Source organism: Pseudomonas lundensis (assembly GCF_001042985.1).
Lineage (GTDB): Bacteria > Pseudomonadota > Gammaproteobacteria > Pseudomonadales > Pseudomonadaceae > Aquipseudomonas > Aquipseudomonas lundensis.
In genome coordinates this window covers 109222-214439 of sequence record NZ_JYKY01000006.1, presented here as the reverse complement: position 1 = coordinate 214439, position 105218 = coordinate 109222, and the positions used below count along the sequence as shown (strand labels likewise).

Sequence of the window (105218 nt, the reverse complement as noted above, 5' to 3'; positions counted from 1 at the left end):
TTCTTGACGACCATAGAGCATTGGAACCACCTGATCCCATCCCGAACTCAGCAGTGAAACGATGCATCGCCGATGGTAGTGTGGGGTTTCCCCATGTGAGAGTAGGTCATCGTCAAGATTAAATTCCAAAATCCCTGTCTGCTCACGCAGACGGGGATTTTGTTTTTTTGCCTTAAAAAAAGCCTTCAGGTATTTCTACGGGGAATCCCATTCCTCAAGAAGAGTTACACGCCTCCGACGGCCTCAATTGACGGGGCTAAACCCGTTTTTTGGTCAAAAAAAACCTGCGAACACACTGCTCGCAGGTTGGGATGAAACAAACCGCTAACTTCGAAATCACTCGCCGCGATAAATGCAACCGCTGGTACAGGTTTCGTGAATCCGTATTGCTGACAACTCTGGCAGCAAAGGTTTCAACTGCTGCCATATCCACGTGGCAAGCACTTCGCTCGTTGGATTTTCCAGACCAGGAATGTCATTCAAATAGTTATGATCAAGCACTTCATAGAGAGGCCTGAAAATCGCTTTGATCTCAGAAAAGTCCCGAATCCAGCCAGTCGAAGCGTTTATTTCACCGCTTAAATGGATCGCTACTTTGAATGAGTGGCCGTGCAAGCGTCCGCATTTGTGTCCTTGCGGAACGAAAGGCAGGCGGTGCGCCGACTCGAAGGTAAACTCTTTGAAAATTTCCACAGTGTTAGCAGCTCTTGAAGAAAGGGGGGCTTTCACGTGTGTGATGAAAGCAGAAACAGAGTTTAACAGTTAACCCCGGCGCAGCGCTCAACCTGAGCGGGACCGGAGTATGATCAGCGACAAAATGCCCGATATCTTCAGTTTAAGTTAAGCCATGACCAGTAGAGTTAACACCTCCAGCATTCAACACCACCTTATGCGCTGGACATCAGGAGATACCATGTACGGGAGCGGGGGCGCTAAAGCTCTGCTGGTTTTAATGCTTTTTGGTGTTTGCTCGCTGGCTGTCGCGCGGGATCTGGGGCCGGATGAAGCACTGCGCCTGCGCCAAAAAGGGATTATTTTGCCGTTTGAGCAGTTTGTGGACAGAGCCCTTGAGCGCTACCCGGCTTCCAGATTGCTGGAAGTTGAGTTGGAAAAAAAACACGGTCGCTACGTTTATGAAGTCGAACTGTTGACCAAGAAAGGCGTTGTTCGAGAGCTCAAGTTCGACGCCCGTGATGGTGAATTGTTCGAAGATAAGGAAGACGATTAATGCGTTTGTTGCTGGTTGAAGATCATGTGCCATTGGCTGATGAGTTGACTGCCGCCCTGACCCGTCAAGGTTATGCCGTTGACTGGCTTGCTGATGGCCGTGACGCTCTCCATGAAGGGCAAAGCGAGCCTTATGACTTGATCATTCTTGACTTGGGATTACCGGGTCTGCCCGGCATAGACGTTTTACAACAGTGGCGAGCAGGTGGCGTGACCACCCCAGTCTTGATACTCACAGCCCGCAGCTCTTGGGCGGAGCGGATAGAGGGCCTCAAGGCCGGAGCGGATGATTATCTGACCAAACCCTTCCATCCAGAAGAATTGCAATTGCGGGTGCAGGCGCTGTTACGACGCTCGCATGGCCATGCCAATCAACCGGTATTAACGTCGGCCGGCTTGCAACTGGATGAAGGCCGTCAATGTGTTACCCGGGATGGTGTCGATATTCAACTGACCGCTGCCGAGTTCCGGTTATTGCGGTATTTCATGTTGCATCCGCAACAAATTCTCTCGAAAAGCCATCTATCCGAGCACTTATATGATGGTGAAACCGAGCGTGATTCCAATGTATTGGAAGTGCATGTAAACCACCTGCGCCGCAAATTGGGACGTGATGTGATTGAAACGCGCCGCGGGCAAGGATACATCTTTGGATCGGGCACTCCATGAGATCAATCCAGCGCAGGCTCAGTCTTGGGCTTGTCAGTGTCTTGCTGGTAGCAGGCCTTGTAGTGGGGCAGGTTAGCCTGTGGTTATTTGAAACAGGTCTGCAGCGTTATCTGGAGTCAGGCTTACAAAATGACAGTGAAAACCTGTTGATTGCATTAAGCCGGGGCCCCCAAGGATTACAACTGGATGAGCGACGTCTGGCGCCCGCTTATCAGCGTCCGTTTTCCGGACATTACTTCAGTATTGAGTTTGGGGACATCCACTGGAGGTCTCGATCCCTCTGGGACAGTCAACTGCCCAAGACAGCCAAGCCAGGGTTGAGCAGCAAACTCCAGCCAGGCCCGGATAACCAGATGTTGCTCGTGCTGCGAAGCGACTACAAACGTTTGGGGCAGGTGGTTTCCATCACCGTTGCCCAAGATTACTCGCCCATACGCGCCAGCCTGAAGCAAGTACAACGCATTGGTTTAGCCATGGGGGTGGCGGCGTTAATCATCATCCTGATGCTGCAACGTGTAACCGTCCAACGCGCACTGCGGCCATTGGAGATAGCCCGCAAACAAATAGCTCAGTTACAGCAAGGCCAACGCTCTCAATTGGATGCGCAGGTGCCCCTTGAACTGGAGCCGCTGGTCACGCAAATCAACCACCTCCTGGCACACACGGAAGACACCCTTAAGCGTTCACGCAATGCCTTAGGCAATCTGGGGCATGCCCTGAAAACGCCCCTGGCAGTGCTGATGAGTCTTACCAACGACCCACGTCTCGCGGCCTATCCCGAAATCCAGCGCACCTTGCATGACCAACTTGAGCACATAGAACAGCGCATGAACCGCGAACTTAATCGGGCCCGTCTCGCGGGGGATGCCCTACCGGGCGCCCAATTTGATGCCGATGCCGAGTTACCTGCGTTGCTCGCCACCCTAAGCATGATTCACGGCCAGCATCTTACGATCACCTTTGACTCACCGTCGAACCTGCATTTGCCCTGGGATCGCGAAGACATGCTTGAGTTATTGGGCACCTTATTGGACAACGCGTGCAAATGGGCGGATGCCCGCGTCGAGCTGCGTTTGCGGCAAACGGAAGTCGGGTATGACATTCAAGTGCAGGACGACGGTCCGGGCATCCCCGAGGGAGAGCGCGATCAAGTAGTCAGTCGCGGTACGCGTCTCGACGAGCAGACGGCTGGCCATGGTTTGGGACTGGGGATCGTGCGCGACATAGTCGACGCCTGGGGCGCTAGTATGCAGTTGACAACAGGCGAGTGGGGCGGTTTGTTGGTCACTATTGAACTGGTGCACCCAGCAAACGGGGCGACGACAGCCTGAGGCATGTCGTCGCCTTTGCACAATCAGACCCGGAACTGATCCATGAGCGTCTGTTGTTGATTGGCCAGTTCGTTCAGCGACTGACTGACCCGCGCCGATTCATTTGCCTGTTCAGACAATGACTCCGTGACATCACGAATAGTCGACACGTTGTTGTTGATTTCTTCCGCCACCGCGCTCTGTTCTTCCGCCGCGCTGGCAATCTGCAAGTTCATATCCGTAATCACGGTCACGGCATTGCCGATTTGTTGCAGGGCGGTGACGGCCTGTCCGACCTGCTCAACACTGCCTTGCGCCTGACGATGACTATTGCCCATTGAGCTGACGACCACTTGCGTGCCCGCTTGCAATTGCTCAATCACCTGGCGGGTTTCTTCCACGGATTCTTGCGTGCGCCGCGCGAGGTTACGGACTTCATCGGCCACTACTGCGAATCCGCGACCCGCTTCACCGGCCCGGGCCGCCTCAATGGCGGCGTTCAAGGCCAACAAGTTGGTTTGTTCGGCAATGGCGCGAATCACTTCCAGCACCGTCCCGATTTTTTCACTGTTGGCTGCCAGCCCCTCCACTTGGGTCATGGCGTCGTTCATGTCGGCAGCCAGGTGATCGATGCTGTTGGTGGTGCGGTCAATGATGGTCAAGCCTTCACGGGTCGCCTGGTCTGCATCCCGCGCGGCTTGCGCAGCCTGAGCGGCGCTGCGGGCAACGTCCTGTGCCGTGGCACTCATTTCGTGGGACGCCGTGGCAGCCTGGTCGACCTGACGGTATTGCTGCTCCATACCAGCGCTGGTCTGCGTGGCAATGGCGGCCGATTGATCGGCAGTGCTGCGCGCATCCTGCACGGAGCGTTTGACCTCGGCAATGATCGGCTGCAGCTTGTCCAGAAAACGGTTAAACCAACCGGCCAACTGGCCAAGCTCGTCTTTTTTGTCGTACGTCAGGCGGCGCGTCAGGTCACCTTCGCCACTGGCGATATCCTCCAGCATGTGAGCCACGCCCAGGATAGGACGCGTTACGCTGCGCGCCATGAACCAGATAAGCACCAGGCCGACGATCGCCGCCAGCAGGCCCAGGCTCAGCTCAATCAATGTGCCGGCGTTATTGCGCTCATCCAGCTCGGCCTGCAAGGTTTCAGCCGGGCCGACCAGCACTTTTTCAGGCACGTCCAGCAAAACCCCCCAAGGTTGGCTCCCCGGGATGGGAAAGAACGGCGTGAGTACTTTCAGACGCCCCTGATTGCGCAGGCTTTGGGCTTGCCCGCCCGTGGTCATCATGTGCAGCAGTTGTGCGCCATTTTCACGATCTACGGCATCCAGGCGCTGACTGAGCTTGCTGGCGTCGGCACTGTAGCCTGCGAGCAAACCGACCGAGCTGATAATGCCTACGTTGGTCTGGCCGCCGTAAAGTTTCTGGCTGGCGTCCTGGCTGAGGGCTTGCAGGCTGTTGAGATTAATATCCACGGACAGCGATGCAATCACTTTGCCGTTAACCATGAGGGGAAATACGATGCTGGTCAGCAGCACGTTTTGCCCGTCTATTTCATAAAAGTAGGGCTCAATGATGCACGGCTTCAGGGTCTTGCGCGGGCAAGTGAACCAGGCGTTATTGGCCTGTCCGCTCGGACCGGTGCTGGTATCAGCCATGTCACTTTCAGGAAGCGCCATCGACGTCAGCTTGCCCGGCGTCGGTTGCGACCAATACAGGGCAAAACGGCCTTTGTCGTTACTGCCCAGCTCTTTTTGATGATCAAACAGCTGGTCTTTGCCATCCAGCGCGTTCGCTTCAAACACCAGAGACAAACCGAGCAAGTCCGGGTTGGCCTGCAAGGCGGCTTTTACCTGACGGGTCAGGTCTTCGCGCAGATCAAACGCATCCAGAAAACGTTTTTCCGATTGCTCGCGCAGAAAGAGCACCTGACGGGCGAAGCCATTTCCATATTGATACGCATCCATGAACTGGCGACTGATGGCCAGCGCCTGAGCCTCGCCCTGTGATTCGATACGGGCTTGGGCTGACTCATTGAGCATCTGGGTGCTGGAGGCTTTCACCAGCTCCGAATTGTGCTCCATGCGATAAAGGGACAATCCCACCAGCAACGTCACAATCGCCAATAAACAAAGTCCGGAAAGCAGGGTGATTTTCCATTGAATGGAAAGCTGTCTGATCGACATGGAGACATCCTAAAAAGAGGCTTTGTCTGTTAGCGGCCGATTGACACATTTCTTTACCGTTGAAACCTGAAATCAGGCTTTTTAAAATTTGATTTGGCCCTTTATTTACTAGGGTTAAAGCCGGATGCGGGGCGTTTGATGGCAAGGCAAGGCACGCGCTTTGACAAGGCGGCAATGCTGCTGCAAAGTGTGCGCCCTCAAATAAATCCTCCTTTCCAAATCCGGCGACTGGAACAGCAGTCTTTTGCCCGGAATCATCCGCACGACGGTGTTTTCACGTTGTGTGAGCCATGAGGTTGTAATGATAAATGCAGTTGTTGCCGCGGTCGGCATCATGTTGGTGCTCAGTCTGTCCCGTGTGCATGTGGTCATCGCTCTGATCGTCGGTGCTGTCGTCGGCGGCCTGGTGGGTGGGTTGGGTGTCGAAGAAACCCTTAATGCGTTCAACAGCGGGCTGGGCGGTGGAGCGCAGGTCGCACTGTCGTATGCAATGCTCGGTGCCTTCGCTGTAGCCATCGCCAAATCAGGCCTGGCACATGCCTTGGCCGATAAAGCCCTCACATTGGTTAACAAACAACAGACTGCAGGCGGGAACCGGATCAAGTGGTTATTGATCGTCCTGTTGCTGGTGGTGGCCATATCCTCGCAGAACATCTTGCCGATCCACATTGCGTTTATCCCTTTGCTGGTGCCTCCGCTGCTGTACGTCTTGACCAAATTGCGGATCGACCGTCGCCTGATTGCCTGTGTCATGACATTTGGCCTGATCACGCCGTACATGTTCTTGCCTGTGGGCTTTGGCAACATTTTCCTCAACCAGATCTTGCTCGCCAATGTCAGCAAAGGGGGCGTGGATATCAGCCAGGTCAATGTCACCCACGCCATGGCCATTCCGGCGTTGGGCATGCTGTTCGGTTTGCTGGTTGCCGTGTTTATCAGCTACCGCAAAAAGCGTGAGTACGACTTGTCGAAAATCGAGCAGGTCGAGCAAACTGCCATTCGCTATAACCCGCGCACCCTGCTGGTCGCCGGTGTGGCCATCGCGGCGGCCTTCATTGTTCAACTGTGGCTGGGTTCGATGATCATTGGCGCACTGGTCGGTTTTCTGATTTTTTCTGCCTCGGGCATCGTGCGCTGGCGTGAGACCGACGACCTGTTTACCGAAGGCATGAAAATGATGGCCATGATCGGCTTCATCATGATTGCGGCCTCGGGGTTTGCCGAAGTGATGAAAGCCACTGGCGAAGTGAAATCCCTGGTTGAGGCGTCTGCCGGCTGGATCAATCACAGTAAAGGCGTCGGAGCACTGCTGATGCTGCTGGTCGGCTTGCTGGTGACCATGGGGATTGGCTCGTCGTTTTCGACCGTGCCCATCCTGGCAGCCATTTTCGTTCCGCTCTGCGTTCAACTGGGTTTCAGTCCAATGGCCATCGTTTGCATCGTGGGCACTGCCGGTGCGTTAGGCGATGCCGGGTCCCCGGCTTCAGATTCAACCCTCGGTCCGACCTCCGGTCTGAACGTTGACGGCCAGCATCACCATATTTGGGACACCGTGGTGCCCACTTTCCTGCATTACAACTTGCCACTGCTGGCGTTCGGCTGGGTTGCGGCAATGACGCTGTAAGCGGCGGGCTGACCATTTATGAATAAACACCTGTGTGCGGTCTTAACTTTGTAGGATTCAGGCCGTTAACGCAGTAAGTCGTTTCTTAAAAAGAGTAAAAGCCATGCGCCTGAGCCTGAAGGCAAAAGTGTTGTCCCTCGCAGTGTTGCCGGTCTTGTTGTTTGCCCTGGTCATGAGTCTGACGACTGTCTGGATTTTGCAAAATCAGGCCAACCAGGAAGTGGAGGAAACTCGGCAGCGCCTGCTCAATGACGCCAAGACCACCCTGAAAAGCTACGTTGAAGTGGCGATGACCGCGATCAAGCCTCTCTACGATGCCGCGCAACCGGGGGATGAGGCTGCGCGGGCGCAGGTGATCAAGTTGCTCTCCAACATCACCTACGGCACTGACGGCTATTTTTTCGGCTATGACTCGCAAACCGTGCGCCTGTTCAAAGGCAATAGCCCGGAAGGCGTCGGCAAAAACTTTCAGGACAATCGCGATCCGAATGGCGTGTACACCAACCGCGAGCTGGTGCGCGTGGCCAAGGACGGCAGCCATTATGCTCAATACAGCTCCTCATTGCCGGGCAACGAACACGTATTAGTACCCAAATTGGGCTATACCGAGTACTTGCCCAAATGGGACATGGTGATCGGTACCGTCGTTAACCTCGATGGCATCGAAGCGCAGGTGGCGGAGGTCGAAGCCAGTGTCAAAGAGCGCATGCAAGGCATGATCCTCAGCATCGTGGCCATCACCTTTGTCGTTCTCCTGGTCATCGCAGTGATTGGCATGTTGGTAGCCAATACCATCCTGCGCCCCTTGCACCTGATGAAAGCCAACCTGGACGATATTGCCGCGGGCGAGGGTGACTTGACCCATCGTCTGGCGATCACCAGTCAGGACGAACTCGGCGACCTGGCCCGTTCGTTCAACCGCTTCGTGGATAAAATCCACGCGATGGTTCGTCAGATCACGGACATGACGTTCCAATTGACGACGCTGGTCGGGCAAGTATCTGATCAGGCTCATCGTTCTGAGCAGGCCATGGAACGTCAGCGTCACGAGACGGATCAAGTGGCCACTGCCATCAATGAAATGTCCTCGGCCGCCCAAGAGGTGGCCCGCAGTGCTCAGGGCGCTTCGGTCGCGGCGCAGAAAACCGATGAGGAAGGCCAGGTGGCCAAGCGTGTGGTCGATGGCAGCATTCAGCAGATCCATGCGTTGGTCAGCGACATCCGCAGCAGCGGGTCTTCGTTGGACAGTTTGCAGCAGGACGTGACCTCAATTGTCAGCGTACTGGGTGTGATCCGCTCCATTGCTGACCAGACCAACTTGCTGGCCTTGAACGCTGCCATTGAGGCTGCGCGAGCGGGTGAAGCGGGTCGGGGCTTTGCGGTCGTCGCCGATGAGGTGCGTGCGCTGGCCAGCCGTACCCAGCAAAGCACGCAAGAGATTCAAGGCATGATCGACCGCTTGCAACAGGGCACCGATGAGGCGGTCCAAGCCATGCGTCGTTCCAGCGAAGCGGGTGTCGGCACTTCCGAGCAAGCCAATCAGGCGGGTGAATCACTGGACGCCATGGCGCAACTGATTGGCACCATCAACTCGATGAACGCACAAATTGCCAGTGCAGCAGAAGAGCAGACGGCGGTAGCCGAAGAGATCAACCGCAGTGTTCACCAGATTGCTGTCGCCGTGGATAACGTGGCAGACGAAACCCAGCAGGGCGCGCAAACGACTCGCAGCCTGGCGCAGTTGGGGCAGCGGCTCGGAGACCTGGTCGGTCAGTTTCGTATTTGATTGGCCGATGCTGGCGAAGGTGACGAACTTTTCGTTCCCTTCGCCAGCGGTTTGAGGTTCAGGGTAATTCGATGCGGCCAGTCTCGCCCGGTACGGTGGGCCATTGCCCGGCAGTCCAGCGAGCCCTGGCCCGCTCAATCAGCGCCTGATCGCTGGCGACGAAATTCCAGTTCATTCGACGTGGCCCGTCCAGGGTTGCGCCGCCGAGAATCACAACGTGACAGGGACTGTCAGCGCAAAGCATCACATCCTCTCCTGCCGACAACACGTTGAGTGTGCGAACCTCCAGCGGCTCGCCATCGGCTTTCGCATCGCCCTCCAGCACATACACCGCACGCTCTTCATGCTCAGCCGGGATCAGCAACGTGGTCGCAGTCTGCATCTGTACGTCGGCGTAGAGCGTGGGAGAAAGCACGGGCACCGGGGAGGTCAAGCAAAACCCGGAACCTGCAATCAGGCAAATCCTGACACCCAAGGTGTCGCTGACGGGCAGGCTGTCAGCCGGGTGATAGCGATAGTGGCCAGGCCCTTGTTCATGCTCTGTGGGAGACGCAAGCCACACCTGCAGGCCATGAATATCAGAGCCGGCAGAAAGAAAGGGCTCAGGGGTTCGTTCAATGTGAGCAATGGCTGCTCCTGCCGTCATCCAGCTGACATCACCCGGTCCGACGTGTTGATCGGAGCCCAGGCTGTCCTTGTGCTGCAAATGACCTTCATACAAATAGGTAAGGGTCGACAGACCGATATGAGGATGCTGTCGGATATTCATCCCATGGCCTGGCAGATAGCGGCTCTGCAGGATGTGATCAAAAAACACAAAAGGGCCGACACTGCGGCACTTGGCAGAAGGAAGCGGACGCAGAATAGGTTGGCCTTCCACTGCTTCAGCGCGGGGGCGAATCACGATACGTGCAGACATGAGCCTGCTCCGGCAATCAAGGAGCGTTGAGCATACCCCAACGCTCCGCGTTAGCGCGCTCCGTTTACTGGCTGAAGGCGCCTTCAGACAGGTGCGTTTCGATCTCAATCTCAGCGGATGTCATGAGTTTGTGTACCGGGCATTTGTCCGCGACTTTGTGCAGATCCTGGCGCTGTGCGTCCGTCAATACGCCCTTGAGTGTCAGCTTGACGATCAGTTTGTAACGGCCTTTTTGTTCCTGCTCGGCATCGTGCTTGATCTCGACCGTGACGCCTGTCAGCGGGATGTCTTTCTTTTGCGCATACATCTTCAGTGTCAACGCTTTGCAGGCGGCCAATGACGCATCGAAGTAGTCGTGAGGTGACGGCGCACTTCCTTCGCCGCCCGCGCTTTTGGGCACGTCGGTAAACAGTTCGTAGTCGTCGATCTTGATGCTGTGACGAAAACCATCTTGCGACACAGTATTAACGGTAACAGTCATGGCAAACCTCAGCTTGGCAGTGATTAAAGGTCCTGATCTTTATAGAGCATCTGGGGGATTGTGCGTTCCATTTAAAACCATGGCATGAACCCCGGAGCCCCTGATCGGGTCTACTCGTATCACTACATGAGGATGACGCATTGAGATTCACATCTGTGTTTTTGGCTTTGGGGGTGTTGGCGGTCTGTGCCACGGTGCAGGCTCGCGAATATGCTTACAGCGACGCGCATTTGCATTACGTGGATTTTTTCCAGGAAACCGCCGGTATGCCTGAGTTGCTGCGAGCGATGGAGAAAAATCGCATTCAACACGTGATGATTTCTGGCATTCCAGTGGCCAAAAAGTGGCATGAAGACGAACCCAAGCGCCCTCGTTACTACGCGGGTGACGACGCTGACGCTTATTGGTACAGCGCAACCGATGTGTGGGTGGCGGAGGCGGTCAAGCAGCTTAGCGCTGAGCAACGTCGGCATTTTCATCCGTTTCTGTCGGGGTTTAATCCGAATGACAAGAATTCCGCCGCGCACATACAGCGCATGCTCGACCTCAATCCGGGGCTGTGGCAAGGCATTGGCGAGGTCTTCACCCGTCACGACGACCTGACGGCACTGATTTCCGGGGATACGCCACGAGCCAACAATGAGGCGATGATGCGTATTTACACCTTGGCGGCCGAGCATGACCTGCCGGTGCTGGTGCATTCGAATATCACGTCAAAGCGTGAAAAAAATCCGTTATACCTGGCAGAAATCGAAGAACCGCTGGGCCAACACCCTGATACGCGCTTTATTTGGGCGCATGCCGGTACCAGCGCCGAGATTCATCGGCATCAAACACAGATGGAGTTTTTATTGCCGACGTTGACCCGTTTGCTGGCCACTTATCCCAATCTTTATATCGACCTGTCCTGGAGCATGCTCACGCCTTATCTGCTGGATGAGCAAGGCAAGCCCCGACCTGAGTGGGTAGCGTTAGTGAAGCGTCATCCTGAGCGCTTCATGTTGGGGTCAGATGTGGTAGGGCGGTTCGACAAGTTAGGCCAGGAAATGCGCAGCTTTGATCCCTTTTTAAACGCGCTGCCAGTGGAGGTTGCTCATAAGGTTGCCAAAGATAACTTTTTAGCCATCTTGCCCAAGAATAAAAATTGATTCTCTCTCAGTGATTCCAGCAGCGCGACACTCTTTAAATAGGCGTGATAAGCACGCCTAAACATGCGCGTCAGCTCATCTACAGATGTTGGCGCGCACTTGCTGATAGGCGTAACAGTACAGTCTTAATCCTGGCAGTCGCTGGCCAATGGACTTCCTTTCATAACGTAATGACCCTCAAGGTTGGCCAGATTCTCCAGCGCGGGCTCGTAGTGTTTAGACGTGGACAGTAACTGGAAGTCGACCTGTCTATTTTCAGTGTGTGTAGCGTCTTTAGCGGGTGACCACGTGAGTTTGATGACCCCTGTATGTTCATCGTGGGTGTATGCGGTCCAGGGCTTGTTGAAAACGAGTGTTCCTTTCCCGACTTTAAAAGAAACGCTCCAGTGGCTGACATTCTTATCAGGCAAATCAAGGCTGATCCTGTGACTGTAGACGCGCTTGCCACTTAAGTTATCTTCCCAACTGGCGAGCAGTTCTTGTTTTAAGTTAATTTTGACTCTGGGGTCAAAAGGCGCTCTTACCCGCAATGGGGTCGAGACACCCCGTACGCCTTCTGGGCTGTAATACGTGAAGGTACCGACTTCGACGACACTACCGTCAGTGGGTAAGTTGCCGCACGTTACGTAGACAAAAATCTCGGATTTCCAGTGCTCTGAGTTGAAGGAAGGCGCGTAGAACCAGTGCCCGTCGCGACCATTAGGGTGCGCTTGGTAACCGTATTGAGCGTTGTACATAAAAATGCCGTTAACGTGACTGTTACTGCTAGGGGTCATGATGGCTTCAAGTTTTGCCCCATAACGCTCCTTTTCGCCTGTTGTTTCCAGGAGAACAAAAAGTTTGTTTTTTACCCCGCTCATCGCGAGAGGTAACGCCTTCTGTTTCATATTAAGCATGATTGATTTCATGGCTCTTCCTTGTGCGCGTAAGTATTAATCGTTGTGTTGGCGGTTTAAATAAACGTAGTCGACAAGGAGTGAGGTGTATTAAAGGGGTGTTTTTGAATGTTTCGATAGGCCGTGAGCGCTGTTTTAATTTCTTGTAAATGGCGCGTCATTACGGTGTTGGAGGTCGTTAATAATCAACGGGGTTTGAGGTCATTAAGCGGGAGTGAATCATTTCGATGGGGGTAATACTTGGTGGCGAAATAGCGCTTCTGAAGGTAAATGCCAGCCACAAAAAAGCCCTGACGGGTCAGGGCTTTTTTATGAGGCAAGGGGTTGGCTTATTTGCCCGCCCAACGCTTGAGAATCAGCGTGGCATTAGTGCCGCCGAAACCGAAGCTGTTGCTCATCACCGTGTCGATTTTTGCATCTTCACGGGTTTTGGTCAGGATCGGCATGTCGGCGACCGCCGGATCCAGTTCCTCAATGTTGGCCGAGCCAGCAATGAAGTTGCCTTCCATCATCAGCATGCAGTAGATCGCTTCGTGAACGCCTGCGGCGCCCAGGGAGTGACCCGACAGGCTCTTGGTGGAGCTGATGGCGGGCGCATTTTCACCGAACACTTCACGCACACCTTTCATCTCGGCAATGTCGCCGACCGGGGTCGAGGTGCCGTGGGTGTTGATGTAGTCGATTGGGGCGTCAACGGTAGACATTGCCATCTGCATGCAACGAATGGCGCCTTCACCGCTTGGGGCAACCATGTCGTAACCGTCGGATGTTGCACCGTAACCGACGATCTCGGCGTAGATTTTGGCGCCGCGGGCCAGAGCGTGCTCCAGCTCCTCAACCACAACCATGCCGCCACCACCGGCAATGACGAAACCGTCACGCTTGGCATCGTAGGCACGGGAGGCTTTTTCCGGCGTGTCGTTGTATTGGCTGGAAAGGGCGCCCATGGCGTCGAACAGGAACGATTGGCTCCAGTGTTCTTCTTCACCGCCGCCGGCGAATACGATGTCCTGCTTGCCCATCTGAATCTGTTCCATGGCAGTACCGATGCAGTGAGCACTGGTGGCGCAGGCAGAAGCAATGGAGTAGTTCAGGCCCTTGATCTTGAACGGTGTGGCCAGGCAAGCCGAAACGGTGCTGCTCATGGTCCGCGTTACACGGTATGGGCCAACACGTTTAACGCCTTTTTCGCGCAGGATGTCCAGCGCTTCCATCTGGTTCAGGGTCGACGCGCCGCCCGAACCGGCAATCAGGCCGGTACGCGGGTTGGAGACTTGCTCCTCGGTCAGGCCCGAATCAGTGATGGCGTCTTTCATGGCCAAGTAAGCGTATGCAGCTGCGTGGCCGACGAAACGATAAATCTTGCGATCGATCAGTTCTTCGAGGTTCAGGTCAATGGAGCCGGAAACCTGGCTACGCAGACCCATTTCGGCATATTCCGGGTTGAATCGGATGCCAGGGCGACTTGCACGCAGGTTAGCGGAGACGGTCTCTTTGTCATTGCCCAGGCACGAAACGATGCCCAGACCAGTGATAACGACGCGGCGCATGCGGATAACCCTTAGAAGTTGTCAGTTGAAGTGAAAACGCCGACGCGAAGGCCTTCGGCGGTGTAGATTTCGCGACCGTCAACGGCCACCGAACCATCGGCAATGGCCAGGTTCAGCTTGCCCTTGAGGACGCGCTTTATATGGATGTTGTAAGTGACTTTCTGTGCGGTCGGCAGGACCTGGCCGAAGAACTTCACTTCGCCTGAACCCAAGGCACGACCGCGGCCCGGCAGACCTTGCCAGCCGAGGTAGAAACCCACCAGTTGCCACATGGCGTCGAGGCCCAGGCAACCTGGCATCACCGGGTCACCTTCAAAGTGACAGGCGAAGAACCACAGGTCAGGGGTGATATCCAGCTCGGCGACCAATTCACCTTTGCCGTACTTGCCACCCTCTTCACTGATATGGATGATGCGATCCACCATCAGCATGTTAGGGGCGGGCAGTTGCGCGTTACCTGGGCCGAACAGTTCGCCGCGGCTACAGCGCAGCAGATCTTCCCGAGTAAAGGCGTTTTGTTTGGTCATGCGAGCTCCTCAATAATCCCATGCGGCAAGGTGGGGCAAAACTTCCCGACCAACTGAAACATACCCGTCTCAGTTCGCCAGCCTACACATAGACTATTGCGTAGTAGTGAAAGTCACAGCGCCAAGGGCACAAATGTACACTTGTTCACTGAAATTGTAATTCAGGCCGGTCAAGGGCCCCAATCGGGTGCCTAAGACTGCCGCACTTTTAGGTTTTACGCCAGTCGCAGGTAGGCTAATAGCCATAAGTTACTGGACCCAGCGCCGCAGTATTTGCTCCAGATCAGTACGTTTGAACGGCTTGGCCAGGTAATCGTTCATTCCGGCTTGCAGGCACGCCTCGCGGTCGCCCTGCAAGGCGTTGGCGGTCAGCGCAATGATGGGCACGTCCGTGCAACCCGACAATTGGCGGATCTGCCGGGTCGCCTCATAACCGTCAATGATCGGCAGCCTGCAATCCATCAGGATGGCTGTAAATGCCTCGGTGTTGGCCCGGTGGATGGCCTGTGCGCCGTCACTGACCATGCTCACTTCATACCCCAGGCTGCTGAGCATGGCGTCGATAACGGTCTGATTGACCGGGTTATCTTCCACCAGCAGAATCTTGCGTCCTTTGATGCACGCGTTGTCCGCAGCCATCGCCGGCCTTGGGTTAATGGCAATGCTCTGGTGCAGCTCAAGGGGGATTTCCAGGGTGAAGACCGAGCCTTGAGATTCTTCGCTTTGCGCAAGCAAGCGACCGCCCATGCGTTCAGCCAGGGTGCGGGCAATGGGCAAGCCAAGCCCGGTGCCGCCGTAGCGTCGAGAAATCGAACTGTCGGCTTGCTGGAAGGCCTTGAACATCGACTCCAGCTTGTCTGCGCTGATCCCGATCCCGCTGTCGCGTACCGTGCAAGTGAACCAGATCAGTTCATGGTCCAGCGGTTGCCAGGCCGGCTCGATACTGACTTGACCCTGCTCGGTGAACTTCAGTGCGTTGCCGATCAAGTTCACCAGTATCTGACGAATCCGCGTGGGGTCGCCCATGACCTGTAAATCCTGCAAGCCCTGGGCCATGCTCAAGTTCAGTTTCAGACCACGCTGTACGGCACTGTGCTGAAACGCCTGCGCGCAATTGCCCACAAGCTCGGCAAGGTTGAACGGAATCTGCTCCAGCTCCAGGGTGGAACGCTCGATTCTGGAGAAATCGAGGATGTCGTTGATGACCTTGAGCAAGTGTTCCGTGGACTCCGAGGCCAGTGCGGCGTACTCAGCTTGTTCGTCCGTCATGTGGGTGGTTTCAAGCAATTGCAGCATCCCCAGAACACCGTTCATCGGCGTGCGCAACTCATGACTCATCATGGCCAGAAAGTCGGTTTTTGCGCTGTTGGCACGCTCTGCTTCCTCGCGGGTCTGGATCAACTGAGCGATCGCGGTCTGTTGTTCGCGGCTGGCTTGGGCCAGGCCGTGCGCCAGGTTGTTAATGTGGCGGGCCAGGCTGCCGAGTTCACCATCGTCAACCACCGGTAAAGGCGTGTTGAAGTGCCCCTCTTGAATTGCCTTTACCGCATCGCTCATGTCGCTGATCGGCTGGGACAGGTTGGACGCCAGGCGCCGCGCCAGCAAGTAGGTAAAGCCCAATGCAAACAGCGCAAGGATCATGGCTTTCAACAGGATGTCCTGCTGGCGCTCATTGAAGGCATCACTGGACATGCCCACCAGCACCCGCCCCAGGTAATCCTCGGTGGCAGGCGTCATGGGATCGTTGTCGGGTCTTCCTGAAATGCTTTGAACCCGCACGGGCGCCTCAAACACTTCTACATCCCGGGTGCGACCCTTATCGGCCAAAGGTTGCTGCGCATGCACCAGCACCTGGTTGGCGCGGTCCTGAACCTGCACGAATTGCACGTGAGGGGTGTTCAACGAGGCTTGCATCAGGGTTTCCAGCACGTGCGTGTTGCCGGAAATCACCCCGAATTCCGTGGCTGGGGCCAGTTGGTTAGCAATCAACTGGCCTGTGTGGTTGAGCTCTTGACGCAAATCCTGCAGGCGCACGAAGGTAAAAAAGCTGATGAGCATCAGGGTCAACAGCAAAGCAGGGCCCAGGCTCATCATTTGGGTACGGGCGTGAATATCCCAGCGGCGTCGGTCAGCCATGAGTGAGAGGTTCCGTGAGCCAGCGCCAGGGTGCCGAGATCAGCCGTGACGTGCAGTCAGTCATGCAGGTGCGCAGCCAGGCTGCCTCGAGTGTGGATGATGGGCGGCATGTTAACCGAGCTGAATCAGTTTTCCAGTCAAAACCATGCATTTTCTGAGGGAACAGCCGCTCAAGGGCGCTGCGTGAGGGGGGCTGGCCCCAGCGGATGTGCTCCGTATAATGCCGCCATTGCCACGGCTAGATGGATGACAGGATTGCTATGACTGAACAGCGCGCGATTGCGGTCTTGGGAGGCGGGAGCTTTGGCACCGCGGTGGCCAACCTGCTGGCAGAAAACGGTCACCCGGTGCGTCAATGGATGCGCGACCCGGTGCAAGCCGAGGCGATTCGACTTAACCGTGAAAACCCTCGTTACCTTAAAGGCATCAAGATTCATCCAGGCGTTGATCCGGTCACGGACTTGCACGCCACCCTTGAGGCGTGTGATTTATGTTTCGTCGCTTTGCCTTCCAGCGCATTGCGGACGGTGCTGTCAGCGCATGCCGAGCGCTTGAGCGGCAAAATGCTCGTCAGCCTGACCAAAGGCATTGAAGCCCACAGCTTCAAACTGATGAGCGAAATTCTTGAAGAGATCGCCCCGCAAGCGCGGATTGGCGTGTTGTCGGGGCCTAACCTGGCGCGTGAAGTCGCAGAACATGCGCTCACGGCCACGGTCGTTGCCAGTGCTGATGAAGCCCTGTGTACGCAGGTTCAAGCGGTTTTGCATGGCCGCACATTTCGTGTGTATGCCAGTGCCGACCGCTTCGGCGTCGAGCTGGGCGGGGCGCTTAAAAACGTCTATGCAATCATTGCTGGTATGGCGGTTGCGCTGGGCATGGGCGAAAACACCAAAAGTATGTTGATTACCCGTGCCTTGGCTGAAATGACACGATTTGCTGTCAGTCAAGGTGCCAACCCGATGACCTTTCTTGGGCTGGCCGGGGTAGGCGATTTGATCGTGACCTGCTCTTCCCCCAAGAGCCGTAACTACCAGGTGGGGTTTGCCCTGGGTGAAGGCTTGAGCCTGGAAGAGGCCGTCTCGCGTCTTGGCGAAGTGGCTGAAGGCGTTAATACTCTCAAGGTGCTCAAGGCCAAGGCGCAGGAGCTGAATGTTTACATGCCGCTGGTGGCAGGCTTGCACGCGATCCTCTTTGAAGGGCGCACGCTCAATCAGGTGATTGAAGTGCTGATGCGGGCCGAGCCCAAGACTGACGTCGATTTTATTTCCACCAGTGGTTTCAACTGAGCCCGACAGGAGCAACCCATGAATGACAACCCGAATGCCCCCCAGTACGAATCCCTAGTGTTGCGCGTGCTGTGGATGCTGGTTTTTCTGCTGGTCTGGCAAATCGCCCAGTTGCTGCTCGGCGGCCTGGTGCTGGTGCAGCTGATTTACCGGCTGGTGTACGGCGCGCCGAACGGCGGCCTGATGAATGTCGGCGACAGTTTGAGCCTGTACCTGGCGCAAATCGGTCGCTTTGGTAGTTTTCACACCGAGCAAAAACCCTGGCCTTTTGCTGACTGGCCCGCTCCCCGTGCGCCAGAAGGCGAGGCCCCCTATGTCGAGCCTGCGACGCAGACCAAACAGCCATGAAGTTATGGATATTGCGTCATGGAGAAGCCGAGCCGCATGCCCTTCGCGATGCCGATCGTAATCTCACTGAGCATGGGCGTCAGCAGGTCGTGCGCAGCGCCGCGCACTTGATAGGGCAACCGCTTGATTGCATCTTAGTGAGCCCGTATGTCCGGGCTCAGCAGACGGCCGATCTTGTACGCGACGCGCTGGGATTCAGCTCAGCCTTGAAAACCGTACCGTGGCTGACCCCGGAGAGTGATCCCCGGTTTGCCGTCAACCAACTTCCGGACAGCGGCAATGTGTTGTTGGTCAGCCATCAACCGTTCGTGGGTGAGCTGATCAGTCTGTTGCAGCATGGTCATTGCCGGCAGCCTCAACCCATGCAAACCGCCAGCCTGGCAGAACTCGAAGGTGAGTGGCCGCTGGCCGGCAGCCTGCGCTTGCTGCGGGTGTGGCACCCGTAAGCGCAAGACTGTTTGGGTGCTCCTTGCTCCTTGCCTGGCGCTGTCTGCGGGGCATTCCCGGTTGCACCGTCGCCGTGTCTTATGGCAAGACGATAGCCGACTCACCCACCAAGGACTGAACAATGAGCATGTGGACAACCCTGCCAGATCTGGCGTACCTCAATGCAATGCGCAAAAACTCCATTTGTGAGGTGCTGGACATCACCTTTGATGCGTTCGATGACAATTCCATCACCGCGAGCATGGTGGTCGACCACCGCACCCATCAGCCATTCGGGCTGTTACACGGCGGTGCATCGGTGGTGCTGGCAGAAACCCTCGGGTCGATGGCCAGCTATATGTGCATCGATCAAAAGCAGTTTTATTGCGTAGGTCTTGAGGTCAATGCCAACCACCTGCGCGGGGTACGCAGCGGGCGCGTGAGCGCCGTTGCACGGCCTGTGCACAGGGGCCGTACCACCCATGTCTGGGACATCCGCTTGACCGATGACTCGGGCAAGCTCACCTGCATTTCTCGTCTGACCATCGCCGTTGTGCCGCTAGGCGAAACACCGCCCGCGCGTTGAGCATTTAAAGGGCAATGGCCGTAGTGGCGTCCCTCCTGGCGTATACGGTCATTGCGACATCGAAAGTTCCTGCAGACAATAAGTCCAATTACTTCGTGTGGATGCCTTAAATGTCCCGGCAGATTTTTTTCGCCCATGCCAACGGCTTCCCTTCAGGCACCTATGGGAAGCTGTTTGCCGCACTTGCGCCCGATTACCACGTGGCGCATTTGCCTCAGCACGGGCATGACCCTCGCTTCCCGGTCGACAACAACTGGCGCAACCTGGTCGACGAACTCATTTACCACCTGCAACAGCAGGACGGCCCGGTGCTGGGCGTTGGCCACTCACTGGGCGGCATGTTGCACTTGCATGCGGCCATCCGGTGTCCCCAGCTCTACAAAGGCGTGGTCATGCTCGATTCTCCCGTCCTGACCCGCACCGACCAGTGGGTGATCCGTGCGGCTAAGCGCTTTGGCTTGATTGATCGACTGACCCCTGCCGGGCGCACGTTGGGCCGCCGTGAAGAGTTTGCCGATCGCGAAGCGGCGCGCGAGTACTTCGCCGGAAAATCACTGTTTCGCAGTTTCGACCCCGATTGTTTCGATGCCTATCTGGAGCATGGATTGCGTGTGATGGATGACCGTCTGCGCCTGAGTTTCGATCCTGAGACGGAAATCAATATCTACCGCAGCGTGCCCCACACCAGCCCCGGTCTGGTCAAGCAATTGCGGGTGCCATTGACCGTGGTGCGCGGGCGCGACAGCCGCGTCGTGATGCGCCACCATGCCAATGCCGTGGCCCGCTTGCCGTTCGGTGAAGCGTTGAGCGTGCCGGGTGGGCACATGTTTCCACTGGAACAGCCGGACGATACCGCCTGCCTGCTCAAGTCGATTTTTACCCGTTGGGAATCGCGTGATTCCGGCGTTGAAGAGTGAACCGCATGCCGCCCGTGGTGGAAGAAATTCGTCTGAGCCTGCCCCATATCGAACTGGCAGCCCATGTGTTTGGGCCTGAAGACGGTATTCCCGTGATCGCACTGCACGGCTGGCTGGATAACGCCAACAGTTTTGCGCGGCTGGCGCCCAAGCTGCACGGATTACGCATTGTGGCGCTGGATCTGGCAGGTCACGGCCACTCTGCCCACAGGCCGCCGGGCGCCAGTTACTCCTTGTGGGAGTATGCGTTTGATGTATTGAGCGTGGCCGAACAACTGGGCTGGGAGCATTTTGCGCTGCTGGGCCACTCCTTGGGGGCGATCATTTCGGTGGTGGTGGCCGGTTCGTGCCCGGAGCGTGTCACGCATCTGGCGCTCATTGATGGCGTGATGCCGCACACCGGCACTCAGCACGACACGGCTGAGCGCATGGGGCAGGCGCTGCACGCCCAGCTGCAGTTGAACCACAAACGCAAGTCCGTGCACACAACCCTCGAGCGTGGCGTCGAAGCGCGCATGAAGGGCATGGTCGCGGTCAGCCGCGAAGCTGCCGAGTTATTGGCCCAGCGCGGGCTGATGCCGGTGCCGGGCGGATACAGCTGGCGCAGCGACAGCCGCCTGACACTCCCTTCACCCCTGCGCCTGACGGACGAGCAAGCCATGTCCTTCGTCCGGCGCGTCAGTTGTCCGGCCACCTTGATCGTGGCCGAAGCCGGCATGCTTGCTACCCATCCCGAGCGGCTGGATGGACTACCCTTCAGCCTGGAACGGTTACCCGGTGGCCATCATTTACATGTCAATGACGAAGCCGGGGCAATCCTTGTTGCAGACTGTTTCAATAGGTTCTTCGCTGCTCCTTGACTTGCGGCGGCCAACTGCCGAGGCTTGGCGGGTTGAAATGGGAGACAACCATGATAGATCTCTACACCGCTGCGACCCTGAAAGGCCATCCGGTCTCTATCGTGAGCAGGCTGAGTCACCCGTCACCTGCGGGTGACCCGTGCCGATGAAATTGACCAACCGTTTGATCGGCGTACTGGGTTTGAGTTGCCTGAGCCCTTTGTTGTGGGCGGCCGATGTGCCCGGCAGCCAGGACTTGCAGGACGTGCCCCGGCTGGCTGACGCGCACATTGTCGATTACACCGTTAAGCCGGATGCCGAGCGCATCTACCCGATGGGGCCGATTCGTAAAATAAGCGGGCGCCTGCGCTTCGACGGGCAAGTGGATGCACGGGGCGAGACCACCGCAATAACCTATGAACTGCCGGCCGGCCATTCGGCCACCGAAGCCTTCACGGCGGCGCGCGAGGCGCTGCAAGCCAAGGATGCCGAATTATTGTTCTGGTGCCAGGCGCGTGACTGCGGCGAAAGCAGCCTCTGGGCCAATGAGGTGTTAGGCAACGCCAAGCTGGTGGGCTCCGATGAGCAACAATCCTACCTGTTGCTCCGAATGGCGGCCCCTGAACGCAATCGATTGGTGGCGCTGTATGCCATCAACCGCGGCAGTCGCAAAGGGTATCTGCATGTGGAACAACTGGTGGCCACGACCGATCTCGGGACCTTATTGCCCACGCCTGCTACGTTGCAGCGTCAACTGAAAACCACCTATGCGCTGGATTTCCCGACCCTGACGCAAGCGCCCGACGCGCCCTGGCTTGAGCTCATTAGCCGTGCTTTAAAACTTGATACCACCGCACGCCTCAGCTTGAGCGGCGTCAATGCAGCTGCCTGGCGAGAGGCCCTGATCAAGAGTGGCGTGCGCGCCTCGCGTCTTGAACTGAGCGACACCCCGGCGCCGGGGCTGCATATCGAGCTGCTGCGCTAAGCGCTACCCACGACGGCTACACTTGGCGTAGCCGTCGTCTTTTTTGTTTTCGAATTTCTGTGGAATACACATGCTCAATAACGATCGCCTGCTGGTGCAAATTCTGCTGCTGGTGTTGTTCGGTGCCAGTTTGTGGGTCATGGCACCTTTCTGGTCGGCTCTGTTCTGGGGCGCCGTACTGGCTTTTGCCAGTTGGCCGCTGATGCGCTTACTGACCCGCTGGCTCAATGGGCGCGAATCGCTGGCGGCTGGCATTTTGACCTTGGGGTGGATGTTGTTGGTGGCCGGGCCGCTGGTGTGGTTGGGCTTTAATCTGGCCGATCACGTGCGCGACGCCACCACCTTCGTGAAGGATGTGCAATTAGAAGGGTTGCCCGAGGCCCCGACCTGGCTGGCTGGTATTCCGCTGGTCGGAGAGCGGCTGGTGGGCATCTGGGACACCATCGACGAGCAGGGCGCGGCGATGATCATCGCGGTGAAGCCGTATTTGGGGCAGGTGGGTAACTGGTTGCTGGCCCGCAGTGCGCAGATCGGCGGCGGGATTCTGGAGCTGACCCTGAGTATTGTCTTTGTGTTCTTTTTCTATCGGGACGGCCCGCGGCTGGCGACCTTTGTGCACCGTTTGCTTGAACGCCTGATCGGTGAGCGCGCGTCTTACTACCAAGAGTTGGTGGCGGGCACCATTCAGCGAGTGGTCAACGGGGTGATCGGCACGGCGGCCGCTCAAGCGTTATTGGCACTCATCGGTTTTCTGATTGCGGGCGTGCCGGGTGCGCTGGTGCTGTGCCTTGCAACGTTCCTGCTCAGCCTGATCCCGATGGGGCCGCCGCTGATCTGGATTCCGGCCACGGCGTGGCTGGCCTGGAAAGGCGATTACGGGATGGCGATTTTCCTGGGCATCTGGGGCACGCTGATCATCAGCGGTGTGGACAACGTGCTCAAGCCCTATCTCATCAGCAGGGGCGGCAACTTGCCCTTGGTGATCGTGCTGCTTGGCGTGTTCGGCGGCTTGATGGCGTTCGGGTTTATCGGTTTGTTCATCGGCCCGACCTTGCTGGCGCTGGCCTATAGCCTGCTGGTGGACTGGAGCGCCAGCCAGCAAAACAAAACCCAGGGCTAACCCGCGCACGCAAGAACCAGCGGCGTGAGGCTGCGTAGCATCGCAGCCTCACGCGTCGGTCAGACGCTCTTGACGATCTTTCCTTCCACTTCGTCCTTCATGCGCAGCAACTCATCGCCAGCGCGCTCGATGTCTGAGCGCACGCTGTGCAGTTGCTGGCGACTCTTCTCAAGCAGGCGCTTGGTTGAGCTGTGGCCGGTAATACCGCGTTTTAGCGCCATGGCACCGATGCCCACCTGGATCAGGCCGATAAACCCGCCCCGACGAATGCCCTTGCCGAGCATCACCACGCCGCCCGCCAAAGAGCCCACACGCTCCCAGCCTTCAACGTTTTGGTAAGGCACGTCCGGGTATGCGGGGGATTCAATGCGCTCTACAGGATTTCTGTTGCTCATGCTCTGTCTCCAAGGGTTGGTGGATACAGAGCTGACTGTCTGCGCAGGCGGGTTGTTCCCCTGGCAGGCATCCTAGGGTCAGAATTTAGGTCCGGATCGGGTGTTGTTACCCTTGGCCAAACGGTCGTAAAGCACCACGTTGACGGTGGCGGCGAGGTTCATGCAGCCGTTGGTCGGGATGTAAATCACATCCTCGCACCAGTCCAGAATCTCTTTGTCCAGCGAGCCGTCTTCAGGCCCGAAAACATACAGAGCGCGATCCGGATGGGTGTACTCGGGCAAGGCGCGAGCGCCCTCTACCAATTCCACTGCCACGGGAATGCAGCCCAACGGCAGGATCTTTTTCAGGTCATCAATGCCAATCAGCGGAATGTCCTGATGCACCTTTTTGGTGTCGGTCACGAAGTCCCGGGCGCGCTCATAGCGTTTGCCGGTGTAGAACACGGACGCCACGTTATAGCAACCAGCCGCACGCATCACCGAGCCGACGTTTTCCGGTGATTTGGGGTTATACAAACCAATGCAGCTGTACCGTTTGTTCGCCACGTGCCCGAGCCCTTCAGAAAAAAGACGCGAGTATACGCCTGTTCACGCTGATCCGGCGCCGCAGTCCAGGCCGCAGCGTCGGCAAGCGCGCGACTAGTCGTCTTTTTTCATTAACCCGGCCAGAGCGGCGAACGGGTTGTGGGTGGCTTTGGCCACTTTCGGGCTGCTGGTCGAGCTGTCCGAAAAGTATTGCTGGTCGGTGTAACGCGAGTGTTCGTTGTCATGGCAATACAGGCACAACAGCTCCCAGTTGGAACCGTCTTGCGGGTTGTTGTCGTGGTTATGATCGCGGTGATGGACCGTCAGCTCGCTCAGGCGTTTACCCGAGAACTCACGGGCGCAGCGGCCGCAGACATGCGGGTACATTTTCAGGGCTTTGTCGCGGTAGCCCATTTCACGGTCACGCTGGGCATCGGCCAGGATGCGATCCAGCTTTGCTGTATGGGAGGGAGGGTTGGCCGAGCTCATGGGTTCACCTTTGAAGACGAATGACGGTCAGGTCGTTAAGTTTAGCTGTTGATCAGCCTTTGATTTTTTCAGCAATCCAGATGGTATGCCGCGTGCCTTTGTTGCCGTGGGCGAAGACTTGCACTTCCTCGGCCTTGAAACCGGCCTTGCGCAGTTTGTCGGAAAACTGTTTGTCAGCGCTGGCAGACCAGACGGCCAGCACGCCTTTGGGCCGCAAGGCGTTGGCACAGGCACTCAAGCCTCCGGCCGAATACAACCAGCTGTTGGCTTTTTGAGTCAGGCCTTCGGGGCCGTTGTCGACATCCAGCATGATGGCGTCAAACCCTTTGGGTTCGGCTTGCAGCACCTTGGCCACGTCTTCCAGGCGGATCACCGTGCGCGGATCTTGCAACGGGTTGCCGGCCTTTTCGCCTAGCGGGCCGCGATTCCATTCAACAACCCCCGGCACCAGTTCGGCCACGACCACTTCGGCGGTTTTGCCCAAATGCTTGAGGGCCGACGCCAGGGTGAACCCCATGCCCAAACCACCGATCAGCACGCGCGACTGGGCACGTCCGGCGACCTTGCGGCAGGGGATTTCGGCCAGTGCGTCTTCCGAGCCGTGCATGCGGGTGTTCATTAATTGGCCGCCGTCGCCACCCTGGATCTTGATCACGAAGTCCTCGCCATACTCAAACAGGCACAGGGCGCCGCCGTTATCGGGGATCGGAGTGGTGTCGAGCAGAACAAAACGTTTCATGGGTATCTCATAGAAGAGGACAAAAACCGCAGGTTACGAGTAGCCTGAGGGCAGACAAGCCGGTCTGGCAACGGAGTGACTGATGAAACGCACTATTCTAACGGCCATTGTAGGGGCGGTGCTCTCGATAAGTGCAGCGCAAGCGGGGGCATTGAGCCCTGTGCCTGTGATGCCTGCAACCCCCGAACCCGGTTCGCCCGGTACAGCAACGCCCACGCCTTATCCGCAGATGACGCCGCGGCCGGTGCCCAAGCCCGTGGCAGGCAGCGGCAGCCTGCTCCCGCTGCCCCCCATCGACTTGCCCCAGCCGCCGCCCAAAGACCAACCCTTGCAGGGGCTCGACCGCAAAGACCTGAAGATCAAGCCTGCTGCTGATTGAGCCGGGCAGCGGCACCGGGTGCATGCCCTCGGTTAAAGGCCCAGTACTTTGAACACAAACGCGTATTCCAGCGCCACATCGCGCAACGCTTGATAGCGTCCGCTCATCCCGCCGTGGCCAGCGTCCAGCTCTGTCTTGAGCAGCAACAGATTGTCGTCGGTTTTGCTGGCGCGCAATTTAGCGACCCATTTGGCGGCCTCCCAGTACTGCACGCGGCTGTCGTTGTACCCGGCAATGACCAGCATCGCCGGGTAAGACTGTGCGCGCACGTTTTCATAGGGCGCGTAGGCCTTGATCCGCTCATAGACGTCGGGTTCCTGCGGGTTGCCCCATTCGTCATATTCGGTGACGGTCAGGGGCAGGTCCGGGTCGAGCATGGTGTTGAGCACGTCCACAAAAGGCACTTCGGCGATGGCCGCCTTGAACAGCTCAGGCCGCTGATTGAGCACCGCGCCGATCAACAGGCCGCCCGCGCTGCCGCCACTGATGACCAGTTGCCCGGCCGTTGTCAGCCCTTGAGCGATCACATGTTCTGCGCAGGCGATGAAGTCGCTGAACGTGTTGTGCTTGTGTTCCTGTTTGCCCGCCCGGTACCAGGCTTCGCCCAACTCACCGCCGCCGCGCACGTGAGCGATGGCAAACGCCACGCCCCGATCGAGCAGGCTCAGGCGCGCATGGGAGAACCACGGGTCAAGGCTTTCACCATAGGCGCCGTAACCATACATATACAGCGGCGTCGGCTGGCCCAGGGCGCTGCGCTTGACCACCAGGCTGATCGGCACCCGGGTGCCATCAGGGGCCGTGGCCCACAGGCGCTGACTGACGTAATCGTCGGCATTGAACGGCCCCAGGACCGGGGTTTCCTTGAGCACGCTTTGCTTGCCGGTGCTCAGTGTCAGTTGACGTACTTGTGCCGGACGATTCAACGCCTCATAGCGCAAACGGATATAGGGACTTTCGAACTCAAGGCTGTCCTGCACATAAAGGCTGTAGGCGGCGTCTGGTAATTGCACCCGATAAGGCGTTAAACCGCTCGGACGGATCTCAATGATCGGCAGTCCACCTTCGCGAAGGCTTAAACACAGTGCATGGGCATTGAGGGTCAGGCCTTCGAGCATGACCGCGTCGTCGTGGGCAATCAGCAGCGTCCAGTCATCGCGGGTCGGTGTTTCGCCCTTGGCGTGGTACAGCGCAAAGTTGATCCCGTCCTGATTGGTGCGGATAAACCAGCTCCACTCACCCTGATACAGTCCGTGATCGACACTGTAATCGTGGCCTTCAACCCGGGGCGCAAGGCAGTGGAAGGAGCTGGCCGGTTGATCGGCCTCCAGCACCCAACTTTCACTGGTGGTTTTGCTGTTGAGCAACAGGATGAGCTGGCGCTCGGAACTGGAGCGGTAGCAATGCAGGAAAAAACGCCCGTCCGGCTCATGGAACACCTCGTGCGCGGCGGTTTCTCCGAGCGTGTGGCGCAGCAGTTTGTGGGGACGGTGAGTGTCGTCCAGCGTTGCGAAAAACAGCGTCTGGCTGTCATTGGCCCACGTCATGCTGCCATCGCACGCCTCGAACGGCAGCTCGGTCACGGCCCCGCTGGTCAGCTCTTTGACGAACAGGCGGTAGGTTTCTTCGCCACTGGTGTCGAGGCTGTAAGCCAGCCGTTGATGATCCGGGCTGATACTGAACGCACCCAGGGAGATAAACCCGCCGTCAGCCAGCGCGTTCGGGTCCAGCAACACATGTTCGGCCTCTTCGTCTACCTGCAGGCTATTGTCAGCCGGGCGCGGGCAGCGGAAATGGCGGGCGTATTCTTCCCCCGCCTGGGTACGGGTGTAGTACAGATAAGGGCCCCAGGGCGACGGCAAGGACAGATCAGTCTCGCGGATGCGGCCCTTGATCTCTTCAAACAACGCTTCACGTCGCTCCGCCTCGTCGGCCAACTGGGCTTCCTGGTACTGGTTTTCCGCTTTCAGGTAGTCCAAAACCTCTTTGCTGTCGCGATTTTGTAACCACGCATAGGGGTCTGAACCCTCTATGGTGTGTGCGACTGGAGCGCTATTTGCGTAGGTAGATTCGGTCATTAACTGCTCTCGGAAACCTGAATGAAAAGAAGCCGTGCAGCCGCACTGGCTAAAAGCCGTTATCATAGCGCCTCATTGCCTGCCGACCATGGATACCATGACCGAGAACGACTATCTGATCGCTTGGGGCCTTTACGCCTTTGCCGCTTTGGGCTGCCTGCTCGTGTGGTGCCGCCTGACCCGCTTCATGTGGCGCTGGCTGCGTGAACCGTTGCGGGTACTGATGGCCGTGCTGTTGTTCAGCCCGACCATCATTGACCCGGTCAAGGAAAAGTTCGCCCCTGCGATTGCCATCACCGCCCTTGATCTGGCGTTCAAAGTGGGCAACAACGCCTGGCGGGCCGTGTCCGACCTGTTGATGTACGCCATCATTGCGTTTTGCCTGTATGGGCTGTTTGTGCTGATCCGCTGGCCCATTGAGCGCGCGAGCAAGGCCCGGCGTGCGCAAGCGGCGGCGGCCGAGCAGGCCCGCCAGAGCGATCCTGAAGACGATCAACCCTTCGGCAATGCCGGTGACGACCGTTACGGCCGTCCGGTAGCACCGCGGGTCAGCGGTTTTACCCGGGTTGAACCCAGGTTGTAACTTTTTCCGTCGAGCCTGAATGCGAGAGTGCGAGCGTGTGTGAATTACTGGGCATGAGCGCCAACGTGCCGACCGATATTGTGTTCAGCTTCACCGGCCTGATGCAGCGTGGCGGGCGCACCGGCCCGCACCGTGATGGCTGGGGGATTGCGTTCTACGAAGGGCGTGGCCTGCGCCTGTTTCAGGACCCGGCCGCCAGTTGCGACTCTGAAGTCGCATTGCTGGTGCAGCGATACCCGATCAAAAGCGAAGTGGTGATTGGTCATATCCGCCAGGCCAATGTCGGCAAAGTGTGCCTGTCCAATACCCACCCGTTTGTGCGCGAATTGTGGGGCCGTAATTGGTGTTTCGCCCATAACGGCCAACTGGCCGATTTCAACCCGCGCACCAGCTTCTACCGGCCGATCGGTGACACCGATAGCGAAGCAGCGTTTTGCGACGTGCTCAACCGGGTGCGCGAAGCCTTCCCCGAACCGGTGGACGTCCAAACCCTCATTCCGGTGCTGGTGGCCGCCTGTGCCGAATATCGCGGCAAAGGCGTCTTCAACTGCCTGCTCAGTGATGGTGACTGGTTGTTTTGCTACTGCTCGACCAAACTGGTGCATATCACCCGTCGAGCGCCCTTTGGCCCGGCGCGGCTCAAAGATGTCGACGTGATCGTGGATTTTCAGGCAGAAACCACCCCCAATGACGTGGTCACTGTGATTGCCACCGAGCCGTTGACTGAAAACGAAACCTGGACGCGCTATGCGCCTGGCCAGTGGGGCTTGTGGCGACGCGGCGAATGCGTCAGCCAGGGCACAACCGAATAAGGATGGGCGAGCATGTTCCTGAGTTACCTGCGGTTGGTGTTGTTCACCCTGGGCCTGTTGGTCGGCGTGCAAGTGCCGGGTTTTATCAATGACTACGCCAAGCGCGTGGAAGCTCACCTGATCGAAGCGCAAACCGGTTTGGCCGGGTTTCAAAACACCGCCAACCAGTTTTTCAACGGCGACCTGCACGCACTGGTGGCGCACTACCAGGCCAGTGACGACCCGGTATTTCGCAGCGATGCCTCAAGCCTGGGCACCTTGTTGACCCGTCAGCGCCTGCTGGACAACCAGTTCCAGGCCATGCAAGGGCCGTGGTACCTGCGCGCCCTGCACGTGGCGTACGCGGCAGACCCGGCCATCCGTCAGGAAACCTACGACGCCTACACTTATCAAGTGTTGCTGTCGCCCAGCGCCATTGGCTGGGCCATGGCCGGCGCGTTGCTGTTTTCCTTCGTGATCGAGGGCTTTTTGCGGCTCATCGACTGGGTCGTCCTGGGCGGCAAGCGTCAACGCGAACGCATTGCACGCCGTGAGCGCAGCTACTGACCTGTAGTCGCTGCGCAAGCCGTTCTGCGCCCTGCGCGCCGATCGGCAACGGTTTAAACGTGGCAACTTCACCGCAATCAACTTTTCTTATCCCTGTGCCCGGCTTTTATTAGTTGGACGAACGACGTACGGCTGTCGAAAAATGTCCTACTTCTAACGATAAAAACCACAGGAGCATCATCGTGAGCCGCCTGTTATTGAACTGCGACATGGGTGAAAGTTTTGGCAGCTGGACCATGGGCCTGGATGCCGAGGTGATGCCCTTTATTGATTGCGCCAACATCGCGTGCGGCTTTCATGCCGGTGATCCGCAGATCATGCGCAAAACCGTGGCGCTGGCGCTGGAACATGACGTCCAGATCGGTGCCCATCCGGCGTATCAGGACCTGGCAGGGTTCGGCCGTCGCTCCATGGCCTATACCGCCCAGGCGCTGCAAGACCTGCTGCATTACCAGATCGGCGCCCTGGATGGCATCTGCCGCGCCCAGGGCGCGCGGGTCAGCTACGTCAAACCCCACGGTGCGCTCTACAACGACATGATGGCCAACCCCGAGCAGTTGCGCGCGGTGGTGCGCGCCGTGGCGGCCTACGATGCGAGCCTGCCGCTGATGCTGATGGCGACCCGCGATAACAGCGCCGCGCAAGCCATCGGCGATGCGTGTGGCGTGACCCTGTGGTTTGAAGCATTTGCCGATCGCGCCTATGACGCAGCCGGGCATCTGGTCTCGCGCCAATTACCGGGCGCGGTGCACCACGACCCTGCAGCCATCGTGCAGCAGGCGCTGACCCTTGCAGCGGGCCAGCCGCTGACAGCCATTGATGGCAGCCCATTGCACCTGCACGCCCATACGCTGTGCGTGCATGGCGACAACGCCAGTTCGGTGGCGGCCGTGCAGCGCATTCGTTCGGCCCTGAACGGGCAACGGGCATGAAGCCGCGTATCGAAGTGGCGGCCGTCGACTGCTTGATGCTGCGGTTGTTCGATGAGATTGCCGAACTCAACATGCCGTGGATGCTGGCCGCCACAGAGCGTGTGCGCAGCGGGTTTGCGGGTTTTTTGATTGATGTGGTGCCGTCCTACACCACGCTGATGATTCACTACGACGGGCTGGCGCTCAGCCCGGCACAGGCGCGCGAATTGATTAATCAGGCACTGACAGACCTGCAGCCCGCTACTGGGGACCACGGCCAATGCCATGTGCTGCCGGTGTGGTACGACCTGAGCGTGGGGCCCGAGCTGGCATTGCTGGCCCGGCGCACGGGCGAGTCGCAGGGCGAAGTGATTCGTCGTCACAGCGCGCGTCCGTATCAGGTGTTCGCATTGGGTTTCGCCCCCGGTTTTGCCTTTATGGGGCTGGTAGACGAGGTGTTGGCAGCTCCACGCCTCGACACCCCGCGCAAACGGGTGGCGGCGGGCAGTGTCGGGATTGCCGAACGCCAGACGGCGGCCTATCCGGCCCAGTCACCCGGCGGCTGGAACCTCATCGGGCGCACGCCGGTCATGCTGTTTGACCGGGAGCGGGACGGCTACAGCCTGTTGCAACCCGGCGATCGTGTGCAGTTTGAACCGATCAGTCATAGCGAATTCATCCGCCTGGGCGGTGACGACACCCCGCAGGAGGCCTTGGCATGAGCCCATTGTTGATTCAGGCCAGCACCCCGTTGTGCCAGTTGCAGGACGCCGGACGTTTTGGCGTTCGGCACTTGGGCGTGACGCAGGGCGGTGCAGCCGACTGGCAGTCGATGACGTGGGCCAACTGGCTGTTGGGCAATGGGCTGCAGGCGCCGGTGATTGAAATCACCTTGGGCGGTTTTAGCGTCATCGCCCAGCGCGATTGCACATTGGCGCTGGCGGGTGCAGACCTGGCCGCCACCGTGGATGGTCAGCCGCTCAAGCCGTGGCGCAGTTTCAGGCTGCGCCAGGGTCAGACCTTGGATTTCGTGCAGCCGCTCAACGGCGCGCGCGCTTACCTGGCCGCGCCGGGAGGCTTCGACGCGCCGCGCGTGTTGGGCAGTTGCGCCACGGTGATACGCGAGCAGTTGGGCGGGCTGGATGGCAAGGGGCACGCGCTGGTGAAGGGCGCCGAGCTGGGCTTCAGTGACATTCAGCCCGCGCTGCGTGAGTTGCATCACGCCTGGATTCCCACATTCACCGACGCGGCGTCGTTAAACGTGGTCATGGGCGCGCAGATCGGCAATTTCAGCGGGCAAAGCACGTTTGACGCCTTCAATTGCCCATGGGCAGTCGACAGCCGTGCCGACCGCATGGGCATCCGCTTGCTGGGGCCGACCCTGGTGTACCAAGGGCCGCCGATGATTTCCGAAGGAATTGCGCTGGGAGCGGTGCAAGTGCCGCCGGATGGTCAACCCATCGTGTTGCTCAATGACCGGCAAACCATCGGTGGCTACCCGCGACTGGGGGCATTGACGCCGCTGTCATTGGCCCGGCTGGCCCAGTGCCTGCCGGGACAGCGGGTGACGTTGCGCCCCACGACCCAGGAGGTCGCGCAGCGCCAGCAGGTGCAGTGGATGCAGCGCCTCAACAGCGTCTGAGCCACACCCCTCGGAGGAAGGGTGTCAGTTCATTTCGCCAGAAAGCGCATCCCTTCTTCCAGTCCCTCCAGCGTCAGCGGGTACATGCGGTCTTCAATCAAGTCGCGCACGATGCGCGTCGAGGCCGTGTAGTTCCACGTGTCTTTGGGGTACGGGTTGATCCAGATGAGCTTTTTGTATTTCTCCCTAAAACGCTGCATCCACAGGTAACCCGGTTCTTCGTTCCAGTGCTCGACGCTCCCCCCGGCATGGGTGATTTCGTATGGGCCCATGGCCGCGTCGCCGATGAAGATCACCTTGTAATCGGCGCCGTATTTGTGCAGCACATCCTGGGTCGCGATCCGTTCAACCTGCCGCCGCTGGTTGTTTTTCCACACCGACTCATAAATGAAGTTGTGAAAGTAGTAGTACTCCAGGTGCTTGAACTCAGTCTTGCAGGCCGAGAACAGTTCTTCGCAGATCTGCACATGGGCGTCCATCGAGCCACCAATGTCGAACAGCAACAGCAGCTTGATGGTGTTGCGCCGCTCCGGTCGCATCTGGATATTCAGCAGACCGGCGTCGCGTGCGGTGTGATCGATGGTGCCGTCGATGTCCAGTTCATCTGCCGCACCCTGACGGGCGAATTTTCGCAAACGCCGTAGCGCAACTTTGATGTTGCGGGTGCCCAGTTCGACCTGATCGTCGAGGTTTTTGTACTCGCGCTGTTCCCAGACTTTTGCAGCCTTGCCCTGGCGCGCACCGGCATCCCCGACGCGAATGCCTTCGGGGTGATAGCCGCCGGAACCGAACGGGCTGGTACCGCCGGTGCCGATCCACTTGTTGCCCCCGGCGTGGCGTTCCTTTTGCTCTTCCAGGCGCTGTTTGAACGCTTCGATGAGTTTGTCCAGCCCGCCCAGCGACTGGATCTGCGCCCGCTCTTCATCGCTCAACGAGCGCTCGAACTCCTTGCGCAGCCATTCGTCCGGGATCAGGGCCTCAAGGTGTTCATTGAGGTTTTGCAGGCCGTTGAAATAGGCGCCGAAGGCGCGATCGAACTTATCGTAGTGGCGCTCGTCCTTGACCAGAATGGTGCGCGCCAAAAAGTAAAATTCGTCCATGTCGGCGAAGGTCACGCGGTGTTTGAGCGCGTTGATCAGGTCCAGTAGCTCACGCACCGAAACCGGCACCTTGGCTGCGCGCATTTCATTGAACAGATTCAGCAACATGCTTATCGCCTCGGGTCAATCAACGATTGCCGCGACGGCTCATGAACGCCAGGCGCTCAAGCAATTGCACGTCCTGTTCGTTTTTCACCAGCGCGCCGGCCAGCGGCGGGATGGCCTTGGTCGGATCACGCTCGCGCAGCACGGCTTCGCCGATGTTGTCGGCCATCAGCAGCTTGAGCCAATCCACCAGTTCGGAAGTCGAAGGCTTTTTCTTCAGGCCTGGCACTTTGCGCACATCGAAGAACACGTCGAGCGCTTCGCTGACCAGTTCTTTCTTGATATCAGGGAAGTGCACGTCGACAATTTTTTGCAGCGTGTTGCGGTCCGGGAAGCTGATGTAGTGGAAGAAGCAACGGCGCAGGAAGGCGTCCGGCAGCTCTTTCTCGTTATTGGACGTAATGATGATGATCGGGCGCACCTTGGCCTTGATCGTTTCGTCGGTCTCGTAAACGTAGAACTCCATCTTGTCGAGTTCTTGCAGCAGGTCATTGGGGAACTCGATGTCGGCCTTGTCGATTTCGTCGATCAGCAGAATCACCCGTTCTTCGGCTTCGAAGGCTTCCCACAATTTGCCTTTCTTCAGGTAATTGCGCACATCGTGGACTTTATCGACGCCCAGCTGTGAATCGCGCAGACGGCTGACCGCATCGTATTCATAAAGGCCCTGGTGGGCTTTGGTCGTGGACTTGATATGCCAGGTGATCAGCTTGCAGCCGAAAGACTCGGCCAGTTGCTCGGCCAGCATGGTCTTGCCGGTGCCGGGCTCGCCCTTGACCAGCAGCGGGCGTTCCAGGGTAATGGCCGCGTTGACCGCCAGCTTCAGGTCATCAGTGGCCACGTAGGCGCGGGTACCTTCAAACTTCATCTGCACATCCTCAAACCATGAACCCGGTCTGCACAGGGCAGGGCGGGCGACTAAAAAAGTATGTCCGACTATAACGCGGCACCCGCGTGGCGTGAACGCAAACGCCTCATTCAGTCTGTGAACGGGCCGTCACGCCATGACTGGACGCACGCGAACACGAAGCCTACCCTTGAAGCCTTTCCGAAAAGTGCATAAGGGACCCCCGTCATGAGTCGTATTTTTGCAGATAACGCTCATTCCATCGGTAATACACCGCTGGTACAGATCAACCGCATTGGGCCCCGTGGTGTCACGATTCTGGCCAAGATCGAAGGGCGTAATCCGGGGTATTCGGTTAAATGCCGGATTGGCGCCAACATGATCTGGGACGCCGAGAGCCGCGGGGTACTTAAACAGGGCATGACCATCATTGAACCCACGTCGGGCAATACCGGCATTGGCCTGGCCTTCGTGGCCGCTGCACGCGGTTACAATTTGATGCTGACCATGCCGTCGTCCATGAGCCTTGAACGTCGCAAAGTGCTCAAGGCACTGGGCGCCGAGCTGGTCCTGACTGAACCGGCCAAAGGCATGAAAGGCGCGATCGACAAGGCCGCTGAAATCCAGGCCAGCGACCCTGCCCAGTACTTCATGCCGCAACAATTCGAAAACCCGGCCAACCCTGCCATCCATGAAAAAACCACCGGCCCCGAAATCTGGAACGACACCGGAGAGCGTGTCGATGTGCTGGTTTCAGGCGTGGGCACGGGCGGCACCATCACGGGTATTTCACGGTACATCAAGCACACACTGGGTCAGCCGCTGATGTCAGTGGCCGTTGAACCCATCACCTCGCCAGTCATCACCCAGGCGCTGGCCGGTCAGGCCATCCAGCCTGCGCCGCATAAAATCCAGGGCATCGGTGCCGGTTTTGTGCCAAAAAACCTCGACCTGTCGATTGTCGATCAGGTCGAGCTGGTCAGTGACGATGAGTCCAAGGCCATGGCGCTGCGCCTGATGCATGAAGAAGGCATTTTGTGCGGCATCTCCTGCGGTGCGGCCATGGCAGTGGCGGTGCGTCTGGCCGAAAAACCGGAGATGCAAGGCAAGACGATTGTGGTGATCCTGCCGGACTCGGGCGAACGTTACCTGTCGAGCTTTCTGTTCAGCGACATGTTTAGTGAGCAGGAACTGGAGCAGTAAGGCCACAATTATCACGGCCGGGGCGGCGCAGGCGGGCGGGCTCACCGCGCCTGCGCAAGCGCCGCCTGTCGCGTCCCGGCCCGCATCAGCGACAGGTTTTGCCTGACTCACATCAAGCGATTTCGCCTCGGCATATGCTATTAAATGCGCTGTTACGTAATCCTTAACACTGAATGTTGGATCACGCGGGTTTTGTCCTGCGCCGGTAGTGTTTATCATGCCCGGCTGCCACATCGGGCTATCGGTGCCGCACAGTTTTTTCGAGGAGTTGTTGCATGACCTTATCCTTCGCCATCAAGGCAGGGCTGATACTGCTGTTTGTCGGCAGCATCCTTTACGTGCACTTGCGCGGCAAGGCGCGCTTGCCGGTGTTGCGTCAGTTCGTCAACCACTCCGCTTTTTTTGCGCCGTACAACGCCTTGATGTACCTGTTCTCCGGTGTGCCGTCCAAACCTTACCTGGACCGCAGCAAATTCCCCGAGCTGGATATCCTCAAGGACAACTGGCAGGCGATTCGCGAAGAGGCCATGCACCTGTTCGACGAGGGCTACATCCGCGCCGCCGAAAAGAACAACGACGCAGGCTTCGGTTCGTTCTTCAAAAAAGGCTGGAAGCGCTTTTACCTCAAGTGGTACGACAAGCCGCTGCCTTCCGCAGAGCTGCTTTGCCCGAAAACCGTGGCGCTGGTCAACAGCATTCCTAACGTCAAAGGCGCGATGTTTGCCTTGCTGCCGGGCGGCAGTCACCTCAACCCGCACCGCGACCCGTTTGCCGGTTCACTGCGTTATCACCTCGGGCTGTCAACGCCCAACTCCGACGCGTGCCGCATCTTTGTGGACGGCGAGGAGTACGCCTGGCGTGATGGCGAAGACGTGATGTTCGATGAAACCTACGTGCATTGGGTCAAAAACGAAACCGACATCACCCGCGTCATCCTGTTCTGTGACGTGGAACGGCCGTTGACCAACCGCCTCATGACCAAGATCAACCGTTGGGTCAGCGCTCAGTTGGGCAAAGCCACCGCGCCGCAAAACCTGGACGACGAACGAGTAGGCGGCATCAACAAAGCCTACGCCTGGAGCAAACGCTTCAGCGATCGCTTCAGTGGCGTGGTCAAGCAGTGGAAACGCCGCAACCCCAAGCTGTACCGCATCATGCGCCCGGTGTTGGCGGTGCTGGTGCTGGTGCTGCTGTGGCGCTGGTTGTTCGGTTAACGTATTGCCAATTGTATCGGGCGCTGGTTATAGTCGGCGCTCGATACCCTTCAGAACGATCAGCCCATGCCGGTTTCTCTTCCACACCGCGTTGTCGATTCAGCAGTCACTGCTGACGCAGTGCCGTGTGCGAATCAGCAGCCGGAGCAGATCATTCACTCCCCCCCTCCTGTCAGCAGCACTGTGGTGTACGTCGTCGTATCGCCACCGGGTGTTGTGACGGGCTGAGCCGAGCCTTCGGCTGCCCGTACCCGTCTGAAAAACCACTGAACTTCAGCCTTGGCTGAGTGGCCTTTTTTGCCTGATGACAGGTGTAACTCATGTATTCGATCTCAAAAGATGCCGCGCTGGCGGCTGCCTCCACGTGTGTGTTTGTGTTGCTGTGGAGCAGCGGCGCGATTTTCTCCAAATGGGGCTTGGCCCACGCGTCGCCCTTTGCGTTTCTATTGATCCGCTTTGCCATCGCGTTACTGGCGCTGGTGCTGTTGATCCCCTTGCTCAAACTCCAGCGGCCGCGCGGGGCCCGGGCGGTGCGGTATGCATTGGCCACCGGGGCGGTCTTGCTGGGCGCCTATCAGATTTTTTACATGCTGGCGCTGTCGCTTCACATCACGCCGGGCGTCATGGCCACGGTCATGGGCGTCCAGCCGATTCTGACCGCTGTGATCCTGGAGCGGCGCCTTTGCTGGAGCCGACTGCTGGGGCTGTTTCTGGGGTTGGCCGGGCTGATTCTGGTGGTGTACCAGGGCATCGGGCTGGCGGGCATGTCATGGCAAGGCATGCTGTTCGCGGTGCTGGCGCTGGGGAGCATGACGTTCGGCACCCTGATGCAAAAGCGCATCACCCATAACCCGTTGGGCACCTTGCCATTGCAGTACCTTGCCGGGCTGGTGGTGTGCGCGGTGTTCGTGCCGTTTCAACCCTTTAACGTCCAGTACAGCGCAGGCTTTGTAATTCCGGTGTTGTGGATGGGGCTGGTGGTCTCGGTGCTGGCCACCTTGTTGCTGTACCGGATGATTGCGCGGGGCAACCTGGTCAATGTCACCAGCCTGTTTTACCTGGTGCCTGCCGTCACAGCCGTGATGGACTACCTGATTTTCGGCAATACCCTCGCGGCGTTGAGCCTGCTGGGCATGGCCATGATCATCGTGGGCCTGATGTTCGTGTTCCGTAAAACCGCGTAACCGCTGAGCCGGGCTGCGAAGGGGCAATGCGGCCTTCTTCGCAGCTTGCTTGAGTCACGGTATCAAGGCCGTCCGGGCCTGAGCACCAGCCACAGCGCCACGGCGATCAACAGCCCGCCATACACGTGCGCCATCGAGAGCGGCTCGTCCAGAAACAGTGCGCCCCACAGCACGCCAAACGGCGGGATCATAAAGGTCACGGTCATGGACTTGACCGGACCGATACTGGTCAGCAGGCGGAAGTACAAAATGTACGCAAACGCTGTGCACAACAGGCCCAACCCCAGCAGCGACAACCACACGCTTGTACCACCCCAACTGGCGGGTGGCTGATGGATCAGGCTGCCCGCAAACAGCGGCAGCAGAAACAGCGTGGCCCCGAGCATGCTGCCCAGCGCCGAGAGACGCGGGTCCAGCCCACCTTGCTGATCCAGCCAGCGGCGCGCCAAAAAGCCAGCGAAGCCGTAGCAAGTGGTGGCCAGCAAGCAGGCGAGGGCGCCCATCAGCAAGTCCATGTCAAACGCGACAGGCCCTGCCCGGGTCAGAATGCCCACCCCCAACAGGCCCAAAAACACCCCTGCCATTTTGGTCGGCGTGAGTTTTTCACTGAAAAACAGGCCGCCAATCAGCACGCCCATCAGTGGCGTGGTGGCGTTGAAAATGGCTGAATACCCGGCAGGCAGCACCTGGGCCGCCACGGAATACAACGTGGCCGGTATGCCTGAGTTAATGACTCCGAGGATCAGCACCACTTTGAATTTGCCGCCGAAATTCCAGCTGACACGCATCATCGTCAGCATCACCAACAATCCGGTGGCCGCGATGGACACACGAAAGAAAGCAGTAGGGATGGAGCCGAGAACCGGTGCGATGATCCGCATAAATAAAAAGCTGGCGCCCCAAATGCCTGCCAGCGACAGCATGCGCACGATATCGACAAGTCTCACGGATGTTTCCTTACAGGTTTTGTGGCGGGCAGTGTAGGGGATGCTGCGCGCAAGGCAATGGTTGCGTCCGGTAACAATTGGCCTCTAAGCTCAGGCGCATAACAACATCCACGACGTTCGTGCAGAGGTTTTCCCCATGCCCCGTACCTGGCCGGCCGACGCCATCGCAACACTGATTCTCGATGGCTTCGATGATTACCGTGAGCACTTTCGGCAAATCACCGACGGCGCCCGCGCCCGGTTTGAAGGCGCGCTGTGGCAGGACGCGCAGGAGGCTTCCGCCGCACGGATCAACCTCTATGAGCAAAAAGTCAGTCAGGTCCGCCAGCGGTTGCAATCGGCGTTCGCTGAACAGGGTTTGCTGGATGCCAGCCAGTGGCCCTTGGTCAAGCACGCGTACATCCGCCTGATTGATCCGCGGCTGGACGATGAGCTGGCCGAGACCTGGTACAACTCGACGTTTTGCAGCCTGTTCAGCCACGACCTGATCAGCGACGACTGCATGTTCATTCACACCACGCGCCCGGCCTTGCGTGAGCCGCGGGCCGCACAAACCCGCACGTATCGCCCCGCCGGGCAGTTAAGCCTCACGCTCACGCAGATCTTCAGCGACTACGCGTTCAGTGAGGCGTACGCCGATTTACCGGGGGACGTGCGCAGGCTGGAAGCACACCTGCGTGAAAGCCTGCCCGACTGGGTGTGCAAAGACCCGGACATGAGCATCGAACTGTTTGGCTCGGTGTTGTACCGCAACAAGGGGGCCTATCTGGTAGGGCGCCTCTACACCCGTGACGAGCAATGGCCGCTGGTGATCCCGCTGCTGCACCGCGAAGGACGGGGCATTCAGATAGACGCTTTGATCACCGACGAAGCCGAAGTGTCGATCATTTTCTCCTTCACCCGTTCGTACTTCATGGTCGATGTACCAGTGCCCGCCGAGTTTGTCGGCTTTCTCAAACGCATCCTGCCGGGCAAGCACATCGCCGAGCTCTACACCTCCATCGGTTTTTACAAACACGGGAAGTCCGAGTTCTACCGCGCTCTCATCAACCATCTGGCCACCACGGATGACCGCTTCATCATGGCCCCCGGCGTGCGCGGCATGGTCATGACCGTGTTCACCCTGCCGGGCTTCAACACCGTGTTCAAACTGATCAAGGACACGTTTTCACCCTCCAAAAACGTCAACCGGGCCACGGTCATTGAAAAATACCGGCTGGTCAAAAGCGTGGATCGGGTCGGGCGCATGGCCGACACCCAGGAATTTGCGGATTTCCGTTTCCCGTTAAGCCAGTTCGAGCCCGAGTGCCTGGCCGAGCTGCTGGACGTGGCGCCGTCCACGGTCGAGGTGGAAGGCGACACGGTACTGATTCGCCACTGTTGGACCGAGCGGCGCATGACCCCGCTCAACCTGTACCTGGAAAACGCCAACCCTGCGCAAATCCGCGAAGCCCTGGACGACTATGGGTTGGCGATCAAACAACTGGCGGCGGCCAACATCTTCCCCGGCGACATGCTGTTGAAAAACTTTGGCGTCACCCGCCATGGCCGCGTGGTGTTCTACGACTATGACGAAATCTGCTTTCTGACCGAAGCCAACTTCCGCCACATCCCCCAGCCGCGCACCCCGGAAGACGAAATGGCCAGCGAGCCGTGGTACTCCATCGGTCCGCTGGACGTGTTCCCCGAAGAATTTCCGCCGTTCCTGTTCGCCGATGCCAGCCAGCGCCGTTTGTTCGACGAGCTGCACGGTGAAATCTACGACGCCGATTACTGGAAAGGCCTGCAAGCCTCCATCGCGTCGGGCAAGGTGATCGATGTGTTTCCTTATCGGCGGCGGGGATGATGCTGCACAGGGGAGGCGTTTCTTGACACCTCCCGGATACGCGCAATTGAGCGTCGTCGTGCTACAGATTCGTGCTTGGGCCCCTAAATCTGCGACAATCCGCCCCCTGCCTTTACCAAGACTGTTACGCACCTGATGACTGACGAATCGCCTGCTATCGACAAGCTGTTGAAAAACCTCGATCACGCCATGATTGCCGACCGCCACACGCTGCGTCGGCAGTTGCATGAGCTGCGCAAAAAACCGGACGACGCCAAGCTGGCGGCCTGGGTGGCGCGGGTCGAGGCGTCGTGCGCGCAGGTGACGGCGCGGGCGGCCAGTGTGCCGTTGATTCGCTATGACGAACACTTGCCGATCGCCGCCAAGCGCGATGAGATCAAGGCCGCGCTGCTCAAGCATCAGGTGCTGATTCTGGCCGGTGAAACCGGTTCGGGCAAAACCACCCAGCTGCCGAAAATCTGCCTGGAGATCGGGCGCGGTCAGCACGGTTTGATTGGCCATACGCAGCCCCGGCGTATCGCCGCGCGCAGCGTGGCCAGTCGCGTGGCCGAGGAACTGGGGACGCCGTTGGGCGCATTGGTCGGCTATCAGGTGCGGTTTGAGGATCAAAGCGATTCCAACACGCTGATCAAGTTGATGACCGACGGGATTTTGTTGGCCGAAACCCAGCACGACCGCTTCCTCGAACGCTACGACACGATCATCGTCGACGAAGCCCACGAACGCAGCCTGAACATCGACTTTTTGCTGGGTTACCTGAAAATCCTGCTGCCCCGGCGTCCGGACCTCAAGGTCATCATTACCTCGGCCACCATCGATTTGGAGCGTTTCTCCAAACACTTCAACGATGCGCCGATTGTGGAAGTCTCGGGCCGCACGTTCCCGGTCGAGACCTGGTATCGCCCGTTGACCGCCGAGCAGGACGAGGAGGGCAACAGCGTCGAAGAGGATTTGAGCGTCGATCAGGCGATCATTGCGACGCTGGACGAAATTGCCGCCCACGAGCGCCATGAGCGCAAGAGCCCCGGCGACGTGCTGGTGTTTTTGCCCGGCGAGCGCGAAATCCGCGATGCCGCCGACATGTTGCGCAAGGCCCAGCTCAAACACACCGAAATCCTGCCGTTGTATGCACGACTGTCACCGGCCGAGCAGCAGCGGATCTTCCAGTCGCACCCCGGACGCCGTGTGGTCTTGGCGACCAACGTCGCAGAAACCTCCCTGACGGTGCCGGGCATTCGTTATGTGATTGACAGCGGCACCGCACGTATCAGCCGCTACAGCTACCGGGCCAAGGTCCAGCGTTTGCCGATCGAAGCCATTTCCCAGGCCAGCGCCAATCAGCGCAAGGGCCGCTGCGGGCGGGTTGAGCCGGGTATCTGCGTGCGGTTGTACGCCGAAGAAGACTTCAACGGGCGCCCGGAATTTACCGATCCCGAGATTCTGCGTACCAACCTTGCGGCCGTCATCCTGCAAATGTTGCACCTGCGTCTGGGGGAAATTACGGCGTTCCCGTTCATCGAGCCGCCAGACGGCAAAGCCATTACGGACGGCTTCAACCTGTTGCAGGAGCTGTCCGCCGTCAACCGCGAAAACCAGCTGACGCCGCTGGGCCGCCAACTGGCGCGCCTGCCGGTCGACCCACGCATGGGGCGCATGCTGCTTGAAGCGGCCAAGCTCGGCAGCTTGCAGGAAGTGTTGATCGTGGCCAGTGCGATGTCGGTGCAAGACCCGCGCGAGCGTCCGCCGGAGCGCCAGCAGGCGGCCGATCAGGCCCACGCGCAATGGAAGGATGTGGACTCGGACTTTGCCGCGCTGATCAATGTGTGGCGCGGGTTTGAAGAGCAGCGCCAGGCGCTGACCGCCAGCCCGCTGCGCAACTGGTGCCGCAAGAATTTCCTGAACTACCTGCGCTTGCGCGAGTGGCGCGATTCTCACCGTCAACTGAGCTTGATCTGCCGTGACCTGCAACTGTCGGTCAATAAAGAACCGGCGGATTACCCCAAGCTGCACAAGGCCGTGTTGTCGGGGTTGCTCAGCCAGATCGGGCAGAAGTCCGAAGAAGGTGATTACCTGGGCGCGCGTCAGCGTCGGTTCTGGATTCACCCGTCTTCGGGGTTGGGCAAAAAGCGCCCGCAATGGCTGATGACCGCCGAGCTGGTGGAAACCACCAAGCTGTATGCGCGCATGGTGGCCAAGATCGAGCCGGACTGGATCGAGCCGCTGGCCGGGCATCTGGTCAAAAAGAATTACTTCGAGCCGCACTGGGAGAAAAAACGCGGGCAAGTGGTGGCTTTCGAGCAAATCACGCTGTTCGGTTTGATCGTGGTAGGCCGTCGCCCTGTGCATTACGGGCCGATTGACCCGGTGTTGTCCCGCGAGCTGTTTATCCGCGAAGGGTTGGTGCGCGGTGAAATCCAGTCGCGGGCCAAGTGCCTGGCGGCCAACGCCCGCTTGCTGGAGCAGCTCGACGAGCTGGAAGCCAAGGCCCGGCGCCGTGACATTCTGGCGGACGAAGAGACCCTGTTTGCGTTCTACGATGCGCGCCTGCCCGCCGAGATTCATCAGACCGCGACTTTCGACAGCTGGTACCGGGTCAACAGTCAGAAAGACCCGCAGCTGTTGATCATGCGCGAAGAAGACGTGCTGGCCCGCGAGGCCACTGAAATCACCGCCCAGCATTACCCGGACACATTGCGTCTGGGGGATTTGACGCTGGCGCTCAGTTATCACTTTGAGCCGAACCACCCCCGTGACGGCGTGACGGTCAAAGTGCCCGCGCCGCTGTTGCCCGTGCTGCCGCCCGAGCGCCTGGAGTGGCTGGTGCCGGGGATGATCGAGGCCAAGTGCATCGCGCTAGTGCGCAGCCTGCCCAAGGCATTGCGCAAAAACTTCGTGCCGGTGCCGGACTTCGTCAAGGCTGCGTTGCAGCGTATGGCGTTTGGTCAGGGTTCGTTGCCCCAGGCGCTGGGGCGTGAACTGTTGCGCATGACAGGCGTGCGGGTCAGTGATGAGGCGTGGGCCGAGGCGGCGCAGCAGGTCGACAGTCATCTGCGGATGAACCTGGAAATCGTCGACGCCCATGGCAAGTTCCTTGGCGAAGGCCGCGATCTGGCCGAGCTGACCGCGCGTTTTGCTGAAGCCAGCCAAGCCGCTCTGGCTGTGCCGCAGAGCGCCGAAAGCCAACAGCCGGTGCAGGCCAGGGGCTTTGCCCCGGTGGCGGAGAAAACCCAGCAAAAGATTGCCGGTTTGTCGATGACGGTGTACCCGGCGCTGGTCGAAGAGGGCAATACGGTCAAGGAAGGTCGATTCTCGACCCCGGCCGAGGCCGAATACCAGCACCGTCGCGCCTTGCAGCGCTTGCTGATGCAGCAGTTGGCCGAACCTGCGAAGTTCCTGCGGGGCAAATTGCCGGGGCTGACCGAACTGGGCTTGCTGTACCGCGAGCTGGGACGGGTTGAAAGTCTGGTCGAAGATATTCTGCTGGCCAGCCTCGACAGTTGCATTCTTGAAGGCGAGGCCGTGCTGCCCCGTGATGGCGCCGGGCTGGCTTCACTGGCCGAACGCAAGCGCGCCGGCTGGACGGAACACGCCGAGAAACTGGCGAAACTGACGCTGGACATCCTCAAGCTGTGGCACGGTCTGCAAAAGCGCTTCAAAGGCAAGATCGACCTGGCCCAGGCCGTGGCGTTGAATGACATCAAGCAGCAACTGAGCCATTTGGTGTACCCCGGATTTGTCCGGGAAACCCCCGCGATGTGGCTCAAGGAGCTGCCGCGTTACCTCAAGGCCATTGAACTGCGCCTGGAGAAACTGCCGGGCCAGGTGCAAAAAGATCGGGTGTGGAGCGGCGAATTGAGTGGGCTGTGGGCGCAGTATCAGGCCCGCGCCACCAAGCATGCGCAAGAAGGCAAGCGCGATCCGCAACTGGAGCTGTACCGCTGGTGGCTGGAAGAATACCGGGTGTCGCTGTTCGGCCAGCAACTGGGCACCAAGGTGCCGATTTCTGACAAGCGCCTGAGCAAACAGTGGAGCCAGGTGGAGGCGTGACACGCGCCTCCGGCCGTCGATGCGGCGATAACGCAAATGTTGCCTTTTATGGCAAACTTCGCGGCTATTAAGTCCAGACACGTATGTGATCCAAGGCACTTCACCCCCCGTTTGTCCGGGGTGAGTCCTTTTATGATTTGGTACGCAAGTGCCAATATTTTCTGCTTGAACAGAACAGAGGAACGACCGTGCATAACGTCGTCATCAGCGGCACCGGCCTGTATACCCCGGCCAACAGCATCTCCAACGAAGAGCTGGTGCAGTCTTTCAATACCTATGTGCAACAGTTCAACGCCGAACACGCGGCTGCCATCGAGGCCGGTGAGATTCAGCCTCTGGCCGAATCCAGCGCGGCCTTTATCGAAAAAGCCTCCGGCATCAAAAGCCGTTTTGTGATGGACAAGGACGGCATCCTTGACCCGCAGCGCATGCGCCCGCGTCTCCCGGAGCGTTCCAACGACGAAATGTCGGTGCTCTGCGAAATGGCGGTCGGCGCGGCACAGCAGGCGCTGGAGCGCGCAGGCAAAACCGCAGCCGATATCGACGGCGTGATCGTGGCGTGCTCCAACCTGCAACGCCCGTACCCGGCCATTGCCATCGAGGTGCAACACGCACTGGGCATTCAGGGTTTTGGTTTTGACATGAACGTCGCCTGCTCGTCCGCGACCTTCGGCATCCAGACCGCCAGCAACAGCGTGCAGTTGGGCCAGGCCCGCGCCGTGCTGCTGATCAGCCCCGAAGTGTGCACCGGCCACCTGAACTTCCGGGACCGTGACAGCCATTTCATCTTTGGTGATGCGGCGACGGCCGTGGTGATCGAGCGCGCTGACCTGGCGACTTCGGCGCATCAGTTCGATATCGTCAGCAGCAAATTGCTGACAACCTTTTCGAACAACATCCGCAATAATTTCGGCTTCCTGAACCGTGCTTCGGACGAACCTGCCGACAGCCCGGACAAGTTGTTCGTGCAGGAAGGGCGCAAAGTGTTCCGTGACGTGTGCCCGATGGTGGCCGAGCTGATCGGGCAGCACCTCGAAGAAAACCAGTTGGACGTGGCCGACGTGAAGCGCTTCTGGCTGCACCAGGCCAACCTCAGCATGAACCACCTGATCGTCAAGCGCCTGCTGGGCCGTGAAGCCTCGGTCGAAGAAGCGCCGGTGATTCTGGATACCTACGCCAACACCAGTTCGGCGGGATCGGTGATTGCGTTCCATAAGTACCAGGATGACTTGCCCAACGGCGCGCTGGCCATTCTCAGTTCGTTCGGTGCGGGTTACTCCATCGGTAGCGTGATTCTGCGCAAGCGTTAATCCCCTTGCAGGGTCGTTGTCCAGATAGGGCAGCGGCCCTGATGATGTGAGGCCTGATGGCTGAGTCTGAATTACTCGCCCGCCTGCTGGCGGGTGATGACCGGGCGTTTCGCGAGCTGGTCAGCACCTATCAAAGTGCCATGCGTGCCGTGGCGTACGCGATTGTCGGCAGTCGTCATGCAGACGAAGCGGTGCAAGACGCCTGGTTGTCGGTGGTGCGCAATCTGGACGGGTTCGAAGGTCGATCCAGCCTGAAAACCTGGTTGCTGACGATCACGGCCAACGCGGCTAAAAATCGCTACAAACAGAATCGGCGCGAAGTGTTGCTCGATGACCTGCCATCGCCCCACGGCAGTGTTGACGATGACCGTTTCTCCAGTGATGGCCATTGGCTGTTGGCGCCTTTTGCCTGGCATCAGGACACCCCGGAAGCCTTGTTGACGGAGGACGAACTGCGTGAGTGCCTTGAGCACACCTTGCTCAGCCTGCCGCAGTTGCAAAACAGTGTGCTGGTGTTGCGCGAGCGCGAAGGGCTGGCGCTGGAAGACATTTGTAATCTTCTGCAGATAACGCTCTCTAATGCCCGGGTGCTGATACATCGTGCCCGGCTTAAAGTCTTCGCGACGGTGGAGCATTTCGAGGAAACCGGTGAATGTTGACCTGCAAACAGCAAGTTGCCCGTTCAAGTGATTATCTGGATGGCCAGTTGACCTTTCGTGAGCGGCTGCTGGTGCGCCATCATTTGCTGTTCTGCCCCAACTGCCGTCGGTTCATCAAGCAAATGCGGTTGCTCAATGCCACCCTCAAACACTTGCCGCAGGCCCCGCCAGCGGACCTTGAGGCGACGGTTGAGCGAATGGTGCGTGAGCGGTCGCGTCACCAAAAAGGGGACTAAAGACAAGGCGCCGTCGACGGATGAAGGGGATCGACGGCGCCTTTCTTTGATTCAAGCGTGGATTAGAACTTGGCTTCTACGTCCAGTTGCAGGGTGTTGGTGTTCGCGTCTTTCTGGGTCGTGGTGGCGTAGTCGGCCTTGGTCAGGTAGTACGTCACGCCGACACCGAAGTTCTTGTCGATTTCGTAACCCAGTTTGACCTTATGGCCACGCGAGCCAGTCGTGCCGTTGGCAAAGTCGGAGTCAGTGAATGCCCCGACCACGGCGTTACGTTGAACGTCGCGGTAGTTGTAGTCCAGGCTGAAGGCGTCCAGCTTGCTCTTGAAACCCACCAGCCAGGCATCGTCCTGATCGCTGTCGGTGGCGGCGTTGTGCACGTACTGGCCGTACAGCGACAGCGGCAGTGGCAGGTTGGCGATGTCGACCTGGCCGAAACCTTCATACAGGCGGAACTCGCTGGTGCTGTTGCCATTGACGGCCAGGGCGCACGGCGTGGTTTTGGTGCCGGTGGTCGGGCACTTGCTGTCATCGTCGTTTTTGTAGCCGTAAACGCTGCCGCCCAAGGTCACTTTGAGGCTGTCGGTCGGTGCGAAGCGTGTGCCCAATTGACCGGCATACATGCTCAGGTCGTGGCGGAACTGCACGCCTTCGCCGTCGACGTTGTCCTTGAGGGTGTAGTAACCCGCGCTGCCGAACATTTCGACGCCGCTGTTGCCCAGGTTGTGCTTGTAGGTAGCGGCCACGCCTTCAGGGTTGATGTCGCTGTCCCAGATCACATCACCGGTGCTCACCCACGGTTGTGGCATCTTGCCGCCAATCAGGTGCAGGTCCTTGACCGCGGTCGGGTGGTAGTCGATGTAGGCCTGATCCAGCCACAGCTGTTTCTTGTCGAAATAGTTGTCCAGGTCCTGGTTGGTCGAACGCGCATCGTCGCCGCCGCCAGTGGCGATACGAATTCCGGTGTTCACCTGCGGGTTGATCTGGGTGTAGGCACCCAGGCGTGCACGAATACGCTGGCGGTCCTTGTTTTTGCCGTCTGACTCACCGTCGATCTTGATGTTCTCATGGCGAACCCGCACGTCACCCTTGAACTCGGTCTTGGCGGCCCATGCCACTTTTTGTTCAAACGCGCTGAGGTCGGATTTTTTGACCTGTTGGGCGGCAGCTTCCTGCTGAGCCTGTTTTTCACTGGCGAGTTCGGTTTGCAACTCGGCGTATTGGCCAGGGGAGATGGAACCGTTTGCCTTGAGCATTTCCAGCAGTTTGGCATCGACCCCGGCGCTGGCCGGAATACTCATGGCTAACGCCAGGCCGCCACATAGTCCCGCCGCAACCCGTGTAGATACAAGACGCATATGAATCTCCCAGTGGTGGGATGGCGATGACCATCCCAGGAAAAACGGCCCTTCTCGGGCTCAAAATGGGTGCGGGGCGAGTGTGTTATTGGCGTGTTGGCAGCCGTCCACTCATAACCCCGCGCTCTAAGAAGCGGCGCCAGTATCGCGGCTGGATATGACAGAAAAGTGGCAGGGTGATAGCAAGTCTGTGACACCGCTCCAGCCCCCGGTTGGCAGGCGTTCCGGTGGGCTGAAGTGCCGCGCCGGCACGCGTGCTGTGTGCAGGTGCTGCCGGGCATGAGGCGGCGAAGGGCGTTTTCAAAGGCGGGCGGGGTGATACCATCGCCGCTCTGAAGCGCGTGCCGGAGCCCCTCAATGCCGTTACATCGTCTGGACAGTCTGTCGGCTATCAGCGCCCCTGAATGGGATGCACTGGTCCCCACGTCCCACCCTTTTTTGCGTCATGCCTTTCTCAGCGCGCTTGAAGACAGTGGCAGCCTGAACCCGCAGTCCGGCTGGCAGCCCGAGCACCTGTTGCATTACGCGCACGGCACTTTGCAGGCGGCATTGCCCAGTTATCGCAAATGGCATTCCTATGGCGAGTACGTGTTCGATCACGAATGGGCCAACGCCTGTGAACGGGCGGGGATCGAGTACTACCCCAAGCTGTTGACTGCCGTGCCTTTCAGCCCCGTGAGCGGCCCGCGTCTTTTGGCTGCCAGCGCCGAGCAAGGGCGTGAGTTGCTGGCGGCGTTGCCGGGCTATCTGGAGATCGAAGGGTTGTCCAGTGCGCACATCAACTTTACCGATGCGCTGGCAGACAGCGCGTTGGCGGAGCAAGCCGGCTGGTTGCAACGCCTGGGCTGCCAGTTCCATTGGCAAAACCGCGGGTATCGCGACTTTCAGGACTTTCTCGACACGCTCAGCTCGCGCAAGCGCAAACAAATGCGCAAGGAGCGCGAACAGGTCGCCGCGCAGGGTTTCACGTTCGAGTGGCTGGAAGGTCGTCAGGTGAGCGAGGCGCAGTGGGATTTTGTCTACGCCTGCTATGCGCACACCTACGCCGTGCGTCGACAGACGCCGTATTTGACCCGCGCGTTTTTCAGCCTGTTGGCCGAGCGCATGCCCGAGGCCATTCGCGTGGTATTGGCCAAGCAGGGCGCTTCACCGGTGGCCATGGCGTTCAGTCTGTTGGGAGGCGACAGCCTGTATGGCCGCTACTGGGGCTGCCTGGCCGAGTTCGATCGCCTGCACTTCGAAACGTGTTTTTACCAGGGGATGGAGTACGCCTCGCCCACGGTATTGAGCGCTTCGATGCGGGGGCCCAGGGTGAGCACAAGTTGATCCGCGGCTTTGAGCCGGTCATCACACGTTCCTGGCATTACCTGCGGCACCCGGGCCTGAAAGCTGCGGTCAGCGATTTTCTGGAACGCGAGCGCGAAGGCGTGCTGGCGTATGCGGAACAAGCGAGGTCGGCGCTGCCTTATCGGCAGGCCTGAGCCTCGCCGTGTTGCACCTCAGTTGTCGGTCTTGCCCAGCCAGCGATAGGTCAGCCCGCCGATGGCCGCGCCCACCAGTGGCACCACCCAGAACATCCACAGCTGTTGGATCGCCCAGCCGCCGACGATCAGCGCCGGCCCGGTGCTGCGGGCCGGATTGACCGACGTGTTGGTCACCGGTATTGAGATCAGGTGAATCAGCGTGAGCGCCAGGCCAATGGCAATGGGGGCCAATCCGGGCGGTGCGCGTTTATCGGTGGCGCCCATGATGATCAGGATAAACATGGTGCTCATGACCAATTCGCACACCAGCCCGGCGATCATTGAATAGCCTCCTGGTGAGTGTTCGCCATAGCCATTGGCGGCCAGCCCGCTGACGGCCAGATCGAAACCCGGTTTGCCGCTGGCGATGAAGTACAGCACGCTGGCCGCAATGATCCCGCCAATGACCTGGGCCACCATGTAGGCGGGCAACTCCCTGGCCGGGAAGCGTCCGCCCACCCACAACCCGAAGGATACGGCGGGATTGAGGTGGCAGCCGGAGATATGGCCGATGGCGAAGGCCATTGTCAGTACTGTCAGACCAAATGCCAGCGCCACGCCGAGCAATCCGATGCCGACATCGGGGAAAGCAGCGGCGAGTACCGCGCTGCCACACCCGCCAAGGACTAACCAGAAAGTGCCGATCAACTCTGTGATGGAGCGTTTGAACAGGTTCATGTCAGGGTCCTGGATAGATGGCTTGATCTATCAGTGATCACTCGGTGCATCCTGCATGTTTGACGACAGAATTCCTCCGAATCCTTTTTTCATTACAGCAGGCGGCAGCGGATTTTCCATTGCCCAAAAAAAGCCAGAGCCCTTTAAAACCGGGCGCTGGCGATGTGTTTCAGGGGGGTTACAGGAGCGGTTGGTTTGGATCAGTCGATGCCGACAAATCCCCCCGTTTGATGTTGCCAAAGCCGTGCGTACAAACCGCCGTGGGCGAGCAACTCGGCATGGGTGCCGCTTTCTGCGATGCGGCCTTTGTCCAGCACCACCAAACGGTCCATGCGGGCGATGGTGGACAGCCGGTGGGCAATGGCAATCACGGTTTTGCCTTGCATCAGGGTTTCAAGGCTTTCCTGAATGGCCGCTTCAACCTCGGAGTCCAGCGCTGAGGTGGCTTCGTCCATGATCAGGATGGGCGCGTTTTTCAGCAGCACCCGCGCAATGGCTATCCGCTGGCGCTGGCCGCCTGACAATTTGACCCCGCGTTCGCCCACATGGGCGTCAAAGCCGGTACGGCCCTGGGCGTCGGACAGCAGCGGGATGAACTCGTCGGCTCGCGCTTTGTGCACGGCGGCCCACAACGCGTCGTCGGTGGCATCCGGTTTGCCATACAGCAAGTTGTCGCGAATGGAGCGGTGCAGCAACGAAGTGTCCTGAGTAATCATGCCGATTTGTTCACGCAGGCTTTCCTGCGTCACTTCGGCAATGTTCTGATCGTCGATCAGGATGCGTCCGCCTTGCAGGTCATACAAGCGCAGCAACAGGTTGACCAGCGTTGATTTGCCCGCGCCTGAAGGCCCGATCAGGCCGATTTTTTCGCCGGGTTTGATGGTCAGGTTCAGGTCGCTGATGATCCCGCTGCGTTTGCCATAGTGGAAATCCACATGCTCAAAGCGCACTTCGCCGCGCGTGACGGTGAGGCGGGGGGCATTTTCGCGGTCGGTGACCGCTAGCGGCTGGGCAATGGTTTGCAGGCCGTCCTGAACCATGCCGATGTTCTCGAAGATGCCGTTGACCACCCACATGATCCAGCCGGACATGTTGACGATGCGAATCACCAGCCCCGTGGCCAAGGCTATGGCGCCGACGCTGATCAGCGACTGGCTCCACAACCACAAGGCCAGACCGCTGGTACTGACAATCAGCAGGCCGTTCATGGCGGTAATGGTGACGTCCATGCTGGTCACGACACGGCTGGCCAGTTGAGTTTTTTCGGTTTGTTCGACGATGGCTTCGCGCGCGTACTCTTGCTCGTAATTGGTGTGGGCAAACAATTTGAGGGTGGTGATGTTGGTGTAACCATCGACGATGCGGCCCATCAGTTTGGAGCGTGCGTCGGAGGACACCACCGAACGCTCCTTGACCCTGGGTACGAAGTAATAGAGCGCGCCGATATACAGCCCGATCCAGGTCAGCAGTGGAATCATTAGGCGCCAGTCCGCCTCGGCAAACAGCACCAGCGAGCTGATGGCGTAGATCAGTACGTGCCAGAGCGCGTCGACGGCTTGCACCAATGAGTCGCGCAACGAGTTGCCGGTTTGCATGATGCGTTGGGCGATGCGCCCGGCGAAATCGTTCTGGAAGAAGTTCAGGCTCTGCCTGAGCACGTAGTTGTGGTTCTGCCAGCGGATCATGCTGGTCATGCCGGGGCTCAGGGTTTGATGCACCAGCAAGTCGTGCAGGCCGAAAAAAACCGGACGAATGATCAGCGCAACCACGGCCATCCAAATCAGCTCGGTGCTGTGGACCCTGAAAAAATCAGTGTTGGGCGTGCCTTGGGCCAGGTCTATCAAGGTACTCAGGTAGCTGAACAGGGAAACTTCAATCAGCGCCGCCACCAGCCCGATCACCAGCAAGGCGGCAAAAATCGGCCAGACCTGACGCAGGTAATACAGATAAAACGCCCAGACCGTCGAGGGAGGCGCCGGGGTGGGCGGTTCGCGGAAGATATCGATCAGTTTTTCGAAACGGCGATAAAGCATGGGCACTGACGCCCGCAGCGCGGGCTCTCCTTTCGTGGTGTGACCGCTGACCCGATGAACACGCAAGGACTCAAGCGTGCGAGCTGTTCCGGCAGGTGTAACAGCTCGCAGGGTTGGCAGCAGCTACGTTCAGGGGGAGCGGTCTACGCTTCCTGCAAGGCTCAATCGGTCAATCAATGCGCTTGGCAGATTTGATAACGACCGGGTCGATGGGCACGTTTTGCATGCCTTGTTTGGTGGTGGTTTGCGAGTTGACGATTTGGTCCACAACGTCCATGCCATTGACCACCTTCGCGAACACGGCGTAACCGGCATCGCGGCCCGGGTCGAGGAACGCGTTATCGGCCACGTTGATAAAGAACTGGCTGGTGGCGGAATTCGGGTTGGAGGTGCGTGCCATCGACAGCGTGCCGCGCACGTTGTGCAGGCCGTTGCTGGCTTCATTCTTGATCGGGTCGCGTGTCGGCTTTTGCACCATCTGGGGCGTAAAACCGCCGCCTTGCACCATAAAGCCGGGAATCACGCGGTGGAAAATGGTGTTGGTGTAAAAGCCGCTGTCGACGTATTCCAGAAAATTCTTGCTGCTGATCGGGGCCTTGACCGGGTCCAGCTCAATTTCGATTTTGCCGAAGCTGGTATCCAACAGCACATGGGGCGCCTTGGCCGATGCAGGCGTCGCTGCCATCAGGTTGGCGGCAAACAGCAGGGCGCCAGCGGCGAGGGCAATTTTTTTAAGCATGGGTGTGTGATCCTGAAAAAGTGGGGTGACGGTTGAAGGTCACGCAGACAGCAAAGCAGATGTCGCGAGTGTTGGACAGGATATGCCCGAATCCGGTTCCTGCCCACCGCTGTCATGCTTGCATGGGCGCTGCAAAGGCGGCGTCCAGTGGGGCCGTGTCGAAGGTGCGTAACAACTCGACAAGAATTTGCGTAGCAGGCCCCAGCGGTTTGTCTTTGTTGGAGTACAGGTAAAACACCGGGTGACGGTTACCGCCTTGATGAAGGGGCAAGGGTTTAAGCACGCCTTCGTTGATTTCCCGCTCAATCATGTGCCGTGGCAGCCAGGCAAACCCCAGTCCGCTGCCGACAAACGCCGCCGCGGTGGCCAGGCTGCCGACGGTCCAGCGCTGTTCAGCCCCCAGCCAGCCCATGTCGCGGGGTTGCTGGCGTCCCGAGTCGCGGATCACCACTTGCAGTTGGCTTTCCAGGTCCTGGAATTGCAACTCGCGCTGCAAGCGATGCAGCGGATGGTCGGGATGGGCCACGGCCACAAACTCCACCGCGCTCAGTTCGGTGCCCAGGTAACCCGGAATGTTGAAGCTGCTGATGGCCAGATCGGCCACGCCTTCGAGCAACACTTCTTCAACCCCGGACAAGACCTCTTCGCGCAACCGCACCCGGCAGCCGCGGCTCTGCGGCATGAAGGCGGCCAAAGCACGGACCAAGCGTGCGTTGGGGTAGGCGGCATCCACGACCAGGCGTACCTCTGCTTCCCAGCCTTGCTCCATGTGGTGGGCGAGGTCTTCGAGCTGGCTGGCTTGTTTGACCAGTTGCCGGGAGCGGCGCAACAACACGCCGCCCGCCTCCGTGAGCACGGCTTTGCGCCCGTCGATGCGCAGCAGTGGCACGCCGAGCTGGTCCTGCATGCGGGCCACGGTGTAACTGACTGACGATTGCGAGCGGTGCAGCACTTCGGCGGCCTGTGCAAAGCCGCCATGGTCGACCACCGCTTGCAAGGTGCGCCATTGGTCAAGGGTCACGCGGGGCGCTTTCACGATGAGTACCTCTGAGAATGAATAGATGACTGCGCTGGTAGCCACGTTGGGCCAAGGCACGTGCGCCTGATGTTCGCACCGGCACAACGATTAATAAACAACTTTATAGATAGGTTGTAGCAGGTATTTGCGCTTTTTCATCGAAGCTGTGGCCTTTAACCTTCACTCCATCGCCTTACAGCATTTAGAGATGGAGCCTACCTATCATGTCCCGTGTTCTGATCATCGAAAGCAGTGCCCGCCAGCAGGATTCTTTTTCCCGTCAACTGACCCGGCAGTTCATCAGCCAATGGCAAGCGGCGCATCCAGCTGACCTGATCACGGTCCGCGATGTGGCGCGTAACCCGGTTCCGCACCTGGATGCCAACCTGTTGGGTGGCTGGATGAAGCCGGAAGAGCAACGCAGCGAGGCGGAACAGGCATCGTTGCAGCGCTCCAACGAACTGACCGATGAATTGCTGGCCGCCGACGTGCTGGTCATGGCCGCACCGATGTACAACTTCGCCATCCCCAGCACCCTCAAAGCCTGGCTGGATCACGTGTTGCGGGCCGGTGTGACGTTCAAATACACCGACACCGGGCCGCAAGGGCTGCTGACCGGCAAAAAAGCATACGTGCTGACGGCACGGGGCGGCCTATACGCGGGTAGCACCACGGACCACCAAGAACCCTATCTGCGTCAGGTGATGGCGTTTATCGGGATCCACGATGTGACCTTTATCCACGCAGAGGGTATGAATTTGGGTGGTGACTTCCAGGAAAAAGGATTGAACCAAGCCAGATCCCGGATTTCAGAGATTGCATGACGCCTTAATCGGCAGGTAATCGCCAGCGGGCTTAATCGCTTCATTGCTCCTTCAAGCATGCGGTTCGCGCATCGAACCTCCCTTTGCACTTTGCTTCTGAGTGCTCCAGCCCGATCAGCTTTTTAGCTGTATCGGGTTTTTTTTGCCCGGGATTTCGCTGCCGGTGGAAAACCGCTAAGGTCGCCCTCATTCCGTTGGGCGGCAGGCGAAAAGTAATGGGCTATTTATTGATTGTTACGCTGATACAGGCGTTTTCCTTCAGCCTGATTGGCGAGTATCTGGCAGGGCATGTCGACAGTTACTTTGCAGTGCTGGTACGCGTGGTGTTGGCGGGGCTGGTGTTTATCCCCTTAACCCGGTGGCGCGCGGTTGAGCCGGGCTTTATGCGCGGCATGCTGTTGATCGGCGCGCTGCAGTTCGGCATTACCTATGTCTGCCTGTATTTGAGTTTTCGCGTCCTGACCGTGCCGGAAGTGTTGCTGTTTACCATCTTGACGCCGTTGCACGTGACGCTGATTGAAGACGCGCTCAATCGTCGCTTCAACCCGTGGGCGCTGGTGGCGGCACTGGTGGCCGTGAGCGGTGCGGCGGTCATTCGTTTTGACAGCATCAGCCCGGACTTTTTAAAAGGCTTCCTGCTGCTGCAACTGGCCAACTTTACCTACGCCGCCGGGCAGGTGATGTACAAACATTTGGTGGCGCGTTACCCCAGCGATCTGCCGCACTACCGGCGTTTCGGATATTTCTACCTGGGCGCACTGGCCGTGGTGTTGCCAGCTTTCCTGCTGTTCGGCAAGGCCCACTTTCTGCCCGACGCGCCGTTGCAGTGGGGTGTGCTGCTGTTTCTGGGCTTGGTATCCACCGCGCTGGGCATGTACTGGTGGAACAAGGGCGCTTGCCTGGTCAGCGGGGGCACGCTGGCAGTGATGAACAACCTGCATGTGCCGGTGGGCTTGTTGCTCAACCTGTTGATCTGGAATCAGCACGAGCCGCTGGGGCGGCTGTTTTTGGGTGGATTAGTGATACTCGTCGCCGTGTGGATCAGTCGCCTCGACCGCAGGCCAGTGAGCAGCTAAGGTCACGGTGACTATCCAGCATCCAGAGGAGAGCAGGGATGACCGTCAGAGTGTTGATATTGCCCGGGCTACTTGATTCAGGCCCCGATCATTGGCAATCCCATTGGGAACAGCGTTTCAGCGGCTTGAAGCGCGTTAAACAGACCGACTGGCAGACGCCATCCTTTGACGACTGGGTGCAGCGGTTGCATAAAAAGGTCACCGCCAGCCCGCGCCCGGTGGCGCTGGTGGCCCACAGCCTGGCCTGTACCCTGATTGCCCGATGGGCACACGAACACCCGGAGGCGGCCAAGCAGGTGAGAGGCGCGTTGCTGGTGGCGCCCAGCGATACCGAAGCGGACAGTTACCTGTCAGGCAGCCGGGGGTTTACCCCCATGCCCCTGAACAAGCTGCCGTTTGAGTCCATCACCGTCGCCAGCACGGACGATCCTTTTGTCGCGCTTGAACGGGCACAGGCCTTTAGCGAGGCGTGGGGCAGCAAAAGGTTGGAGACATTGGACAATGCGGGGCATATCAATGCCGACAGTGGCCTGGGGTATTGGCCACAAGGGGTGGGGCTATTGTTTGAATTGACGGGCGATCCGCAATTCAAAACGGCTGCAGGGCACTGACAGTCCCCGCCGTGCAGGAGCGCCCGCTGGCAGCTCCTGCACGCCGGCACAGGGCGATCAGTCGTCGGCGTTGGCCGCTTCAGCCACCACCAGGGGCGTTTTGAGCTTGTTCAGCAGCCCGTTGCGCAAGTCATTGCCGCTCGGTTGCTGATACACGCTGAGGCCGAACTCCGGCATCACCGACAGCAAATAGTCAAAAATATCGCCCTGGATTTGCTCGTATTCGTCCCACACCGTGGTGCGTGTGAAGCAATACACTTCCAGCGGCACGCCCTGAGCGGTGGTCTGCATCTGGCGCACCATGCAGGTCATGTTCGGCTGAATCTCGGCATGGCTTTTCAGGTAAGCCAGCGCGTAGGCGCGGAACGTACCGATGTTGGTCATGCGTCGACGGTTGGCTGACAGCTCGGCGACGTTGCCCTGGGCCTCGTTCCAGCTCTTGAGTTCGGCTTTTTTACGCGTCAGGTAGTCGCGCAACAAACGCACTTGCTCCAGCCGCTGCTCTTGTTCATCGGTGAGAAAGCCGATTTCGGCTGCATCGATAAACAGGCTGCGCTTGATCCGGCGCCCACCGGACTGCTGCATGCCGCGCCAGTTTTTAAACGACTCGGACATCAGGCGCCAGGTCGGAATCGAGACGATGGTTTTGTCGAAATTCTGCACCTTGACCGTGTGCAGGGTGATGTCGATGACATCGCCGTCGGCACCCACTTGCGGCATTTCGATCCAGTCGCCCACGCGCAGCAGGTCGTTACTGGTCAACTGCACACTGGCCACGAATGACAGCAGGGTGTCTTTGTAGACCAGCAAAATGACCGCAGACATCGCCCCCAGGCCCGAGAGCAGCAGCATCGGCGAGCGGTCGATCAGGGTGGCGACGATGATGATTGCCGAAAACACATACAGCAGCATTTTGGTCAGCTGCACATAGCCCTTGATCGGGCGGGTCTTGGCGTAGTTGGTGCGCGAGTAAATATCGAGCATCGCGTCCAGCAGCGCGCTAATGACCCGCGTCAGGACGAAAATGGTAATGGCCAGCGCCAGGTTGCCGAGAAAGTGGCGACCGTTGTCGCTCATGTCCGGCACCAGATTGCGCCCGAACTGCACCATCAGTGATGGCGTCAGTTGTGCCAGTCGGTGGAACACCTTGTGTTCGCGCAAGTCGTTGATCCAGTGCAGCGCCGGTTGGCGAGCGAGGATCTTGGTCACGCGCAAAATGAGGATGCGTGCAATGTGGCCGGCGATCAGCGCGATGCTCACCAGTACGATCAGGCCGAGCAGTGCCGACAGCCAGGGATGATCGTCAAGGTTGGCCCAAAGGGTCTGGAACTGAACCCAGAGTTGTTGAATATCCATAAGCGAAAACGTTACCCCAAAAGTAAATGGCTCATGGATTAGAGCATTTACCGGCGCTTTATGGGCTGACGTGGGACTAAAGACCCTAAAAAAGCAGTTGTTTCACACCGTTGGTGCAAAGAAACTCGGCCTGAGCGCTCGAAACCGTTACTCTATGCCGCTGATTTTTTGCATTTCTTCGAGGTAGCACCCGTGTTTTCCGATTTCGCCCTGCACGAACGCCTGCTTAAAGCTGTGGCCGAGCTTAAATTTGTCGAGCCTACGCCTGTGCAAGCAGCGGCCATTCCGCTCGCGCTCGAAGGGCGTGACCTGCGGGTAACAGCTCAGACCGGGAGTGGCAAGACCGCCGCTTTCGTCCTGCCGATCCTGAACCGCCTGATCGGCCCGGCCAAAATCCGCGTCAGCATCAAAGCCCTGATCCTGCTGCCGACCCGCGAGCTGGCACAGCAAACGCTGAAAGAAGTGGAGCGTTTTTCGCAGTTCACGTTCATCAAATCCGGCCTGATCACCGGGGGTGAAGACTTCAAGGTTCAGGCGGCCATGTTGCGCAAGGTGCCGGATATCCTGATCGGTACGCCGGGTCGTCTGCTGGAGCAACTGAACGCGGGCAATCTGGACCTCAAGGAAGTTGAAGTGCTGGTGCTCGACGAAGCCGACCGCATGCTCGACATGGGGTTCTCCGAAGACGTCCAGCGTCTGGTGGACGAATGCCCTAACCGCCAGCAGACCATGCTGTTCTCGGCCACCACCGGTGGTTCGGGCCTGCGTGACATGATTGGCAAGGTGCTGACCAACCCCGAGCACTTGCAGCTCAACCAGGTCAGCCAGTTGAACGCCACCACGCGTCAGCAGATCATCACCGCCGACCACAACCAGCATAAAGAGCAGATCGTTAACTGGTTGCTGGCGAACGAGACGTATCAGAAGGCCATTGTTTTCACCAATACCCGTGCCATGGCCGACCGTATCTACGGCCGTCTGGTGGCGCAGGAGTACAAGGCGTTTGTCTTGCACGGTGAGAAAGACCAGAAAGACCGCAAGCTGGCCATTGACCGTCTGAAGCAGGGCGGCGTGAAGATCCTGGTGGCGACCGATGTAGCAGCCCGTGGTCTGGACGTTGAAGGCCTGGACCTGGTGATCAACTTCGACATGCCGCGCAGTGGCGACGAATACGTGCACCGTATCGGCCGTACCGGCCGTGCAGGTAATGATGGCCTGGCGATCTCGCTGATCTGCCACGGTGACTGGAACCTGATGTCCAGCATCGAACGCTACCTGAAGCAAACCTTTGAGCGTCGCACCATCAAGGAAGTCAAAGGCACGTACGGCGGACCGAAAAAGGTTAAGGCCTCGGGCAAAGCGGTCGGCGTGAAAAAGAAAAAGACAGACGCCAAAGGCGACAAGAAGAAATCAGGCGCCAAGGCGCCTACCAAGCGCAAGATCGCCAATCGCCCGAAGACCGACGCCCTGTCGCTGGTCAGCAAGGACGGTATGGCGCCGCTCAAGCGTCGCAAGCCAGAAGCGCCGGCAGCGGAATAACCCCCCCCCGCAAGCGCTGTCAAAAACCCGGCCCAGGCCGGGTTTTTTTGCGTCTGTAAAACTGCGTCTGAACGTCTGTGGGGTTTGTCAGTCACTACTCATGAAGGATCTTTTATCCAACCGTACGGAGAGTGAAGCTGATGACCACTTATAACTGGACACTGATTGAGCGTCTTCTGCATGAAGTGCAAAACGGTGCTGGCGAGCCGTTCGCGCCGCGTAAGTATGCAGAGGATTACGCTGTTCAAATGGCTGATGAAGGCCAGAAGCTAGGCAGTCTCGATGATTTGAAGAAATTGGCCTCGGATTATGAAGCCTTGTTGTTGAAGCAGGGCTACATCGAGCCGCGTCCCGAAGACGAAGGCGGCACGGGTGAAAATTTTGTCCTGACGGAACGTGGATCGCGCCTGCTATGCATGATCGACAGCTCAAATCCGGGCAGCGAGCACCCGATACAGGTGTTGAATGAGCAAGTGGATCCCCTTGATCCCGAGACCTTCGATAGCATCGCCGCAAAGCCTCAAATTGCTTGAGTCACCTTGCGTTTAACGCGGGTTCAGTAAAACGCGCGCTCGGCCTTGAGGGTGACCAGTCCGTCACATTGCGCGTTTTGCCCCGAATAGGCCGAGCATTGCGTGCCGTCCAGGTTAGAGTCGCTGTAGATCAGGTTGAGGTCGATGCCCATAAAGGGACGTGAGAACTTGATGGACCAGTCATTGAAGGCGCGCACGCTCCCGCCTTCGGCAATCGATACCGGGGTGCCGAGCTGGTGGGTGGTGTATTTCATACTCACGCCAATGCCGAAGGGCTGATTGACGCCCAGGTCGGCAAACAGGGTGGTGTCCTGTCGATCCGGGTCATTGCTGAAGGCCGCGCCGAAACGGGTGCCCAGAATGGTCAGCCCGGCATAGAACTGCTGGCTGTCGAGGGGGCTGAGTGAGGGGTAGCTGTAGTGAATCATCCCCAGTTCATAGCTCAGTGTCTGATCGAGCGGGTGCTTGTAGCCCATGTAAGTGTCGACTTCGAGGTTGGTGCCGGGCTTGATGCCCATGGTCGGCGCCCATTGGCCGACGTACCAGCCGCTGTCGTGGGTCAGGTCCAGGCCGCCGTGGAAGGTGGAGCCGGCACTGGTGGGTTTGACCAGGCCCTGAGCCATGCTGCGGCTGGGTTGAGTGGCCAGTTTGAGGTCGAAATCTCCCAGCTCGCGGGAGAAAACGTGTGCATCAACTAACGTACTGGTCAACAGGGTGCTGGCCAGCATGAATGCCCGGGTGAGCATGGTTCCCTCCTGTATGGGCTCAGAGGCTTGATCTAGAGGCCTTAGAGGATACGGATACAGGCCGGCCACAGGGTGCCGTTGGTCGATTTTTCGAAGATGGGGCGAAGCAGGAGAGGAGAGCTCGGTAGTCCTAGCGCTTTGTGGGCAAAGCGCAAGAGGACCAGGTCATGCGAGGGGTATTACTTTTTGCCGAGCGTGATCTGCTTGGACGGGCCGAACGTTTGACCGCTGACGCCTTTATCAATTTGCTGAATTTCGCCACCGGACTTCAGGAAGGCGGCAATTTGTGCATTGATAGAATCACTGGTTTCAACAGCAGGAGCTGGCTTTGCTTTGCTGGCGGATGCTTTTACACGCATGGCGGCTATTGACCTGTAGAAAATAACTTGGCCAGCGATAATACCTGAAACGCTTGACAATTGCTTGTTAAATATCGGCGTAAAATAATTATCGGCGCCGCTGATAATTATCGCGAACGGCTTATTAACCCGCTAACTCGCTGTTTTAATTCATAACAGTCGGGCATTTTTTAGCCTTGGGTTGCCACCGTGGAGTGGCTGCGCACTGACGAGCGGCAGCCGGAAATGCCAGCACATGCCGCTAAATCAGGCGTGGCACAGATTTTTTCAGGCCTGGACGGTGCCGCTTCGGTGTGCCCGCCCAAACTCGGGTAGAATGCCGCCCACGTAATGAGGGTATTGGACATGGCTTTAATCGGTCGCTACAACAGTTTGCAAGTGGTTAAACACACTCACTTTGGTTTGTATCTCGATGGCGGGGCTGACGGGGAAATCCTGTTACCCAATCGTTATATTCCCAAAGATATTCCCAGTGAAGATGAAGATTGGCTCAACGTATTTGTTTATTTAGACAGCGATGACAAGTTAATTGCCACCACTGAAAAACCAAAAGTTCAGGTGGGTGAATTCGCCAGTCTTAAAGTGGTGGAAGTTAATAGCATCGGCGTTTTCCTGGATTGGGGCTTGCCCAAGGATTTGCTGCTGCCGTATTCGGAAGAAAAACGCCAGATGAAGGCGGGCGAATACGTGGTGGTGCATGTCTATCTGGACAAACACACGCGTCGTATTACGGCCACTGCGCGTCTGGATCGCTACCTGGATAAAACCCCTGCCAACTATCAAGTGGGTCAGGAAGTCGACTTGCTGGTGGCTGAAGCCACTGACATGGGTTTCAAGGCAGTGATCAACAACAAGCACTGGGGCTTGATTCACAAGAATGAAATCTTCAAGTTCATGCGCGCAGGCAAGCAAGAGAAAGGCTTCATCAAAGAGATTCGCGCCGATGGCAAGATCAGCCTCAGCTTGCAGCCCGTCGGTCAAGAAGCCGCCAGCAGCCTGAACTCCAAGATCCTCGGCAAGTTGCGTGAACATGATGGCGTGCTCCCGGTGAGCGACAAGAGTGCCCCCGAGTTGATCAGCAGCCTGTTTGGTGTGAGCAAGGGCAACTTCAAGAAAGCCATCGGCTCGTTGTACAAGGAAGGCAAGATTACGATCCACCCGGACCGTATCGAATTGATCTGATCCACCTGCCAAGAGGGCTGTCGAGATGAGGAAAAGTGTTTGGGCGTACAGCGGCGTATTACTGGCTTTTCTGATTCTCGACGGCCTTTGGTTGGGTGTGCTCATGAGCTCCACCTATAAAGAGCTGTTCGGCCCCCTGATGCTGGCATCTCCCAATTGGGGGCCGGCAGCCGTGTTTTACTTGTTGTATGTGGCGGGCGTGGTGTTTTTTGTCGTGCGCCCGGCGCTGGCCCAGGGCAGTGCGCGCAGGGCGGCGGTCACCGGCGCGTTTTTCGGGTTGATCGCCTACGGCACCTATGACATGACCAACTGGGCCACCCTCAATGGCTGGTCGGCGCAGTTGGCGTTGATGGACATGGCCTGGGGGACGCTGTTGACCTGCCTGGCCTCACTTTCAGGTTATTGGACTGCTCGCAAAATGGCCGCGTGATGCACGTGGTGGCCCGACGCGTTTGTTGATGGATCCAGGGTGTTGATATGAGTGTTTCGCGGCGGCCTACGGATTCGTTTGCCTTGCAAGTGATGCTAGGCCTTTGTTTGATCTGGGGCGTGCAGCAAGTGGTCATCAAAATGGCCGCTCCCGATATTGCGCCCGTGATGCAGGCGGCCGCCCGCTCGGGCATTGCGGCATTGCTGGTGGGTGTGCTGATCTGCTGCAAAGGCGGCTGGAGCCAGATGCCTTCCACGTGGCGCGCCGGTTTGCTGGCCGGCAGCTTGTTCGGTCTGGAGTTTTTCTTCATTGCCGAAGGTCTGCAATTGACCAGCGCTGCGCATATGTCGGTCTTCCTTTACACCGCCCCTATCTTTACTGCCCTGGGTGTCAACTGGCTGTTGCCCAGTGAGCGCTTGCGCCCGTTGCAGTGGCTGGGGATCTTCCTCGCGTTCCTCGGCATCGTGTTTGCTTTCGCGGGCGGCGTGTCGTTGGCCGACATGGACCGTAACATGCTGCTGGGCGATGCCTGCGGGATTTTGGCCGGCATGGCCTGGGGTGCGACGACGGTGGTGGTGCCGGGCTCGCGACTGTCTGAAGCGCCGGTCACCCTGACGCTGTTTTACCAATTGATGGTCGGCTTTGTCGGGTTGTTGGTGATCGCGGCAGCCAGTGGCCAGATCAGCCACGTCAGCCTCAGCACCGTGGCGGTGGCCAGTGTGCTATTTCAAGGGCTGGTGGTGTCGTTTTTCAGCTATTTGGTGTGGTTCTGGATGCTCAAACGTTATCTGGCGTCCAACCTGGCGGTGTTCTCGTTCATGACCCCACTGTTTGGCGTGACCTTTGGCGTGCTGGTGCTCGACGAACCGCTGAGTTTCAATTTTGTCGTGGGTGCCATTCTGGTGCTGTTCGGTATCACATTCGTCAGTGCCGAGCAGTGGTTGCGTCGGCGTCTTGGCACGCTGCTGGGCCATTGACCGATGGCATCGCCGGCCGCGGAGTCGGTGGCTGCAACATGGCGTAATGCCTTCAGTGCAACTTGCTGCCCCTGCATGAGTCAGAGTGGGGCGAGATTAGCCTAAAGTTCATTGACTTCGGGCAAGCATTGCGTAGGACTTAGGACTATTATCTGTACGAAGCGACCAAAGATTGAAGGTCGCCGTTGTCACCCCAAGGGGGATCTATGAAAGACAAACTGCAAAGCTGGCTCCATGACGTGGGCGTAGCGCTGGGCCTGATTGAGCCGCCGCTGCAACCTGTGCCGATTCCTGTCGACGAACCGCGTCGCCGCCCGCAACGCCGCCGCTAAGCTCACGCCTGCGCTCGACGCAGGGGTTGGCTGTCTTGAAAAAAACGGGAGCGACCTCCGTTGTCGCACCCGCTGCCGTTGGTATTGAGCCAAACATATTCATTACCTTGCGTCGGATACTGGGGGCAGGGCGCCCGTAGGCTGACCCGTACGGAACCCACCCCGATAACGACCAGCCCGTAGCCGATCGGCGTCTTGGCATGCAGGCCCTCCTTGTAAAAAACACCCGCGCTGTAATAAAACCCAGGCTCATGTGGCTGATGGTGCATGAACCGCTGGCCTGTTTCCTGTAAAAAGCGCCGAGTAACGGCGCCCGCGATTCACCCGATCCGCGATCTGCTGAATGCACAGCGCTATCCATCCTGAAGAGTTTTTGCCCCATGTCCCGAGCCCAATGCCCTCGTTGCTTGCGCCCCCAATCCCACTGTCTGTGCGAACTGATCCCACAGCTGGACAGTCGCACCCGGGTCTTGCTGTTGCAGCACCCGAGCGAAGTCAACCATGCCCTCAACACGGCACGCCTGGCCGCGCTGGGGCTGAAAAACGCCGAACTGCGGGTCGGTGAAACATTTGACGATCTGGACGTGCTGCTCAACCCGCCGGGTTATCAGGCGCGGCTGTTATTTCCGGGGGACGATGCGCAGTTGATCGAAACGCCATCGTCTTCAGAGGACAGTCAGCCGTGGTTACTGGTGGTGCCGGACGGCACGTGGCGCAAGGCGCGCAAGCTGCTGCACCTCAACCCGCTGTTGGCGCAACTGCCGCGGGTGACGCTGGCGCCAGGGGCTGTGTCGCGGTATCGCTTGCGCAAGGCGCCGGGGCCAGGGGCGCTGTCCACGCTGGAAGCCATTGTGCAAACCCTGGACATTCTTGAAGCCCCCGACGCTTTCACGCCCCTGCTGCGCCCGTTTGAAGCATTGATCGAGGGGCAGATTGCCGCCATGGGGCACGACACCTTCCAGCGTAACCATGGGCAGACTTAATCAGGTGCGGTCGATGGCGAGGGCGTGTCAGGGCTTTTCGAGGGTTTTTTGCCGCAGGATATAAAGGCTGACCAGCACGGCGCTGAGCAGCATGAAACCGCGCGCCCAAGGCAGCGGCACCAGGTAGCACGACACGCCAATGCTCAACCACATCAAACCGATGGCATAGACTTTGCCTTTGAGCGGGATGCCGTTGCCGTCCAGGTAATCGCGTATCCACGGCCCCAGTCGCGGGTGATCCACCAGCCACTGATAAAAGCGCGGGGAGCTGCGGGCGAAACAGGCGGCGGCCAATAGCAGAAACGGCGTGGTGGGTAAAACGGGGAGGAAAATACCGATAACCCCCAGCGCTACACTCAGCCAGCCGATGGCTAACAGTGTGTAGCGCAGCAACCGGGGCCGGTTGCCGGGTAAGGGGTTAGTCACTGATCTCTCAGTGATGGCGAGGCTTGAGAATCGCCGGTTTTTCGTCAGGGGCCTGGCACAACAGGTACAGGGCGGTCAGCGCTTCGGGGATCTGAACGATCATGTCGTCCATCAGGTTTGCGTCCTTGGCGATGTCTTCGAACTCCGGTTGCTCGTCGAACAGGCCCGAACCCACCATGATCGGCAGCAGCATTTCGCTGACTTCCTCTTCAGCGGTTTCAAACCAGGCTTCTTCACGCATGAAGACGCCTTCCATGAAGCCGATGCACCAGCCGCGCAGCTCGGAATCGTCCGGATCATCGCCCAGGTCAAGGTCGCAGGGCAGCTCGAACTCTTCGTCCGACGCCAGTTGGCGGGCGATGTGAGCCTTGAGCAGAACCAGTGTGGTTTCGATTTCTTCGCGCTGGGCATCGTCTTTGTACTGCGGCGACTCGGAGAAAACGGCGTCGATCCACTCGCGCTCCGGGACTTCCTCGGCGCAAATGGAGAGGGCGGTCAGAAAGCCGTGGGTGGCCACGTAGTCCAGCGCCTCGTCATGCAGATCGTCAGCGTCGAGGAAGACTTGCAGGCGGGTTAGTTGCTCAGCGAAGGACATTAGGACTACCTAGAAAATATACGATGCCGAATTCTAGGCTTTCTTGAGCCCGCAGGCCAGCCGCAGGGCGCATTTGCCATCACTTCCCGGTGATCGGTCATGCAATCACAAGGCCCTGCGCAGTAGAGCGCTCGGGTATACTGCCGCATTTTGTGATGCCCTGCGCTGGATGCAGTGCGTCCCGCGCTGTGTGCCCGGGCCCTTGAACAGGCCCGAGGCCGCGCCGGACGCCCCGCGTGCGCAGGGGTGTTTCAGCGATTTCTGGAGTTTCTATGCTCGAACAGGCTCAACGCGTACTCAAAGACATCTTCGGCTACGACAGTTTCCGTGGCCGTCAGGGTGACATCATTGAGCGCGTGGCCAGTGGCGGCGACGCGTTGGTGCTGATGCCCACCGGCGGCGGCAAATCCTTGTGCTTCCAGGTCCCGGCCTTGTTGCGTGATGGTTTGGCGGTGGTGGTGTCACCCTTGATCGCCCTGATGGACGATCAGGTTGCCACCCTTGAAGAACTCGGTGTGGCAGCCGCGTCACTGAACTCGACGCTGAGCGCCGAGCAGCAGCGTGACCTGGCCAACCGCATCAAGCGTGGCGAAGTGAAAATGCTCTACCTGGCGCCCGAACGCCTGGTGCAGCCGCGCATGATGGCGTTTTTGCAGAGCCTTGATATCGCGCTGTTCGCCATCGACGAAGCCCATTGCGTGTCCCAGTGGGGCCATGACTTCCGCCCGGAATACCTGCAATTGGGCCAGTTGGCCGAGATGTTTCCCCAGGTGCCGCGCATCGCCCTGACCGCCACCGCCGACAAGCGTACCCGTGAAGAAATCGTCACCCGCCTGCACCTGCAAAACGCCGAGCGGTTTCTGTCGAGTTTTGACCGCCCGAACATCTTTTACCGCATCGTGCCCAAAGAGCAGCCGCGCAAGCAGTTGCTGGCATTTCTCTCCGAGCGGCGCAGTGATGCGGGCATTGTGTATTGCCTGTCGCGCAAAAAAGTGGATGAAGTCGCTCAGTTTCTCTGTGATCAGGGCTTCCCGGCACTGCCTTATCACGCCGGATTGCCCAGCGAAACCCGTGCAGCGAACCAGAAGCGCTTCCTGAACGAGGAAGGGCTGATCATGGTGGCGACCATCGCGTTCGGCATGGGCATCGACAAATCCAACGTACGTTTTGTCGCGCACCTGGATTTGCCCAAGTCCCTTGAGGCGTATTACCAGGAAACCGGCCGCGCCGGTCGTGACGGTTTGCCGGCCGATGCATGGATGGCTTATGGCCTGCAAGACGTGGTGATGCTCAAGCAAATGCTGCAAAACTCCGAGGGCGACGAGCGCCACAAGCGTCTTGAACATCACAAGCTCGATGCCATGCTCGCCCTGTGTGAAGAAACCCGCTGCCGCCGTCAGACACTGCTGGCCTATTTTGATGAAGACATGCCCCAACCTTGCGGGCATTGCGACAACTGTGTCGATGGCGTGCAAACCTGGGACGCCACCGAACCGGCGCGGCAGGCGTTGTCGGCGATTTATCGCACGGGGCAGCGTTACGGCACCGGTCATTTGATCGACGTGTTGCTGGGTCGCGACAATGAAAAGGTTCGCAGTTTCGGCCATCAGCATTTGTCCGTATTCGGCGTCGGCAAAGATCGCTCTGAAGGCGAGTGGCGCACCTTGTTCCGACAGCTGGTGGCCCGTGGTCTGGCTGACATTGATATCGAGGGCTACGGCGGGTTGCGCCTGAGCGACAGCTGCCGGCCGTTGCTGCGCGGGGAAGTGACCCTTGAACTGCGCCGCGAACTCAAGCCGCAAACCACGGTGCGCAGCAGTTCTGCCAGCCCGGCCAGTCAGCTGGTGCGTGGCGAAGAGCGCGAACAATGGGAAGCACTGCGGGCCTTGCGCCGCAAGCTGGCCGAAGAACACGGCGTGCCGCCTTACGTCATCTTCCCCGACTCAACCTTGCTGGAAATGCTGCGCAGCCAGCCCACCTCGTTGTCCGACATGGCCAAGGTCAGCGGCATTGGTGCGCGCAAGCTGGAGCGTTACGGCGAGGCGTTCCTTGAGGTGCTGGGCGGTCAGGCCGAAGCGCCGAAAGTGGTGGCCGATATTCGCCACGAGCTGATTAGTCTGGCGCGCGCAGGCATGACGCCGATGCAGATCGCCGGTCAGTTGCAGTGTTCTGAAAAGAATGTTTACACAATGCTGGCCGAAGCCATTGGCCGTCAGGAACTCTCGCTTGAGCAGGCGCTGGACCTGCCAGAAGCGCTCATGGAAGAAGTCCAGGACGCGTTCCTCGACGGTGAAGGTGAGCTGCCGAGCGTGGCCAGCATCGCTGAGCAATTCAAAGGCCGCGTGCCGGAAGGTGTGCTGTATTGCGTGCGCGCTGCCTTGCAATCGGAGTTTGAAATTTAAATCAAATCGCGATAGGTAACGTTTCAGTGACTTCAGGGTCTTGCCTATTGACAAGCTCCATGCTTAGCTGGCTAACAATTAGTTTCACTCTATTTCAGTCTAATCATTGAGTTTTTTATGCCTTTAACCGATCAACACCGTTTCGGTATGCAACTGGCCCAAATGTCTCGCGGTTGGCGTGCCGAATTGGATCGGCGCCTCGCGGGTCTGGGGTTGTCGCAGGCGCGCTGGCTGGTGCTGTTGCACCTGGCCCGTTTTGAAGGAGCGCCCACTCAGCGTGAATTGGCGCAAAGCGTTGGCGTTGAAGGCCCAACACTGGCGCGTTTGCTTGACAGTCTTGAAGCCCAAGGCCTGGTGCAGCGCCATGCGGTGATGGAAGACCGGCGGGCGAAAAAAATCGTTTTGAGTGAAACCGCACGGCCTTTGATCGGCCAGATTGAGGCCATTGCTTCGGCCCTGCGCCAGGAGTTGTTCGTCGGCATTAGCGAAGAAGAACAACGCATCTGCATGCGGGTGCACAAGCGCATCCTCGACAACCTCGAAAAAAACTGAGCAGTTGCCTTCCCTGCAGGGGCCGGCACCGTCTGCGCCAGCCCCCGCAATACAGACCTTAGAACGTCTGCCCCAGATTCAAATACAGCGCCTTCTGATCATCATCGTTAAAGCCATAGCTGAAGTTGAGCGGGCCCAGCGGTGTGTCGAATCCGATAAAGACGCTGGCTGCATTGATGTAACCGCTGTCGAATTCATTGTCGTTGTTCCAGGCGCGCCCGCGCTCCAGCGAGGCACCCGCGTACAAGGGGAAATCAAACGGCAAGTACGAGCGCGGCGTCAGGCGGCGGTAGTAGACGGCGCGCATCAGGCTGATGTTTTGCCCCGAGAGGGCGTCCTGACGAAACCCTGACAGTTGCCGTGCGCCGCCCAGCAGGAAGCTGGAAGTCACCACTTCAGCCTTGTCCAGCGTGCGGCCGTAGCGGCCACCCAGAATCCAGGTGTTGGGCCCGGCGCTCAGCGCTTTGTCCAGATGGAATTCCCACTGGCGGTAACGATCGTCCGAGCCCAGCGCCGGGTCGAACTGACGCACGCTCAGGCCAATGTCTTCGCCTTCATGGGGGAAGTACACGTTATCCAGCGAGTCAAATGAGTACTTAATGTCATAGAAGCCTTCGTTGAAGCTGGTGCTCGGCAGATCGCGTTCGCCAATTCTCACGTCCGCTTTACCCCATGCTTCACCAACGCCCAGACGGATCTCACCGCTGTTGCCGATTTGACGTCCCAAATTCAGGCCAAAACCGTAGCGTTCCAGTCGGTATTCGGCGATCGGGTCGTTGTCCAGAATGGCTTCGACGTTCTGTGACTGTGCATGCAGGTAGGGGGCGACAAAGTACCGCGAGCCGGCGTCCAGCGGTTGGTAGAACTCGCTGTAGAGCTCTTGCTGATCGCCGATCTGCACCCGGGTCAGCCATTCGGCGCCCAAGGTGTTGATGCCGTTTACCCGGTAACTGGCGCCGATGTTGAAGGCGCTGTCGCCGCGCATGTCGTCTGACAGGTTAAGCCCCAACCGCAGGTAGTCGGTGCCGCTGCGTTTGCCGCGCGCGCTGATGACCAGGGTTCGCTCTTTGCCCTTGTGCACCACGCGGTACTGCACTTGTTCGAAGTAATCCAGCCCGTACAGCGTGCCCATGTCCCGTTGCAAACGGCCCAGATCCAGCGGCTCACCCACAGGTTGGCGGATATAGTAGCGAATCACCGAGTCGCCAATTTTCGAATCGTTTTCGATCTTGATGGCGGTGATGACCGGGGTGCGCTCTTCAGGGGCACGCGCCGCATTGAGCTGGGCATCGGAAGGTTGGCGCAAACCGCTCATGCGGTTGGCCAGAACCTGGGTGGCGCGGTAGCCGGCGTCGATGATTTCCTGCGAGCGGCCAAAGTCCGTCACGCCATAACTGGCCAGCGCGGGCTGGATCAGGATGTCGTTCGGGGTCAAGGAGGCCAGTTGCACTTCGGAGTTGCTGCGGGTCATCAGCGTGATGGATTGATTGAGGATGTCGAATACCGTGTTCAGTTGCTTGCGGCCGCGTAATGGCGTGCCGATGTCGACCACGATCACAAGGTCAACCCCCATTTCGCGGGCGACATCCACCGGGATGTTGTCGACCATGCCTCCGTCCACCAGCAGTTGCCCGTTGATCTCGACCGGGGCGAACACGGCCGGGATCGACATGCTGGCGCGGATCACTTGCGGAAGATGGCCTTTGCGAAATACCACTTTCTCGCCGTTGACGATGTCAGTGGCGACGGCGCGAAACGGGATCGGCAGCTTGTCGAAATCGCGCACATCACTGCTATGTGCCAGCAGGCTTTCAAGCAGCAATGACAGGTTTTGCCCCTGAATCACACCGAGCGGCAGGCCCAGGCTGCCATCGTCACGGAAACTCAGTTTTTGCTTGACCAGAAAGTCGCGGTCATCCTGTTTGCGCCGGAATGGCACGTCCTCGCGCGCCGGTGCGTCGGACAGGGCCTCTTGCCAGTCGATGCCCAGAGCGAGCTTTTCCAGCTCTTCAATCTTGTAACCCGAGGCATAGAGCCCGCCGATCACAGCGCCCATGCTGGTGCCGGCGATGGCATCAATGTGGATACCTTGCTCCTCCAGCGCCTTGAGCACACCGACGTGGGCCAGGCCGCGTGCGGCGCCGCCCGAGAGCACGAGCCCGATTTTCGGCTGCGTTTTTTCGGCGGCAAACAGCATCAGTGGGCACAGGCAAAGCAGTAAACAACAGAGCAGGCGGCGCATCGTGAATCTCTGGGCAAGCGACAAAGGCGGCTATTATAGCGGCGCCTTTCTTTCCACGAGCTTTCGAAATCATGTCAGTCAACAAGCCGCACATTGTCATCACCTATTGCACCCAATGCCAATGGCTGCTGCGCGCCGCGTGGCTGGCCCAGGAGCTGCTCAGCACCTTTGCAGACGATCTGGGGCGTGTGGCGCTGGAACCCGGCACGGGTGGGGTATTTCGCATCACCTGTGACGGCGTGCAGATCTGGGAGCGCAAAGCCGACGGGGGCTTCCCGGAGGCCAAGGTACTCAAGCAGCGGGTGCGGGACCAGATTGACCCGCAACGCGACCTGGGGCACAACGACCGGGTTCAGTGAGCGGCGTCGAGTTTTACCTTGGCCGGGGCAGGGCTGCTGGCCAGGCGGCTGGACACCACAATCGCGATGATGATCAGCGCACCGCCCAGCAACATGCGCAGGGTCGGGGTTTCGTGGAACAACAGCCACGCCAGCGTGATGCCATACACCGGCTCTAACGCGAACACCACTGCTGCCGTGCGGGCCTTGATCACCGCGAGGCTGGCCACGAACAGGCTGTGGGCAACGCCGGTGCACAGCACGCCGAGCAGCCCGATCCACAGCCAGTCGAGCGGGCGAACGGCGCTCAGTTGCGGCGCGGCAAACGGCAGCAGGCACAGGGCAACCACAGCGTTCTGCCACATGGCCGCCTGCACGGCGGGGACGCGCCCGGCATTGGCGCGGTTGTTGAGGGACAACAATGAAAACGTCAGGCCGGAGGCGATGGCCCACAGCAGGCCTTCTGTGGCCTGACTGGCCAGGTCAAAACTGGGGGTGACCAGAATCAGCCCGACGCTGACCAACATCACCAGCACCCCTTCGTTGAAGCGAATGCGCTCGCGAAAAATCAACCCTTCGAGCAACACGGTAAAGGCCGGAAAACTGGCAAAGCCCAGCGTGGCAATGGCAACCCCGGCCACTTTGACCGCGACGAAAAAACTCACCCAGTGTGCCGCCAGCAGCCCTCCGCTGATCAGCAGGCTGCGGGCGTCTTTGAGCGTCAGTGAATACCAGCGCGTACGTCTGGACAGGGCGGCAAAGCCGGCGAGGGCGATGACTGCAAAGCCGGCGCGTCCCAGCACAATCACAGCGGCCGAAGCCGCCGCGAGTTTGCCGAATACGCCGGTCAGGCCAAACATCAACGCGCCGATATGCAAGGCGCCCAGGGCAGTACGCGGAGTCATCACAGTCCTTGAGTGGTATGAGGCATGGCGTGCAGTCTAGAGCGTCGGGCGAGCCGTTGTCTGTCGCCAAACGGCGATCAATTGTCGTCAGGCTCGCGGCGCAATGCGCGGGGGGATGCGCCGAACTCGCGCAGCATGGCAGCCGCAAAGGCGCTTTGTGAACCGTAACCGACGCGGCTGGCCACGTCACCCACTGCCAGCGAGGTCTGGCGCAACAGGTGCAACGCGTGGCGCAGACGGCGCTGGCGTACATATTCCATGGGCGTTTGCCCGCATTCGCTGATAAAGCGACTGTGCAAGCGGGCGCACGACAAATCTGCCACCTGCGCCAGATCCGCCACTTGTAACGGGTAAGCCGCATGCTGGTCGATGTAGGCATCAAGCCTGGCAAAAGGCAGGTGTGCACGGGGGCTCTGCGCGGGCGTGTTCAAACTGGCGAGCAACAGGATCGCCCCTTGCCGGGCGATCAACGGGTCCGCGACCGGGCTGGCGGCGAGCCACTGCACCAATTGCTCCTGGCGCGGGTCGAGGGTGTGTTGGCCCGCGGTGCCCAGCAGCCGTCGGCTGGCCTCGGCGTGGCTGCCCAGCGTGTCTTTCAGCCATTGCTCATCAGGCACATCCAGCACCAGGCAGCGACTGCCGTGTGCGCTGTCGCACGCATGGTGAGCACCGGCAGGGATCACCATGACGTGCTGCTGGCGTAACAGGCTGGCGCGGCCCTCGATTTCAACATCGAGGGCGCCGGACACATTGATCATCACTTGCGCATGGTCATGGACGTGAGCAATCACCTCTTCACGGTAGTGGCGCAGCGAAAGAATGTGCCCCATGCAGACCTCTGATCAATGCCGCCAGAAGGCCGGGATGCACAACACGAACACGGTAATGATCTCCAGTCGACCCAGCAGCATGCCCAGCGACAAGATCCACTTGGCCGCATCGGGCAGGCTGGCGAAGTTGCCGGACGGGCCAATGGTTTCGCCCAGCCCCGGCCCCACGCCGGACACCGTGCTGGCTGCGCCGGTCAAGGCGGTCATCCAGTCCAGCCCCAGCAGCGACAGCGCCAGTGCAATGACGCAGATGGTGATGGCAAAAAAGAACGAAAACGTCAGAATCGAGCGCACGATTTCTTCGTCGAGCCGATGGCCGTTGTATTTCTGTTTGATGACGGCGCGCGGGTGAATCAACTGATTAAGGTTGGCCTTGAGCAGGATGTACGCGACCTGAAAGCGGAAGATCTTGATGCCGCCCGCTGTCGAGCCGGAACAGCCGCCGATGAAGCCCAGATAGAAAAACAGCATCAGGGAGAAGTTGCCCCACAGGCTGTAGTCGCCCAGCGCAAAACCGGTGGTCGTGACCACTGACGTCACGTTCAGCGCCACGTGACGGAACGCTTCCCACCACGGCATGTGGGTGGTCCACCACAGCCACGCACTGAGCACCAGCCACGTCACCACCAACAGGCCGAGCAGGCCTTGCACTTGCTGATCCTTGATCAATGCCTTGCGGTGACCGCGCAGTGTGGCGACATAGAGCGTAAACGGCAGGCTGCCCATGATCATGACGCCGATGGCCACCCAGTGCACCGCTGGTTGCGACCACTTGGCCAGCGACTGATCGGAGGTCGAGAACCCGCCGGTGGAAATGGCGGACATGGCATGGTTGATCGCATCGAACACGCTCATCCCGGCCCACCAGAATGCGAGGCTGCCGATGATTGTAATGCCGACGTAGGTCGCCACAATCAGGCGCGCCACCATGTGGGAACGCGGCATGACTTTTTCGGAGCGGTCCGAGGATTCGGTCTGGAACAGGCGCATGCCACCGATGCGCAGCAACGGCAAGATCGCCACCGCCATGCCGATAAACCCGATGCCGCCGAGCCAGTGCAGCATGGAACGCCACATCAGAATGCCGGGTGACAGGGTGTCCAGGCCGCTCAGGACAGTGGAGCCGGTGGCGGTGATGCCGGACATGCTTTCGAAGAACGAGTCGGTGTAACTGATGTGCTGGGTGAGCAAAAACGGCAGCGCGGCAAAGATGCACACGATGACCCAACTCGACACCGTCAGCAGGTACATGTCACGCGGGCGCAGGTGCACTTGCTCGGGACGGCCCGGTAGTACCAGCGCAAGACCGGCGACGAAGGTAATCAGGCTGGCCCACAGAAAGGACGGCAGATCGCCCAGATGGTCATAAATGACCAGGGTGAGCATGGGCACGGCCATGCTGATTGCCAACGTAATCAGGAAGATGCCGATTACAAAACCGATGATGCGTAGAGTCGGCAACGCCATGAAGTCAGCTCGGGCATGAAAGAGGGGCGCCATTCTACCTGTGGGTCTGGCTATGTAAACCGCCAGACGTTGAGGAGATACCGTTAGAATAGCCGCACATTTTCTTCAGGAGGTGGCCAATGGAGGCTCTCGACGCTTTGCTCAATCGTGTTTCTGCCCCGCGCCTGGTTGAACCGGCGCCCACGGCCGAGCAACGTGACGTACTGTTTGCGGCCGCCCTGCGCGCGCCGGATCATGGGCAATTGCGCCCTTATCGGTTTTTGAGCATCGAAGGCCAGGCGCGCAACCGTTTGGGTGAGGTTCTGGCGCAGGCCGTGCAGGCCCAGGGTGGCGAAGTGACCGAGGCTGCGCTGGATAAAGCACGTGCCATGCCGCTGCGCGCGCCGTTGGTGGTGGTGGTGATTGCACGCTTGCAGGATCACTTCAAAGTGCCCAAAACCGAGCAGTTGATTACCGCTGGCTGCGCGGCGCACGCCATTGAGCTGGCGGCCTATGCCCAAGGCATTGGCGCTGTGTGGCGCACGGGCGAGTTGTCCCATGCCCCGTTGGTCACCGCCGCGTTGGGCTTGCAAGCAGGCGAAGAAATTATCGCGTTCCTGTACCTCGGCACACCGCTCAAAGAAATGCGCGATGCGCCCAAGGTCGATACGGCCGAGTATGTCCAGGTGTGGTCAGCTGCCAACTGATCGCCAGCCCCCTCGCTGAGGGGGCGGCGCAGGGCTGCGTCACAGGTTGCCGTCGGGGACGAGCGGCAACTCCAGCGTGGCAATAAACCCGCCTTCTGGATGGTTGGCCACCATCAGTCTTCCGCCATGCCGTTCGGCGGCGCGCCGGGCGATGGCCAGTCCAAGGCCATGGCCGGCGGCCGCCTGACCGGGCGCGCGAAAGAACGGCTCGCCCAGTTGAGCCAGGTGCTCGGTTGCCACTCCAGGGCCGTGATCGCGCACGCTCACGTTGATGTGTTCCCCTTCCCGATACGCCCTCAACTCAATCGGCTGGCCCGGCGGGTTGAAGCGTTGCGCGTTACGCAGCAGGTTATCCACCGCGCGCTCAATCATGGTGGGCCAGCCTGTCAGGCTCAGCCCCGGCTCTGCCGCCACCTCAACCCGTTGCTCCGGTGCGCTCAGCGCCGCGTCTTTTTGCAGGTTATGCAGCAAGGGGTTGAGGTCAACGTGCTCGGCACTGGCCTGATCGGCGTCGACCCGGGCCAGCGTCAGGATTTCACTGATCAGGGACTCCAGCCGGTCACATTCACGGGTCAGGCGTGGCCATAGCTTTTCGCGTTCTTCGGGGCCCGCGCGTTCAGCCAGCGCCAATGCGATGCGCAGGCGCGCCAAGGGTGAACGCAGCTCGTGGGACACGTCGCGCAGCAGTTGACGCTGGCTGCTGATCAAACTTTGCAGGCGCGCGCCCATGCGGTTGAAGTCGGTGGCCAGTACGCCAAACTCGTCGCGCCGCGAAGCCAGTCGCGCCAGGCTGTTCTGCTGGTAGGTGGTTTGCCCCAAGTCATGCACGGCCACGCGCAGGCGGCTGAGCGGTCGGGTGATGGACAGGGTCACCAGCAGGCTGAAGAGGGTCAGCACCACCAGCGCAATGCCCAGCGCACTCAGCGGCCAGATCAGGCTTTGACGGTGCCAGGCGTCCAGTTCGGGGTGCGGTATGCGGTAAATCAGCAGGTACGTGTCGGCCGTTTGCGGGCTGGTGTATTCGACGGTCAGGCGACGCCATGGCAGCGGGTCTTCGCCCGGATGCTGGCGAGCCTCCCAGGCAGCCGCCCGGCGCGGGAAGGTGCCGCGCACCACGGGGTCGCCGCTTTCGTTCAGCACCTGCACGTCAATGTGATAGCGGCGCTTGCGCCGCTCAAGAAATTGTTGGGCAGCGTCTGCGCCCTGGGTTTCATAGCGCTGGGTCCATTCCTGGGCCAGATTTGAAATGCCGGGGTGACGGCTCAAAATCCACGCGTCCTGGTTGAGCATATGCCCCAGCAACAGTGACAGCCCGGCGACCAAGGCTATCGCCAGCCAAAAGCTGGCTAAAATGCGCCAAAACAGTGATCGCACGGTAGGTCCTCATCGTGACGTGAGTGAAACGCGCAAAGCCCAACGGCTGGGGGGCCGTTGGGCTTGGCAAGTGCGCGGATTATTGCGCTTTTTGGTCTTTCTGTGCTTTCCAGTCTTTGAACTCTTTCCACTCAGCCTTGCGTTCGGCGCGCTGCTTTTGCATCTCGTCGAAGCGTTTTTGCTGTTCTGGCTTGAGCAGGGCACGAATGTCTTTCTGGGTTTTTTCGTGCTTGGCTGCGATTTCGTCTTTCAGCGCTTTTTGATCAGCGGCTGGCAGTTTTTCCAGGTGTTTGTCGACCAACTGTTTGCGTTCGTGCATTTGCTCGCCCATCAGTTTGCCGATTTGCTGGCGCTGTTCGCGGGTCAAGTCCAGTTGGCTGTAAGGTGCGTCGCCGCGACCATGGTGTTCACCGCCGTGACGTGGCCCCATTGGGCCTTCGCCACCGGGCATGGCCATTGCGACGGTTGGCAGTGCTGCAGCAAACATCAAAGCAATAAGCGTCTTACGCATGGTGTGTCTCCTTTTAGTACGTTCCGGTGAATCCGGATGCGCTCAGTTTAGGGAGATCAAGGTCAAGCGCTGTCAGCCAAGCGTAAAGCTTGAGTAAAGAGGGGGTTGCGTCGGGTTTACACAGGCGCGTCAAGCGCTATAGAAATACCCGCGGCTGCGCAGCGCCACAATGCGCGGGCGTCCGTCGGGGTGCGGGCCGATCTTCTTGCGCAGGTTGCTGACATGCATGTCCAGGCTGCGGTCATACAGCGTCAGTTTGCGGCCCAGCGCCAGTTGCGCCAGTTCCTGCTTGTCCAGCGGCTCACCCGGTTGGCGCAACAGGGCTTCGAGGATGCGGCTTTCGGAGACGGTCAGGGTGATGTCATGGTGATTGATGGTGACCACGCCGCGCATCGGGCTGAAGCACAGGTCGCCCAGCTCCATCTGGCTCGACGCGGGCGCCGGGTGGCTGCGGCGCAGCACGGCACGCAGGCGGGCGGTCAGTTCCCGTGGGTCGCACGGCTTGGCCAGGTAGTCATCGGCCCCCAGTTCCAGCCCCAGAATGCGGTCCAGCGGCTCGCCTCGCGCCGAAAGCATCAGCACCGGCAAGTCGGGGTGGTCGTTGCGCAATTGTTTGAGCAGCTCCAGGCCGCTGCCGTCGGGCAGCATGACATCCAGGACCACGGCGTCAGGGCTTGATTCGCTCAACGCCTTGCGTGCGCTCAAGCCATCGTGACAGGCGCGCACGTGAAAACCTTCCTGGCTCAACCAACTGGTCAGGAGTTCACACAACTCCTGGTCATCATCTATCAGTAACAGGTCGCTCATGACTCACTCTATTTATAGCCATTGCCGACGCTGTTTACGTCCGCCGCCGGCGAAGATACCGCAGAGTAGGGCCAATAGGGCAACTGCGCCACCAATCACAAACCACTGTTGCGAATCAGTCAGCAGTTTAAAACCGGGGTTGGAGGCGGTTTTGTCGAGCTGCTGCCTGAGCTGCTGGTTTTCCTTGCGCAGTTGCGCCAGTTGGCTGCTTTCACGTGAGGCGTCGGCATTTTTCAGGGCCTGACTCAGCTCGCCGCGCAGGCGTTCACTGTCGTCCAGGCGCTGTTGCAAGTCAGTGATGCGCGCGCCAGCACTCAATGAGAGCGGCACGGAATTATCGGGGGCGGGAGCGTCTTCAGCTTGGGCGAGGTGGCCCAGCGAGAACATGATCAACAGCACACACAGCAAACCTTGGCGCATCGCAACTCCTCATTCCTGACGGGATTCGGAGAGGTTGTCGGCCGTTGATCGGGAATAATGAGGCCAGAAACATGCAGCGAGCCGCGAAGGCGGCTTCGCTGCATATCAGGTTTAAGGCAGGACTTGCTTGAACGGTTTAACGATCACATGGGCGTACACGCCCGCTGCGATGTACGGATCGGCGTCGGCCCACGCCTGCGCGGCGCTCAGCGAGTCGAACTCGGCGACAATCAGGCTGCCGCTGAAGCCGGCCGCGCCCGGATCATTGCTGTCGATGGCCGGGTGCGGGCCCGCCAGGACCACGCGGCCTTCATTTTTGAGTTGCTGCAAGCGCTCAAGGTGCGCCGGGCGAGCCGCCAGACGTGCTTCAAGGGAGTTGGCGACATCAGTGGCAATGATTGCGTAGAGCATGTCAATCCTCGGTTTTGGAGGTTGGAGTGTCGGAATCATGCAGGTGGCGCGACAGGTAAATGCCCTGACCTACCAGGAACAGCACGGTCAGGCCGAGGCTGCCGAAGACTTTGAAGTCGACCCAGATGCTTTGAAAGGTGAACGCCACGAACAGGTTGGCGGCCCCGCAGAACACAAAGAAGGCGATCCACGCCAGGTTCAGGCGCGTCCACACCGCATCCGGCAGGGTCAGGGCGTGGCCCATGACGCGTTTGATCAGCAGGGTGTTGCCAATAAAGTGGCTACCGGCAAACACCAGGGCAAACAGCCAGTTCACCACGGGCGCTTTCCATTTGAGGAAGGTCTCGCTGTGGAACGCCAGCGTCAGGCTGCCGAATACCAGGCAGGCAATCAGCGTCAGCCATTGGCTTTTTTCGAGTTTGCGTTGTTTGAAAAACAGAATGCCGTACACCACCACAGAGCTGGCGATCAGCATGGCGGTCGCGCTGAAAATGCCGCCGAAAGTCAGACTATGGCCGGCGATCTCGACGATGCGGGGTTCGATTTTGTAGACGATGAAAAACAGGAGCAGCGGGATGAAGTCGATGAATTGTTTCACAGTGGCAGCCAGAAGCAGGATGTGGCGGCATAATAACAAACATCAATGACAGCGAAAGCGTCAGCTAGAGGTTATTAAATTCCCGTGAAAATTGACTTGCATTGCCATAGCACAGCGTCGGACGGCGCTTTGGCGCCTGCGGTTCTGGTGGCGCGTGCGTACGAGAAAGGTGTGCGAGTCCTGGCCCTGACCGATCACGACACACTTGAGGGCCTTGATGAGGCCCGCACAGCGGCTCAGGCGCTGAACATGCAGCTGGTAAACGGCGTTGAACTGTCCTGCACCTGGGGCGGCGCCACGATTCATGTTTTGGGTTACGGTTTTGACGTGCAGGCCCCGGCGCTGGTGCAGGCCATTGCGGCGCTCCATGAGGGTCGTTGGCTGCGCGCCGAAGAGATCAGCCGCAAGCTGGCCCTTAAAGGCATGCCCGGTGCCCTCGAAGGCGCCCGCGCCATTCAGGCGGCGCTGGGTGACAGCGGTAATGCCCCGGCACGTCCGCATTTCGCTGATTTTCTGGTGGGCGCCGGTTACGTCAAGGACCGCGCCGAAGCGTTTCGCAAATGGCTGGGCGCCGGCAAGTTGGGCGACGTCAAGCAGCATTGGCCGACCCTGGAAGAGACCGTGGGCACCTTGCGGGCAGCCGGGGCCTGGGTCAGCCTGGCGCACCCCTCGCACTACGATTTCACCCGCAGCAAGCGTCGGCGTCTGATTGGCGACTATATTCAAGCGGGAGGTCACGCCATCGAGGTGGTCAATGGCTATCAACCCGCTGATCAAGTGGGCAGCCTGGCGATTCTGGCCCGTGAGTTCGGTTTGCTGGTGACGGCCGGCAGCGATTTTCATGGCCCGGGAGGCTGGTCTGAGATCGGCGAATACCGCCCGCTACCGGACGACCTGCCGCCTTTGTGGTCCCGTTTCAAACTGGACCCGCCCACAGCCAACGTCTGAACAGGTACACAACGTGAGTCAATTTTTCCAGATTCATCCGGAGAATCCTCAGCCGCGTCTGATCAAACAGGCGGTCGAGATCATTAAAAAAGGCGGTGTGGTGATTTACCCCACCGACTCGTCCTACGCGGTCGGTTGCCAGATGGGCGACAAGCATGCGATCGAACGCATCAAGCGCCTGCGTAATCTGGACGACAAGCACAACTTCACTTTGATGTGCAGCGACCTGTCCCAACTGGGCCTGTTCGCCAAGGTCGATACCGGCACGTTCCGCTTGCTCAAGGCCCATACGCCGGGGCCGTACACCTTCATTCTCAACGCCACCCGTGAGGTGCCGCGCCTGCTGCTGCACCCCAAGCGGCGTACCATCGGCATGCGTGTGCCCAGCCATCCGCTGGCCCTGGCCCTGCTGGCTGAACTGGACGAGCCGTTGATGAGTGTGACGTTGATTCTGCCGGGTGAAACCGAGCCGATGGAAGACCCGTACGAAATCCGCGATGCACTGGAAAAACAGGTCGACCTGATCATTGATGGCGGTTTCGGTGGGCACAAAGCCAGTACCGTGATCAGCCTGGTGGATGACGAGCCGCAGGTGGTACGGGTCGGCTGTGGTGATCCGACGCCCTTTATGGTCGAGGCCTGATGTCTGACGTTGAAGTGATTGAACCGGTTGACCCGCAAGCCGATGCGCAGCAAGAGCTGCCGTTCGCCATGGTCTACGGCCAGGCCGTCATTGAAATGCCGCAAGACCTGTACATCCCTCCGGATGCGCTGGAGGTGTTTCTTGACGCGTTCGAAGGCCCGCTCGACTTGCTGCTGTACCTGATCCGCAAACAGAACATCGACATCCTCGACATCCCGGTGGCGGAAATCACTCGCCAGTACATGGGCTATGTCGAGCTGATGAAGACCGTGCGCCTGGAGTTGGCCGCCGAGTACCTGGTGATGGCAGCCATGCTGGCCGAAATCAAGTCGCGCATGCTGCTGCCGCGTTCGGCCGAGGTGGAAGAGGACGAGGGCGATCCGCGTGCCGAACTGATTCGTCGCTTGCAGCAGTACGAGCGTTTCAAAGCCGCGGCCGAAGGCATTGATGGCCTTGAGCGGGTAGGGCGCGACGTGTTTGTGCCCAAGCTTGACGCCCCCCAGGCCCGGGCGCGCAAGCTGGTGCCGGACGTGGCGCTTGAAGAGTTGTTGATGTCGATGGCCGAGGTGCTACGCCGCACCGACATGTTTGAAAGCCATCAGGTCAGCCGCGAGGCCCTGTCCACCCGCGAGCGCATGAGCGATGTACTGGAACGCCTGAAGGGCGGTGGCTTTGTGCCCTTTGTCGAGCTGTTCACGGCAGAGGAAGGGCGTTTGGGGGTGGTGGTGACGTTTATGGCCATCCTGGAGCTGGTCAAGGAATCCTTGATCGAGTTGGTGCAAAACGAGCCCTACGCGGCGATCCATGTGCGGGCGCGAGCCGAATAAAGAGCTGAAACCATGAATTTGACTGATCCCCGCGAGCTGGCCCCGTTGCTGGAGGCGTTTCTGTTGGCCTCGGGCAAGCCGCAAAGCCTTGAGCGTTTGTTTGAGCTGTTTGAAGAAGGCGAGCGCCCGGAACCGCCGGTGTTCAAAAAAGCGCTGGAACTGCTGCGTAAATCCTGCGACGGCCGGTCTTTTGAACTCAAAGAGGTGGCGTCCGGTTACCGCCTGCAAATCCGCGACACGTTTTCGCCTTGGGTCGGGCGATTGTGGGAAGAGCGGCCGCAGCGTTACTCCCGCGCCATGCTCGAAACCATGGCGCTGATTGCCTATCGCCAACCGATCACCCGTGGCGAGATCGAGGACGTGCGGGGCGTAGCGGTCAATAGCCACATCGTCAAAACCCTGCTCGAGCGCGAGTGGATTCGCGTGGTGGGTTATCGCGAAGTGCCGGGCCGTCCTGCGATGTTTGCCACCACCAAGGCATTTCTCGACCACTTCAACTTGAAAAACCTCGACGACCTGCCGCCGCTGGCCGAATTGCGCGAGCTGGAGCCCGACCCGATTCTCGATTTCGACGATGCGCCTGTGCCCGAGCACATTCAGGCATTGGCGGACGAAAGTGCCGAGCCCGAGGAGCCGAAGGACGAAACCAGCTTCCGCACCTTGCTGACGGAACTGGACTCCATGGAGGAAGGTCTGAAAATCGACTTTGACGACTTGCTGCGTGAGGACCTGGCCAAAGAGGCGTTCACGCCTGACGGTGCGGTTGAGCCTCAAGCCGCACCCGTCCTGCAGCCAAGCGATGCCGAGCAGGCGCGCAGCCAGTTGCTGGCGGCGGTGGCGGCGCTGGAGTTGCCGCCCGCGCTGAGCGACGAAGAGGCCGAAGCGAGGGCGCTGGCCGAAGCCATTGAGCAGGAGCGTCTCGAGCGCGAAGAGTGATCCGGCCTCGCGCCCGCACGTTCTCACCGACAACACGTAACGGGAGCACAGCTGATGAGTTCAATCAAAGATCCCTGCATCGGCGTCTGCAAGTTCTGCGAGGACGTCTGTATCGGTTGCGGACGCACCCAGCGTGAAATCAAGGCCTGGAAAAAGCTCGACAAAGACGAAAAGCGAGCCGTGCTGGCGCAAGCCGACCTGCGTTTGCTCACGCTTGACGCCACCGGCCGGCGGAAAAAGAAATAGACCGGGCAGAACAGGCCCGGCCTTTGATGCGAAATACGCAAGATCAGCGTATGATTCGCGACCCTTTGGCGCGCAGTCGTGTGCCAAGGCCCATTTTCAACACTTCAGGCGCCCGCCTGAATTGACACACCGGGAGGTGCCCAGATGAGTGATTTAACCCCTAAAGACGACCAGGAAATTGGCCCAGCAGGCGAGAAACTGCAAAAAGTCCTCGCCCGTATTGGCGTCGGCTCGCGCCGCGACGTAGAGGCCTGGATCAGCCAGGGCCGGATCAAGGTCAATGGCAAGGATGCAACGCTGGGTTTGCGCGTTGACCTGCATGACGCCATTTCCATCGATGGCAAAGTGATCAAGCGCGAAGAGGCCGCCGAATCGGTGCGCCGCGTGATCATGTACAACAAGCCCGATGGCGAGATCTGCACCCGTGACGACCCGGAAGGCCGTCCAACCGTGTTCGACAAGCTGCCGCGCCCTAAAGAAGGCCGCTGGATCAACATCGGCCGTCTCGACATCAACACCACCGGCTTGCTGATGTTCACCACTGACGGTGAGCTGGCCAACCGCCTGATGCACCCGTCCTACGAAATGGACCGTGAATACGCGGTACGTGTGCGTGGTGAAGTGGATGACGAGATGATCGAGCGCCTCAAGGCGGGCGTGGTGCTGGAAGACGGCCCGGCGCGTTTTACCGACATCAAGCAGGCACCGGGTGGCGAAGGTTTCAACCACTGGTACCACTGCGTGGTGATGGAAGGCCGTAACCGTGAAGTGCGTCGTCTGTGGGAATCCCAGGGGCTGGTGGTCAGCCGCCTGAAGCGCGTGCGTTTCGGTCCGGTATTCCTGAACTCGGACTTGCCGATGGGTCGCTGGCGTGAAATGAGTCAGTATGAGGTGGATATCCTCAGTGCTGAAGTCGGCCTCACCCCGGTGGCCATGCCTGAGATGAACGCCAAGAGCAAAGACAAGCTTGAGCGTATGCAGCGCAAGTCGTCGCGTCCTGTGGCACGCGCTGATCGTGTTGCCCGTACCTTGCGCCCTGCCAACGGTGAGCCTGCTGCCCCGCGTCCTGCGCGTCAGCCGCACATTGAAGGCGAGCGTCCGGGTCGCCCGGCCCGTGACGAGGCCGCGCGTCCTGCACGCAAGCCTGCCGGTCGCACGGACCGTGTGCCGGCCGGGCGCGGTGCGCCGGTTGCCGAGCGCCCGAGCGAAGTGAACAAGCGCCCGACCAAGCCGTCCCGTCAGGGACCAAAGCTGGTTGACGATGCGCCGTCCGGCAAGCGTCGTGGCGCACCCGCAGGTTCCGGTCAGCGACCTGGCTTCGGTCGTCGCAAGCCGCAATAAGCGTTTAACGCCGTTAAAAAAACGCCAACCTTCGGGTTGGCGTTTTTTTTTGCCTGCACACGTCGTTCCGTGGGGGCACTGTGGTCGCGGCGTTGAAGCGCCCACGCAACGCCCGGTTAATCATTGAAAATCAATGAATTAGGCCTGCGGCAATCGGTCGCTGAGCACCGCAGGGCGTTTAGGGTGGCAAAAAAACGTTACAAAGCGTCAAGTAAACGTGACGTTCTGCGCCGTTTATCGCCCTCGGCCGTGAATTATTCGGTTTGTGTATAGAAAATGTTCCGCGTTTTACAGATTTGTGACGTTTGAGGCGGCATCTGCGGCTTGTTTCGTGTTGCAAGCGGCGGTGTGATGGGATCTTGCCTTCGAGCAGGTGTACAATGCGCGGCGTTTTACCTGTGACTCAATTGCGTACCCGCGCATTTTGCGCTGCTCGGCGATGTGCTGATTGGCCAAAACCTCAAGGCAAACCCGCCTTGTAAACTCCGCAATGCCATAAGCATTGCGGGTTCGATTCCGTCACAGATAAAAACAAACAGGTGACGCATGACTCGTGAAACAACCTTGGATTCCTGGCGCCTGCGCTGGGGTTTGATTTGTGTTGTAGACCCTTCGATCACTGCCGGTGCTCAAGCGAAAACGCACTGAACGACATCAAACCTTGTGTGGGACCCTTTTCAATGAGTGGACAAACCTCGCATTCGGGCGAGCTTAAACGCGGCCTGAAAAATCGTCATATCCAACTGATCGCCCTCGGTGGCGCGATTGGTACAGGCCTGTTCCTCGGTTCGGCCGGGGTCCTGAAATCGGCGGGCCCGTCGATGATTCTGGGCTATGCGATCTGCGGCTTTATTGCCTTTATGATCATGCGCCAACTGGGCGAAATGATCGTCGAAGAGCCGGTAGCCGGTTCTTTCAGCCACTTTGCACACAAATACTGGGGCGGTTTCGCCGGCTTCATGTCGGGCTGGAACTGCTGGGTGCTGTACATCCTGGTGGGCATGTCGGAGCTGACCGCGGTCGGTAAATACGTGCACTACTGGTGGCCCGAGATCCCGACCTGGGCCTCGGCGGCAGCGTTTTTCGTGTTGATCAACGTCATCAACCTGACCAACGTCAAAGTCTTTGGCGAGGCTGAATTCTGGTTCGCCATCATCAAGGTCGTGGCCATTGTCGGCATGATCGCGCTGGGCAGCTATTTGCTGGTCAGTGGCAGCGGCGGCCCGCAAGCGTCGGTCAGCAACCTGTGGGAACACGGTGGTTTCTTCCCCAATGGCACCACCGGTCTGGTGATGGCCATGGCGTTCATCATGTTCTCTTTCGGCGGGCTCGAAATGCTCGGTTTCACCGCCGCTGAAGCCGACAAGCCGCGCACCGTGATCCCTAAAGCGATCAATCAGGTGATTTACCGCATCCTGATTTTCTACATCGGTGCCCTGGTGGTGCTGTTGTCCCTGACGCCGTGGGATTCGCTGCTTGAAACCCTGAACGCCGGTGGCGACAGCTACAGCAGCAGCCCGTTCGTGCAAGTGTTCTCGATGCTGGGCAGCAACACCGCGGCACACATCCTCAACTTTGTGGTCTTGACCGCAGCGTTGTCGGTGTACAACAGCGGCACGTACTGCAACAGCCGCATGCTATTGGGTATGGCCCAGCAAGGTGACGCGCCAAAAGTACTGTCCAAAATCGACAAGCGTGGCGTGCCGGTGAACTCGATTCTGGCGTCGGCGGCGGTCACGGTTATCGCGGTGCTGCTCAACTACCTGATGCCCCACGACGCCCTGGAACTGCTGATGTCGCTGGTGGTTGCCACCCTGGTGATTAACTGGGCGATGATCAGCTTCTCCCACGTCAAGTTCCGTCAGCACATGAACAAAACGGCGCAAACCCCGTTGTTCAAGGCCCTGTGGTACCCCTACGGCAACTATGTTTGCCTGGCGTTCGTGGCGTTCATTTTGGTCATCATGCTGATGATTCCCGGCATCCGCGTGTCGGTTTACGCGATCCCGGTGTGGGTGATCTTCATGTGGGTCTGCTACCTGATCAAGAGCAAGCGCGAGGTAAACGCCTCGGCAGCCGCTTACAGTTCAGCCAAATAAGCTGAGCGGTTGGTCACGACAAACCCGGCCATTGCGCCGGGTTTGTCGTTTGTGGGGTATCCTGCACGCCCTGATCAAGGACCCTTTTTAATGCTGGTCATCTCCAACAACGTCCACATCCCCGACGCCGAGATCGAACTCACGGCCATCCGCGCCCAAGGGGCGGGCGGGCAGAACGTCAACAAAGTTTCAAGCGCCATGCACCTGCGCTTCGACATCCCCAACTCGTCCTTGCCGCCGTTCTACAAAGAGCGGTTGCTGGCGCTGCGTGACAGTCGGATTACCGGCGATGGCGTGTTGATTATCAAGGCGCAGCAATACCGCACCCAGGAGCAAAACCGCGCCGATGCCCTTGAACGGTTGCTTGAGCTGATCGTCAGTGCGACCAAGGTTGAGAAAAAGCGTCGCCCGACCAAGCCGACGTTGGGGTCAAAAACCCGTCGGCTGGAGTCCAAGAGCAAGCGCGGCAACCTAAAGGCGGGGCGCGGCAAAGTGGATTTCTAGGTGCCGCGCGTCAGCGACTGCGTGCCTGCCGGTACAAATACAGGCTGAGCATCAGCCCGCTGAACGCTGCCAGCGCGGCAAACAGGAAGATGGACGCAAAGCCGAAACCGGCCGCTACCGCGCCCACCAGCGGTCCGGTAATGCCCAGTGACAAGTCGATGAACAGCGAATAAGCCCCGACGGCCGCACCGCGACTGGAAGCAGGCACCAGGTTCACCGCTTCGACGCCCAAGGCCGGGAACACCAGCGAAAAGCCAAACCCGCTCAGCGCCGCGCCAGCCAGTGCCAGTTGTGGATTTGGCGCCAGCCACAGCAGCAGCAAGCCCACGGTTTCGACGCTCAGGCAGGCGATCGCTACTCGAAAGCCGCCCAGGCGATTGATCATGTTGCCGAACAGCAGTCGCGCGCCGATAAAGCTGGCACCGAACAGGCTCAGGCACAGGACGGCGTTTTCCCAGTGTTGGGTCGCGTAATACAGGGTGATGAACGTGGCGATGGTGCCAAAGCCGATGGAGCCCAGTGCCAGCCCGGTGCCATGGGGCAGCACCCGGCCCAGCACATGCAGGAACGGCAGGCGCACGCCACTGACAATCGGCGCGGCCAGTTTGGGCCACGCCAGCAGCAGCCCCAGCGCGGCCAGGGCGATGATGCTGGCGCCCATGCTCCACATGCCCCAGTGGTTGACCATCATCACCCCCAAGGGTGCGCCGACGGCGATTGCGCCATAGCTGGCGATGCCGTTCCAGGAAATCACCTTGGCGGTGTTCTGCGCACCGACGCGGCCAATGCCCCAGCCGATGGAGCCCGAACCCACCAGGCTTTCAGCGCTGCCCAATACCAGTCGCCCGATCAGCAGGCTGGTAAGGCTCAGTGCAGGCATGGCCGACAGCCAGCTGGACACCAGCATAAAAACGCCGCTCACCCCGCACCCGGCCAGGCCATACATGACGGCGCGTTTGCTGCCCAAGTTGTCGATGATGCGGCTGGCGTAAGGGCGGCTGAGCAGTGTGGCCAGGTACTGCACGCTGATCACCAGCCCGGCGATGACCGTGCCGTAACCCAAGTGGTTGTGCACGTAACCGGGCAAAACCGCCAGCGGGATGCCGATGTTCAGATAACCAATAAAGGTAAACAGAACGATGGACACCACCTGCAGGGTGATCGCCAGTGGACGTTGTTCGGTCATGGGGCAGGTCCTGCGGGGTTAGAGCGGTGCAACCAGGCGGGTTGCGATCAGGGCGGCCAGGGCGTTTTCCCGGGTGCCGAACCGCTGGAGCAGGGTGGCTTGTTTTTCCGGTGTGAGGCGATCCCATAGCACGATCATTTGCTCGGCGGTGCCGATCAGTACGCTGGCTTGGGTGTCGTCGAAAGAGTCAGTCACGCTGTAATCCGGGGGAGTAAAAAAGGTGGGGCGATTGTGTCAGGCGGTATGAAAAGCCGAAAGCTTTTCGCACCGCCTGAGTGCGAACCGTCAGTCTTCGCTGTCGGCCTTGAGGCTTTCAGGGGCCTCGTCCAGTGCGGGGTTTTCGCCACTGGTGTGTTGCGGGGTTGGCTGCTGAGTTTCATGCAGGCTTGGGAAGGGGAGGTTTGGGATTTCGTGCATCGTCGCGCTCCTCGCAAGGTGTGTTTTTAAATCGCTGGGTACATCCGCGCTTTTAAAAAGCTAGGGCAGGATACATGACCGGGTGTGACAATTTGTCTTTTTTTGTGTCTGGCGGGGGTGTGTGGCGAACTTTTCATCGTGCTGTTGTCGTGCATCTGCCGGAACGGACGCGGCCGTCCCGGCAGATTCACGGTGTCAGTGCGTGCAGACCTGCGCGATGGCTTTGGCCAGCAGGCCCAGGCGCGTGCCGTCGACCCCGGCCATGTTGGCGCGGCCGGACCCGACCATGTACACACTGTGCTTCTCGCGCAGCAATTGCACTTGATCGGCACTCAATCCAGTGTAGGAAAACATCCCGCGCTGTTGAGTGATATGAGCAAAGTGCTCGGCGAGGCCAAACGGCGTCAGTGCCTCCACCAAGCCGCTGCGCAGTTGCGCGATACGGCTGCGCATGGCTTCGACTTCGCTGGCCCACAGGTGCTTGAGTTGCTCATCACCCAAAATGATCGCCACCACCGCAGCGCCATGGTCCGGTGGGTTGGACCACAGGTTGCGCGCCAAATACGCCAATTGACTGCGGATGTCCGTCAGTTTCTCGGCGTCACTGGCGCAGACGATCAGCGCGCCCACACGTTCGCGGTACAGGCCGAAGTTTTTCGAGCAGGAGCTGGTGATCAGCAATTCAGGCAGTTCGCGAGCAAACAGGCGTGTGGACCATGCGTCTTGCTCCAGACCGTCACCGAAGCCCTGATACGCGAAGTCGATCAGCGGCAACAATTCACGCCGCTTCACGACGTCCAGTACCTGATGCCAATCGTCTTGCGACAGATCGAAGCCGGTGGGGTTGTGGCAACAGGCGTGCAACAGCACCACGTCACCTTTGGGCGCCTGTTCCAGCGCCGCCAGCATGGCGGCCACGTTTAGCGTGTTGTCACTGCCCACATACGGGTAGTGGCTGATCTTCAGCCCGGCCGCGGCAAAGATGGTTTCGTGGATCGGCCAGGTCGGGTCGCTCAACCAGATGCCGCGCCCCGGCAAGCACTGTGCAATGAAGTCAGCACTCAAGCGCAACGCGCCGGTGCCACCCGGGGTTTGGGTGGCGCCCGCACGTTTGGCGCTTAACAGGGGCGAATCGGCACCCAGCACCAGTTCGCTGATCAGTTGGCCAAAACGGCTGTCGCCATGTCCGCCGATGTAGGTTTTGGTCTGCTGCAGGTCTACCAGGCGCTGTTCTGCCTGCTTGACCGACTGCAAAATCGGCGTCAGGCCGTTGGCGTCCTTGTACACGCCCACGCCCAAGTCGAACTTGTCCGGGTTGATGTCCTGATTGTAGGCGTCCATCAGGCCCAGAATCGGGTCGCCCGGCACCCGGCCAATGGCCGCGAAGTGCTTCACTTGCGACCTTCAGCGGTGCTGGCCACTTCGTCAGTGCGCGCGGCCATGATGAAGTCATTGCGGTGCAGGCCCTTGATGCTGTGACTCCACCAGGTCACGGTCACTTTGCCCCATTCCGTCAGCAGGCCCGGGTGATGGCCTTCAGCTTCGGAGATCTCGCCGACGGCATTGGTGAACGCCAGGGCGAACTTGAAGTTTTTGAACAGAAAGACCTTTTCCAGCTGCATCACGCCGTCGCGAACTTCGATGTTCCAATCCGGGATCTGTTTGATCAGTACCGGCAGTTCTTCGTCGCTGACCTGTGGGGCATCGGCGCGGCAGGCTTCGCAGTGGGCTTGGTTCAGTGCGTTCATGGTGTGTTCCTGAAGTCAGTTTTTCTTATGTGTACAAAGAGAAGTCGTAAAGGCGTGCGTCACGCGGCCTTGGGTTTAGGCGGAAACTTGGGCGCATGCAGGCCCAGTGCCATGCCTTTTTCAACCATGCCCATGATGTCTTCGTGGGCCAGGTCGAACAGTCGCTTCAAATCCGGCAGCACAAAATACAGGGGCTGCAGGATGTCGATGCGGTAAGGCGTGCGCATGGCTTCCAGCGGGTCGAAGGCTTGATGTTCCGGTTCTGAAGACAGGCTGTAAACCGTTTCTTTGGGCGATGACAGAATCCCGCCGCCGTAGATGCGTTTGCCGTCGGGGGTGTCGACCAGGCCAAACTCAATGGTCATCCAGTACAGGCGGGCCAAATACACGCGCTGTTCCTTGGTGGCTTGGAGGCCAAGCTTGCCGTAGGTGTGGGTGAATTCTGCAAACCACGGGTTGGTCAGCAGTGGGCAGTGACCGAAAATCTCGTGAAAAATGTCCGGCTCTTGCAGGTAATCCAGTTCTTCAGGGGTACGAATAAACGTCGCCACCGGAAACTGTTTATTGGCCAGCAATTCGAAGAAGGTCTGGAACGGAATCAGGGCCGGTACACGGGCCACTTGCCAGCCCGTGGTTTCGCCCAGCACGTGGTTGATTTCGCTCAGTTGCGGAATGCGGTCATGGGGCAGCCCCAGCTTTTCGATGCCTTCCATGTACTCAGGGCAGGCACGGCCTTCGAGCAGCTTCAGTTGGCGGGTGATCAGCGTGTTCCACACGCCGTGCTCGGCAGGTGTGTAGTCGATAAAGCCATCGGCATCAGGCTCGCGGGCGACGTATTTCGTTTGCTTCATGGGGCTCTCCGCAAGGAAATCGTTTTTATTATTCGGTGTGTGGCGATGACCTAGTGATACCCCAAACCCCGCCCTTGTTGCACTGGCGCAAAGCCATGAATGCTGGGATGATGCCCGGCATTCGTAAAGTATTCGTTACGAGTTGAGTGCCGCGCAGAGGTTCTTGTGCTTGCCGACCCTCAAACTGTCACAAAAACGTGACGTTGAAATCGTCGAACGGTGAAAAAGCCTACTGTTATGGGACTCAACCGCCCACCTTATTGAGCCTGCGTCCATGCGTATCAAAGTTCACTGCCAAAACCGCATTGGCATCCTGCGTGACATCCTCAACCTATTGGTTGCCTACGGCATCAACGTCAAGCGCGGTGAGGTGGGTGGCGATCAGGGCAATGCGATCTACCTGTATTGCCCGAACCTGATCAACCTGCAATTTCAGGCGCTGCGCCCCAAGTTTGAGACCATCGCCGGTGTATTTGGCGTCAAGCGCGTCGGGCTGATGCCCAGCGAGCGTCGGCACATGGAGCTCAACGCGTTGCTCGGCGCGCTGGAGTTTCCGGTGTTGTCCATCGACATGGGCGGTTCCATCGTGGCGGCCAACCGCGCGGCGGCTCAGTTGCTCGGGGTGCGCGTGGATGAAGTGCCGGGCATCGCGTTGTCGCGCTATGCCGAAGACTTCGACCTGCCGGAACTGGTGCGCGCCAACAAATCGCGGATCAACGGGTTGCGGGTCAAGATCAAGGGTCACGTATTTCTGGCGGACATTGCGCCCCTGCAACTGGAAAGCGATGACAGCGAGGCCATGGCCGGGGCCGTTCTCACCTTGCACCGGGCTGATCGCGTGGGTGAACAGATCTACAACGTGCGCAAACAAGAGTTGCGCGGCTTTGACAGTATTTTCCAAAGCTCCAAAGTAATGGCCGCGGTGGTGCGCGAGGCGCGGCGCATGGCGCCGCTGGACGCCCCTTTATTAATAGAAGGCGAAACCGGCACAGGCAAAGAGCTGCTGGCGCGGGCCTGCCATCTCGCCAGCCCGCGCGGGCAATCGCCGTTGATGGCGCTCAACTGCGCCGGTTTGCCGGAGTCCATGGCCGAAACCGAGTTGTTCGGGTATGGCCCCGGCGCTTTTGAGGGCGCACGGGCTGAAGGCAAGCTCGGGCTGCTGGAACTGACCGCTGGCGGTACGTTGTTTCTCGATGGCGTGGGGGAAATGAGCCCGCGTTTGCAGGTCAAACTCCTGCGTTTCTTGCAGGACGGCTGCTTCCGGCGCGTGGGCAGTGATGAAGAGGTCTACCTCGATGTGCGGGTAATGTGCGCCACGCAGGTGGATTTGTCCGAACTGTGTGCCAAGGGCGAATTTCGCCAGGACCTGTATCACCGCCTGAACGTGCTGTCGCTGCACATCCCGCCCTTGCGTGAATGCCTGGACGGGCTTGAGCCGCTGGTCGAGCATTTTCTGGATCAGGCCAGCCGTCAGATTGGCTGCGCGCTGCCGCGTCTGGCGCCCGCCGCGATGGATCGCCTGCGTCATTACCACTGGCCGGGCAATGTGCGCCAATTGGAAAACGTACTGTTTCAGGCTGTCTCGTTGTGTGAAGGCGGCGTGGTCAAGGCTGAGCACATTCGTTTGCCGGATTACGGCGTGCGTCAGCCGCTTGGCGAGTTCTCGATGGAGGGCGGCCTGGACCAGATTGTCGGGCGTTTCGAGAAAACCGTGCTGGAGCGTTTGTACTGCGAACACCCCAGCAGCCGTTTGCTGGGCAAGCGGCTCGGTGTTTCGCACACCACCATCGCCAATAAACTGCGCGAATACGACATCCTCAAACCCGGCAAAGACTGAGCCGGGCGCGTCACGTCAACATCGGCAAGGGGGCGCATGGGCGACGCCTTGCCGCAAACGGCACCTTTGCGCCGTTTTTACGTCTTATCGTCGTCTTCACTTTCCTGCCTTTTACCGTCAGGCCCCGTCAAACCGGGCTTTTTCGCCGTCAAAAAAAAGTTGGTGCGCAAATTGCTTAGTGCTCTGCAGTACAGCGGTGGGCGGCAAGCGTCCGTCAGGCAGAGGAAAGACTGTGGACAAGTACCTTTATGTGGCAATGACCGGCGCCAGCCAGAACGCACTGGCGCAGAAGGCGCATGCCAACAATCTGGCGAACATCTCAACCAACGGTTTTCAGCGCGACCTGGAACAGGCGCGTTCGATGCCGGTGTTCGGTGACAGCTTTCCGGCGCGTGCCTTTGCACTGTCGGAACGCCCGGCCACGGACTTCACCCCCGGCGCACTGGTTGAAACCGGTCGCGACCTGGACGTGGCCGTGCAGGGCAATGGCTGGCTGGCCGTGCAGGCGCCTGACGGCAGCGAAGCCTACGTGCGCACGGCGAGCATGAACGTCGATGCCCTGGGCATTCTGCGAGCAGGCAACGGCATGCCGATCATGGGCAATGGCGGGCCGATTGCCGTGCCGCCGCAGCAACAGATTGAAGTCGGTGAAGACGGCACCATCAGCATCCGCGCCATGGGCGAAGGCCCGCGGGTGATGGCTGAAGTCGACCGGATCAAGATGGTGCAGCCCGACCTGAAAAACATGACCAAGGGCCTCGACGGTTTGATCCACACCAAAGACGGCCAGCCAGCGGTGGCCGATGCCAACGTGCGCGTGGTCTCGGGCTTCCTGGAAGCCAGTAACGTAAACGCGGTGGATGAAATGACCTCGGTGCTGGCCCTGGCCAAGCAGTTCGAGCTGCACATCAAGATGATGAACACCGCCAAAGAAGACGATCAGGCCATGACGCGCGTCCTGTCCATCAGCTAATTATTTAACGCGGCGCCGAAAAACCGGCGCGCGAGGAGAACTGCATGCTTCCGGCACTCTGGGTTGCTAAAACGGGTTTGGCTGCACAAGACACCAACCTGACCACCATTTCCAACAACTTGGCCAACGTATCGACCACGGGCTTCAAGCGTGATCGTGCCGAGTTCCAGGACTTGCTTTACCAGATCAAACGCCAGCCTGGCGCGCAATCGACCCAGGACAGCGAGCTGCCTTCGGGCCTGCAAGTGGGCACTGGTGTGCGCATCGTGGGCACCCAGAAGAACTTTCAGGCCGGTAGCCTGCAAACCACCGAGCAGCCGCTCGACCTGGCCATCAATGGCCGTGGTTTTTTTCAGATCATGCAGCCTGACGGCACTACGTCCTACACCCGTGACGGTACTTTCCACCTCGACTCCAACGGCCAGATCGTGACAGCCAACGGTTTCGCGCTGGAGCCGGCGATTGTGGTGCCGCCTGATGCGCAGACCTTCACGGTCGGCCAGGACGGCACCGTGTCGGTGACTATCGCCGGCAACCCGGCCGCGCAAGTGATCGGCAACCTGCAAACCGCTGACTTCATCAACCCGGCCGGTTTGCAGGCACAGGGCGGCAACTTGTTCCTGGAAACCGCTTCCAGCGGCGCGCCGCAGATCGGTACGCCGGGCCTGAACGGTTTTGGTCTGACCATGCAAAGCATGCTTGAGACCTCCAACGTCAGCACCGTGGAAGAAATGGTCAACATGATCACCACCCAGCGTGCCTACGAGATGAACTCCAAAGTCATCTCCACCGCCGACCAAATGTTGTCGTTCGTTACGCAAAATCTGTAATCACGTAGACAAGGCGGCCTGAAGGTCGCCTGCACGCGCGGGAGAGGTCATGAAACGCTTGTTTTCTGTTCTGGCATTGGGCGGTATCACTTTGCTGGCCGGGTGCGTCAGCCCGCCACCACGGGCCAACGACCCGTACTATGCGCCAGTGTTGCCGCGCACGCCGCTACCGGCGGCGGCCAATAACGGCTCGATCTACCAGGCGGGCTTTGAGCAAAACCTGTACAGCGACCGCAAGGCGTACCGGGTGGGTGACATCATCACCATCACCCTGAACGAGAAGACCCAGGCGAGCAAAAACGCCAACTCGCAGATCGGCAAGAACAGCAACACCAGCATCGGCCTGAGCTCGTTGTTCGGCAGTGGCCTGACCACCAATAACCCGCTGGGCAGCGGTGACCTGAGTCTGAACGCCGGTTACAGCGGCAGCCGGGCGAGCAAGGGCGACAGCAAGGCCGGGCAGGGCAACAGCCTGACCGGTTCGATCACGGTGACCGTGGCTGACGTACTGCCCAACGGCATCATTGCCGTGCGCGGCGAGAAATGGATGACCCTCAACACCGGGGACGAGCTGGTGCGTATTGCCGGTCTGGTGCGGGCCGATGACATCGCCACGGACAACACCGTGTCGTCGACCCGTGTGGCCGATGCGCGCATCACGTATTCGGGCACCGGCTCGTTTGCCGATGCGAGTCAGCCGGGCTGGTTTGATCGTTTCTTCCTGAGCCCGCTGTTCCCGTTCTAAGCGGACCTTTTATCAGTGTTTTTATTCAAGTGATGGCCCGAACCATGTTCAACCTCAAGCATCTGCTGGCAGCCGCATTGCTACTGTCCACAGCCCTTGGCGCCCACGCCGAGCGGTTGAAGGACATCGCCAGCATTTCTGGCGTGCGGTCCAACCAATTGATCGGTTACGGCCTGGTGGTCGGGCTTAATGGTACGGGCGACCAGACCACGCAAACGCCGTTCACCCTGCAAACGTTTAATAACATGCTCTCGCAATTCGGCATCAAAGTGCCGCCGGGTTCGGGCAACGTGCAGTTGAAAAACGTCGCAGCGGTGTCGATCAGTGCCGACTTGCCAGCGTTTGCCAAGCCGGGGCAGCAGGTTGATATCACCGTTTCCTCCATCGGTAACTCCAAAAGCCTGCGCGGCGGCACCCTGTTGCTGACCCCCTTGAAAGGTATCGACGGCAATGTGTATGCCATCGCCCAGGGCAACCTGGTGGTGGGCGGCTTTGACGCTGAAGGTCGCGACGGTTCGAAAATCACGGTTAACGTGCCCTCTGCGGGTCGGATTCCTGGCGGTGCTTCGGTTGAACGTGCCGTGCCAAGCGGTTTCAACCAGGGCAACAGCCTGACGCTGAACCTCAACCGTTCCGACTTCACCACCGCCAAGCGCGTGGTGGACAAAATTAACGACCTGCTCGGCCCCGGCGTCGCGCAAGCCATCGACGGCGGCTCGATCCGCGTCACCGCGCCCCTGGACCCTAGCCAACGTGTCGACTACCTGTCGATTCTGGAAAACCTGGAAGTGGACCCCGGCCAAGCGGTGGCCAAGGTCATCATCAACTCGCGTACCGGCACCATCGTGATCGGCCAGAACGTCAAGGTATCGCCAGCGGCCGTGACCCACGGCAGCTTAACCGTGACCATCACTGAAGACCCGATTGTCAGCCAGCCCGGCCCGCTGTCCAACGGCCAGACGGCCGTGGTGCCGCGTTCGCGGGTCAATGCACAGCAGGAAGCCAAGCCGATGTTCAAATTCGGTCCGGGTACCACGCTGGATGAAATCGTGCGTGCAGTGAATCAGGTGGGGGCAGCGCCGGGTGACTTGATGGCGATCCTTGAAGCCCTTAAACAGGCCGGCGCGCTGCAAGCCGACCTGATTGTGATCTGAGGCCTGCGTCATGGATATGCGTAAGAGTGGCGTAGTCAGCGGCAGCGATTCGGGGGCCTTCACCGACCTGAACCGTCTGAACAACTTGAAAGTGGGCGACCGCGAAAGCGACGGCAACATGCGCAAGGTTGCGCAGGAATTCGAGTCGTTGTTCCTGAATGAAATGCTCAAGTCGATGCGCTCGGCCAACGAAGTGCTGGGCAAGGACAATCCGCTCAACACCCCGGCGGCCAAGCAATATCAGGAAATGTACGACCAGCAGTTGTCCGTGACCTTGTCGCGACAGGGTGGCGGCATTGGCCTGGCTGATGTGTTGATGCGTCAGATGTCGAAAAACAAATCGGCGGTGCCGGGCGACACCCCGGCGGCCACCGCACTGACCCCTGAAGCCAAAGTCGCCACCCCAACCGCAGCGGTGACCCCGGCCGACAGCCCGTTTGTGCGCTCCAATGGCCAGCGGCCGTTGTGGGCGGCGCGGGTGGTGCTGGCACCGGGTGCGGGGCAGGGCGGCCATCAAAATGACATGGCACTGCTCAATCAGCGGCGTCTGGCCTTGCCCACCAAACTGACGGACCGGTTGCTGGCAGGCATTGTGCCGTCGGCTGACCCGGCCCGCGCCACGATCAATACGGCCCCGGTGCCGGATCGCACCAGCGCGTCGATGGACGCCGTGCTCAAAGGCAGTCGCCAGCCGATGGTCAGCGCCGCAGGTGCCCAGGGCCGGATGCAGGTGTATGGCCGTGCTGTGGCCCAGCCACCTTTGGCGCCTGCGAAAAAAGCCTTTGAATCGCCGGATGCGTTCGTGGCCACCATGTTGCCAATGGCCCAGCAAGCGGCCGACCGTATCGGCGTCGATCCGCTGTATCTGGTGGCGCAAGCGGCACTGGAAACCGGCTGGGGCAAATCGGTCATGCGTCAACAAGATGGCACCAGCAGCCACAACCTGTTCGGCATCAAGGCCACCGGCAGTTGGCAGGGCGCTCAGGCGCGTGCCATCACCAGTGAGTTCAAGGGCGGGCAGATGGTCAAGGAAACAGCGGCGTTCCGTTCCTATGACTCCTACCAGGACAGCTTCCACGACTTGGTCACGTTGTTGCAGAGCAACAATCGTTATAAAGAAGTGCTGAGCGCTGCCGATAAACCAGAACAATTTGTACGCGAGCTGCAGAAGGCCGGTTACGCAACCGACCCGAATTACGCCAGCAAGATTTCGCAGATAGCCAAACAAATGAAGACCTACCAGAGCTATGCCTCAACAGGTTCCTTCGCGCATTTATAAGGTTTGAACCATGGCGAGTTTGATCAACATCGGGATGTCGGGGCTGAACGCCAGCCAAGGGGCATTGGCCACGGTCGGCAACAACATTGCCAATGCTAACGCGGCGGGCTATTCGCGCCAGCAAATCGTGCAAGGCACGGCGGGCTCGCAGCAAGTGGGCGGAGTCTTTATCGGCACCGGCACCACGCTGGCGGACGTGCGTCGCGTCTACAACGCCTACCTCGACGCCCAGTTGCAAACCACCACGTCGCTCAATGGCGACGCGCAAGCCTATCTGGACCAGATCGGCCCGATCGACAAATTGCTGTCGGATAAAAGCACCGGCGTTTCCGCCGCGCTCAGCAGCTTCTTCGCCTCGCTGCAAAGCGCTGCGGCGGCGCCGGGTGATGCGTCGTCACGTGACCTGTTGTTGGGCAACGCCAAGACCCTGAGCAACCGGTTCAACGCTATTGCCAGCCAGCTCAATCAGCAAAACGAGGGCGTGAACAGCCAGCTGGAAACCCTGACCTCCATGGTCAACCAGCACACAGCGACCATTGCTTCGCTGAACAAGCAGATCGCCCAGGCGACGAGCGGGGGCAACACCCCGAACGACCTGATGGATGCGCGCAATGAAGCCGTGCGCTCGCTCAACGAGCTGGTCGGCGTGACGGTGCAAGAGCACGACAACGTGTACGACGTCACCCTCGGCACCGGTCAATCCCTGGTGCTGGGCAACACCTCCAACACGCTTTCGGCTGTGCCGGGTAAAACCGACAAGAGCCAGTACACGATTCAGATCAACTACGCGTCTTCCAGCTCTGACGTCACCTCGGTGATCAGCGGCGGCAAGATCGGCGGCCTGATTCGTTACCGTGACGATGTGCTGGCCCCTGCGATCAATGAGTTGGGGCGCACGGCGCTGGTGGTTGCAGACGCGATCAACCAACAGTTGGGGCAGGGCCTGGATGCCAACGGCGAGTTCGGCTCGTCGTTGTTCAACAACATCAACAGTGCCAAAGCCATCAGTGAGCGCAGCCTGGGCTCGACCGGCAACAGCGCAGGTTCCGGCAACCTGGATGTCACCATCACCAACAGCGGCGCGCTGACCACCTACGACTATCAGGTGACGTTCAGCAGCAACAACGACTACACGGTGAAGCGTTCCGACGGTACGGTCATGGGGTCCTACAAACTGGATCAAAAACCGGCGCCGGAAATTGACGGCTTTACCCTCAAGCTCAATGGCGGCGCCCTGGACAAGGGCGACAGCTTCAAAGTCAGCCCGACCCGCAGTGGCGCGACCAACATGGGCGTGCAAATGACCGATTCCAGCACGTTGGCGCTGGCCGGTCCGCTGGTGGCGAGCAAGGGTGGCTCCAACAGTGGAACCGGCGTGATCAGTGGTCTGGACCTGTCCCAGGCGCTGAATATCTACGGCGGCGCGGACCTGGGGCTGGCGCAGAGCGAGATCGAAGGCGCGATGCCTGTACGGCTGGCCTTTGACGAAGCGGTCAACGGGGTTCAGGGCTATCGCGTGCTGAACGAGAAAGGCGAAGAAATCGGCAAGGGCACGATCGTGCCGGGTCAGGACAACAAGGTCACGATCAATGTGCCGGTGCTGGACGCCGCCGGTCAGCCGGTGCTGAATCCGGACGGTTCGAAGAAAACCGTCGGCTTCGAGACCACCATCAGTGGTTCTCCCGGTAAGGGCGACAGCTTTGACATCAAGTTCAACAAAGACGGCAAGGCGGACAACACCAACGCCAACAAACTGCTCGACCTGCAAACCAAACCCACCGTCGGCGTGAACAGCGGCGGCGGTGGCGTGAGCATGGCCACGTCCTATAGCCAGTTGGTGTCCAAGGTGGGCGGCAAGGCCAGCCAGGCTCAAGTTGACGGCACGGCCACCAATGCAGCGTTGTCTTACGCAGCTGCCAGCCGCAGCTCGGTATCGCAGGTCAACCTGGACGAAGAAGCGTCCAACCTCGTCAAGTTTCAGCAGTACTACACGGCATCGTCGCAGATCATCAAGGTCGCGCAGGATACCTTCACGACGCTGATCAACAGTATTTAAGGGAGTTATCGACGATGCGTATTTCTACTGCCCAGTTCTTCGAGACCACCTCGTCCAAGTACCAGAGCAATTACTCCTCGGTGATTAAAACCCAGGAGCAGATCGATTCCGGCGTGCGAATCCAGACAGCCGCCGATGACCCGGTCGGTGCCGGGCGCCTGCTGCAACTGCAGCAACAGCAAGACATGCTGGCGCAGTACACCACTAACATGAACAGCATTAAATCGTCTCTGGCCAATCAGGAGTCGGTGCTCGACACGATCAACAATGCCCTGCAAAAAGCCAGCGAGCTGGCGTTGCAAGCGGGCGGTGGCGTGGTCAGTGATGCAGACCGGCTGTCGATAGCCAATGAATTGGGCAATATCGAAGATCAGGTGTTCAGCCTGCTCAACAGTAAGGACGCTTCGGGTAACTACATGTTTTCCGGCTCCAAAACCGATACGCCGCCGTATACCCGTAACAACGACGGGACCTACACCTATCAGGGTGATGACACGCAACTGAACCTGAAGGTGTCTGACACGCTGACCCTCGCGGGCAGTGACACTGCCAAAAGCATCTTTGATGGTGCTATCAATACCGGTCGCACGCAGGCTGAACTCACCACCAAGCCCGCGACGGCTGTGGATGGCACGGTCTCGGTGTCGGGTGGCCTGATCACCTCAAGTCCTGTGTTCAACAAGGATTTTTCCCAGGGCCAGCCTTATCAAGTGGAGTTCCTTAGCAGCACGCAATACGTGGTGCGCGACGGCTCGGGCAACGACATCACCTCCGAGGTGCCGGGCAACGGCGTGTTTGACGCCACCAAGGAAGGCGCTCATAGCATCAGCCTGCGGGGGGTGGATTTTGATATCAACCTGAACCTCAAGGACATCGCGGCAGCGGATCAGGACGATGCGGTCAAGGGCCATATTTTCACCCTGGAAGCCAAGCCTGACTCGTTCAATGCTTCGCGCTCACCGGGCAATACCTCGACCGCACAAATCACCGGCAGTACGGTGGACGATGCCAAGGTCTATGGCGACAGCTTTCCGGCCAGCGGCGCGGTGATCAAGTTCACCAGCGACACAGAATATGAGATTTACGCGCAGCCGTTGACGGCCAACAGCAAGTCGATTGCCAAGGGCACCATGACAGGCGATTCGCTGACGGCCATGGGCGTGACCTTCGATTTCACCGGTGCGCGCGCGGCAGGTGATCAGTTTGTGGTCAGCGCCAATAATCACCAGAGCCAGAGTGCGCTCGACACCATCAGCCAGTTGCGCCAGGCACTGGCGACTCCAAGCGATGGCGATGTGCTTGCGCAGCAGAAACAGCGTGATGCCATCAACTCGGCCATCGGCAACCTGAAGAACGCCAGCGCAGGCGTGGATACAGCGCGTGGTTCCATCGGTGCGCGGTTGAAAGCGGTAGACACCCAGACGGCGGAAAACGACAGCATGGCCATGGCCAACAAGTCGACCATCGCCGCCATTGGCAACACAGATATGGCAGGGGCATCCATCGATCTGGCGTTCCAGAAAGCCATGCTTGAAGCTTCGCAGCTGGCCTTCGTGAAAATCTCTCAGTTGAGCCTGTTCAACAAGATCTGATCCCGCCTTGCGCGTCGACACAGCCCACTCAATGAATGGGCTGTGTCGGTCCGCGCGCTGTAAATCCTCTCTTTCTCCTGACGGCCGGCCCCTGTGGCGGCCTCGGCGTGGGCGTGCTTATCTGAACGTCGCGTTGAAACGTTTTGTATAAACCACACAAAATAGAGTGACCTATGAGTCATAACGCGCATCTTCACTGTATCGTGTGAAACGTACGGGCGGATGCCGGGCCTTTCACAGGCCGTTTTGGGTATTTTCAGGCATCCACATTCGCTGCATTTCTTGCGCGGCGAAGGCCTTTTATTGTTAACGCCCCTCGATTCCAGAGCGGGTGATCTCCAGCTATTCAGTATTGGGAAGCCACCATGATTGGCATTAAAAGCATCGCCAGTTACGTGCCTGCAAACGGCGTAGACAACTATGCCCAGGGTGCGAAGTTCTCCAAGGACGAAGAATTTATTCTGGGCAAGATTGGTTCGGCATTCCTGCCGCGCAAAGATGCTGACCAGGAAACCTCGGATCTGTGTGTCGAAGCGGCCAATGCGCTGTTCGCCAATAACCCCCATCTCAAGCGCGAGTCCATCGACGCGCTGATCGTCATCACCCAAAACGGTGATGAAGAAGGCTTGCCCCACACCGCTGCCATCGTGCAGGACAAGCTCGGCCTGCCGACCCACGTCGCGGCATTTGATATTTCCCTCGGCTGCTCAGGTTATGTGTACGGCCTCTACGCGATGAAGGGCTTCATGGAAGCCACCGGCCTGAAAAACGGCCTGCTGATCACCGCCGACCCGTACTCCAAAATCGTCGACCCTGAAGACCGCAACACCACCATGCTGTTCGGTGACGCCGCCACGGCCACGTGGATGGGCGAAGACGCGCTCTGGCAGCTGGGCAAGGCCAAGTTCGGCACCGACGGTTCGGGCGCGCCGCACCTGAAAGTCACCGATGGGGTGTTCTTCATGAACGGGCGTCAGGTGTTCAACTTCGCGTTGCTCAAAGTGCCAGCGCACTTGCACGAGTTGCTCGATGAATCGGACCTCAAGGCTCAAGACATCGACGCGTTCTGCATCCACCAGGGCAGTGCGGCCATTGTGGATGCCGTGGCGCGGCGTTTTGAAGGTGAACCCGAGAAGTTCATCAAGGACATGGTCGAGACCGGCAATACCGTGTCGTCGAGCATTCCGCTGCTGCTGGAAAAGCACGCCATGGACACCACCTGGAAGCGCGTAGCGCTGAGTGGTTTCGGCGTGGGCTTGTCGTGGGGCTCGGCGATCATCTATCGCCCCTGAAACGTTTTACGCTGTACCCCAACGCCCGTGGCCGATAAAGCCATGGGCGTTTTACGTTCTGCGGGCGGTGCCTGATAGCGTTTTGGCGACAGGCTAACCCCCTGAAATACAAGGGATGGCACCCGGCCAGTAAAAAATTTCAAAAAAGCCCTCAAGCAACCTGCTTTCACGACGATAACTATTACGAAGGTTCTCTAGGCCACACCCGGCGGTTGCCAGGGCCGGAAGCCGCAGTATTCAACCCACGAGGAATTCGTCATGGCTCTATCAGTAAATACCAACATCACATCGCTGGGTGTTCAGAAGAACCTCAACAAGGCTGCCGACGCTCTCAGCACTTCGATGAACCGCCTGTCTTCCGGCCTGAAAATCAACAGCGCCAAAGATGACGCGGCCGGCATGCAAATCGCAAACCGTCTGGGCAACCAGGTGAAAGGTCTGAACGTAGCCATCGCTAACGCCAACAACGGCGTATCGATTGCTCAGACCGCTGAAGGCGCAATGCAAGAGTCCACCAACACCCTGCAACGTCTGCGCGAGCTGGCTCTGCAAGCTTCCAACGGTGATAAAAGCGACGCTGACCGTGTGTCCCTGCAGCAAGAATTCACCGCTAAAGTGGGCGAACTGACCCGTACCGCCAACACCACTACCTTCGGTGGTCGTAACCTGCTGGACGGTTCGTTCAACAACGTGGCTTTCCAGATCGGTGCTGACGCCAACCAGACCATCTCGTTCGGCATGACCGACATCAGCGCCACTGGCCTGAAAGGTACTTACAGCGAAGCCAAAACCAATGGCGCAGACATGGCTGGCCTTACCGCTACTTCGATCGGTTCGGCTGTCAATGCCTCGGTTACTGGCACAGTCGCCGTAAAGCCAACGGCTGACATTTCTGTAAAAATCAATGGCACTGATGTTGCACTAGCTAAAGACGCCACAGCAGCTGATATGGCCAAAGCCATCAATGACGCAGGCATCTCGGGTGTTTCGGCTTCGGCAGACACGGCTGGCAAAATTACCCTGAAATCTGCCAATGCTGACTTGGTCGTAGAGGGCACTGATGGTGCTACAGCACTGGGCGTTGCAGAAGCAACTACCAAGGCTGAAGATTCGCTGGTGCCTGCCGGTACCATCACCGTTAACGGTGAAGACCTCAAGATTTTGGGTACTGAAAAAGTCAGTGAGGTAGTTACCAGCATCGGTAGCATGGCAGGTATCGCTTCGGCCAAGCTGAATAACGGCCGTATCGAAATCACTTCTAAAGATGGTTCTGATGTCGCGCTGAGCAATAAAACCAGTGGTGCTCTGTCGGCTCTGGGTCTGGCTCCTGGCACTTCGCAGGCCAAGCTGCAGGCCGATACTTCGATTAGCCTGAATGGCGTTGAAGTCAAGTTCAAGAAAGGTGACACCGCTGACGCGATCGTTTCTTCGATTAACAGCGCAAGCACTGGTGTCACTGCCAGCAAGAACTCTGACGGTACCTTGGCTCTGTTTGCTGACAAAGATATTGTGATTGCCGACGGTAGCGCAGGTGGCGGTCTTAAAGCTCTGGGTCTGGACGCAGGTAAAACTGCAGCCGTGACTCTGGAAACCACCGTTTCCGACCTGAGCGTTCTGACTGCTGCTTCCGCTCAGCAAGCGATCCAGGCTCTGGACGGCGCCATGCAACAGATCGACAGCCAGCGTTCGCAGCTGGGTGCCGTTCAAAACCGTTTCTCAAGCACCGTGTCCAACCTGCAAAGCATCGCGCAGAACTCTACCGCTGCTAAAGGCCGTGTAGAAGACGCCGACTTCGCCGCTGAAACCGCTGAGCTGACCAAGCAGCAAACCCTGCAACAGGCTTCCACTGCGATCCTGTCTCAGGCTAACCAATTGCCATCCTCCGTACTGAAACTGCTTCAGTAATCACGGCGCTTGGTCAATAACGGAAGGGCGCGTTTACGTGCCCTTTCGTTTTTTCAGTGTTGAGGTGATGACATGGACATGAGCGTCAAGCTGAACGCGGCTTACACCGCCACTGTTGCTCAACAAGCTGCTACGGCATCGACTCCGGCTCCTGCCGCCCCGTCCACGGTTCAAGACGCAGT

General features: G+C 59.1%; 103 protein-coding genes, 1 rRNA gene and 4 pseudogenes (1 of these 108 running past the window's edge). 65 read left to right on the top strand and 43 right to left on the bottom strand.

Going from position 1 to position 105218, the window contains the following annotated elements; genetic code table 11:
- Positions 1-2 precede the first annotated feature (2 nt).
- Positions 3-118, top strand: a 5S ribosomal RNA gene (gene rrf / locus TU74_RS07665).
- Positions 119-336: 218 nt separating this feature from the next.
- Here rrf and queD read toward each other — a convergent pair.
- Positions 337-693, bottom strand: coding sequence for a 6-carboxytetrahydropterin synthase QueD (gene queD, locus TU74_RS07660; protein ID WP_048375823.1), 357 nt, complete (start codon positions 691-693; stop codon positions 337-339).
- A 220-nt stretch (positions 694-913) separates the two neighbouring features.
- Here queD and TU74_RS07655 point away from each other — a divergent pair, with 220 nt between their 5' ends.
- The 3 genes from TU74_RS07655 to TU74_RS07645 are packed head-to-tail and all read left to right on the top strand — an operon-like array spanning position 914 to position 3227.
- Positions 914-1228, top strand: a complete 315-nt coding sequence (locus TU74_RS07655; RefSeq protein WP_047294667.1) for a PepSY domain-containing protein — start codon at positions 914-916, stop codon at positions 1226-1228.
- Positions 1228-1896 carry a response regulator transcription factor gene (locus TU74_RS07650; protein ID WP_047276017.1) on the top strand — a complete coding sequence of 223 codons (669 nt, stop codon included), beginning with the start codon at positions 1228-1230 and terminating at the stop codon, positions 1894-1896. The genes TU74_RS07655 and TU74_RS07650 overlap by 1 nt, the downstream gene beginning before the upstream one ends.
- Positions 1893-3227 (top strand): ATP-binding protein, encoded by a 1335-nt coding sequence (locus TU74_RS07645; protein WP_048375818.1) that lies wholly within the window; start codon positions 1893-1895, stop codon positions 3225-3227. The genes TU74_RS07650 and TU74_RS07645 overlap by 4 nt, the downstream gene beginning before the upstream one ends.
- A 23-nt stretch (positions 3228-3250) precedes the next feature.
- On the opposite strand, the pseudogene TU74_RS25070 reads toward TU74_RS07645, so the two are convergent.
- Both TU74_RS25070 and TU74_RS25065 read right to left on the bottom strand, forming a co-directional pair.
- Positions 3251-3775, bottom strand: a pseudogene (locus TU74_RS25070) (methyl-accepting chemotaxis protein); the annotation flags it as partial.
- A gap of 333 nt (positions 3776-4108) precedes the next feature.
- A pseudogene (locus tag TU74_RS25065) lies at positions 4109-5179 on the bottom strand (methyl-accepting chemotaxis protein); the annotation flags it as partial.
- A gap of 523 nt (positions 5180-5702) precedes the next feature.
- Between TU74_RS25065 and TU74_RS07635 the strand changes: the two are divergent.
- The 3 genes and pseudogenes from TU74_RS07635 (at position 5703) to TU74_RS25055 (ending at position 8808) form a co-directional block, all read left to right on the top strand.
- The gene (locus TU74_RS07635) at positions 5703-7022 is read left to right on the top strand and encodes a Na+/H+ antiporter family protein (RefSeq protein ID WP_162199710.1); all 1320 of its coding nucleotides are present in this window, start codon (positions 5703-5705) and stop codon (positions 7020-7022) included.
- Between the two features lie 103 nt (positions 7023-7125).
- Positions 7126-7950 (top strand): annotated as a pseudogene (locus TU74_RS25060) (cache domain-containing protein); the annotation flags it as partial.
- A gap of 15 nt (positions 7951-7965) precedes the next feature.
- Complete coding sequence (locus TU74_RS25055) at positions 7966-8808, top strand: methyl-accepting chemotaxis protein (protein ID WP_371264259.1); 843 nt, start codon at positions 7966-7968, stop codon at positions 8806-8808.
- A 58-nt stretch (positions 8809-8866) separates the two neighbouring features.
- On the opposite strand, the gene TU74_RS07625 is transcribed toward TU74_RS25055, so the two are convergent.
- Positions 8867-9727, bottom strand: a complete 861-nt coding sequence (locus tag TU74_RS07625; RefSeq protein ID WP_047294658.1) for a pirin family protein — start codon at positions 9725-9727, stop codon at positions 8867-8869.
- Positions 9728-9791: 64 nt separating this feature from the next.
- Positions 9792-10208, bottom strand: a complete 417-nt coding sequence (locus TU74_RS07620; protein ID WP_047294656.1) for an OsmC family protein — start codon at positions 10206-10208, stop codon at positions 9792-9794.
- Positions 10209-10348: 140 nt separating this feature from the next.
- Between TU74_RS07620 and TU74_RS07615 the strand changes: the two genes are divergently transcribed.
- Complete coding sequence (locus tag TU74_RS07615) at positions 10349-11356, top strand: amidohydrolase family protein (protein ID WP_047276034.1); 1008 nt, start codon at positions 10349-10351, stop codon at positions 11354-11356.
- A gap of 125 nt (positions 11357-11481) precedes the next feature.
- Here the strand turns inward: TU74_RS07615 and TU74_RS07610 are convergent, their stop codons facing one another.
- The 4 genes from TU74_RS07610 to TU74_RS07595 form a co-directional block, all read right to left on the bottom strand.
- Positions 11482-12264 (bottom strand): hypothetical protein, encoded by a 783-nt coding sequence (locus tag TU74_RS07610; RefSeq protein ID WP_048375816.1) that lies wholly within the window; start codon positions 12262-12264, stop codon positions 11482-11484.
- A 317-nt stretch (positions 12265-12581) separates the two neighbouring features.
- Positions 12582-13802: a beta-ketoacyl-ACP synthase I gene (fabB, locus tag TU74_RS07605; RefSeq protein WP_047276038.1), complete on the bottom strand. Its 1221-nt coding sequence runs from the start codon at positions 13800-13802 to the stop codon at positions 12582-12584.
- Positions 13803-13813: 11 nt separating this feature from the next.
- Entirely contained in the window at positions 13814-14329 is a 516-nt protein-coding gene (fabA, locus tag TU74_RS07600; RefSeq protein WP_048375815.1) for a 3-hydroxyacyl-[acyl-carrier-protein] dehydratase FabA, read from the bottom strand.
- Positions 14330-14578: 249 nt separating this feature from the next.
- The gene (locus TU74_RS07595) at positions 14579-16465 is read right to left on the bottom strand and encodes a response regulator (protein WP_048375814.1); all 1887 of its coding nucleotides are present in this window, start codon (positions 16463-16465) and stop codon (positions 14579-14581) included.
- Between the two features lie 260 nt (positions 16466-16725).
- On the opposite strand from TU74_RS07595, the gene TU74_RS07590 reads away from it, so the two are divergent.
- The 8 genes from TU74_RS07590 (at position 16726) to TU74_RS07555 (ending at position 22972) form a co-directional block, all read left to right on the top strand.
- On the top strand, positions 16726-17751 hold the full coding sequence (locus tag TU74_RS07590) for an NAD(P)H-dependent glycerol-3-phosphate dehydrogenase (protein ID WP_047294650.1): 1026 nt from the start codon (positions 16726-16728) through the stop codon (positions 17749-17751).
- A gap of 18 nt (positions 17752-17769) precedes the next feature.
- Complete coding sequence (locus TU74_RS07585; protein ID WP_047294648.1) at positions 17770-18099, top strand: DUF4389 domain-containing protein; 330 nt, start codon at positions 17770-17772, stop codon at positions 18097-18099.
- Entirely contained in the window at positions 18096-18545 is a 450-nt protein-coding gene (gene sixA, locus TU74_RS07580) for a phosphohistidine phosphatase SixA (protein ID WP_047276048.1), read from the top strand. Before TU74_RS07585 ends, sixA begins: the two co-directional genes overlap by 4 nt.
- 122 nt (positions 18546-18667) lie before the next feature.
- Positions 18668-19111, top strand: a complete 444-nt coding sequence (locus TU74_RS07575; protein ID WP_047276050.1) for a hotdog fold thioesterase — start codon at positions 18668-18670, stop codon at positions 19109-19111.
- A gap of 110 nt (positions 19112-19221) precedes the next feature.
- The gene (locus TU74_RS07570; protein WP_048375813.1) at positions 19222-20028 is read left to right on the top strand and encodes an alpha/beta fold hydrolase; all 807 of its coding nucleotides are present in this window, start codon (positions 19222-19224) and stop codon (positions 20026-20028) included.
- A gap of 5 nt (positions 20029-20033) precedes the next feature.
- Positions 20034-20888 carry an alpha/beta hydrolase gene (locus TU74_RS07565; RefSeq protein WP_048375811.1) on the top strand — a complete coding sequence of 285 codons (855 nt, stop codon included), beginning with the start codon at positions 20034-20036 and terminating at the stop codon, positions 20886-20888.
- A 145-nt stretch (positions 20889-21033) separates the two neighbouring features.
- Positions 21034-21852: a DUF4892 domain-containing protein gene (locus TU74_RS07560; RefSeq protein WP_047276105.1), complete on the top strand. Its 819-nt coding sequence runs from the start codon at positions 21034-21036 to the stop codon at positions 21850-21852.
- 70 nt (positions 21853-21922) lie between these two features.
- Entirely contained in the window at positions 21923-22972 is a 1050-nt protein-coding gene (locus TU74_RS07555) for an AI-2E family transporter (protein ID WP_047276058.1), read from the top strand.
- 59 nt (positions 22973-23031) lie between these two features.
- On the opposite strand, the gene TU74_RS07550 is transcribed toward TU74_RS07555, so the two are convergent.
- From TU74_RS07550 to TU74_RS07535, 4 genes are all read right to left on the bottom strand, one after another.
- Entirely contained in the window at positions 23032-23367 is a 336-nt protein-coding gene (locus TU74_RS07550) for a DUF2892 domain-containing protein (RefSeq protein WP_047276060.1), read from the bottom strand.
- A 78-nt stretch (positions 23368-23445) separates the two neighbouring features.
- Positions 23446-23913, bottom strand: a complete 468-nt coding sequence (locus TU74_RS07545) for an RNA methyltransferase (protein WP_047294640.1) — start codon at positions 23911-23913, stop codon at positions 23446-23448.
- A gap of 93 nt (positions 23914-24006) precedes the next feature.
- On the bottom strand, positions 24007-24381 hold the full coding sequence (locus TU74_RS07540; protein WP_047276064.1) for a YajD family HNH nuclease: 375 nt from the start codon (positions 24379-24381) through the stop codon (positions 24007-24009).
- A gap of 52 nt (positions 24382-24433) precedes the next feature.
- Positions 24434-25120, bottom strand: a complete 687-nt coding sequence (locus TU74_RS07535) for a spermidine synthase (protein ID WP_047276066.1) — start codon at positions 25118-25120, stop codon at positions 24434-24436.
- A gap of 82 nt (positions 25121-25202) precedes the next feature.
- Between TU74_RS07535 and TU74_RS07530 the strand changes: the two genes are divergently transcribed.
- Complete coding sequence (locus TU74_RS07530; protein WP_048375810.1) at positions 25203-25499, top strand: hypothetical protein; 297 nt, start codon at positions 25203-25205, stop codon at positions 25497-25499.
- A 32-nt stretch (positions 25500-25531) separates the two neighbouring features.
- On the opposite strand, the gene TU74_RS07525 is transcribed toward TU74_RS07530, so the two are convergent.
- Positions 25532-27577, bottom strand: coding sequence for a S9 family peptidase (locus TU74_RS07525; RefSeq protein ID WP_048375804.1), 2046 nt, complete (start codon positions 27575-27577; stop codon positions 25532-25534).
- Between the two features lie 88 nt (positions 27578-27665).
- Here TU74_RS07525 and TU74_RS07520 point away from each other — a divergent pair, with 88 nt between their 5' ends.
- From TU74_RS07520 to TU74_RS07495, 6 genes are all read left to right on the top strand, one after another.
- Positions 27666-28160, top strand: a complete 495-nt coding sequence (locus TU74_RS07520) for a hypothetical protein (protein ID WP_048375837.1) — start codon at positions 27666-27668, stop codon at positions 28158-28160.
- Positions 28161-28195: 35 nt separating this feature from the next.
- Complete coding sequence (locus tag TU74_RS07515; protein WP_047276072.1) at positions 28196-28972, top strand: class II glutamine amidotransferase; 777 nt, start codon at positions 28196-28198, stop codon at positions 28970-28972.
- A gap of 12 nt (positions 28973-28984) precedes the next feature.
- Positions 28985-29518 (top strand): DUF2937 family protein, encoded by a 534-nt coding sequence (locus tag TU74_RS07510; protein ID WP_047276074.1) that lies wholly within the window; start codon positions 28985-28987, stop codon positions 29516-29518.
- Positions 29519-29700: 182 nt separating this feature from the next.
- Positions 29701-30450, top strand: coding sequence for a 5-oxoprolinase subunit PxpA (locus TU74_RS07505; protein WP_048375803.1), 750 nt, complete (start codon positions 29701-29703; stop codon positions 30448-30450).
- On the top strand, positions 30447-31151 hold the full coding sequence (locus tag TU74_RS07500) for a 5-oxoprolinase subunit B family protein (protein WP_048375802.1): 705 nt from the start codon (positions 30447-30449) through the stop codon (positions 31149-31151). Before TU74_RS07505 ends, TU74_RS07500 begins: the two co-directional genes overlap by 4 nt.
- Complete coding sequence (locus TU74_RS07495; protein ID WP_048375801.1) at positions 31148-32071, top strand: 5-oxoprolinase subunit C family protein; 924 nt, start codon at positions 31148-31150, stop codon at positions 32069-32071. The genes TU74_RS07500 and TU74_RS07495 overlap by 4 nt, the downstream gene beginning before the upstream one ends.
- A 29-nt stretch (positions 32072-32100) precedes the next feature.
- Here the strand turns inward: TU74_RS07495 and TU74_RS07490 are convergent, their stop codons facing one another.
- Positions 32101-33279, bottom strand: coding sequence for a vWA domain-containing protein (locus tag TU74_RS07490; RefSeq protein ID WP_047276093.1), 1179 nt, complete (start codon positions 33277-33279; stop codon positions 32101-32103).
- Positions 33280-33298: 19 nt separating this feature from the next.
- Positions 33299-34144 carry an AAA family ATPase gene (locus TU74_RS07485; RefSeq protein WP_047276083.1) on the bottom strand — a complete coding sequence of 282 codons (846 nt, stop codon included), beginning with the start codon at positions 34142-34144 and terminating at the stop codon, positions 33299-33301.
- Positions 34145-34351: 207 nt separating this feature from the next.
- On the opposite strand from TU74_RS07485, the gene cysK reads away from it, so the two are divergent.
- From cysK to TU74_RS07470, 3 genes are all read left to right on the top strand, one after another.
- A complete protein-coding gene (gene cysK / locus TU74_RS07480) occupies positions 34352-35326 on the top strand; it encodes a cysteine synthase A (RefSeq protein ID WP_048375799.1) in 975 nt (324 codons plus the stop codon).
- A 275-nt stretch (positions 35327-35601) separates the two neighbouring features.
- Positions 35602-36540 (top strand): aspartyl/asparaginyl beta-hydroxylase domain-containing protein, encoded by a 939-nt coding sequence (locus tag TU74_RS07475; protein WP_047276087.1) that lies wholly within the window; start codon positions 35602-35604, stop codon positions 36538-36540.
- Positions 36541-36860: 320 nt separating this feature from the next.
- Positions 36861-37724: a DMT family transporter gene (locus tag TU74_RS07470; RefSeq protein ID WP_047280904.1), complete on the top strand. Its 864-nt coding sequence runs from the start codon at positions 36861-36863 to the stop codon at positions 37722-37724.
- A 62-nt stretch (positions 37725-37786) separates the two neighbouring features.
- Here the strand turns inward: TU74_RS07470 and TU74_RS07465 are convergent, their stop codons facing one another.
- Positions 37787-38671 (bottom strand): DMT family transporter, encoded by an 885-nt coding sequence (locus tag TU74_RS07465; RefSeq protein WP_048375797.1) that lies wholly within the window; start codon positions 38669-38671, stop codon positions 37787-37789.
- Between the two features lie 136 nt (positions 38672-38807).
- On the opposite strand from TU74_RS07465, the gene aceK reads away from it, so the two are divergent.
- From aceK to TU74_RS07440, 5 genes are all read left to right on the top strand, one after another.
- On the top strand, positions 38808-40517 hold the full coding sequence (aceK, locus tag TU74_RS07460; RefSeq protein WP_048375796.1) for a bifunctional isocitrate dehydrogenase kinase/phosphatase: 1710 nt from the start codon (positions 38808-38810) through the stop codon (positions 40515-40517).
- A 135-nt stretch (positions 40518-40652) separates the two neighbouring features.
- Positions 40653-44564 (top strand): ATP-dependent RNA helicase HrpA, encoded by a 3912-nt coding sequence (gene hrpA, locus TU74_RS07455; RefSeq protein WP_048375795.1) that lies wholly within the window; start codon positions 40653-40655, stop codon positions 44562-44564.
- Between the two features lie 188 nt (positions 44565-44752).
- Entirely contained in the window at positions 44753-45874 is a 1122-nt protein-coding gene (locus TU74_RS07450; protein WP_047276080.1) for a beta-ketoacyl-ACP synthase III, read from the top strand.
- Positions 45875-45930: 56 nt separating this feature from the next.
- Positions 45931-46533 carry an RNA polymerase sigma factor gene (locus tag TU74_RS07445; RefSeq protein ID WP_047294618.1) on the top strand — a complete coding sequence of 201 codons (603 nt, stop codon included), beginning with the start codon at positions 45931-45933 and terminating at the stop codon, positions 46531-46533.
- Positions 46527-46769, top strand: coding sequence for an anti-sigma factor family protein (locus tag TU74_RS07440; protein ID WP_047294616.1), 243 nt, complete (start codon positions 46527-46529; stop codon positions 46767-46769). The genes TU74_RS07445 and TU74_RS07440 overlap by 7 nt, the downstream gene beginning before the upstream one ends.
- Positions 46770-46831: 62 nt before the next feature.
- Here TU74_RS07440 and TU74_RS07435 read toward each other — a convergent pair whose 3' ends face one another.
- Positions 46832-48124, bottom strand: coding sequence for a putative porin (locus TU74_RS07435; RefSeq protein WP_047276100.1), 1293 nt, complete (start codon positions 48122-48124; stop codon positions 46832-46834).
- A gap of 357 nt (positions 48125-48481) precedes the next feature.
- Between TU74_RS07435 and TU74_RS07430 the strand changes: the two are divergent.
- A pseudogene (locus tag TU74_RS07430) lies at positions 48482-49605 on the top strand (GNAT family N-acetyltransferase).
- 18 nt (positions 49606-49623) lie between these two features.
- Here TU74_RS07430 and aqpZ read toward each other — a convergent pair.
- The 4 genes from aqpZ to TU74_RS07410 all read right to left on the bottom strand — a co-directional run bounded on the left by aqpZ (position 49624) and on the right by TU74_RS07410 (position 54133).
- On the bottom strand, positions 49624-50325 hold the full coding sequence (gene aqpZ, locus TU74_RS07425) for an aquaporin Z (protein WP_048375794.1): 702 nt from the start codon (positions 50323-50325) through the stop codon (positions 49624-49626).
- Between the two features lie 200 nt (positions 50326-50525).
- A complete protein-coding gene (locus TU74_RS07420; RefSeq protein WP_048375792.1) occupies positions 50526-52358 on the bottom strand; it encodes an ABC transporter ATP-binding protein in 1833 nt (610 codons plus the stop codon).
- A 169-nt stretch (positions 52359-52527) separates the two neighbouring features.
- Positions 52528-53097: a peptidylprolyl isomerase gene (locus tag TU74_RS07415; protein ID WP_048375790.1), complete on the bottom strand. Its 570-nt coding sequence runs from the start codon at positions 53095-53097 to the stop codon at positions 52528-52530.
- Between the two features lie 112 nt (positions 53098-53209).
- Positions 53210-54133, bottom strand: coding sequence for a PA3225 family LysR-type transcriptional regulator (locus TU74_RS07410; protein ID WP_047294686.1), 924 nt, complete (start codon positions 54131-54133; stop codon positions 53210-53212).
- A 206-nt stretch (positions 54134-54339) separates the two neighbouring features.
- Here TU74_RS07410 and TU74_RS07405 point away from each other — a divergent pair, with 206 nt between their 5' ends.
- From TU74_RS07405 to TU74_RS07395, 3 genes are all read left to right on the top strand, one after another.
- On the top strand, positions 54340-54939 hold the full coding sequence (locus tag TU74_RS07405) for an FMN-dependent NADH-azoreductase (protein ID WP_048375788.1): 600 nt from the start codon (positions 54340-54342) through the stop codon (positions 54937-54939).
- Between the two features lie 215 nt (positions 54940-55154).
- A complete protein-coding gene (locus TU74_RS07400; protein WP_048375786.1) occupies positions 55155-56015 on the top strand; it encodes a carboxylate/amino acid/amine transporter in 861 nt (286 codons plus the stop codon).
- A 38-nt stretch (positions 56016-56053) separates the two neighbouring features.
- On the top strand, positions 56054-56626 hold the full coding sequence (locus TU74_RS07395; RefSeq protein ID WP_048375784.1) for an RBBP9/YdeN family alpha/beta hydrolase: 573 nt from the start codon (positions 56054-56056) through the stop codon (positions 56624-56626).
- A gap of 57 nt (positions 56627-56683) precedes the next feature.
- Here the strand turns inward: TU74_RS07395 and TU74_RS07390 are convergent, their stop codons facing one another.
- Complete coding sequence (locus TU74_RS07390) at positions 56684-57982, bottom strand: mechanosensitive ion channel family protein (RefSeq protein WP_047276055.1); 1299 nt, start codon at positions 57980-57982, stop codon at positions 56684-56686.
- Between the two features lie 192 nt (positions 57983-58174).
- Between TU74_RS07390 and TU74_RS07385 the strand changes: the two genes are divergently transcribed.
- Together TU74_RS07385 and TU74_RS07380 are read left to right on the top strand one after the other, a co-directional pair.
- Complete coding sequence (locus TU74_RS07385) at positions 58175-59521, top strand: DEAD/DEAH box helicase (protein WP_047276053.1); 1347 nt, start codon at positions 58175-58177, stop codon at positions 59519-59521.
- A gap of 140 nt (positions 59522-59661) precedes the next feature.
- A complete protein-coding gene (locus TU74_RS07380; RefSeq protein ID WP_048375782.1) occupies positions 59662-60054 on the top strand; it encodes a hypothetical protein in 393 nt (130 codons plus the stop codon).
- Positions 60055-60077: 23 nt separating this feature from the next.
- On the opposite strand, the gene TU74_RS07375 is transcribed toward TU74_RS07380, so the two are convergent.
- The gene (locus tag TU74_RS07375; RefSeq protein ID WP_047294595.1) at positions 60078-60800 is read right to left on the bottom strand and encodes a TorF family putative porin; all 723 of its coding nucleotides are present in this window, start codon (positions 60798-60800) and stop codon (positions 60078-60080) included.
- A 179-nt stretch (positions 60801-60979) separates the two neighbouring features.
- Complete coding sequence (locus TU74_RS07370) at positions 60980-61159, bottom strand: hypothetical protein (RefSeq protein ID WP_019410559.1); 180 nt, start codon at positions 61157-61159, stop codon at positions 60980-60982.
- A gap of 345 nt (positions 61160-61504) precedes the next feature.
- Here TU74_RS07370 and TU74_RS07365 point away from each other — a divergent pair, with 345 nt between their 5' ends.
- The 5 genes from TU74_RS07365 to TU74_RS07345 all read left to right on the top strand — a co-directional run bounded on the left by TU74_RS07365 (position 61505) and on the right by TU74_RS07345 (position 65063).
- Positions 61505-62341 (top strand): CvfB family protein, encoded by an 837-nt coding sequence (locus TU74_RS07365; RefSeq protein WP_047276046.1) that lies wholly within the window; start codon positions 61505-61507, stop codon positions 62339-62341.
- A gap of 25 nt (positions 62342-62366) precedes the next feature.
- The gene (locus TU74_RS07360) at positions 62367-62771 is read left to right on the top strand and encodes a DUF2177 family protein (RefSeq protein ID WP_047276044.1); all 405 of its coding nucleotides are present in this window, start codon (positions 62367-62369) and stop codon (positions 62769-62771) included.
- Positions 62772-62818: 47 nt separating this feature from the next.
- Entirely contained in the window at positions 62819-63748 is a 930-nt protein-coding gene (locus TU74_RS07355) for a DMT family transporter (RefSeq protein WP_048375780.1), read from the top strand.
- A 206-nt stretch (positions 63749-63954) separates the two neighbouring features.
- Complete coding sequence (locus TU74_RS24880) at positions 63955-64080, top strand: PA1414 family protein (RefSeq protein ID WP_256542973.1); 126 nt, start codon at positions 63955-63957, stop codon at positions 64078-64080.
- A 380-nt stretch (positions 64081-64460) separates the two neighbouring features.
- A complete protein-coding gene (locus TU74_RS07345) occupies positions 64461-65063 on the top strand; it encodes a tRNA-uridine aminocarboxypropyltransferase (protein ID WP_048375777.1) in 603 nt (200 codons plus the stop codon).
- 27 nt (positions 65064-65090) lie between these two features.
- Here the strand turns inward: TU74_RS07345 and TU74_RS07340 are convergent, their stop codons facing one another.
- Together TU74_RS07340 and TU74_RS07335 are read right to left on the bottom strand one after the other, a co-directional pair.
- Positions 65091-65489, bottom strand: a complete 399-nt coding sequence (locus tag TU74_RS07340; protein ID WP_164488085.1) for a YbaN family protein — start codon at positions 65487-65489, stop codon at positions 65091-65093.
- 7 nt (positions 65490-65496) lie between these two features.
- Complete coding sequence (locus TU74_RS07335) at positions 65497-66084, bottom strand: UPF0149 family protein (protein ID WP_048375776.1); 588 nt, start codon at positions 66082-66084, stop codon at positions 65497-65499.
- A gap of 272 nt (positions 66085-66356) precedes the next feature.
- On the opposite strand from TU74_RS07335, the gene recQ reads away from it, so the two are divergent.
- Both recQ and TU74_RS07325 read left to right on the top strand, forming a co-directional pair.
- Positions 66357-68486: a DNA helicase RecQ gene (gene recQ / locus TU74_RS07330; RefSeq protein ID WP_047294587.1), complete on the top strand. Its 2130-nt coding sequence runs from the start codon at positions 66357-66359 to the stop codon at positions 68484-68486.
- A 117-nt stretch (positions 68487-68603) separates the two neighbouring features.
- Positions 68604-69038 carry a MarR family transcriptional regulator gene (locus TU74_RS07325; RefSeq protein ID WP_047294585.1) on the top strand — a complete coding sequence of 145 codons (435 nt, stop codon included), beginning with the start codon at positions 68604-68606 and terminating at the stop codon, positions 69036-69038.
- Positions 69039-69096: 58 nt separating this feature from the next.
- On the opposite strand, the gene TU74_RS07320 is transcribed toward TU74_RS07325, so the two are convergent.
- Positions 69097-71280 carry a patatin-like phospholipase family protein gene (locus TU74_RS07320; RefSeq protein WP_047276031.1) on the bottom strand — a complete coding sequence of 728 codons (2184 nt, stop codon included), beginning with the start codon at positions 71278-71280 and terminating at the stop codon, positions 69097-69099.
- A 71-nt stretch (positions 71281-71351) separates the two neighbouring features.
- Between TU74_RS07320 and TU74_RS07315 the strand changes: the two genes are divergently transcribed.
- The gene (locus TU74_RS07315) at positions 71352-71639 is read left to right on the top strand and encodes an Rdx family protein (RefSeq protein WP_047294583.1); all 288 of its coding nucleotides are present in this window, start codon (positions 71352-71354) and stop codon (positions 71637-71639) included.
- On the opposite strand, the gene TU74_RS07310 is transcribed toward TU74_RS07315, so the two are convergent.
- From TU74_RS07310 to TU74_RS07300, 3 genes are all read right to left on the bottom strand, one after another.
- Entirely contained in the window at positions 71633-72523 is an 891-nt protein-coding gene (locus TU74_RS07310) for a DMT family transporter (RefSeq protein WP_048375774.1), read from the bottom strand. The genes TU74_RS07315 and TU74_RS07310 overlap by 7 nt on opposite strands.
- A gap of 77 nt (positions 72524-72600) precedes the next feature.
- Positions 72601-73353, bottom strand: a complete 753-nt coding sequence (locus TU74_RS07305; RefSeq protein WP_048375772.1) for a helix-turn-helix transcriptional regulator — start codon at positions 73351-73353, stop codon at positions 72601-72603.
- A 12-nt stretch (positions 73354-73365) separates the two neighbouring features.
- On the bottom strand, positions 73366-74820 hold the full coding sequence (locus TU74_RS07300) for a TrkH family potassium uptake protein (RefSeq protein ID WP_048375770.1): 1455 nt from the start codon (positions 74818-74820) through the stop codon (positions 73366-73368).
- Between the two features lie 119 nt (positions 74821-74939).
- Between TU74_RS07300 and TU74_RS07295 the strand changes: the two genes are divergently transcribed.
- Entirely contained in the window at positions 74940-75506 is a 567-nt protein-coding gene (locus TU74_RS07295) for an NAD(P)H nitroreductase (RefSeq protein WP_047276024.1), read from the top strand.
- A gap of 39 nt (positions 75507-75545) precedes the next feature.
- Here the strand turns inward: TU74_RS07295 and TU74_RS07290 are convergent, their stop codons facing one another.
- The 6 genes from TU74_RS07290 to TU74_RS07265 all read right to left on the bottom strand — a co-directional run bounded on the left by TU74_RS07290 (position 75546) and on the right by TU74_RS07265 (position 79627).
- On the bottom strand, positions 75546-76880 hold the full coding sequence (locus tag TU74_RS07290; RefSeq protein ID WP_048375768.1) for a sensor histidine kinase: 1335 nt from the start codon (positions 76878-76880) through the stop codon (positions 75546-75548).
- Positions 76881-76959: 79 nt separating this feature from the next.
- Positions 76960-77391 (bottom strand): Spy/CpxP family protein refolding chaperone, encoded by a 432-nt coding sequence (locus TU74_RS07285; RefSeq protein WP_048375766.1) that lies wholly within the window; start codon positions 77389-77391, stop codon positions 76960-76962.
- 129 nt (positions 77392-77520) lie between these two features.
- Positions 77521-78198, bottom strand: coding sequence for a response regulator transcription factor (locus tag TU74_RS07280; RefSeq protein ID WP_048375764.1), 678 nt, complete (start codon positions 78196-78198; stop codon positions 77521-77523).
- Positions 78199-78210: 12 nt separating this feature from the next.
- Positions 78211-78618, bottom strand: a complete 408-nt coding sequence (locus TU74_RS07275) for an SH3 domain-containing protein (RefSeq protein WP_047276016.1) — start codon at positions 78616-78618, stop codon at positions 78211-78213.
- A gap of 111 nt (positions 78619-78729) precedes the next feature.
- Positions 78730-79029: a YciI family protein gene (locus tag TU74_RS07270; protein ID WP_048375761.1), complete on the bottom strand. Its 300-nt coding sequence runs from the start codon at positions 79027-79029 to the stop codon at positions 78730-78732.
- A 1-nt stretch (position 79030) separates the two neighbouring features.
- Positions 79031-79627 carry a septation protein A gene (locus TU74_RS07265; RefSeq protein WP_047276011.1) on the bottom strand — a complete coding sequence of 199 codons (597 nt, stop codon included), beginning with the start codon at positions 79625-79627 and terminating at the stop codon, positions 79031-79033.
- A gap of 84 nt (positions 79628-79711) precedes the next feature.
- Here TU74_RS07265 and TU74_RS07260 point away from each other — a divergent pair, with 84 nt between their 5' ends.
- The 8 genes from TU74_RS07260 (at position 79712) to arfB (ending at position 87171) form a co-directional block, all read left to right on the top strand.
- On the top strand, positions 79712-80575 hold the full coding sequence (locus TU74_RS07260; RefSeq protein WP_048375759.1) for a PHP domain-containing protein: 864 nt from the start codon (positions 79712-79714) through the stop codon (positions 80573-80575).
- A 13-nt stretch (positions 80576-80588) separates the two neighbouring features.
- The gene (locus tag TU74_RS07255; RefSeq protein WP_047276131.1) at positions 80589-81218 is read left to right on the top strand and encodes an L-threonylcarbamoyladenylate synthase; all 630 of its coding nucleotides are present in this window, start codon (positions 80589-80591) and stop codon (positions 81216-81218) included.
- A gap of 128 nt (positions 81219-81346) precedes the next feature.
- Positions 81347-82045, top strand: a complete 699-nt coding sequence (locus TU74_RS07250; RefSeq protein ID WP_162841639.1) for a segregation and condensation protein A — start codon at positions 81347-81349, stop codon at positions 82043-82045.
- A 12-nt stretch (positions 82046-82057) separates the two neighbouring features.
- On the top strand, positions 82058-82981 hold the full coding sequence (gene scpB, locus TU74_RS07245; RefSeq protein ID WP_048375758.1) for an SMC-Scp complex subunit ScpB: 924 nt from the start codon (positions 82058-82060) through the stop codon (positions 82979-82981).
- A gap of 54 nt (positions 82982-83035) precedes the next feature.
- Positions 83036-83227 carry a DUF1289 domain-containing protein gene (locus TU74_RS07240; protein WP_047276002.1) on the top strand — a complete coding sequence of 64 codons (192 nt, stop codon included), beginning with the start codon at positions 83036-83038 and terminating at the stop codon, positions 83225-83227.
- Between the two features lie 144 nt (positions 83228-83371).
- Positions 83372-84568, top strand: coding sequence for a 23S rRNA pseudouridine(2605) synthase RluB (gene rluB / locus TU74_RS07235; RefSeq protein WP_047276000.1), 1197 nt, complete (start codon positions 83372-83374; stop codon positions 84566-84568).
- Between the two features lie 680 nt (positions 84569-85248).
- The gene (locus TU74_RS07230) at positions 85249-86667 is read left to right on the top strand and encodes an amino acid permease (RefSeq protein WP_047294569.1); all 1419 of its coding nucleotides are present in this window, start codon (positions 85249-85251) and stop codon (positions 86665-86667) included.
- 90 nt (positions 86668-86757) lie between these two features.
- Entirely contained in the window at positions 86758-87171 is a 414-nt protein-coding gene (arfB, locus tag TU74_RS07225; protein WP_047275997.1) for an alternative ribosome rescue aminoacyl-tRNA hydrolase ArfB, read from the top strand.
- Positions 87172-87181: 10 nt separating this feature from the next.
- Here the strand turns inward: arfB and TU74_RS07220 are convergent, their stop codons facing one another.
- The 6 genes from TU74_RS07220 to phhA all read right to left on the bottom strand — a co-directional run bounded on the left by TU74_RS07220 (position 87182) and on the right by phhA (position 91373).
- Positions 87182-88357: an MFS transporter gene (locus tag TU74_RS07220; protein WP_048375756.1), complete on the bottom strand. Its 1176-nt coding sequence runs from the start codon at positions 88355-88357 to the stop codon at positions 87182-87184.
- Between the two features lie 18 nt (positions 88358-88375).
- On the bottom strand, positions 88376-88552 hold the full coding sequence (locus tag TU74_RS24425) for a hypothetical protein (protein WP_088500190.1): 177 nt from the start codon (positions 88550-88552) through the stop codon (positions 88376-88378).
- Positions 88553-88642: 90 nt separating this feature from the next.
- Positions 88643-88774: a hypothetical protein gene (locus tag TU74_RS24875; protein WP_255163946.1), complete on the bottom strand. Its 132-nt coding sequence runs from the start codon at positions 88772-88774 to the stop codon at positions 88643-88645.
- A 195-nt stretch (positions 88775-88969) separates the two neighbouring features.
- A complete protein-coding gene (locus TU74_RS07215; RefSeq protein ID WP_162199708.1) occupies positions 88970-90169 on the bottom strand; it encodes an amino acid aminotransferase in 1200 nt (399 codons plus the stop codon).
- Positions 90166-90522 carry a 4a-hydroxytetrahydrobiopterin dehydratase gene (locus TU74_RS07210; protein WP_047275993.1) on the bottom strand — a complete coding sequence of 119 codons (357 nt, stop codon included), beginning with the start codon at positions 90520-90522 and terminating at the stop codon, positions 90166-90168. Before TU74_RS07210 ends, TU74_RS07215 begins: the two co-directional genes overlap by 4 nt.
- Positions 90523-90581: 59 nt before the next feature.
- Positions 90582-91373 carry a phenylalanine 4-monooxygenase gene (gene phhA, locus TU74_RS07205; RefSeq protein WP_047275991.1) on the bottom strand — a complete coding sequence of 264 codons (792 nt, stop codon included), beginning with the start codon at positions 91371-91373 and terminating at the stop codon, positions 90582-90584.
- 274 nt (positions 91374-91647) lie between these two features.
- On the opposite strand from phhA, the gene TU74_RS07200 reads away from it, so the two are divergent.
- The 11 genes from TU74_RS07200 to TU74_RS07150 all read left to right on the top strand — a co-directional run.
- Entirely contained in the window at positions 91648-93210 is a 1563-nt protein-coding gene (locus tag TU74_RS07200) for a sigma-54-dependent phenylalanine hydroxylase transcriptional regulator PhhR (protein ID WP_047275989.1), read from the top strand.
- A gap of 232 nt (positions 93211-93442) precedes the next feature.
- The gene (locus tag TU74_RS07195; protein ID WP_047275987.1) at positions 93443-94183 is read left to right on the top strand and encodes a flagellar basal body rod protein FlgF; all 741 of its coding nucleotides are present in this window, start codon (positions 93443-93445) and stop codon (positions 94181-94183) included.
- Between the two features lie 44 nt (positions 94184-94227).
- Positions 94228-95013: a flagellar basal-body rod protein FlgG gene (gene flgG, locus TU74_RS07190; RefSeq protein ID WP_047275985.1), complete on the top strand. Its 786-nt coding sequence runs from the start codon at positions 94228-94230 to the stop codon at positions 95011-95013.
- Between the two features lie 49 nt (positions 95014-95062).
- Positions 95063-95758 carry a flagellar basal body L-ring protein FlgH gene (gene flgH / locus TU74_RS07185; RefSeq protein ID WP_047275983.1) on the top strand — a complete coding sequence of 232 codons (696 nt, stop codon included), beginning with the start codon at positions 95063-95065 and terminating at the stop codon, positions 95756-95758.
- Between the two features lie 44 nt (positions 95759-95802).
- Positions 95803-96912: a flagellar basal body P-ring protein FlgI gene (locus tag TU74_RS07180; RefSeq protein WP_048375754.1), complete on the top strand. Its 1110-nt coding sequence runs from the start codon at positions 95803-95805 to the stop codon at positions 96910-96912.
- Positions 96913-96922: 10 nt separating this feature from the next.
- On the top strand, positions 96923-98191 hold the full coding sequence (gene flgJ / locus TU74_RS07175) for a flagellar assembly peptidoglycan hydrolase FlgJ (protein ID WP_048375752.1): 1269 nt from the start codon (positions 96923-96925) through the stop codon (positions 98189-98191).
- A gap of 10 nt (positions 98192-98201) precedes the next feature.
- Positions 98202-100247 carry a flagellar hook-associated protein FlgK gene (gene flgK / locus TU74_RS07170; protein ID WP_048375750.1) on the top strand — a complete coding sequence of 682 codons (2046 nt, stop codon included), beginning with the start codon at positions 98202-98204 and terminating at the stop codon, positions 100245-100247.
- 14 nt (positions 100248-100261) lie between these two features.
- The gene (locus tag TU74_RS07165) at positions 100262-101839 is read left to right on the top strand and encodes a flagellar hook-associated protein 3 (RefSeq protein WP_048375748.1); all 1578 of its coding nucleotides are present in this window, start codon (positions 100262-100264) and stop codon (positions 101837-101839) included.
- A gap of 365 nt (positions 101840-102204) precedes the next feature.
- The gene (locus TU74_RS07160; RefSeq protein ID WP_047294556.1) at positions 102205-103131 is read left to right on the top strand and encodes a ketoacyl-ACP synthase III; all 927 of its coding nucleotides are present in this window, start codon (positions 102205-102207) and stop codon (positions 103129-103131) included.
- Positions 103132-103389: 258 nt separating this feature from the next.
- Positions 103390-105036, top strand: coding sequence for a flagellin N-terminal helical domain-containing protein (locus TU74_RS07155; protein WP_048375746.1), 1647 nt, complete (start codon positions 103390-103392; stop codon positions 105034-105036).
- A gap of 72 nt (positions 105037-105108) precedes the next feature.
- Positions 105109-105218 carry the beginning of a flagellar protein FlaG gene (locus tag TU74_RS07150; RefSeq protein ID WP_048375744.1) on the top strand. It continues 244 nt past the right edge of the window, so only the first 110 of its 354 coding nucleotides appear in the window; it begins with the start codon at positions 105109-105111; the stop codon falls past the right edge of the window.

Excerpts from the sequence above, each read along its gene's own strand:
- TU74_RS07655 (WP_047294667.1), top strand. The coding sequence starts at position 914 with ATGTACGGGAGCGGGGGCGCTAAAGCTCTGCTGGTTTTAATGCTTTTT.
- TU74_RS07650 (WP_047276017.1), top strand. The coding sequence starts at position 1,228 with ATGCGTTTGTTGCTGGTTGAAGATCATGTGCCATTGGCTGATGAGTTG.
- TU74_RS07645 (WP_048375818.1), top strand. The coding sequence starts at position 1,893 with ATGAGATCAATCCAGCGCAGGCTCAGTCTTGGGCTTGTCAGTGTCTTG.
- TU74_RS25055 (WP_371264259.1), top strand. The coding sequence starts at position 7,966 with ATGGTTCGTCAGATCACGGACATGACGTTCCAATTGACGACGCTGGTC.
- TU74_RS07625 (WP_047294658.1), bottom strand. The coding sequence starts at position 9,727 with ATGTCTGCACGTATCGTGATTCGCCCCCGCGCTGAAGCAGTGGAAGGC.
- TU74_RS07620 (WP_047294656.1), bottom strand. The coding sequence starts at position 10,208 with ATGACTGTTACCGTTAATACTGTGTCGCAAGATGGTTTTCGTCACAGC.
- TU74_RS07610 (WP_048375816.1), bottom strand. The coding sequence starts at position 12,264 with ATGAAATCAATCATGCTTAATATGAAACAGAAGGCGTTACCTCTCGCG.
- fabB (WP_047276038.1), bottom strand. The coding sequence starts at position 13,802 with ATGCGCCGCGTCGTTATCACTGGTCTGGGCATCGTTTCGTGCCTGGGC.
- fabA (WP_048375815.1), bottom strand. The coding sequence starts at position 14,329 with ATGACCAAACAAAACGCCTTTACTCGGGAAGATCTGCTGCGCTGTAGC.
- TU74_RS07595 (WP_048375814.1), bottom strand. The coding sequence starts at position 16,465 with ATGGCTGACCGACGCCGCTGGGATATTCACGCCCGTACCCAAATGATG.
- TU74_RS07590 (WP_047294650.1), top strand. The coding sequence starts at position 16,726 with ATGACTGAACAGCGCGCGATTGCGGTCTTGGGAGGCGGGAGCTTTGGC.
- TU74_RS07585 (WP_047294648.1), top strand. The coding sequence starts at position 17,770 with ATGAATGACAACCCGAATGCCCCCCAGTACGAATCCCTAGTGTTGCGC.
- sixA (WP_047276048.1), top strand. The coding sequence starts at position 18,096 with ATGAAGTTATGGATATTGCGTCATGGAGAAGCCGAGCCGCATGCCCTT.
- TU74_RS07575 (WP_047276050.1), top strand. The coding sequence starts at position 18,668 with ATGAGCATGTGGACAACCCTGCCAGATCTGGCGTACCTCAATGCAATG.
- TU74_RS07570 (WP_048375813.1), top strand. The coding sequence starts at position 19,222 with ATGTCCCGGCAGATTTTTTTCGCCCATGCCAACGGCTTCCCTTCAGGC.
- TU74_RS07565 (WP_048375811.1), top strand. The coding sequence starts at position 20,034 with ATGCCGCCCGTGGTGGAAGAAATTCGTCTGAGCCTGCCCCATATCGAA.
- TU74_RS07560 (WP_047276105.1), top strand. The coding sequence starts at position 21,034 with ATGAAATTGACCAACCGTTTGATCGGCGTACTGGGTTTGAGTTGCCTG.
- TU74_RS07555 (WP_047276058.1), top strand. The coding sequence starts at position 21,923 with ATGCTCAATAACGATCGCCTGCTGGTGCAAATTCTGCTGCTGGTGTTG.
- TU74_RS07550 (WP_047276060.1), bottom strand. The coding sequence starts at position 23,367 with ATGAGCAACAGAAATCCTGTAGAGCGCATTGAATCCCCCGCATACCCG.
- TU74_RS07540 (WP_047276064.1), bottom strand. The coding sequence starts at position 24,381 with ATGAGCTCGGCCAACCCTCCCTCCCATACAGCAAAGCTGGATCGCATC.
- TU74_RS07535 (WP_047276066.1), bottom strand. The coding sequence starts at position 25,120 with ATGAAACGTTTTGTTCTGCTCGACACCACTCCGATCCCCGATAACGGC.
- TU74_RS07530 (WP_048375810.1), top strand. The coding sequence starts at position 25,203 with ATGAAACGCACTATTCTAACGGCCATTGTAGGGGCGGTGCTCTCGATA.
- TU74_RS07525 (WP_048375804.1), bottom strand. The coding sequence starts at position 27,577 with ATGACCGAATCTACCTACGCAAATAGCGCTCCAGTCGCACACACCATA.
- TU74_RS07520 (WP_048375837.1), top strand. The coding sequence starts at position 27,666 with ATGGATACCATGACCGAGAACGACTATCTGATCGCTTGGGGCCTTTAC.
- TU74_RS07510 (WP_047276074.1), top strand. The coding sequence starts at position 28,985 with ATGTTCCTGAGTTACCTGCGGTTGGTGTTGTTCACCCTGGGCCTGTTG.
- TU74_RS07500 (WP_048375802.1), top strand. The coding sequence starts at position 30,447 with ATGAAGCCGCGTATCGAAGTGGCGGCCGTCGACTGCTTGATGCTGCGG.
- TU74_RS07495 (WP_048375801.1), top strand. The coding sequence starts at position 31,148 with ATGAGCCCATTGTTGATTCAGGCCAGCACCCCGTTGTGCCAGTTGCAG.
- TU74_RS07490 (WP_047276093.1), bottom strand. The coding sequence starts at position 33,279 with ATGTTGCTGAATCTGTTCAATGAAATGCGCGCAGCCAAGGTGCCGGTT.
- TU74_RS07485 (WP_047276083.1), bottom strand. The coding sequence starts at position 34,144 with ATGAAGTTTGAAGGTACCCGCGCCTACGTGGCCACTGATGACCTGAAG.
- cysK (WP_048375799.1), top strand. The coding sequence starts at position 34,352 with ATGAGTCGTATTTTTGCAGATAACGCTCATTCCATCGGTAATACACCG.
- TU74_RS07475 (WP_047276087.1), top strand. The coding sequence starts at position 35,602 with ATGACCTTATCCTTCGCCATCAAGGCAGGGCTGATACTGCTGTTTGTC.
- TU74_RS07470 (WP_047280904.1), top strand. The coding sequence starts at position 36,861 with ATGTATTCGATCTCAAAAGATGCCGCGCTGGCGGCTGCCTCCACGTGT.
- aceK (WP_048375796.1), top strand. The coding sequence starts at position 38,808 with ATGCCCCGTACCTGGCCGGCCGACGCCATCGCAACACTGATTCTCGAT.
- hrpA (WP_048375795.1), top strand. The coding sequence starts at position 40,653 with ATGACTGACGAATCGCCTGCTATCGACAAGCTGTTGAAAAACCTCGAT.
- TU74_RS07445 (WP_047294618.1), top strand. The coding sequence starts at position 45,931 with ATGGCTGAGTCTGAATTACTCGCCCGCCTGCTGGCGGGTGATGACCGG.
- TU74_RS07440 (WP_047294616.1), top strand. The coding sequence starts at position 46,527 with ATGTTGACCTGCAAACAGCAAGTTGCCCGTTCAAGTGATTATCTGGAT.
- TU74_RS07435 (WP_047276100.1), bottom strand. The coding sequence starts at position 48,124 with ATGCGTCTTGTATCTACACGGGTTGCGGCGGGACTATGTGGCGGCCTG.
- aqpZ (WP_048375794.1), bottom strand. The coding sequence starts at position 50,325 with ATGAACCTGTTCAAACGCTCCATCACAGAGTTGATCGGCACTTTCTGG.
- TU74_RS07420 (WP_048375792.1), bottom strand. The coding sequence starts at position 52,358 with ATGCTTTATCGCCGTTTCGAAAAACTGATCGATATCTTCCGCGAACCG.
- TU74_RS07415 (WP_048375790.1), bottom strand. The coding sequence starts at position 53,097 with ATGCTTAAAAAAATTGCCCTCGCCGCTGGCGCCCTGCTGTTTGCCGCC.
- TU74_RS07405 (WP_048375788.1), top strand. The coding sequence starts at position 54,340 with ATGTCCCGTGTTCTGATCATCGAAAGCAGTGCCCGCCAGCAGGATTCT.
- TU74_RS07400 (WP_048375786.1), top strand. The coding sequence starts at position 55,155 with ATGGGCTATTTATTGATTGTTACGCTGATACAGGCGTTTTCCTTCAGC.
- TU74_RS07395 (WP_048375784.1), top strand. The coding sequence starts at position 56,054 with ATGACCGTCAGAGTGTTGATATTGCCCGGGCTACTTGATTCAGGCCCC.
- TU74_RS07390 (WP_047276055.1), bottom strand. The coding sequence starts at position 57,982 with ATGGATATTCAACAACTCTGGGTTCAGTTCCAGACCCTTTGGGCCAAC.
- TU74_RS07380 (WP_048375782.1), top strand. The coding sequence starts at position 59,662 with ATGACCACTTATAACTGGACACTGATTGAGCGTCTTCTGCATGAAGTG.
- TU74_RS07375 (WP_047294595.1), bottom strand. The coding sequence starts at position 60,800 with ATGCTCACCCGGGCATTCATGCTGGCCAGCACCCTGTTGACCAGTACG.
- TU74_RS07370 (WP_019410559.1), bottom strand. The coding sequence starts at position 61,159 with ATGCGTGTAAAAGCATCCGCCAGCAAAGCAAAGCCAGCTCCTGCTGTT.
- TU74_RS07365 (WP_047276046.1), top strand. The coding sequence starts at position 61,505 with ATGGCTTTAATCGGTCGCTACAACAGTTTGCAAGTGGTTAAACACACT.
- TU74_RS07360 (WP_047276044.1), top strand. The coding sequence starts at position 62,367 with ATGAGGAAAAGTGTTTGGGCGTACAGCGGCGTATTACTGGCTTTTCTG.
- TU74_RS07355 (WP_048375780.1), top strand. The coding sequence starts at position 62,819 with ATGAGTGTTTCGCGGCGGCCTACGGATTCGTTTGCCTTGCAAGTGATG.
- TU74_RS24880 (WP_256542973.1), top strand. The coding sequence starts at position 63,955 with ATGAAAGACAAACTGCAAAGCTGGCTCCATGACGTGGGCGTAGCGCTG.
- TU74_RS07345 (WP_048375777.1), top strand. The coding sequence starts at position 64,461 with ATGTCCCGAGCCCAATGCCCTCGTTGCTTGCGCCCCCAATCCCACTGT.
- TU74_RS07335 (WP_048375776.1), bottom strand. The coding sequence starts at position 66,084 with ATGTCCTTCGCTGAGCAACTAACCCGCCTGCAAGTCTTCCTCGACGCT.
- recQ (WP_047294587.1), top strand. The coding sequence starts at position 66,357 with ATGCTCGAACAGGCTCAACGCGTACTCAAAGACATCTTCGGCTACGAC.
- TU74_RS07325 (WP_047294585.1), top strand. The coding sequence starts at position 68,604 with ATGCCTTTAACCGATCAACACCGTTTCGGTATGCAACTGGCCCAAATG.
- TU74_RS07320 (WP_047276031.1), bottom strand. The coding sequence starts at position 71,280 with ATGCGCCGCCTGCTCTGTTGTTTACTGCTTTGCCTGTGCCCACTGATG.
- TU74_RS07315 (WP_047294583.1), top strand. The coding sequence starts at position 71,352 with ATGTCAGTCAACAAGCCGCACATTGTCATCACCTATTGCACCCAATGC.
- TU74_RS07310 (WP_048375774.1), bottom strand. The coding sequence starts at position 72,523 with ATGACTCCGCGTACTGCCCTGGGCGCCTTGCATATCGGCGCGTTGATG.
- TU74_RS07305 (WP_048375772.1), bottom strand. The coding sequence starts at position 73,353 with ATGGGGCACATTCTTTCGCTGCGCCACTACCGTGAAGAGGTGATTGCT.
- TU74_RS07300 (WP_048375770.1), bottom strand. The coding sequence starts at position 74,820 with ATGGCGTTGCCGACTCTACGCATCATCGGTTTTGTAATCGGCATCTTC.
- TU74_RS07295 (WP_047276024.1), top strand. The coding sequence starts at position 74,940 with ATGGAGGCTCTCGACGCTTTGCTCAATCGTGTTTCTGCCCCGCGCCTG.
- TU74_RS07285 (WP_048375766.1), bottom strand. The coding sequence starts at position 77,391 with ATGCGTAAGACGCTTATTGCTTTGATGTTTGCTGCAGCACTGCCAACC.
- TU74_RS07280 (WP_048375764.1), bottom strand. The coding sequence starts at position 78,198 with ATGAGCGACCTGTTACTGATAGATGATGACCAGGAGTTGTGTGAACTC.
- TU74_RS07275 (WP_047276016.1), bottom strand. The coding sequence starts at position 78,618 with ATGCGCCAAGGTTTGCTGTGTGTGCTGTTGATCATGTTCTCGCTGGGC.
- TU74_RS07270 (WP_048375761.1), bottom strand. The coding sequence starts at position 79,029 with ATGCTCTACGCAATCATTGCCACTGATGTCGCCAACTCCCTTGAAGCA.
- scpB (WP_048375758.1), top strand. The coding sequence starts at position 82,058 with ATGAATTTGACTGATCCCCGCGAGCTGGCCCCGTTGCTGGAGGCGTTT.
- TU74_RS07240 (WP_047276002.1), top strand. The coding sequence starts at position 83,036 with ATGAGTTCAATCAAAGATCCCTGCATCGGCGTCTGCAAGTTCTGCGAG.
- rluB (WP_047276000.1), top strand. The coding sequence starts at position 83,372 with ATGAGTGATTTAACCCCTAAAGACGACCAGGAAATTGGCCCAGCAGGC.
- TU74_RS07230 (WP_047294569.1), top strand. The coding sequence starts at position 85,249 with ATGAGTGGACAAACCTCGCATTCGGGCGAGCTTAAACGCGGCCTGAAA.
- arfB (WP_047275997.1), top strand. The coding sequence starts at position 86,758 with ATGCTGGTCATCTCCAACAACGTCCACATCCCCGACGCCGAGATCGAA.
- TU74_RS07220 (WP_048375756.1), bottom strand. The coding sequence starts at position 88,357 with ATGACCGAACAACGTCCACTGGCGATCACCCTGCAGGTGGTGTCCATC.
- TU74_RS24875 (WP_255163946.1), bottom strand. The coding sequence starts at position 88,774 with ATGCACGAAATCCCAAACCTCCCCTTCCCAAGCCTGCATGAAACTCAG.
- TU74_RS07210 (WP_047275993.1), bottom strand. The coding sequence starts at position 90,522 with ATGAACGCACTGAACCAAGCCCACTGCGAAGCCTGCCGCGCCGATGCC.
- phhA (WP_047275991.1), bottom strand. The coding sequence starts at position 91,373 with ATGAAGCAAACGAAATACGTCGCCCGCGAGCCTGATGCCGATGGCTTT.
- TU74_RS07200 (WP_047275989.1), top strand. The coding sequence starts at position 91,648 with ATGCGTATCAAAGTTCACTGCCAAAACCGCATTGGCATCCTGCGTGAC.
- flgG (WP_047275985.1), top strand. The coding sequence starts at position 94,228 with ATGCTTCCGGCACTCTGGGTTGCTAAAACGGGTTTGGCTGCACAAGAC.
- flgH (WP_047275983.1), top strand. The coding sequence starts at position 95,063 with ATGAAACGCTTGTTTTCTGTTCTGGCATTGGGCGGTATCACTTTGCTG.
- TU74_RS07180 (WP_048375754.1), top strand. The coding sequence starts at position 95,803 with ATGTTCAACCTCAAGCATCTGCTGGCAGCCGCATTGCTACTGTCCACA.
- flgJ (WP_048375752.1), top strand. The coding sequence starts at position 96,923 with ATGGATATGCGTAAGAGTGGCGTAGTCAGCGGCAGCGATTCGGGGGCC.
- flgK (WP_048375750.1), top strand. The coding sequence starts at position 98,202 with ATGGCGAGTTTGATCAACATCGGGATGTCGGGGCTGAACGCCAGCCAA.
- TU74_RS07165 (WP_048375748.1), top strand. The coding sequence starts at position 100,262 with ATGCGTATTTCTACTGCCCAGTTCTTCGAGACCACCTCGTCCAAGTAC.
- TU74_RS07160 (WP_047294556.1), top strand. The coding sequence starts at position 102,205 with ATGATTGGCATTAAAAGCATCGCCAGTTACGTGCCTGCAAACGGCGTA.
- TU74_RS07155 (WP_048375746.1), top strand. The coding sequence starts at position 103,390 with ATGGCTCTATCAGTAAATACCAACATCACATCGCTGGGTGTTCAGAAG.